The organism is Micromonospora trifolii, assembly GCF_022229005.1.
Lineage (GTDB): Bacteria > Actinomycetota > Actinomycetes > Mycobacteriales > Micromonosporaceae > Micromonospora > Micromonospora trifolii.
This window is the reverse complement of sequence record NZ_JAKKFD010000066.1, coordinates 113227-228569: the sequence shown is the minus strand read 5'-3', so window position 1 is coordinate 228569 and position 115343 is coordinate 113227. Positions and strand designations below refer to the sequence as shown.

Annotated in this window: 99 protein-coding genes and 1 tRNA gene (1 of these 100 running past the window's edge); 29 read left to right on the top strand and 71 right to left on the bottom strand. The window is 70.7% G+C overall.

All coding sequences use genetic code 11. The features are described 5' to 3' along the window. Nucleotides 1–18 precede the first annotated feature (18 nt). Both NIE79_RS31755 and NIE79_RS31750 read right to left on the bottom strand, forming a co-directional pair. A tRNA-Arg gene (locus tag NIE79_RS31755) sits at nucleotides 19–91 on the bottom strand. A gap of 106 nt (nucleotides 92–197) precedes the next feature. Continuing rightward, nucleotides 198–848 carry a CGNR zinc finger domain-containing protein gene (locus NIE79_RS31750; RefSeq protein WP_238682075.1) on the bottom strand — a complete coding sequence of 217 codons (651 nt, stop codon included), beginning with the start codon at nucleotides 846–848 and terminating at the stop codon, nucleotides 198–200. Nucleotides 849–1024: 176 nt separating this feature from the next. Here NIE79_RS31750 and NIE79_RS31745 point away from each other — a divergent pair, with 176 nt between their 5' ends. Continuing rightward, a complete protein-coding gene (locus NIE79_RS31745) occupies nucleotides 1025–2269 on the top strand; it encodes an MFS transporter (RefSeq protein WP_238682074.1) in 1245 nt (414 codons plus the stop codon). Nucleotides 2270–2358: 89 nt separating this feature from the next. Here NIE79_RS31745 and NIE79_RS31740 read toward each other — a convergent pair whose 3' ends face one another. Then, nucleotides 2359–3747, bottom strand: a complete 1389-nt coding sequence (locus tag NIE79_RS31740; protein WP_238682073.1) for a glycoside hydrolase family 6 protein — start codon at nucleotides 3745–3747, stop codon at nucleotides 2359–2361. A 231-nt stretch (nucleotides 3748–3978) separates the two neighbouring features. Between NIE79_RS31740 and NIE79_RS31735 the strand changes: the two genes are divergently transcribed. Beyond that, nucleotides 3979–5133 carry a CapA family protein gene (locus NIE79_RS31735; protein ID WP_238682072.1) on the top strand — a complete coding sequence of 385 codons (1155 nt, stop codon included), beginning with the start codon at nucleotides 3979–3981 and terminating at the stop codon, nucleotides 5131–5133. 56 nt (nucleotides 5134–5189) lie between these two features. Here NIE79_RS31735 and NIE79_RS31730 read toward each other — a convergent pair whose 3' ends face one another. From NIE79_RS31730 to NIE79_RS31650, 17 genes are all read right to left on the bottom strand, one after another. Then, nucleotides 5190–6167, bottom strand: coding sequence for a carbohydrate kinase family protein (locus tag NIE79_RS31730; protein WP_238682071.1), 978 nt, complete (start codon nucleotides 6165–6167; stop codon nucleotides 5190–5192). Nucleotides 6168–6180: 13 nt separating this feature from the next. Next, entirely contained in the window at nucleotides 6181–7626 is a 1446-nt protein-coding gene (gene ahcY / locus NIE79_RS31725; protein ID WP_238682070.1) for an adenosylhomocysteinase, read from the bottom strand. A 111-nt stretch (nucleotides 7627–7737) separates the two neighbouring features. Beyond that, entirely contained in the window at nucleotides 7738–9273 is a 1536-nt protein-coding gene (locus NIE79_RS31720; protein WP_238682069.1) for a peroxidase family protein, read from the bottom strand. 82 nt (nucleotides 9274–9355) lie between these two features. Beyond that, a complete protein-coding gene (locus NIE79_RS31715; protein WP_238682068.1) occupies nucleotides 9356–10741 on the bottom strand; it encodes an acetyl-CoA carboxylase biotin carboxylase subunit in 1386 nt (461 codons plus the stop codon). 4 nt (nucleotides 10742–10745) lie between these two features. Continuing rightward, complete coding sequence (locus tag NIE79_RS33890) at nucleotides 10746–11183, bottom strand: acetyl-CoA carboxylase biotin carboxyl carrier protein (RefSeq protein ID WP_274524926.1); 438 nt, start codon at nucleotides 11181–11183, stop codon at nucleotides 10746–10748. Further along, nucleotides 11170–12831 (bottom strand): acetyl-CoA carboxylase carboxyltransferase subunit alpha, encoded by a 1662-nt coding sequence (locus tag NIE79_RS31705; protein ID WP_238682067.1) that lies wholly within the window; start codon nucleotides 12829–12831, stop codon nucleotides 11170–11172. Before NIE79_RS31705 ends, NIE79_RS33890 begins: the two co-directional genes overlap by 14 nt. Then, entirely contained in the window at nucleotides 12828–13298 is a 471-nt protein-coding gene (locus NIE79_RS31700; RefSeq protein ID WP_238682066.1) for an SRPBCC family protein, read from the bottom strand. Before NIE79_RS31700 ends, NIE79_RS31705 begins: the two co-directional genes overlap by 4 nt. 4 nt (nucleotides 13299–13302) lie before the next feature. After that, a complete protein-coding gene (locus NIE79_RS31695; protein ID WP_091394916.1) occupies nucleotides 13303–13560 on the bottom strand; it encodes an acyl carrier protein in 258 nt (85 codons plus the stop codon). Further along, the gene (locus NIE79_RS31690; protein WP_091394919.1) at nucleotides 13557–14018 is read right to left on the bottom strand and encodes a cupin domain-containing protein; all 462 of its coding nucleotides are present in this window, start codon (nucleotides 14016–14018) and stop codon (nucleotides 13557–13559) included. Before NIE79_RS31690 ends, NIE79_RS31695 begins: the two co-directional genes overlap by 4 nt. Nucleotides 14019–14020: 2 nt before the next feature. After that, nucleotides 14021–15028: a class I SAM-dependent methyltransferase gene (locus tag NIE79_RS31685; RefSeq protein ID WP_238682065.1), complete on the bottom strand. Its 1008-nt coding sequence runs from the start codon at nucleotides 15026–15028 to the stop codon at nucleotides 14021–14023. Continuing rightward, nucleotides 15025–15366, bottom strand: a complete 342-nt coding sequence (locus NIE79_RS31680; RefSeq protein WP_112581708.1) for a TcmI family type II polyketide cyclase — start codon at nucleotides 15364–15366, stop codon at nucleotides 15025–15027. Before NIE79_RS31680 ends, NIE79_RS31685 begins: the two co-directional genes overlap by 4 nt. Nucleotides 15367–15370: 4 nt before the next feature. Continuing rightward, nucleotides 15371–16993, bottom strand: coding sequence for an FAD-dependent oxidoreductase (locus NIE79_RS31675; RefSeq protein WP_238682064.1), 1623 nt, complete (start codon nucleotides 16991–16993; stop codon nucleotides 15371–15373). Further along, the gene (locus tag NIE79_RS31670) at nucleotides 16986–17312 is read right to left on the bottom strand and encodes an antibiotic biosynthesis monooxygenase family protein (RefSeq protein ID WP_210781784.1); all 327 of its coding nucleotides are present in this window, start codon (nucleotides 17310–17312) and stop codon (nucleotides 16986–16988) included. The genes NIE79_RS31675 and NIE79_RS31670 overlap by 8 nt, the downstream gene beginning before the upstream one ends. A gap of 15 nt (nucleotides 17313–17327) precedes the next feature. Then, nucleotides 17328–18386: a methyltransferase gene (locus tag NIE79_RS31665; RefSeq protein ID WP_238682063.1), complete on the bottom strand. Its 1059-nt coding sequence runs from the start codon at nucleotides 18384–18386 to the stop codon at nucleotides 17328–17330. Then, nucleotides 18383–19603, bottom strand: coding sequence for a ketosynthase chain-length factor (locus tag NIE79_RS31660; protein ID WP_238682062.1), 1221 nt, complete (start codon nucleotides 19601–19603; stop codon nucleotides 18383–18385). Before NIE79_RS31660 ends, NIE79_RS31665 begins: the two co-directional genes overlap by 4 nt. Next, the gene (locus NIE79_RS31655) at nucleotides 19600–20862 is read right to left on the bottom strand and encodes a beta-ketoacyl-[acyl-carrier-protein] synthase family protein (protein ID WP_238682061.1); all 1263 of its coding nucleotides are present in this window, start codon (nucleotides 20860–20862) and stop codon (nucleotides 19600–19602) included. Before NIE79_RS31655 ends, NIE79_RS31660 begins: the two co-directional genes overlap by 4 nt. 81 nt (nucleotides 20863–20943) lie before the next feature. Further along, nucleotides 20944–21753 (bottom strand): AfsR/SARP family transcriptional regulator, encoded by an 810-nt coding sequence (locus NIE79_RS31650; protein ID WP_238682060.1) that lies wholly within the window; start codon nucleotides 21751–21753, stop codon nucleotides 20944–20946. 212 nt (nucleotides 21754–21965) lie between these two features. Here NIE79_RS31650 and metK point away from each other — a divergent pair, with 212 nt between their 5' ends. Continuing rightward, nucleotides 21966–23153, top strand: coding sequence for a methionine adenosyltransferase (metK, locus tag NIE79_RS31645; protein WP_238682059.1), 1188 nt, complete (start codon nucleotides 21966–21968; stop codon nucleotides 23151–23153). Between the two features lie 181 nt (nucleotides 23154–23334). On the opposite strand, the gene NIE79_RS31640 is transcribed toward metK, so the two are convergent. The 6 genes from NIE79_RS31640 to NIE79_RS31615 all read right to left on the bottom strand — a co-directional run bounded on the left by NIE79_RS31640 (nucleotide 23335) and on the right by NIE79_RS31615 (nucleotide 30440). Then, nucleotides 23335–24033 (bottom strand): response regulator, encoded by a 699-nt coding sequence (locus NIE79_RS31640; RefSeq protein WP_238682058.1) that lies wholly within the window; start codon nucleotides 24031–24033, stop codon nucleotides 23335–23337. A gap of 129 nt (nucleotides 24034–24162) precedes the next feature. Then, complete coding sequence (locus tag NIE79_RS31635) at nucleotides 24163–25284, bottom strand: ScyD/ScyE family protein (RefSeq protein WP_238682057.1); 1122 nt, start codon at nucleotides 25282–25284, stop codon at nucleotides 24163–24165. Between the two features lie 88 nt (nucleotides 25285–25372). After that, nucleotides 25373–27448, bottom strand: a complete 2076-nt coding sequence (locus NIE79_RS31630) for a multicopper oxidase family protein (protein ID WP_238682056.1) — start codon at nucleotides 27446–27448, stop codon at nucleotides 25373–25375. 109 nt (nucleotides 27449–27557) lie between these two features. Continuing rightward, nucleotides 27558–28217: a response regulator gene (locus NIE79_RS31625; protein ID WP_238682055.1), complete on the bottom strand. Its 660-nt coding sequence runs from the start codon at nucleotides 28215–28217 to the stop codon at nucleotides 27558–27560. Beyond that, nucleotides 28214–29332, bottom strand: a complete 1119-nt coding sequence (locus tag NIE79_RS31620; protein WP_238682054.1) for a sensor histidine kinase — start codon at nucleotides 29330–29332, stop codon at nucleotides 28214–28216. The genes NIE79_RS31625 and NIE79_RS31620 overlap by 4 nt, the downstream gene beginning before the upstream one ends. Nucleotides 29333–29414: 82 nt before the next feature. Beyond that, nucleotides 29415–30440 carry a methyltransferase gene (locus NIE79_RS31615; protein ID WP_238682053.1) on the bottom strand — a complete coding sequence of 342 codons (1026 nt, stop codon included), beginning with the start codon at nucleotides 30438–30440 and terminating at the stop codon, nucleotides 29415–29417. Nucleotides 30441–30567: 127 nt separating this feature from the next. On the opposite strand from NIE79_RS31615, the gene NIE79_RS31610 reads away from it, so the two are divergent. Both NIE79_RS31610 and NIE79_RS31605 read left to right on the top strand, forming a co-directional pair. Beyond that, nucleotides 30568–32106, top strand: a complete 1539-nt coding sequence (locus NIE79_RS31610; protein ID WP_238682052.1) for an aminotransferase class III-fold pyridoxal phosphate-dependent enzyme — start codon at nucleotides 30568–30570, stop codon at nucleotides 32104–32106. Between the two features lie 161 nt (nucleotides 32107–32267). Then, the gene (locus tag NIE79_RS31605; protein ID WP_238682051.1) at nucleotides 32268–33965 is read left to right on the top strand and encodes an MFS transporter; all 1698 of its coding nucleotides are present in this window, start codon (nucleotides 32268–32270) and stop codon (nucleotides 33963–33965) included. Nucleotides 33966–34017: 52 nt separating this feature from the next. Here the strand turns inward: NIE79_RS31605 and NIE79_RS31600 are convergent, their stop codons facing one another. The 3 genes from NIE79_RS31600 to NIE79_RS31590 all read right to left on the bottom strand — a co-directional run bounded on the left by NIE79_RS31600 (nucleotide 34018) and on the right by NIE79_RS31590 (nucleotide 36400). After that, entirely contained in the window at nucleotides 34018–34584 is a 567-nt protein-coding gene (locus NIE79_RS31600; protein ID WP_308193254.1) for a PadR family transcriptional regulator, read from the bottom strand. A gap of 65 nt (nucleotides 34585–34649) precedes the next feature. Further along, entirely contained in the window at nucleotides 34650–35312 is a 663-nt protein-coding gene (locus tag NIE79_RS31595) for a response regulator (protein WP_196924759.1), read from the bottom strand. An 8-nt stretch (nucleotides 35313–35320) separates the two neighbouring features. Beyond that, complete coding sequence (locus tag NIE79_RS31590; RefSeq protein WP_238682049.1) at nucleotides 35321–36400, bottom strand: sensor histidine kinase; 1080 nt, start codon at nucleotides 36398–36400, stop codon at nucleotides 35321–35323. Between the two features lie 333 nt (nucleotides 36401–36733). On the opposite strand from NIE79_RS31590, the gene NIE79_RS31585 reads away from it, so the two are divergent. Together NIE79_RS31585 and NIE79_RS31580 are read left to right on the top strand one after the other, a co-directional pair. Continuing rightward, a complete protein-coding gene (locus NIE79_RS31585; protein WP_238682048.1) occupies nucleotides 36734–38197 on the top strand; it encodes a multicopper oxidase family protein in 1464 nt (487 codons plus the stop codon). Nucleotides 38198–38216: 19 nt separating this feature from the next. Continuing rightward, entirely contained in the window at nucleotides 38217–38651 is a 435-nt protein-coding gene (locus tag NIE79_RS31580) for an SRPBCC family protein (RefSeq protein ID WP_308193253.1), read from the top strand. 97 nt (nucleotides 38652–38748) lie between these two features. Here the strand turns inward: NIE79_RS31580 and NIE79_RS31575 are convergent, their stop codons facing one another. The 9 genes from NIE79_RS31575 to NIE79_RS31535 form a co-directional block, all read right to left on the bottom strand. Next, a complete protein-coding gene (locus NIE79_RS31575; RefSeq protein ID WP_238682046.1) occupies nucleotides 38749–40032 on the bottom strand; it encodes a CE1 family esterase in 1284 nt (427 codons plus the stop codon). A 300-nt stretch (nucleotides 40033–40332) separates the two neighbouring features. Continuing rightward, on the bottom strand, nucleotides 40333–43167 hold the full coding sequence (locus tag NIE79_RS31570) for a hypothetical protein (RefSeq protein WP_238682045.1): 2835 nt from the start codon (nucleotides 43165–43167) through the stop codon (nucleotides 40333–40335). Nucleotides 43168–43323: 156 nt separating this feature from the next. Then, entirely contained in the window at nucleotides 43324–44469 is a 1146-nt protein-coding gene (locus NIE79_RS31565) for an alanine racemase (protein WP_238682044.1), read from the bottom strand. Beyond that, on the bottom strand, nucleotides 44466–46064 hold the full coding sequence (locus NIE79_RS31560; protein WP_238682043.1) for an IucA/IucC family protein: 1599 nt from the start codon (nucleotides 46062–46064) through the stop codon (nucleotides 44466–44468). The genes NIE79_RS31565 and NIE79_RS31560 overlap by 4 nt, the downstream gene beginning before the upstream one ends. Continuing rightward, on the bottom strand, nucleotides 46061–47689 hold the full coding sequence (locus tag NIE79_RS31555) for an IucA/IucC family protein (RefSeq protein WP_238682042.1): 1629 nt from the start codon (nucleotides 47687–47689) through the stop codon (nucleotides 46061–46063). The genes NIE79_RS31560 and NIE79_RS31555 overlap by 4 nt, the downstream gene beginning before the upstream one ends. Next, on the bottom strand, nucleotides 47686–48855 hold the full coding sequence (locus NIE79_RS31550; protein ID WP_274524970.1) for an ATP-grasp domain-containing protein: 1170 nt from the start codon (nucleotides 48853–48855) through the stop codon (nucleotides 47686–47688). The genes NIE79_RS31555 and NIE79_RS31550 overlap by 4 nt, the downstream gene beginning before the upstream one ends. A 50-nt stretch (nucleotides 48856–48905) precedes the next feature. Continuing rightward, nucleotides 48906–50405: an MFS transporter gene (locus NIE79_RS31545; protein WP_238682040.1), complete on the bottom strand. Its 1500-nt coding sequence runs from the start codon at nucleotides 50403–50405 to the stop codon at nucleotides 48906–48908. Continuing rightward, nucleotides 50402–51673, bottom strand: coding sequence for an MFS transporter (locus tag NIE79_RS31540; RefSeq protein WP_238682039.1), 1272 nt, complete (start codon nucleotides 51671–51673; stop codon nucleotides 50402–50404). Before NIE79_RS31540 ends, NIE79_RS31545 begins: the two co-directional genes overlap by 4 nt. Beyond that, nucleotides 51670–52380 carry a siderophore-interacting protein gene (locus tag NIE79_RS31535; RefSeq protein WP_238682038.1) on the bottom strand — a complete coding sequence of 237 codons (711 nt, stop codon included), beginning with the start codon at nucleotides 52378–52380 and terminating at the stop codon, nucleotides 51670–51672. Before NIE79_RS31535 ends, NIE79_RS31540 begins: the two co-directional genes overlap by 4 nt. Nucleotides 52381–52461: 81 nt before the next feature. Here NIE79_RS31535 and NIE79_RS31530 point away from each other — a divergent pair, with 81 nt between their 5' ends. Further along, nucleotides 52462–53022, top strand: coding sequence for a GNAT family N-acetyltransferase (locus tag NIE79_RS31530; protein WP_238682037.1), 561 nt, complete (start codon nucleotides 52462–52464; stop codon nucleotides 53020–53022). Nucleotides 53023–53044: 22 nt separating this feature from the next. Here the strand turns inward: NIE79_RS31530 and NIE79_RS31525 are convergent, their stop codons facing one another. The 3 genes from NIE79_RS31525 to NIE79_RS31515 are packed head-to-tail and all read right to left on the bottom strand — an operon-like array spanning nucleotide 53045 to nucleotide 56328. Further along, nucleotides 53045–53743: a hypothetical protein gene (locus NIE79_RS31525; protein WP_238682036.1), complete on the bottom strand. Its 699-nt coding sequence runs from the start codon at nucleotides 53741–53743 to the stop codon at nucleotides 53045–53047. 24 nt (nucleotides 53744–53767) lie between these two features. Next, nucleotides 53768–54430, bottom strand: a complete 663-nt coding sequence (locus tag NIE79_RS31520; protein WP_238682035.1) for a DUF305 domain-containing protein — start codon at nucleotides 54428–54430, stop codon at nucleotides 53768–53770. Between the two features lie 14 nt (nucleotides 54431–54444). After that, a complete protein-coding gene (locus NIE79_RS31515) occupies nucleotides 54445–56328 on the bottom strand; it encodes a sigma-70 family RNA polymerase sigma factor (protein WP_238682034.1) in 1884 nt (627 codons plus the stop codon). Between the two features lie 321 nt (nucleotides 56329–56649). Between NIE79_RS31515 and NIE79_RS31510 the strand changes: the two genes are divergently transcribed. Beyond that, the gene (locus NIE79_RS31510) at nucleotides 56650–56835 is read left to right on the top strand and encodes a hypothetical protein (protein ID WP_238682033.1); all 186 of its coding nucleotides are present in this window, start codon (nucleotides 56650–56652) and stop codon (nucleotides 56833–56835) included. A gap of 229 nt (nucleotides 56836–57064) precedes the next feature. After that, on the top strand, nucleotides 57065–57880 hold the full coding sequence (locus NIE79_RS31505) for a SigB/SigF/SigG family RNA polymerase sigma factor (protein WP_238682032.1): 816 nt from the start codon (nucleotides 57065–57067) through the stop codon (nucleotides 57878–57880). Between the two features lie 6 nt (nucleotides 57881–57886). On the opposite strand, the gene NIE79_RS31500 is transcribed toward NIE79_RS31505, so the two are convergent. From NIE79_RS31500 to NIE79_RS31455, 10 genes are all read right to left on the bottom strand, one after another. Then, on the bottom strand, nucleotides 57887–58954 hold the full coding sequence (locus NIE79_RS31500) for a DUF2855 family protein (RefSeq protein WP_238682031.1): 1068 nt from the start codon (nucleotides 58952–58954) through the stop codon (nucleotides 57887–57889). Nucleotides 58955–59023: 69 nt separating this feature from the next. After that, a complete protein-coding gene (locus tag NIE79_RS31495; RefSeq protein WP_238682030.1) occupies nucleotides 59024–60238 on the bottom strand; it encodes a PP2C family protein-serine/threonine phosphatase in 1215 nt (404 codons plus the stop codon). A 29-nt stretch (nucleotides 60239–60267) separates the two neighbouring features. Beyond that, the gene (locus NIE79_RS31490; RefSeq protein WP_238682029.1) at nucleotides 60268–61758 is read right to left on the bottom strand and encodes a glycoside hydrolase family 130 protein; all 1491 of its coding nucleotides are present in this window, start codon (nucleotides 61756–61758) and stop codon (nucleotides 60268–60270) included. Continuing rightward, on the bottom strand, nucleotides 61755–62807 hold the full coding sequence (locus tag NIE79_RS31485; protein ID WP_238682028.1) for a glycosyltransferase: 1053 nt from the start codon (nucleotides 62805–62807) through the stop codon (nucleotides 61755–61757). The genes NIE79_RS31490 and NIE79_RS31485 overlap by 4 nt, the downstream gene beginning before the upstream one ends. Next, a complete protein-coding gene (locus NIE79_RS31480; protein ID WP_238682027.1) occupies nucleotides 62804–63940 on the bottom strand; it encodes a glycosyltransferase in 1137 nt (378 codons plus the stop codon). The genes NIE79_RS31485 and NIE79_RS31480 overlap by 4 nt, the downstream gene beginning before the upstream one ends. 115 nt (nucleotides 63941–64055) lie before the next feature. Continuing rightward, nucleotides 64056–65060, bottom strand: coding sequence for a glycosyltransferase family 4 protein (locus tag NIE79_RS31475; RefSeq protein ID WP_238682026.1), 1005 nt, complete (start codon nucleotides 65058–65060; stop codon nucleotides 64056–64058). After that, entirely contained in the window at nucleotides 65057–65230 is a 174-nt protein-coding gene (locus NIE79_RS31470; RefSeq protein ID WP_238682025.1) for a hypothetical protein, read from the bottom strand. Before NIE79_RS31470 ends, NIE79_RS31475 begins: the two co-directional genes overlap by 4 nt. 289 nt (nucleotides 65231–65519) lie before the next feature. Continuing rightward, the gene (locus NIE79_RS31465; RefSeq protein WP_238682024.1) at nucleotides 65520–66551 is read right to left on the bottom strand and encodes a medium chain dehydrogenase/reductase family protein; all 1032 of its coding nucleotides are present in this window, start codon (nucleotides 66549–66551) and stop codon (nucleotides 65520–65522) included. A gap of 88 nt (nucleotides 66552–66639) precedes the next feature. Further along, a complete protein-coding gene (locus NIE79_RS31460) occupies nucleotides 66640–67182 on the bottom strand; it encodes a TetR/AcrR family transcriptional regulator (protein WP_238682023.1) in 543 nt (180 codons plus the stop codon). 75 nt (nucleotides 67183–67257) lie between these two features. Continuing rightward, nucleotides 67258–68139 (bottom strand): helix-turn-helix domain-containing protein, encoded by an 882-nt coding sequence (locus tag NIE79_RS31455; RefSeq protein ID WP_238682022.1) that lies wholly within the window; start codon nucleotides 68137–68139, stop codon nucleotides 67258–67260. A gap of 132 nt (nucleotides 68140–68271) precedes the next feature. Here NIE79_RS31455 and NIE79_RS31450 point away from each other — a divergent pair, with 132 nt between their 5' ends. Beyond that, nucleotides 68272–69138, top strand: coding sequence for an oxidoreductase (locus NIE79_RS31450; protein WP_238682021.1), 867 nt, complete (start codon nucleotides 68272–68274; stop codon nucleotides 69136–69138). On the opposite strand, the gene NIE79_RS31445 is transcribed toward NIE79_RS31450, so the two are convergent. Further along, complete coding sequence (locus NIE79_RS31445; protein WP_238682020.1) at nucleotides 69135–70727, bottom strand: MFS transporter; 1593 nt, start codon at nucleotides 70725–70727, stop codon at nucleotides 69135–69137. The genes NIE79_RS31450 and NIE79_RS31445 overlap by 4 nt on opposite strands. Nucleotides 70728–70830: 103 nt before the next feature. Here NIE79_RS31445 and NIE79_RS31440 point away from each other — a divergent pair, with 103 nt between their 5' ends. Continuing rightward, the gene (locus NIE79_RS31440; RefSeq protein ID WP_238682019.1) at nucleotides 70831–71310 is read left to right on the top strand and encodes a winged helix-turn-helix transcriptional regulator; all 480 of its coding nucleotides are present in this window, start codon (nucleotides 70831–70833) and stop codon (nucleotides 71308–71310) included. A 169-nt stretch (nucleotides 71311–71479) separates the two neighbouring features. Continuing rightward, nucleotides 71480–72730: an HNH endonuclease signature motif containing protein gene (locus tag NIE79_RS31435; protein WP_238682018.1), complete on the top strand. Its 1251-nt coding sequence runs from the start codon at nucleotides 71480–71482 to the stop codon at nucleotides 72728–72730. 101 nt (nucleotides 72731–72831) lie between these two features. On the opposite strand, the gene NIE79_RS31430 is transcribed toward NIE79_RS31435, so the two are convergent. Beyond that, the gene (locus NIE79_RS31430) at nucleotides 72832–73608 is read right to left on the bottom strand and encodes a protein kinase family protein (protein ID WP_238682017.1); all 777 of its coding nucleotides are present in this window, start codon (nucleotides 73606–73608) and stop codon (nucleotides 72832–72834) included. A 243-nt stretch (nucleotides 73609–73851) separates the two neighbouring features. Between NIE79_RS31430 and NIE79_RS31425 the strand changes: the two genes are divergently transcribed. Next, entirely contained in the window at nucleotides 73852–76878 is a 3027-nt protein-coding gene (locus NIE79_RS31425; RefSeq protein WP_238682016.1) for a S8 family serine peptidase, read from the top strand. A gap of 97 nt (nucleotides 76879–76975) precedes the next feature. After that, a complete protein-coding gene (locus tag NIE79_RS33885; protein WP_308193252.1) occupies nucleotides 76976–79480 on the top strand; it encodes an ATP-binding protein in 2505 nt (834 codons plus the stop codon). 112 nt (nucleotides 79481–79592) lie between these two features. Here the strand turns inward: NIE79_RS33885 and NIE79_RS31415 are convergent, their stop codons facing one another. From NIE79_RS31415 to NIE79_RS31395, 5 genes are read right to left on the bottom strand one after another with little or no spacing between them, the layout of a single operon-like run. Further along, nucleotides 79593–81806, bottom strand: coding sequence for a DUF8189 domain-containing protein (locus NIE79_RS31415; protein ID WP_238682015.1), 2214 nt, complete (start codon nucleotides 81804–81806; stop codon nucleotides 79593–79595). 46 nt (nucleotides 81807–81852) lie between these two features. Continuing rightward, the gene (locus tag NIE79_RS31410) at nucleotides 81853–83940 is read right to left on the bottom strand and encodes an alpha-galactosidase (RefSeq protein ID WP_238682014.1); all 2088 of its coding nucleotides are present in this window, start codon (nucleotides 83938–83940) and stop codon (nucleotides 81853–81855) included. Then, nucleotides 83937–84758 (bottom strand): carbohydrate ABC transporter permease, encoded by an 822-nt coding sequence (locus NIE79_RS31405; RefSeq protein WP_196920834.1) that lies wholly within the window; start codon nucleotides 84756–84758, stop codon nucleotides 83937–83939. Before NIE79_RS31405 ends, NIE79_RS31410 begins: the two co-directional genes overlap by 4 nt. Further along, nucleotides 84755–85675 carry a carbohydrate ABC transporter permease gene (locus tag NIE79_RS31400; RefSeq protein WP_238682013.1) on the bottom strand — a complete coding sequence of 307 codons (921 nt, stop codon included), beginning with the start codon at nucleotides 85673–85675 and terminating at the stop codon, nucleotides 84755–84757. The genes NIE79_RS31405 and NIE79_RS31400 overlap by 4 nt, the downstream gene beginning before the upstream one ends. Nucleotide 85676: 1 nt before the next feature. Next, nucleotides 85677–86972, bottom strand: coding sequence for an ABC transporter substrate-binding protein (locus NIE79_RS31395; protein ID WP_238682012.1), 1296 nt, complete (start codon nucleotides 86970–86972; stop codon nucleotides 85677–85679). A 159-nt stretch (nucleotides 86973–87131) separates the two neighbouring features. Here NIE79_RS31395 and NIE79_RS31390 point away from each other — a divergent pair, with 159 nt between their 5' ends. The 8 genes from NIE79_RS31390 (at nucleotide 87132) to NIE79_RS31355 (ending at nucleotide 94274) form a co-directional block, all read left to right on the top strand. Further along, entirely contained in the window at nucleotides 87132–87878 is a 747-nt protein-coding gene (locus tag NIE79_RS31390) for an SDR family NAD(P)-dependent oxidoreductase (RefSeq protein WP_238682011.1), read from the top strand. Nucleotides 87879–87913: 35 nt separating this feature from the next. After that, a complete protein-coding gene (locus NIE79_RS31385; protein WP_238682010.1) occupies nucleotides 87914–88624 on the top strand; it encodes a FadR/GntR family transcriptional regulator in 711 nt (236 codons plus the stop codon). Further along, nucleotides 88621–89766 carry a galactonate dehydratase gene (dgoD, locus tag NIE79_RS31380; protein WP_238682009.1) on the top strand — a complete coding sequence of 382 codons (1146 nt, stop codon included), beginning with the start codon at nucleotides 88621–88623 and terminating at the stop codon, nucleotides 89764–89766. The genes NIE79_RS31385 and dgoD overlap by 4 nt, the downstream gene beginning before the upstream one ends. A gap of 5 nt (nucleotides 89767–89771) precedes the next feature. Next, nucleotides 89772–90599, top strand: a complete 828-nt coding sequence (locus tag NIE79_RS31375) for a hypothetical protein (RefSeq protein ID WP_238682008.1) — start codon at nucleotides 89772–89774, stop codon at nucleotides 90597–90599. A 10-nt stretch (nucleotides 90600–90609) separates the two neighbouring features. After that, nucleotides 90610–91230: a bifunctional 4-hydroxy-2-oxoglutarate aldolase/2-dehydro-3-deoxy-phosphogluconate aldolase gene (locus NIE79_RS31370; protein ID WP_238682007.1), complete on the top strand. Its 621-nt coding sequence runs from the start codon at nucleotides 90610–90612 to the stop codon at nucleotides 91228–91230. Next, nucleotides 91227–92168: a sugar kinase gene (locus tag NIE79_RS31365; protein WP_238682006.1), complete on the top strand. Its 942-nt coding sequence runs from the start codon at nucleotides 91227–91229 to the stop codon at nucleotides 92166–92168. Before NIE79_RS31370 ends, NIE79_RS31365 begins: the two co-directional genes overlap by 4 nt. A gap of 20 nt (nucleotides 92169–92188) precedes the next feature. Further along, a complete protein-coding gene (locus tag NIE79_RS31360; RefSeq protein ID WP_238682005.1) occupies nucleotides 92189–93070 on the top strand; it encodes an SMP-30/gluconolactonase/LRE family protein in 882 nt (293 codons plus the stop codon). 100 nt (nucleotides 93071–93170) lie between these two features. After that, complete coding sequence (locus tag NIE79_RS31355; protein ID WP_238682004.1) at nucleotides 93171–94274, top strand: L-dopachrome tautomerase-related protein; 1104 nt, start codon at nucleotides 93171–93173, stop codon at nucleotides 94272–94274. 147 nt (nucleotides 94275–94421) lie between these two features. Here the strand turns inward: NIE79_RS31355 and NIE79_RS31350 are convergent, their stop codons facing one another. After that, nucleotides 94422–95177 carry a dienelactone hydrolase family protein gene (locus tag NIE79_RS31350; protein ID WP_238682003.1) on the bottom strand — a complete coding sequence of 252 codons (756 nt, stop codon included), beginning with the start codon at nucleotides 95175–95177 and terminating at the stop codon, nucleotides 94422–94424. A 163-nt stretch (nucleotides 95178–95340) separates the two neighbouring features. Between NIE79_RS31350 and NIE79_RS31345 the strand changes: the two genes are divergently transcribed. Then, the gene (locus NIE79_RS31345; protein ID WP_238682002.1) at nucleotides 95341–95940 is read left to right on the top strand and encodes an SAV_915 family protein; all 600 of its coding nucleotides are present in this window, start codon (nucleotides 95341–95343) and stop codon (nucleotides 95938–95940) included. On the opposite strand, the gene NIE79_RS31340 is transcribed toward NIE79_RS31345, so the two are convergent. The 8 genes from NIE79_RS31340 to NIE79_RS31305 all read right to left on the bottom strand — a co-directional run bounded on the left by NIE79_RS31340 (nucleotide 95844) and on the right by NIE79_RS31305 (nucleotide 107579). Then, complete coding sequence (locus tag NIE79_RS31340) at nucleotides 95844–97859, bottom strand: FAD-dependent oxidoreductase (RefSeq protein ID WP_238682001.1); 2016 nt, start codon at nucleotides 97857–97859, stop codon at nucleotides 95844–95846. The two genes, NIE79_RS31345 and NIE79_RS31340, sit on opposite strands and share 97 nt — an antisense overlap. A gap of 102 nt (nucleotides 97860–97961) precedes the next feature. Beyond that, nucleotides 97962–98642, bottom strand: a complete 681-nt coding sequence (locus tag NIE79_RS31335; RefSeq protein WP_210782924.1) for a response regulator — start codon at nucleotides 98640–98642, stop codon at nucleotides 97962–97964. After that, nucleotides 98639–101188 carry a sensor histidine kinase gene (locus tag NIE79_RS31330; protein WP_238682000.1) on the bottom strand — a complete coding sequence of 850 codons (2550 nt, stop codon included), beginning with the start codon at nucleotides 101186–101188 and terminating at the stop codon, nucleotides 98639–98641. The genes NIE79_RS31335 and NIE79_RS31330 overlap by 4 nt, the downstream gene beginning before the upstream one ends. Nucleotides 101189–101261: 73 nt before the next feature. Next, entirely contained in the window at nucleotides 101262–102143 is an 882-nt protein-coding gene (locus NIE79_RS31325) for a potassium-transporting ATPase subunit C (RefSeq protein WP_238681999.1), read from the bottom strand. Beyond that, nucleotides 102143–104338, bottom strand: a complete 2196-nt coding sequence (kdpB, locus tag NIE79_RS31320; protein ID WP_238681998.1) for a potassium-transporting ATPase subunit KdpB — start codon at nucleotides 104336–104338, stop codon at nucleotides 102143–102145. The genes NIE79_RS31325 and kdpB overlap by 1 nt, the downstream gene beginning before the upstream one ends. Nucleotides 104339–104358: 20 nt before the next feature. Continuing rightward, nucleotides 104359–106014, bottom strand: coding sequence for a potassium-transporting ATPase subunit KdpA (gene kdpA, locus NIE79_RS31315; RefSeq protein ID WP_238681997.1), 1656 nt, complete (start codon nucleotides 106012–106014; stop codon nucleotides 104359–104361). Further along, nucleotides 106014–106103, bottom strand: a complete 90-nt coding sequence (kdpF, locus tag NIE79_RS31310) for a K(+)-transporting ATPase subunit F (protein WP_036410889.1) — start codon at nucleotides 106101–106103, stop codon at nucleotides 106014–106016. The genes kdpA and kdpF overlap by 1 nt, the downstream gene beginning before the upstream one ends. 435 nt (nucleotides 106104–106538) lie before the next feature. Next, nucleotides 106539–107579 (bottom strand): TRM11 family SAM-dependent methyltransferase, encoded by a 1041-nt coding sequence (locus NIE79_RS31305; RefSeq protein ID WP_238681996.1) that lies wholly within the window; start codon nucleotides 107577–107579, stop codon nucleotides 106539–106541. A gap of 72 nt (nucleotides 107580–107651) precedes the next feature. Here NIE79_RS31305 and NIE79_RS31300 point away from each other — a divergent pair, with 72 nt between their 5' ends. Further along, nucleotides 107652–108530: a zf-HC2 domain-containing protein gene (locus NIE79_RS31300; protein ID WP_238681995.1), complete on the top strand. Its 879-nt coding sequence runs from the start codon at nucleotides 107652–107654 to the stop codon at nucleotides 108528–108530. Nucleotides 108531–108539: 9 nt separating this feature from the next. On the opposite strand, the gene NIE79_RS31295 is transcribed toward NIE79_RS31300, so the two are convergent. The 4 genes from NIE79_RS31295 to NIE79_RS31280 all read right to left on the bottom strand — a co-directional run bounded on the left by NIE79_RS31295 (nucleotide 108540) and on the right by NIE79_RS31280 (nucleotide 111431). After that, nucleotides 108540–109199 carry a CGNR zinc finger domain-containing protein gene (locus NIE79_RS31295; protein ID WP_238681994.1) on the bottom strand — a complete coding sequence of 220 codons (660 nt, stop codon included), beginning with the start codon at nucleotides 109197–109199 and terminating at the stop codon, nucleotides 108540–108542. A 4-nt stretch (nucleotides 109200–109203) separates the two neighbouring features. After that, on the bottom strand, nucleotides 109204–110052 hold the full coding sequence (locus tag NIE79_RS31290) for an MBL fold metallo-hydrolase (RefSeq protein WP_238681993.1): 849 nt from the start codon (nucleotides 110050–110052) through the stop codon (nucleotides 109204–109206). A gap of 138 nt (nucleotides 110053–110190) precedes the next feature. Then, entirely contained in the window at nucleotides 110191–110853 is a 663-nt protein-coding gene (locus tag NIE79_RS31285) for a TetR/AcrR family transcriptional regulator (protein ID WP_238681992.1), read from the bottom strand. Between the two features lie 179 nt (nucleotides 110854–111032). Beyond that, nucleotides 111033–111431 (bottom strand): VOC family protein, encoded by a 399-nt coding sequence (locus tag NIE79_RS31280; protein ID WP_238681991.1) that lies wholly within the window; start codon nucleotides 111429–111431, stop codon nucleotides 111033–111035. Between the two features lie 100 nt (nucleotides 111432–111531). Here NIE79_RS31280 and NIE79_RS31275 point away from each other — a divergent pair, with 100 nt between their 5' ends. The 4 genes from NIE79_RS31275 to NIE79_RS31260 form a co-directional block, all read left to right on the top strand. Next, complete coding sequence (locus NIE79_RS31275; RefSeq protein ID WP_238681990.1) at nucleotides 111532–112509, top strand: helix-turn-helix transcriptional regulator; 978 nt, start codon at nucleotides 111532–111534, stop codon at nucleotides 112507–112509. Nucleotides 112510–112683: 174 nt separating this feature from the next. Beyond that, the gene (locus NIE79_RS31270; protein WP_238681989.1) at nucleotides 112684–113850 is read left to right on the top strand and encodes an acyl-CoA dehydrogenase family protein; all 1167 of its coding nucleotides are present in this window, start codon (nucleotides 112684–112686) and stop codon (nucleotides 113848–113850) included. Next, nucleotides 113840–115054, top strand: coding sequence for an acetyl-CoA C-acetyltransferase (locus NIE79_RS31265; RefSeq protein WP_238681988.1), 1215 nt, complete (start codon nucleotides 113840–113842; stop codon nucleotides 115052–115054). Before NIE79_RS31270 ends, NIE79_RS31265 begins: the two co-directional genes overlap by 11 nt. A gap of 14 nt (nucleotides 115055–115068) precedes the next feature. Further along, on the top strand, nucleotides 115069–115343 hold the beginning of the coding sequence (locus NIE79_RS31260; protein ID WP_238681987.1) for a 3-hydroxyacyl-CoA dehydrogenase NAD-binding domain-containing protein. Its footprint extends 1882 nt past the window's final position; only the first 275 of its 2157 coding nucleotides appear in the window; it begins with the start codon at nucleotides 115069–115071; its stop codon lies off the right edge, out of view.

The window sequence follows — 115343 nt, the reverse complement described above, 5'->3', positions numbered from 1 at the left end:
GCTTGCTGATGTTCGAGGTGCCCCCGGCAGGATTCGAACCTGCGACACACGGTTTAGGAAACCGATGCTCTATCCCCTGAGCTACGGGGGCGCGAGTGGTCAGTGTAACGACCTGCGGGTTGACCCGCGCTGGCAGGGAGTGGCCCTCGTTGGCCTGCGTTGGACCCGTGAATCGCCCCCGACCGGCGACCAAACGGCTACGAACTGGAGGAACGGGCGGCACGGCGACGCTCGGTGAGCCGTCGCGCCTTCACCGCGTTGCCGCAGTCGGCCATGCGACACCAGCGGCGGGAACCGTTGCGGCTCTGGTCGAGGAACAGCCAGCCGCAGCCCCCTTCGAGCACCGGGCAGCGGCGCACCCGGGTCAGGTCGGCCGTCAGCATGACGTCGAGGGCGGCCTCGGCGATCCGGTCGGGCACCAGCATGGCCGGCACCGTGCCGTAGACCAGCCGCACCTGCGACGAGTCGAGCACGAATCTCGCTCGGGCGGCTGCGCCGGACCAGCGTTGATGCAGCGCGACCAGCGCGGCACCGGCGGCGATGGGGTCACCCGCCGTACCGCCGTCCGCGTCGGTGATCGCTGCGAGCAGCACGAGATAGAGGCTTTCACGGATGTCCCGCACGGCGGCCAGCCCCGCGTGCGCCGCCGCAGGCTCGTCGCGCCAAGCCCTGCCCACCTGGTCGGCCTCCGCGTCGCTGACCACCCCTACGTGGGTCGACCAGCGCAGCAATGCGGAGCTGTCGGTCAGGAAGTCGTGTGGCGACTCGCCCCCTCGTTCGAGGGTGTTGGCCAGTTCGAGTGCCGCGTGGCCGCCGACCAACGGTAGCTGGCACACGTCGATTGACATGCGGCAATGCTACCACCTAAATGCGTAAGGGAGGTGCGACCGACACATTATCCCACGCCTACATCGAGGGATGCACGGCGACCTATGCTACCTTCAAAACCTAGTTAGCCGGGATCACGAGGGCTCGTGCGTCACGGCTGCTTGCTACACCTCGTCCAGGATCTGGGAGGTAGCTCATGGTGCACCGACGACGTGCGGTCTACGCCCTCGCCGCGTTGTCCGCCGCCACTTTCTGTTACGTCACCACCGAGGTGCTTCCGATCGGGTTGCTCACGCTGATCGCGCCGGACCTGGGACGCTCCAGGTCCGAGGCCGGTCTGCTGGTGACCGGATACGCCGTGGTGGTCATGGTTGTGGCGCTCCCGCTGACCCGGGTCACCAGGCGTGTGCCCCGGCGCCCACTGCTCGCCGGCGCCCTCGGTGTGTTCGCCGCGGCGACAGCGGTGTCGGCCTTCGCCACCTCCTACGAGGTGTTGCTCGCCGCGCGGCTGGTGTCCGCCACCACCAACGGTGTCTTCTGGGCGGTGGTGTTCCCGGTAGCGATATCGATGTTCCCCGCGAACATCCGAGGTCGCATCGTGGCTCGGCTGTCGATCGGCAACGCTCTCGGCCCCGTCCTCGGCGTGCCGCTGGGCACGTGGCTGGGCGGGCAGGCCGGATGGCGGGCCGCCTTCGTCGCGATGGCCATCTTCGGCTTCGTCACCTGCGTGGCGGTCGCCCTGCTCCTGCCGAGCGTCACACCGCAACAGAGTGCGGGCGACGTCGGGCCGGTGCCGGACCGGCACCGCTTCGTCGTGCTCCTGATCGCCACCATCCTCGCTGTCACCGGCGCCATGGGCGCGTTCACCTACATGACCGTCTTCCTCCTCGACGTCAGTGGGTTCGCCGCAGCATCTCTCGGCCTGTTGCTCTTCGTGCAAGGCTCGTTCGGAGTGGCCGGCACCTGGGCGGTCGGTCGGTTCCTGGACCGGTTCCCACTCGGTGTCGTGCTGGTCCTGCTCGGACTCCTTACCGCCGCGATGCTCGGCCTCTATGGAGTCGGCCCGAGCAAGGTGTTGACGATCCCGTTGCTCGCCGTGGCGGGGATGTCGTTCAGCTCGCTGATCGCGGGAATCCAGCACCGCGTCATGCAGGTGGCCCCGTCGACGACCGACATGGCGTCGGCCAGCCTCAGCGTCGCGTTCAACTTCGGCCTCGCTGCCGGCTCGTTCATCGGTGCGGGCCTGCTGGCGACGGCCGGGGTGCGCGTCATCCCGTTGTTCGGTGGCCTGCTGACGGCCGTGGCGATCGCGTTGCTCGCCGGCCACGAGATGTCCCGCAGGAAAGGGAGCGACCACAAGCCCGACCACAACAGTTGGTCGGCGCGGCAGACGCACAGCCGCGATGCCGGGAAGCCACAGGCCACCAGCGTGCAGACGTAGATGGGGCAGCCCGGCTCGTTCCGCGGGTACGGGGGCGGGCCCGGCGCGGAGAGTGGTCCTCCACGCCGGGCCCGCCGCAGCGGTCGGGGTCAGCTGGTGACGCAGTCGGCCGACACACCCGGGCCGGTGCCGGTGCCCTGGAAACCGAAGTTGGTCGACTGTCGGCCCAGGACCCGCCCGTTGTAGCTCACGTTCGTGAACCCGACGGTTCCGCTGGTGCCGCTGACCTGGGCGTTCCAGGCGCTGGTGACCGCGCCACCGGGCAGCGCCACCGTCACGGTCCAGCCGTTGATGTCCGACTTGCCGGCGGTGACCGTCACGCTGGCGGTGAAGCCACCAGCCCACTGGTTGACAGCTATCGACGCGTAGCAGCCGTCACCGGCCGGCGGCGTGGTGTTCGGCGGAGGGGTGGTCGGCGGCGTGGTCGTCGGTGGGGTCGTGGTCGGTGGAGTGGTCGTCGGCGGCGGCGTCGTCGGCGGGGTGGTCGTGGGCGGGTTGGGCGCACCGTTGGCCAGGCTGAAGGCCAGGTCGGGTTGGAACGAGCCGGCAGTGAACCGGCAGCCGTCGGCCTCCCCCGGCGGCTTCACCCACAGGTACGCGTCGATGTTGCCGTCGCCGGTGTTGGTCGTCGGGTACTGCCCGATGCGCCGGTCGGTGTTGTCGTCGCCGCACCAGTCCCCGCTGGCGCCCCCGTTACGGCTGGTGTCGATGACCTGGCGCTTGCCCGAGATCCCCATGCCGTTGAGGGAGGAGATGACCGCCCGGCCGAAGTTCGCCTCGCTGGAGGTGGAGTTGTAGTTCGACACGTTGGTGAAGAAGCCGTCGGCGTACTGCACGCCGGCCGCCCGGAGCCGGTTGGCCGTCTCACCAGCGCTGTTCCAGGTGGAGTGGCCGCCGTCGAGGTACACCTTGGCGTTGGGGTTGCCCGACTTGATGGTCCGGGTGGCCGTCGAGATCGCCTGGTTACGCGCGTTGATCTCCGCGCTGCTGAGGCATGTCAGCAGGGCGAGCGAGTCGGTTTCCAGGATGATGATGACGGTCTGGTTGCCCAGTCCCCTGGCGAAGTTGGATACCCACGTCTGGTACTGGTTGAGGTCCGGCGCGCCACCGGCGCTGGCTCCGCCGCAGTCGCGGTTGGTGATCTCGTAGACGGCCAGCACCGGGATCTGCTGCGCCGCGTTGGCGGCGCCGATGAACCCGGAGACCTCGGACTGCACTGTCGAGGGATTGAAGTTGGCGAACCAACGCGCCTGCGCCTGGCTCGCGATCTTGTCGCGGATGACGGCCGTGCGCGAGTCGCCGGGGTTGGCGGCGACCCAGCGGACGACGGCCGAACTCGGGTCGCGGTAGAGCGACCCGGACAGCGTGCCGGCGGAGGCGCTGCTGACGGCGAGGCAGACGCCGACGGCGGTGGCGCCCGCGACGGCCGCCACGCTGATGGCCGCCGATCTGCGGCGGAGCGAGGAGAGGATAGCCACGACGTATTGCCTCCAGATCACATAGATGTATCTAAGTTCATGGGAGCGTTCCCATGGACGTTAGCGGAGGCGCGCACCGCTGCCAAGGTGTGGACACTTGTCGATGGCGGATCGCTTCGTCCATCAGCACGGCCGGTAGGGCCGACCAGGGCGGGCTAGCCTGTCGCGGTGGCGAGTAATTTTCAGCTAAGCGGCGAGCGCTCCCACACGCTACGGACGATCCTCGGTTGCGTGATCGCACTAGCTGTCGGGGTGGGCGCGATCTACGTCCTCGGCCCTTGGCCGGCCGAGTCGCCCGCGCCGGCTGAAACGCCTGCGTGGGCTGACCCGCCCCACCCGGTGGCGGTCGCCGACCGTACGGTCTCCGTGCTCGGTGCGGGGGACATCCTGCTGCACCCCAAGCTGTGGGAGCAGGCCCGGACCGACGGCGGCGGCACGTTGGACTTCGGCCCGATGCTGGCACCGGTGAGCGAGACCGTTTCCAGCGCCGATCTGGCCCTGTGCCACCTGGAGACCCCGCTGGCACCGCCGGGGGGCCCGTACATCGGCTATCCGAATTTCAGTGTGCCGCAGGAGGTGCTCAAGGGCCTCAAGAGCATCGGGTACGACGGATGCTCCACCGCCTCGAACCACACCCTCGACCATAGGTACGACGGCGTCAAGCGGACCCTCGACGCGATGGACAAGGCGGGTCTGGGGCACGCCGGCAGCTACCGGACCAAGCGTGACGCCGGCATCGTCAAGATCTATCAGGCCAAGGGCGTGAAGATCGGGCACATCAGCCTCACCAGAAGCTTCAACGGCCTGCGTCCGCCCGCCGGCAAGCAGTGGGTGGCGAGCCTGATCGACGTGAAGACCATCCGGCGGGACGCGGCGGCAGCTCGGGCGGCGGGCGCAGAGATCGTGGTGGTCAGCCTGCACTGGGGCACCGAGTACGAGCACGAGCCGGACGCCGACCAGCAGATTTGGGCGCGTCAGATCGCCGCGATCGACGACGTGGACGTCGTCTTCGGGCATCACGCGCACGTCGTTCAGCCGGTGGAGCGGATCGGCGACACCTGGATCGTCTACGGGATGGGCAACCAGATCGCCCGGCACGAGAAGCCCATCAACGCCAACCGTGACGGCGCGATGACCCGGGTGACGTTTGGTCCGGCGAGCGAGGCGGGAAGGTGGAAGGTGGTGGCCATCGAAGCGATCCCCACCTTCGTCGATCTGAACCCGAACATCCGTCTGGTTGATCTGGAGCGGGCGTTGGCGGATCCGACCCTGTCCCCCGGGCGACGTGGGACCTACCAGGCCGCTGTCGAGCGGATCGAGGGCAACCTCTTGACCAGGGCGGCTGACACGGCCGGACTGGTGGTGCGCGGGGCGCCCGGCCGGTGACGGCCCCGAAAGGTCGGGTCCTCACAAGGGACGGTCGAGCACCCCGGCTGGCCCGGTCAGACCCGGGCCAGCCCCAGCGCACGCACATCGACAGCGACATCGGAGCCGTACGACTCGGCGAGGCGACGCTCGAAGGCGTCGGCGTCGATCGTGTATTCCTGCGGGCCCTCGACCTCCAGGACGTGCGCCGCCAGGACGCAGCCCACCTGCGCCGCCCGCTCGATGGGCAGGTCGGCGGCGAGCGCGGCGAAGAAGCCGGCCCGGAAGCCGTCGCCGACACCGGTTGGGTCGACGATGGCGCCCACCTGCGCCGCCGGTACCAGGAAGTCGCCGTCCTGCCCCGTGATCCGTACCCCGTTGGCGCCCAGGGTCACGACCCGCACGCCCACGCGGCGCAGGATGTCGTCCTCACTCAGCCCGGTCTTCGACTCCAGCAGCGCCGCCTCGTACTCGTTCGTCAACAGGTAACGCGCGCCGTTGATCATCGCCTCGATGTCGGCCGACGGCATCCGAGCCAGCTGCTGTGACGGGTCGGCGGCGAAGGGCAGGCCCAGTCGGCGGCAGGCGGCGGCGCGGGCGAGCATCGTGTCCGGGTTCTCCGCGGCGAGGATGACGAGCCCGAGCCCACCGGCCCGGGCGGCGACACCGTCGAGGCTGATCCGGTCGGGCTCGCCCATCGCACCGGGATAGAACGACGCGATCTGGCAGAGGTCGGTGTCGGTGGTGCAGATGAACCGGGCGGTGTGTGCGACGGAGCTGACCTGCACCTCCGAGCAGTCGACCCCGTGCCGCTCCAGCCAGCTGCGGTAGTCGCCGAAGTCGCCGCCGACAGCACCGAGCAGCACCGGCCGGTGCCCGAGTTGGGCGAGCCCGAAGGCGATGTTGGCCGCGACCCCGCCGCGTCGGACGACGAGGTCGTCGACGAGGAACGAGAGCGAGACGGTGTCGAGGCTGCCGGCGATGAGTTGCTCGGCGAACCGCCCAGGGAAGCGCATCAGATGGTCGGTCGCGATCGAGCCGGATACGGCGATCATGCGGACGGGCCTCTCAGTAGCGGTAGTGGTCGGGCTTGTAGGGCCCCTCGACCGGGACGCCGAGGTAGTTGGCCTGCTCCTTGGTCAGCTCGCTGAGGCGGACGCCCAGCGCGGCGAGGTGGAGTCGGGCCACCTTCTCGTCCAGGTGCTTGGGGAGGGTGTGGACACCGATGGGGTACTGGTCGGTGCCGGTGAACAGCTCGATCTGCGCGATGGTCTGGTTGGCGAAGCTGTTCGACATCACGAAGCTCGGGTGCCCGGTGGCGTTGCCCAGGTTCAGCAGCCGCCCCTCGGACAGCACGATGATCGAGTGACCGTCCGCGAACCGCCACTCGTCCACCTGCGGCTTCACGGTGATCCGCTCGACGTCTCCGCGTTTCGCGAGACCGGCCATGTCGATCTCGTTGTCGAAGTGGCCGATGTTGCCCACGATCGCCTGGTGCTTCATCCGCGCCATGTGCTCGTTGGTGATCACGCTGAAGCAGCCCGTCGCGGTCACGAAGATGTCGGCGGTCTCGACAACGTCATCGATGGTCGCGACCTGGTAGCCGTCCATCGCCGCCTGGAGGGCACAGATCGGGTCCACCTCGGTCACGATGACCCGCGCACCCTGACCGCGCAGACTCTCGGCGCAGCCCTTGCCGACGTCGCCGTATCCGAACACGACGGCGACCTTCCCGCCGATCAGCACATCGGTGGCGCGGTTGATCCCGTCGATCAGCGAGTGCCGGCAGCCGTACTTGTTGTCGAACTTGCTCTTGGTCACCGAGTCGTTCACGTTGATCGCCGGGAACAGCAGGTTCCCGGCCTGCTGCATCTCGTACAGGCGGTGCACGCCGGTCGTGGTCTCCTCGGTCACTCCCTTGATCCCGGCGGCGACCCGCGTCCAGCGGCGGTCGTCCTCCCGCAGCGACCGCGTCAACACGCCGAGGATGACCTCGTACTCCTCGGAGTCCGCGCTCTCCGGCGACGGCACCGCGCCGATCGCCTCGAACTCGGCGCCCTTGTGCACCAGCAGCGTGGCGTCACCACCATCGTCGAGGATCATGTTCGGGCCCTGCCCGTCCGGCCAGAGCAGCACCTGCTGGGTGCACCACCAGTACTCGTCGAGGGACTCGCCCTTCCAGGCGTAGACCGGGACACCCGCCGGGGCGTCCGGGGTGCCGGTCGGGCCGACAGCGACCGCCGCCGCCGCGTGGTCCTGCGTGGAAAAGATGTTGCAGGACGCCCACCGGACCTGCGCGCCCAGCGCCACCAACGTCTCGATCAACACGGCCGTCTGGATCGTCATGTGCAGCGAGCCGGTGATCCGCGCACCCTTCAACGGCTGCCGCGAGGCGTTCTCCCTCCGGATCGACATCAGACCGGGCATCTCATGCTCGGCAAGCTCGATCTCCTTACGCCCGAAGGCCGCCAACGACAGATCCGCCACCTTGAAATCGCTGAAGTCGCCAGTCATGCCCGCACCCTCCCCCACCCGCGTCGAGGACCGTTGGAGTCCCGTTCAACCGGCTCATGCTCCGCACACCGGGCCACCGGGCCACCGGGCCCGGGTGCGGAGCAAGCGCCGTCAGGAGTTGCGGCTGGCCGGGTCGACCCGGGCGTACGTGAGCAGGTCGGCCATCGTGAACTGGCCCGAGAAGCGGGCAGGCAGGGTCGGACGCCAGTTGGGCTGCACCTTCAGGTAGCTGGCCGGGTCGAGCTGGGCGATGCCGATGAGCACCTCTGCGACGATTCGCCCACCTACCGCGCCCAACGAACCGCCGCCGGCCTGGAGCTGTGCCTCCTTGAGGATGTAGTAGAAGAGCGGGGTGTTGGAGTCCAGGCCGAGGCCGTACCCGCTGAGTTCCGGGAAGTTGAAGCTGCCGAGTGCGGGCGCCCCGATGTGGGCGGCGATCCGCTGGCCCGACGGGATGCCGAAGGTGAGCTGACGGAGCAGGTCACGTCCGAGCAGGTTGGCCGAGGGCGAGCCGGACGGCGGCGGTGGCAGCGGGAAGCCGAACAGCGGCGTCGAGTTGCGGACGTCGATCCACTTGCTCCAGCGCACCTGGCCGTCGAAGAACTGGAACCAGAACTGGTAGTCGAGGTAGCGACGGGCGGCCCGCTTCCCACCGCGCAGGTCGGCCGGGTCCGCGCCGCTCAGCGCCGGGTCGAAGAGCATGGCGTAGAACTCGTCGCCACCGTTGCCGGTGCGGTTGACCAGGTAGGCCGGTCGGGGCTGGCTGTGGCCGAAGCGGAACGCCGCCGCTGTGAACTCGACCGGGATGAACGTCGCGTTCGGCTCCGGCTTGTAGAAGCGGCGGCCTCCGTTGAGCACTGTGAAGACAGTGCCCGGCCCGGCGATCAGCGGAAGGAACTCGTTGAGCACGATCCACTGGTAGTGCCAGGTGACGAGTTGCCGGGCAGCGCCGAAGACCTGCGCCGCCGGTGTTCCCTGTGCGCGCACCAGGTCGACCACGCGGTTGTGGAAGAGGATGAACGCGGCCGTGATCTGCGCGATCGGCAGGTTCTCGTCGTTGCGAACGTCGAAGATGATCGCCCTGCCACTGGAGTTGCGTGGCAGGTCCTCGAAGCGCCCACCGGACTCGATCTTGAGTTTGGCGGGGTCGGCCGAGTTGTACAGCTCCGGGTTTCCGGTCGGCCCGCCACCGTAGAGCGAGTCGAGGTCGAGGGCCGGCGTCCGGGGGTTCGGCACAGTGGTCGGGTCGACCGGCGTGCCCAGCGGCGCCGTCGTCTCGAACGCCAGGTCGTGGTCGATGAACTGCCCGAAGTACGTCATGCCCTGCGGGATCGAGAAGTTGTCGGGGTTGTTGATGCTGTGCTGCTGCTGGTCGGCGAGCGCCTCCGCGCCGACGCTGAGCGGGTCGCGTGCGTCCATCGGGCCGCCGACGCGCGACAGGTCGATCAGCGCGTTCCGCATCTGGGTCGTCGCGGACCCGAACGCCGGCAGCGACGGGAACATCCGACCGAACCGGTTGGAGAACGCGGCCGCCGCCGGCGTCGCGTCGAGCAGGACTCCCCCGGTGCCGGCCACGAGCGCCCCCGCGCCGACTCCGGCCAGTAATCGCCGTCGGCTGACACCTCGAGAAGCGTTGTCAATTGCCATGTCGGCCACCTTCCGTCCGCAGGCGCCCGCGTGGACGCACGGGCCGCAAACCCGCGAACCGGCAGCAGTGTGAACCCTTCGGTTAGTGGCGCCCTGGAGCTTCGGTGGTGTCCGGCTGGAGGCCGGTGAGCATGGTGTCGACCAGCGAGGTGTCGTGTTTCGCGGCGCGGAACAGCGGGTGGTCGAGCGTCGAGCGGAGGAAGTCGCGGGTGGTGGCCACACCTGGCCCTTCGACGGCACACTCGTCGAGGGCGCGGGCCATCCGGGCCAGGGCCTGGGTGCGGTCGGGCGCCCAGACGACCACCTTCGCGAGGAGGGAGTCGTAGTCGGCCGGCACCCGGTAGCCGGCGTACCCGTGCGTGTCGACGCGGACGAACGGGCCGGCTGGCAGGTCGAAGCGGGTCAGCTCACCCGGCGTCGGTACGAAGCCACGCGCCGGGTCCTCGACGTTGAGGCGACACTCGATCGCGGTGCCGCGCGGCGTCACGTCGGCCTGGGTCAGCGCGAGCCGTTCGCCGGCCGCGACGAGGATCTGTTGGCGTACCAGGTCGACGCCGGTCACCAGCTCGGAGACCGGGTGTTCGACCTGGAGCCGGCAGTTGACCTCCATGAGGTGGAAGTCGTCCCCACCGCCGACCAGGAACTCGAAGGTGCCCGCGCCCACGTAGCCGACACCGAGCGCGCCGGTGACCGCCGCGGCGGTCATCCGATCGACCATGTGTTGCGGCAACCCGGGCGCGGGTGACTCCTCGATCAGCTTCTGGTGACGCCGCTGCACAGAACAGTCGCGCTCGCCGAGGTGGATGCCGTTGCCGTAGCGGTCGGTGAGCACCTGCACCTCGACGTGGCGGGCCGATTCGAGATAGCGCTCGATGTAGACCCGGTTGTCGCCGAAGAGCAGCTGCGCCTCGGCCCGCGCGGAGGCGAACTCACCCAGGAACGAGGCGGGATCGCGAACCACCCGTACGCCTCGACCGCCGCCCCCGGCGACCGCCTTGATGATCAGCGGGAAGCCGATCTCCTCGGCGACCGCGCGGGCGTCGGCCGCCGACTCGACGGCGTCGGTGGTGCCGGGGAGCACGGGCAGACCGAGGCCCGCCATGATGCCCCGCGTCCGGGCCTTGTCGCCCAGCGCGGCCATCACGGCGGGCGGTGGCCCGATGAACGTGATCCCGTCGGCCTCGCAGATCTCGGCGAAGTCCGGGTCCTCGGAGAGGAATCCGTACCCCGGATGGATCGCGTCGGCCCCCGTGCGGCGGGCCGCCTCGATGATGGCCGGGGCGCTCAGGTAGCTGCGCCGACTCGGACCCGGCCCGATCTGGACGGCTTCGTCGGCCAGCCGCACCACCGCCGAGTCGCGGTCGACTGTCGAGTAGACCGCCACGGTACGCAGCCCCATCTCCCGGCAGGTCCGGGCGATCCGGACCGCGATCTCGCCCCGGTTGGCGATCAGCACCGACTCGAACACTGGGTCAGCCCTCCGACACAGCTAAGGCGATCAACCGTTCGCCGTACTCGACCGGGGTCGCGTTGGGTACCAGCACCTTCACGACCTCGCCCGCGCGGTCGGCTTCGACCGGGATCATCATCTTCATCGCTTCCAGGATCGCGACCTGCTGGCCGGGCACGACCTGGTCGCCCTCCCGGACGAACGGGTCAGCGCCGGGCGACGGCGCGAGGTAGAGCGTGGCGACCATCGGCGCGCACACGTAGTGCAGACCGGCGTCGGCCTCCACCGGCGGGACCGCCGGGACCATCGCCACCACGGGTGCGCCGTCCGGCCACTCCACCTCGACCACCAGGTCGCCGTGTTGCAGCCGGGCACGGCGGACCGGACCTGGCGTCGACCCGATCAGCAGCGCGAGACTGCGGACCGCGGCATCCAGCGGGTCGGCGTTACCCTCCGGCATTCGTCAAACCTCCGATCTGTCGGAAACGGGCCCGGCGCTGGGCCCGCACCTCCTCGCGGGTGAGACCGGCCAACTCCGCGAACGCGTCGACGACCGCCCGGTGTACTGCCGACGCGGTCGCCCCGGGATCGGCCGGTGCCCCGCCGGGCGGTTCGGGGACCACCCCGTCGACGATGCCGAGCGCCAGCAGGTCGCTGGCCTGGAGCTTGAGCTGCGCGGCGGCCTCGTCGGCCCGACCGGAGTCGTTCCAGAGGATCGCGGCGCAGCCTTCCGGGCTGATCACCGAGTACGTCGCGTTGGCGAGCATCAGAACCCGGTTGCCGACGCCGAGGGCGAGCGCGCCGCCGCTGCCACCCTCGCCGGTCACGATCGCGACGACCGGGACCGTCAGACCGGCCATCAGCCGGATGCTGTCGGCGATGGCGAGGGCCTGGCCGTTCTCCTCCGCCGAGATGCCGTGGTACGCGCCGGGCGTGTCGATGAGCGTCACGATGGGCGTGCCGAGCTTCTCGGCCAGGCGCATCAGCCGGGCCGCCTTGCGGTAGCCGGCCGGTGTCGCCATGCCGAAGTTGCGGCTGGCCACCTCGGCGACCGTGTGGCCCTTCTGGTGGCCGATCACCACTGTGGGCCGGCCGTCGATCAGGCCGACGCCGCCGACGATCGCCGGGCAGTCACTCGCCAGCCGATCGCCGTGCAGCTCCACGAAACCGTCGACGAAGTGGCCGACGTAGTCGAGTGTGGAGGGCCGCCCGAGATCGCGGGACAGCGCCACTACCGCCCACGGGTCCGCCGGCTCGGGTGCCACTGTCGCCCGTACCGGGTACGGATCCGGCGCGGACCTGTCGGCCCCTGCGAAGGCCAGCAGCCGGCCGATGGTCGGCCGCAGGTTCGATCGGGGCACCAGGTCGTCGAGCATGCCGCGGGCGAAGAGGTACTCGGCGGTCTGGAAGCCGGCCGGCAGCGGCTGACGCAGCGTCTGCTGAATGACCCTCGGCCCGGCGAAGCCGAGGCGGGCCCCCGGCTCGGCGAGGATGACGTCGCAGAGCGTCGCGAACGATGCCGCGACGCCACCGTAGGTCGGGTCGCTGACCAGCGAGATCGTCAACACCCCGGCCTCGTCGAGGGCTCCGAGCGCCGCGCTCGTCTTGGCCATCTGCATGAGCGACAGCACGCCCTCCTGCATCCGGGCGCCGCCGGAGGCGCTGACGATCAGCAGCGGCGTACGGGTCTCGAGCGCCAACTCGGCCGCCCGGGTGATCCGCTCGCCGACGCCCGTGCCGAGGCTGCCACCGAGGAACCGGAAGTCCATGACCGCAGCGACCAACGGCTGCCCCTCGACAGTGCCCCGGACGCAGACGACCGCCTCGTCGAGCCCGGTACGCCGGCGGGCGGCCTCGATCCGTTGCGGGTAGGGCAAGGTGTCGACGAACCCCAGCGGATCGCCGAAGGCGCCGACCGGTGGCAGCTCCTCGACCGAGTCGAGATCGAAGAGCTGCTCGATCCGCTGGTGTGCGGTGACCTGGTCGTGGTGGTCGCACTCCGGGCAGACTCCCAGGTTGCGCTCGACCCGGCGCTGGTAGAGCAACGCCCGGCAGCCCGGGCAGATCAGCCAGCTCTTGCCGACGGGCGCGTTGACGGTGGCGGTCATGACTGCCCGCGTTCGGCCGCGGCCTTCTCCACGATCTCCCGGATGCGTGCCTGCTGCTCACGGGTGGTCCGGTTGAGGTGGGCGGTCATGCCCTCGTCGTCGGCGTGCCCGCCCGGCCGCATCTCGAAGTCCTGTACCCACCGCATCCGCACGCCGCCGTCCGGGATCTCGGTGTACTCCCAGAAAAGGTTCATGTACTTGAAGGCGCCGGTCTCCAGCCGCCGCGCCCGCACCACCCGGTCACTGCGGTCGGGTACCCGCTCGGAGACCCAGCTCCAGACCCGGCCGGCCGGGTCGGGGTGCATGGTCAGGCGGAAGACGACGGCCCCGTCGTCGGAGGTCGAGAGGACCTCGGTGCTGGCGTACTCGCTGAACAGGGAGGGCCAGTTGGGGATGTCGTTGGTCAGGTCCCAGACCAGGTCGAACGGTGCGTTGATGACCACCGCGTTGTCCGTGTGTCCGGCCATGGGGTCACCGATCCGCGAGTCGTTGGTTGACGTAGTCGACGGCGAGCCGCGGCGTCTTCATGATCGACACGGCGTCGTCGGGGATGCGCACCTCGTACTCCTGCTGCACCCGCGCCGCCAGCTCCAACAGCGCGAGCGAGTCGTAGCCGAGGTCGTCGAACGGCGCGTCGAGCGTCGCCGGATCGGCCCAGTCGGTCTGCTCGACCACACCGGAACTGGTCTCCAGGATCCGACGCAGGTCGTCGAGGGTCAGCTGGCTCATGAGTTTCCTCCCGTCGGTCGCTGCCACCCGTCGCGCACGCCACCGACCTGCGGCACCGGGGACTCGGGGTGCGGGACCTCCTCGGTGTCGACGTGGCCCAGCTCGGGGCGCGGCGCGAGCGGACTGATCTGGAACACGATCAGTGCGGTCTCGCCCCCGGCGTTGACGATGCGGTGCCGCTGGCCGCGACGGACCATGAGAGCTTCGTCGGCCGCGAGCTTGACCTCCGCGCCGTCGACCCGGATCACGACCTCGCCGCGCACCAGATAGCAGAACTTGTCCGAGTACGGGTTGTACTGCTCTGCCAGGAACTCGCCCGGCTCCAGGCGGACAGTGCCCATGAAGCCCTCCGTCGCGTCGACGGTCTTCGGGCTTAGCAGGATCCGCACCTCGCCGCCGATCCGGTTGATGCCGGGCACGTCGGTGGCGGCGACCTTCACGATCGGTTGCCGATGCATTGTCATCCCTTCTCTGCGACGAGCACTCGGAACGGCAGGTCCGTCGGGTGGACGGTGGCCGGGCCGAAGCCCGCCGCGGCGAGGGCCCGGTTGTAGGCGGCGACGGAGTGCGACTCCCCCTGGAAGGTCCAGACCAACATCAGCACCGAGAAGAGGTACGGCGCCGGGTCCAGTGCCGGCGACTCGTCGCCAGTGGTGAAGCCGACGATGACCAGGCGCCCACCCGGCTTGACCACGGAACCGAGCCGGGCCACCAGCTCGTGCACCCGCTCCTCGGAGAAGTGGTGGGTGACGTTCGTGAGCAGCGCGACGTCGTAGGGGCCGCCGAGATCGGTCGTGAACATGTCACCCGGCAGGAACGACGCCCGGTCGCGTACGCCGAGCCGCTCGGCGTGCTTCTCCGTCACGGCGAGAACGTTGGGCCAGTCCAGCGAGGTCACCGCCGCCTGCGGGTTGTGCTGCGCGAGCGTGTAGCCGTAGACGCCGTGGCCGCAGGCGACGTCGAGGATGTCGAGCTCGGCGCGCTCCTTCGTCCACGGCGCGAGCGCCTCCGCCATCACCTCGGCGGTCGGCTGGGCGACCTTCGTCGCGTACGCGGCGAAGTCCTCCCAGTAGGTGTACTCCGGGGTCTCGGCGTGCACGTCGAGGACGGTGCCGCCGGCCCGGACGGCGGCGCTGAGGTCACGTAGTGCGTCCCACTCCCAGTCGCTCGACATCACCTTGACCATTCCGCCCAGGTAGTCCGGACGGGTGCTCACTAGATGGTCGGCGGCCGCCGGGGTGAGCGAGAAGTGCTCGCCGGTCCGGTCGGTGAGACGGATCGCGGTGAGCGCGTCGAGCAGGATCCGCGCGCCCCGCGGGTGGATGCCGAGCTTCGGGGCGAGCCCGCCGGCAGTGGCCGGGCCCGCGGCGAGCGCGTCGAACACGCCCAGCTCGACCCCGGTGCGCAGCAGGCTCGTCTTCTTGTATGCCTGCATCATGTCGTTGATGTCGCGGCGGGTCAGCGTCACGTGATGCTCCCTGTCTCGGGGCTCCAGGTGTAGAAGGGCGTGGCCTTCGAGTCCTGCAACTCGGTCATGCTGTCCGGCGCGTAGCGCTGCAGGTAGGCCGAGAGGCGCCGGTTGACCTCCTGGAAGTCCGCGCGGGCGCGGGCCGCGAGGAGCTTGTCGAAGACGTCGGTGTCGGCCTCGAGCAGGTGCATGTAGAGGTCCTGGTACTGGAAGAGCGTGCGCCGCGAGATGCCGACGACGTAGGGCATGTCGCCCTTGTCGTGCTCGGCGAAGAGCTCGGCGACCGCGTCGGCGTGACCGGGGGCCATCCGCATGACCATGAGGGCGCGGTAGGACATGTGCTCACGCTCCCCGCAGGATGGTGGCCAGGGCGGCGGCGAGGGTCTTCGCCTGGTCGTCGACCGGGCCGGCGCTGCGGAAGGCGACGATGCCGTCGGGGCGCACCAGCAGCGCCCCGCCGGGGCCGACTCCACAGCTCGCCAGCCACGAACCGTCGTCGACGAGGTCACCGTCGGGGCCGGCGGTCAGCGCCTTGATCGGAAGCCCGGTCTCCGCGGAGACCGCCTCGGCCGCCGCGAGCCAGGCGTCGTCGCCGGGAGCCGCGGCCAACGTCCAGCCCTCGGTCAGCACGTCGATAGTGGAGACCCGGGCACCGTTCTGGTCGACCCAGCCGTGTGGGGCACGCGATCCGGGTTGGCCGGTGAAGGTCAGCTCGCGGGGCAGCAGCTCGGTGTCGGCGGGCGCGCCGACGCTCGCGTTCGAGGTGTACCGGTAGCCCATCGTCACGATGACGAAGTCCCGATAGGCGGCCTTGTCCTCGTCGGCGAGCTGACCCCGGGTGCGGAAGAGCATCCACGCCTGGTCGGCGGTCGCGGCGCCGACCGGACGACGCTCGGCTTCGTAGGAGTCGAGCAGGCTCTCGTCGGCCCGCCCCGCAAGGACGTCAGCGAGCTTCCACGCCAGGTTGTGCGCGTCCTGGATGCCGGCGTTGACGCCGAAGCCGCCGGCCGGCGGGTGGGCGTGGCAGGCGTCGCCGGCGAGGAAGACCCGTCCCGCCTGGTACGCGTCGGCGACCATGTGCCGCGCGTCCCAGGGCTGGGCCGACTCGACCTCGACCTCCAGCTCGGGGTCACCGGCCGCGATCCGGGCCAGTTCGACGCAGCGTTGCGGGGTGAAGTCGGCCGGCGACTGCCCCCGCTCGGGGTAGTAGTTGACGCCGAACATCCACCGCCCCGGCTCGATGAAGAGCAGCAGACCCTGGGCCAGTTGGTTCATCAGGTAGATCAGCGTGAACCGTGGCGCGGTGTCGGGCAGGTCGACCTTGGCGCGGAAGATGATGCTGACGAAGTTCCCGGCGACACCGTTGCTGCGGTCTCCGATCTGGAGCATGTTCCGGACCGGGCTCTTCACGCCGTCGGCCGCGACGACGTAGCGCGCCCGGATCGTGCGGGTCGTGCCGTTGTCGGAGACGGTCGCGGTCACCCCATCCTCATCCTGGGTCAGCCCGACCAGCTCGTTCTGGAAGCGGATCTCCGCGCCCGCTTCGACGGCGGCGTCGTAGAGCAGCGGCTCGTAGTGGTCCTGGCCGCACCAGATCGGCCAGCTCGGCGTGAACTTGTCGTAATCGACGTCGTGCGCCTCCATGACGAAGGACTTGTGGAGGTCGGCCAGCGACTGGGCGCCGAGCATGACCAGTGGCGTGGCGCGGCCGGCGCGGACGAGGTCGAGTTCGGCGCCCGGCCCGACGATCTTCATGCCGGCCTGCTGCACGGCCGGCTCCAGGCCGACGGTGCGGAAGATCTCCACAGTGCGGGCGTGCAGACCGGTCGCGCGGGGGATCGTCGACAGTCGGGGTCGACGTTCGACCAGGATCGGCCGGATCCCCTTGCGGGCCAGGAAGAGCGCGGTCGACAGGCCGACCGGGCCGCCGCCGACGATCAGGACGTCGGTGCTTCCGTCAGACATGAGCGTCCTCCGTGTAGACGACTTTGTAGAGGTGGCGTTCCGGCGTGGCGATCGCGCGTACCTCGCCGAAGTGGGGGTGGACCTCGGGGTTCTGGAGCATCGCCGTGAAGTGCTCTTCGCTCTTCCACTGCGCGTAGTTGACGACCCGGGTCCCGTCGAGGCTGGCGTGGATGTTCGCCGACACGAACCCGTCGACCTTGGACATCACCGCGTCGGTCGCCTCGATCAGGATGTCGACGAGCTTCTGCTGGTTGGCCGGCTCGACGGTGAAGACGTTGACCATCGTCACGACCGGCTGGTCGATGCCGATGTGTGCCATTGCGGGCTTCCTTTCCTAGATCGGACGCGCTTCGAGCAGGGCCCAACCGCGGGACGCCGGGGTGTTGACCAGCTCGAAACCGCACGCGGTGAACAGCGCCTGCCATTCGCGGAGGTCGCGCTCCTTGCCACCGAAGAGCACCAGCATGTCGATGTCGATGATCTTGGCGTGGTCCCACTGGTTGCGCGGCGGCACGATCTGGTCGATCGCGATGAGGCGGGAGTCGGCGTCGCCGATCGCCGCGCGGATCCGCCGCAGCAGCGTGACGCAGGTGTCGTCCGGCCAGTTGTGGACGATCGACTTCAGGATGTACGCGTCGGCGCCGGCCGGCAGCTCGTCGGTGAAGAAGTCGCCGCCCCGCACCTCGACCCGCTCGGTGACACCGTGCTCCTTGAGCAGCGGCTCGGCGTCGGCCACGACCTCGGGCAGATCGAAGAGGACACCAGTGCCCTCGGGGTGGCGCTGGAGCATCTTGGCCAGGAAGTAGCCGTTGCTGCCGCCGATGTCGGCGATCCGGCCGAACCGCTCAGGTGCCAACTCCGCCGCGAACCGGTCGGCGAGCCGCCGGCTCCAGTGGGCCATGAAGCCCTCGAAGAACCGGTTGGCCTCCGGGTGGGCCTGGAGGTAGTCGTAGAAGCCCATGCCGAAGACCTTGTTGAAGGCCGGCTCGCCGGTGCGGACGCTGTGCAGGATCTCCGCGTACGGGAGGCGGTTGAAGTCGGCGCCGCTGAACTGCACCATCGGTCGCAGTCCGCCGATCCGGGCCGACGTCAGCCCCTCGCCGAGCGGCGTCAGCGCGAACGACCCGTCCTCCTGCTCGTCGAAGATGCCGACCGCGGAGGCCGCGCGCAGGATCCGCCGCAGCGCGTCCTCGTGCGACTCGGTCGCCGCCGCCAGTTGGGCGACCGGCACCGGTCCGTCGACGAGAAGGTCCGCGACGCCGAGCTCGGTGACCACGTAGATCACGTTGGCGATCTGTTTGGCGCTTCCCAGGACCGCGATCTGCCGTTCACGCAGGTCAAGTGCCTGCTGCTCGTCGAAGTTCGCGACGGCGGCGAGGCTGGCGTCGGTCATCGTCCATTCCTTTCGTCGGTAACGACCATGGCCGCGTTGAACCCGCCGTAGCCCCTGGCGAGCACGAGCGCCGCGCGTACGGGTGTCTCCCGTGCGACGTCGCGCACCAGGTCGAGGTGCAGGCCCTCGGCCGGCTGGCGGATGTTGGTGGTGGGCGGGATGACACCGTGCCGGATCGACAGCAGCGCGGAGACGAGGTCGAGCGCCGCCCCGCCCGAGTAGAGCCGGCCGGTCATCGTCTTGGGCGCTGTCACCGGCACCCCGCGTGGGCCGAAGACCGCTGTGATCGCCTCGGCCTCGACACGGTCGAGCTCCGCGACACCGGCCCCGTCGGCGAAGACGACGTCGATGTCGGCCGGCGTGAGACCGGCGTCGGTCACTGCCATCTCGGCGGCCCGACGCAGACCCGGCGGACGGCCGGAGCCGGGCCGGGGGTCGAACGTCGCGCCGTATCCGGCGATCACCCCGTAGACGGCGGCGCCACGCCGGGCAGCGGCGTCTTCGTCCTCCAGGACGAGGATCGCCCCGCCCTCGCCCGGCACGTAACCCGACGCGTTGGCGTCGAACGGCAGGAACGCCGTGGCCGGATCGCGCCCCGTACTGAGAAGGCCGTTGGCGAGCTGGGCGGTCCAGCCCCACGGGCAGAGCGACGCGTCGACGCCGCCGGTCATCACGAGCTGCACGCCCTTGCGCACCTGGCGTCGGGCCTGCGCCACCGCGTCGAGCCCGCCCGCCTGCTCGGTGACGAGCACGCCGGTCGGCCCACGCATCCCGTGGCGGATCGAGATCTGGCCGGTGTTGACTGCGTAGAACCAGGCGAACGACTGGTAGGCGCTGACGTGCTCGGAGCCCTTGCTCCAGAGCTTCTCCAGCTCACGATGGCCGAACTCGAAGCCGCCCGACGCGCTGGCCGTGACGACACCCATGCCGAACTCGGGCAGCGCCGAAGGGTCGACCGACGCATCGGCCAGCGCCCACTGCGCCGCCGTCAACGACAGCCGGGTCATGTGGTCGGTCTGCGCCATCAACCGGCTCGGAATGTGATCGGCCGCCTCGTATCCGGGAACCTCGCCGGCCAACTGGGCGGGGTAACCCGAGGGGTCGAAACGGCTGATCGGCCCGATGCCGCCCACCCCGGCGACGGTGGCCGCCCAGAAGGCGTCGCGGCCCAACCCGTTGGGGGCGGCCACTCCGACCCCGGTGACGACGGTGGTCATGCCACACGCGCCAGGAGCATCGCGCTCTGGAAGCCGCCGAACCCGCTGCCCACGCTCAACACCACGTCGGTCTGCTGCTCCCGGGCGGTGAGCGGCACATAGTCGAGGTCGCACTCCGGGTCGCGTTCGTGCAGGTTGGCTGTCGGCGGGACCGCCCCGTGCTTGATCGCCAGGGCTGACGCCGCGATCTCGATCGAGCCGATGGCGCCGAGCGAGTGGCCGATCATCGACTTGATCGAGCTGACCGGGGTGCGGTACGCGTGGTCGCCGAGGCTCCGCTTGAACGCCGCCGTCTCGTGCCTGTCGTTCTGCTTCGTACCCGAGCCGTGCGCGTTGATGTAGTCGACGGCGTCGCCGGGCAGCCGGGCGTCGGCGAGCGCGACACGGATCGCCTCGGCCATCTCCCGCCCGTCGGGCCGTAGACCGGTCATGTGGAATGCGTTGGAGCGCGAAGCGAACCCGACCAGCTCGGCGTAGATCTGCGCTCCTCGCCGGCGGGCGTGCTCGAGCTCTTCGAGGACGAACATCGCCGAACCCTCGCCGAGGACGAACCCGTCGCGACTGTTGTCGAACGGCCGCGACGCGTGCGTCGGGTCGTCGTTGCGGGCCGTGGTCGCCTTGATCGCGTCGAAGCAGGCCACCGTGATCGGCGAGATCGGGGCGTCGGTCGCACCGGCGATCATCACGTCGGCCGAGCCCTCCCGGATCAGCTCCCGGGCGTGGCCGACCGAGTCGAGACCCGACGTGCATCCGGTGGAGACCACCGTCGCCGGACCTTCCGCCCCGACCGACCACGCCACCTCGCGGGCGAACGAGCTCGGCACCAGATAGTCGTAGAGATGCGGGGTGGCGTACCGGTGGTCGGTCAGCCACTTCCGGCCGCCGTCGCTGACCACGACGTACTCCTCTTCGAGGCTCATCGTGGCCCCGACCGCGGTGCCGACGCTGACGCCGACCCGGGTCGGGTCGATGACCTCGAAACCGCTGTCGGCCAGCGCCTCCCGGGTGCAGACCACTGCCATCTGGGCCGCCCGGTCCATCCGGCGGACCTCCTGCGGCGACAGGCCCTCGGCGACCGGGTCGAAGTCGGCCTCAGCGGCCACCCGCGACCGGAAGGGGGTGGCGTCGAAGAACGACAGGGTACGGGTGGCCGTGCGGCCAGCGGTCAACAGTTCCCAGAACGCCTTGGTGCCCAGTCCACCGGGGGCGATGACGCCAATCCCGGTGATGACCACCCGACGGTCGGATGTGCTCGTCATGGAAGACCTCCTGGCCGCGATGTCCGTGTGAAAGCTAGGGACGGCCGGTCGAACGGCGCTGGAGCGTCGGTCGAGGGCCTGTCACGAGGCCCTGGCGAGCCCCGGGCGCAGTGGCCCGCCGGCGGCCAACACCTCCCGCTGGAGCCGTTGGAGGTCAGGCGAAGGGTCCAGGCCCAACTCCTCACTGAGCACCCGGCGCAGGTGGTGGTACGCCTGCAGCGCCTCGCCACGGCGCCCGGAGCGGCTGAGCGCCACGATGAGCTGGCGGTGGAACCACTCGTTGAGCGGGTACGTGCCCACGAGATAGCGCAGCTCGCCGATCAGCTCGCGGTGGCGGCCGAGGGTGATGTCGGCCTGGATGCGCAACTCCAACGCCCGGATCCACTGCTCCTGAAGGTGGATCGCGTGCGCCTCCAACGCCGGCCCGAACGTCACGTTGGCGCCCACCGGCCCCGTCCACATGGCCAGCGCCCGCCGCAGCACCTCGGCGCCCTCCTCGGGCCGGTCCGACTCGATGTGCGAGCGACCCTGGTCGAGCATCGTCTCGAACACCTCGGCGTCGAGCTGGCCCGGCTCCACCTTGAGCAGGTAGCCGCGGGCACGGCTTTCCAGCACGGTCCGGTCCGGGGTCTCGATGCCCTCTTTCGCGAAGAGCTTGCGCAGGTGGTAGATGTAGGTCTGCACTGTGGTGACGGCGCTGCGCGCCGGGTCGTCACCCCACAGCTCCCGGATTATCGAGTCGACCAGAACGACCCGATTGGCCCGCATCACCAGCAGCGCCAACACGGTCCGCACCTTCGGCGGCGTCGGCGTGCAGATCCGGCCCTCGTGGATCACTTCCAGCGATCCGAGGATCTCGTACCTGACCACAGTGGTCCCCCCATTCCCCATAGCACTCGTCGAGACGCTCTCAAGCTATGGATGAGCGGGGCGTGTCGGAACGACCGCAGGTAGCGACATCGCGGGTTCTTCCGAGGATCGATGCGTGTCGAAAGTTGTACGGCGGATACCCCTTCGATCGCTCGATGCTTTCTCCACGTAACCTCCACCGGAGGCGGGAAGACTCGCCGGGCCCCCACGCCCCCTCGGGTTAGGAGTCACACATGTCTCGCCGCCTCTTCACCTCCGAGTCGGTCACCGAAGGTCATCCCGACAAGATCGCCGATCAGATCAGTGACGGGATCCTCGACGCGCTACTGGCACAGGACCCGCACAGCCGGGTCGCCGTCGAAAGCCTGATCACCACCGGCCAGGTCCACGTCGCGGGCGAGGTCACCACGCAGGCCTACGCCGACATCCCCCGCATCGTGCGGGAGACCGTCCTGGGCATCGGGTACGACTCGTCGAAGAAGGGCTTCGACGGCGCCTCCTGCGGCGTCAGCATCTCGATCGGCGCCCAGTCGCCCGACATCGCGCAGGGCGTCGACACGGCGATCGAGCTGCGCGACGGTTCGTCCGGCGGCGGGCTCGACGCCCAGGGCGCCGGTGACCAGGGCATGATGTTCGGCTTCGCCTGCTCGGAGACGCCGGAGCTGATGCCGCTGCCGATCGCACTGGCCCATCGGCTGGCCCGTCGGCTGGCCGCCGTACGCAAGGACGGCACGGTGCCCTACCTGCGGCCGGACGGCAAGACCCAGGTCACCGTCGAGTACGACGGTCTACGCCCGGTCCGGCTCGACACCGTCGTGGTCTCCACGCAGCACGCCGCCCACATCTCCCTCGACGAACTGCTCACCCCAGACATCCGGAACCACGTGATCACGCCGGAGCTGGAGGCGCTCGACCTCGACACCGAGGGTTACCGGCTGCTGGTCAATCCGACGGGACGGTTCGAGATCGGTGGCCCGATGGGCGACGCCGGCCTGACCGGACGGAAGATCATCGTCGACACCTACGGCGGGTACGCCCGGCACGGTGGTGGCGCGTTCTCGGGGAAGGACCCGTCGAAGGTCGACCGCTCGGCGGCGTACGCGATGCGGTGGGTGGCGAAGAACGTGGTCGCCGCGGGCCTGGCCGAGCGGTGTGAGGCGCAGGTGGCCTACGCGATCGGCAAGGCCCACCCGGTGAGCCTGTTCGTGGAGACCTTCGGCACGGAGACGGTGCCGCTCGATCGGATCGAGAAGGCGATCGGTGAGGTCTTCGACCTGCGTCCGGCGGCGATCATCCGCGACCTGGACCTCCTGCGTCCGATCTACCAGCAGACTGCCGCCTACGGCCACTTCGGTCGTGAACTCCCGGACCTGACCTGGGAGCGCACGGACCGCGCCGCCGACCTCAAGGCCGCTTGTTGAGGAACGTCGCCGGTCGCCAGGGCCTGTTTCATAAGGGCGGTCGAGCCGAGGCGGAGTCCGGGCGGCGATCCGGCAAGGCGCGGTTTCGTCCGGATACCGGTGTCGTATCCGGACGAAACCGCAACGCCGCCGGTCGTCGTCCGGGCCCGCCGCAGGCCGGCCAGTTCTTATGAAACAGGCCCTAGAATGGCGGGCGGCGAGGGCGCGGCACCAACCGGTCGTGTGGCAGCGTCACCAGTGACGCTGCCACCGCCTTGTTGACCGCGTCGATGCGGGAGACCGCACCGAGCTTCGCGAAGATGCGACGCAGGTGACTCTTCACGGTGGCCTCGGTCAGGTCGAGTCGGCGCGCGATCTGGGCATTTGTCATCGCCTCGGCCGCGAGCTGGAGGATCTCCAGCTCAACGGGGGACAGAATGGCCGACTCCGCGTTCTGCACCTGCACCAGGCTCTGACCGGAGACCGAGAGCAGCACCGAGCCGCTGCCGTCGCGTGACTTGCGGATCGCGGCGACCAGCTCCTCACGGCCCACGCTCTTGAGCAGGTATCCGCGCACCCCGGCGGCGATCAGTCGGCGCAGGAGGTCAGGGCTGTCGTACATGCTGAGGATGACGACCGCGCTGTCGGGCGACACCTCACGGATGCGACGCACAGTGACCACCGGGTCGTCGCCGGGAATCTCGACGTCGAGCAACACCACGTCGGGACGCTCCGACGCCGCCTTGGCGACAGCTGTGGCCGAGTCGCCGGCCTCGTCGACCACGTCGAGGTCGGCGTGCACCTCGAGCACCCAGCGCAGCCCCTCGCGAACGAGAGCGTGGTCGTCGACGATGAGGATGGTGGTGGCGCCGGCGGAAGACCCGCCGTCGGACCGCGTCAACCTAACCCCCAGACCCCGTCCCCCGCCGCCAGCGTGCACACGATTGGCACCGTATCGCGGACGTGTGACACCACAGCTATCGTGGCGTCCTCCCGACACGAAGAACGCCACGATCGCCGCGCGATTCTGTCAGTCTCGTGTGGACAGACGGACCAACTCGCCGATGCCGAGGCCCTTGTTGGCGATGTAGAAGCTGCCGTCGGAAGCGATGGCGAACGACATCGGGGAGTCCAGGCCGGTGCTCGCCAACTCCCGGTGGCTACCGTCGCGCTCCACCCGGATCAACGCACCTGTGGAGTCCCCGGAGCTGAGCCCGTTCTTCGCGATCTCCAGCACGACCAGTCGACCCCGCTTGTCGAACGCGATGTCGATGATGTTGGTGAAGCCGGTCGCGAAGATCGTCGGCTCCTGCCCGGGCACCAGCCGCCACACCCGGGCGCCGCCGTTCGGGAAGGGATGCCCGGTCAGCTGCCCGATGTAGAGGGCACCGTCCGGCCCGCGGGTGATGGTGACCGGCACGAACTGGATCGGCGTCGTCGAGCCGGGCGGCAGGCCCCACTCCGGCGGCGCCGGAACCTGCTCCTGCGGCCAGACGTGTTCGGCGGTGACCACGCCACGACGGTCGATCCGGAGCACGTCGTTGGCGGCCGCGTCGAGCGCGTAGACGTCACGCCCGTCGGCGACGACGGCGTACGGCTGGCTCTCCGGAATGACCCCGTCCGGGTTGTTCCGTCCCTCGAAGTCGGAAAGGTCGCCGACGACCGACCAGCGGCGCTTCCCCTCGACCCGGAGGATGGTCCCCATCGTGGCCCCGGCCGCGCCGAGCAGGTCACGCGAGACCGGGTCGGTGCTGTAGCCCATCGCCACCAGCAGCTTCCCCTGCCGATCGAAGGCCAGGTCGTGGGCGCCGTAGACGGAGAAGCCGGCACCTGTGCTCCGCAGTGACGGCAGACCCGTCACGACTCGCTTCTGCCAGCCGTGACGGACCGCCGTGATCGCACCGGTCGAGCCGTAGCAGAGGTTGGTACCGAACGTGCCGGGGATGCACACGTCGTCACCGCCGAGCCCGGCCTCGGCGACGTGGACGGTGCCGGCCCGGTCGATGGCGACACCGCGCGGGTTGTCGAGGTTGCGGGCGACGACTGTCAGTCGCCCAGTGGTCGAGGTGGCCGCAGTGGCGGGCGCGGCAATGCCGGCCACCAGTACCAGCGGCACAGCCAGCGACAACGTTCGTCGCATCGCGTCGAGCATGGGTTCTCCTCAGCAAGAGGGGTTCGGATGCGAACGACGCTGCCGGCGTTGCCTCGAGGCCCGGTGGAGGAAGGCTCGACAGGCCCGCCTACTCCGGCTGATTGGGAGTGCCGCGCCCCAGCTCATAGGGGGATGTCACGCCCTCGTAGGCGAGGTGCATCACCATGCCGTTGGCCGCGTGGTCGAGGTTGTGGCAATGGTCCATCCAGAGCCCCGGATTGTCCGCCTTGAATCCGATTTCGTAGATCTCGCCGGGAATCACGTCGAGGCTGTCGATCCACCACGGTGACCCGGTCGCGCGGACCCCGTTGCGGGACAGCACCAACGCGTGATGACCGTGCAGATGCATCGGGTGGTTCTGGTGGCTGCGGTTGACGATCCGCACCTTGACCAGGTCGTCCATCCGGACCATCAACGTCGGCGTGTCGGGGAAGCTGTGCCCGTTGATGATCGGCACCAGGTGGAGCCCGCCGTTGTAGAAGGACAGCCGATCATCGAGGAGCTGGGTGAACGAGCGGTCGTACGACGAGCCCGCGTCGAAGGGCCGAGAGCCGCCAGAGCCGTACGAGAGCGGGTCGAAGTGGTCCCCGTCGTCGACGATCTTCGGCGTCGAGGCGTCAGCCGGTGGTGCCAGGACCAGCCCGCCGTCGCGGTTGGCGAGGTCGGTCAGGCGCACCGGACCGGCCGGCATCGTGAACGTCACGTCGTAGCGTCCACCGGTCGCCAAGCCGAACCGCGGGTTGGTCAGCGGGGTCGGACCGTTGACGTCGACCCCGTCGATCGCCGCGACCCGCACCGGCGTGCCGTTGACCGTCAGGGCCCGCGGACGACTGTCAGTGGACGGGTTGTTGTCGGTGTTGATCAGGCGCAGTCGCACCGGCGTGCCCGGGGCGACCTCCTGGCGTTGCAGGGTGTCACTGGTGCCGAACGAGACGATGTTGTCGTCCGGCGTACGCCACTCGTGGGCCTGCACGACGAAGTCCCGCTCGCCGGGTGGCGGGCCGTCGCGCGGCTCGACGATCAACGCGCCGAACAGACCCCGCCGGATCGCCTCGAGCGGGTTCTGGTGGGTGTGGTACCAGAACGTGCCGACCTGCTCGGCGAGGAACCGGTAGGTGAAGCTGCCGCCCGGCTCCACAGCGTTCTGCGTCGCGCCGGCCACGCCGTCCTCGCCGTTGGGGACGTCGAGGCCGTGCCAGTGGATGGTCACGTTCTCGTCGGGAATCTCGTTGTGCAGCGTCACCTCGACGAGGTCTCCCTCGCGGACCCGCAGCTCCGGCCCGGGCGACTGTCCGTTGTACGTCAGCGCCTTGATCTCAGCGCCCGACGAGAGCCGTACAGTTGCGTTCTTCGCGGTCAGGGTGAAGGCCTTGTTGGGCTTGCCGGTCTGCGGCCCGCGCAGGTCGTCGACGGAGATCCCGCCGTGGCCGCCGTGACCGATCGAAGGGCCGCCCCCGTAGTCGACGTTGTCGTGCGATGTCATTGTCATGCGGTCGGGCAGCCTGCTGCTCTGGGCCACGTAGGTGATGCCGGCGGCGACGACCAGCACCACGACGGCGGCCTGCGCGGTGGCGCGCAGGGCGCTGGCACGCCGGCCCCGGCGCGCGAAGTCGGTAGCTGTGACGACCCGCAGGCGACGCCCCTGCCAGAACCACAGCACCAGCACCGACAGGAGGATCGGCGCGGCGTGGGTCGCGATGTCGTCGAGGTAGGACGGGACCGGGCGGGACACGTACGCGAAGTAGACACCGACGACCGTCGCCACGGCCGTCACCTGGACCGGCACGACGAATCGGGGATTGGCGGCGGCGGAGCGCGTCTCGACGTCGACCGGTGCGTCGTCGCGGTTGGCCAGGGCGCGCAGGCCCGGCACGGTCCAGACGGCGACGGCCAGCATCGGCAGCAGCAGGAGCGGCATCTGCACGATCACGCGGTTGTCGGCAAAGATCCAGTCGACGGCGAGCATCAGCCCGATCGCGACGCACTTGACGACCAGCACCACCAGCGCGGCAACGAGCAGACGCAGCAGCCGACGAGCGCTCTTCCGCAGCGCCTCGGGCGTCGGCCGCCAGGCCAGCCGCGTGGCGAGGATCGCCGCGGACAGCCAGATCAGGAACAGGACCCCGGCCAGGATCCCATCGGCGTTCTCTCCGACCTCAAACATGACGCCAACATACGAAGGATGCGCACCACCCGGCATCCGTTGAGGAACGGCCGGGGTGTACGGCGATCGCCGTAGCCGGTACGGCGTGCGAAACAACTGCCGTAGCTGGCTAGCTGCCGGGTGCGACGAGCCCCGTCTGGTAGGCGAGCACGACGAGTTGCGCGCGGTCGCGGACGCGGAGCTTGACCATGGCCCGGTGAACGTGGGTACGGGCCGTGGCCGGGCTCATCGACAGCCGTCGCCCGATCTCCTCGTTCGTCAGCCCGCTGGCCACCAGGCTCATCACCTCGCGCTCGCGGTCGGTCAACACCGCCAACCGGCCGCCGTCGACCGGCGCCGGCGCGACCTTGCTGACGAACGCGCTCACCAGCCGGCTCGTCACCCGCGGCGAGATCAACATGTCGCCGCCGGCCACCACCCGCACCGCCTGGCGCAGTTCGTCGGGCTCGATGTCCTTGAGCAGGAACCCGCTCGCGCCGGCGCGCAGCGCCTCGAAGACGTACTCGTCGAGCTCGAAGGTGGTCAGGACGATGACCCGCACGGCCGGGAACCGCTCGACGATCGCGGCCGTGGCCCGCACGCCGTCGAGCACCGGCATTCGCACGTCCATCAGCACGATGTCCGGCCGGGTCGCGGCGACCATCTCGACAGCCTGGGCGCCGTTGGACGCCTCACCGACCACCTCCAGGTCGTCGCTGTGGTCGAGCAGGCCCCGGAAGCCGGCCCGCACGAGTGTCTGGTCGTCCGCCAGCACCATCCGGATCGTCACGCTGTCTCCTTCACCTCGACCGGCAGCCGCGCGGCCACTCGGAACCCCCCGCCCTGCGGCCGGGGCCCGGCCTCGAGCGACCCGCCAGCGGCCGTGGCCCGTTCCCGCATGCCGGCCATCCCGTGCCCCCTCCGGCCCGCACCGGCCCCGACCCCGTCGTCGACGATCTCCACAGTGACGGCGTCACCCGCGTAGGCGATGGTGACGTCGACTGTCGTCGCTTCGGCGTGTTTGACCGTGTTGGTGATCGACTCCTGCACGATCCGGTAGACCGAGAGCGCCACCTCCGGCGGAATCGGACGCGGGATGCCGGAGATCCCCGACCGCACCTTCACACCGGCCTGTTCGGCGACCGCGAAGACCCGGGCCAGATCGGGCACCTCCCCGGGGTCGCGAAGCATGCCGATCGCCGAACGGACCTCGTGCATGGCGTCTCGGGCCGCGCCCCGGATGCTCCGAAGCGCGGCCCGCGCCTCGGCCGGCTTGCTGTCGAAGATGTCGTCGGCGAGGCTCGCCTGCACACTGATCGCGGCGATCGTGTGACCGAGTACGTCGTGGACCTCGCGGGCGATGCGGAGCCGCTCCTGGGCGACCTCGTGTTGACGCTCCTGGCGCATCACGGCGAGGCGCTGCTGCGCCTCGGCCAGCCGGATCCGGCGCGTGCGGATCGTCTCGGCGAGCAGCACCACGGCCGCGAGCAGCGAGCCCTCTTCCAGGGTGGCCGAGAGGGCGGGGAAGAAACCCTCGCCGAGCAGCGTGTACCGCATGATCAGCTCAAGGACGACAAAGAACCCGGCGACGAGGAGCGCCCAGGTGAACCGGCCGGCGGCCGCGACGGAGAAGAGGGCGGCGGCCAGCGGGAGGGCGGGCGGGACGCCCGGGTACTCGAGCGCGTAGTAGATCATCAGCGCGGTGACCGAGCCGACCAGCACCAGCAGCGGCCAGCGGCGCCGGAAGACCAGCAGGAGCCCGATCACCGCGCCGATCGCGTAGGCGCGCGCGTCCGGCGGCCGGGCGCCGGGCTCGTCGGCGACTCGGATCGCCACCGCCACGACGGCCGCGACGACGACAGCGATGAGGGCATCGATCGCGATTCGTCGGATGGCCGGGTTCATGTCCGCAACGGTACGACGCGCGCACGGTCCGTTAGCGAGGGCCCCTTCCCAACCGGAAACCGTCAGCAAGGGGCCCGTCGGCTCAGCCGCGGCGCAGAGAGAGCAGGGTCTGCCCGGTGGGGATGACAGTGCTGCCGTCCACCTGGAGCCCGGCCTTCTCACCCAGTTCGGCGTACTCGCGCCAGGTCCTGGCCTTGCCCGCCATGAGCGAGAGGAGGCGCAGGTCCATCTGGGTGATGAACATCAGCCGGGCCGGGTCGTCGGGGAAGTTGTCGTTCTCGTCCTTCACCAGGATCTGCACGATCAGCACCTTTCCGGTCGTGCCGATCGCGTCCGCGGCCCGCTGGAGGATCTTCTCGGCGGCGCTGTCGTTCCAGTCGTGCAGAACGTTCGACAGGATGTAGACGTCGGCGCCGGCCGGGAGCGGGTCGAAGATGCTCCCGCTGACCACCTCGGCGCGGTCGGCGATGCCCGCCGCCTCGAACCGGGCCCGGCCCTGCTCGACGACGCCCGGCAGGTCGACCACTGTGCCGCGCAGGTGCGGCTGGGCCTTGAGGATCTCGGTGAGCAGGGCACCGGTGCCGCCGCCGACGTCGATGACGTGGTTGACGGTGCTCCAGTCGTAGCCCTGGACGACCTGGTCGAAGTAGCTCGCGTGGGTGGCCATCAGCGCGCCGAACGACGTGGCCCGGTCGGGGTTGGTGGACAGGTCGTCCCAGAACTCGATGCCGTAGCGCACTGGGTACGCCGCGTCGCCGGTGCGGATCGAGTGGGTCAGCGAGCTGAACGTGCCCTCGATCCGGCCGGCCATCGAGTCGACGTCGAGCCAGGGACGTTGGGCGGCGGGGTGGTCGGTCTTGAGGAACTCGGCGGCTTCCGTGAGGGCGTACACCCGCGGCTCGGTCTCCTTGAAGACGCCGCGGACCGAGAGGTAGCGCAGCAGCCGGTGCAGCGCGTCGGGATTGGCCTTCGTCGCCGCGGCGAGCTCGTCGAGCGTGGTGGTGCCCGCGGCGATCAGGTCGGCGAGGCCGAGCGTTGCCGCGGCCCGCACTGCCCACGGCGTGATCGTGTCGGTCAGCGAGTAGAGATTGACCCGATTTTCCGTCATGGCGGCGAGCTTCGACGACGGCGCTCGAGACCGGCTCGAAGCCGCGTCGATCGACCGGTTCTCCAGCCGGGTTCGAGTGGGCGGGCGCAGGCTGCGCCTGTCACGGCCGCCATGCGAAGGGGACACGATGGGCGCCAGCCACCAGGAGCGCGGAGCGATCGAGGTCATTCAGGACCTCATGCAGCAGAAGTGGGTCTACGAGCTGTTCGGCGAGATCGGCGCGCGCCAGGGTGCCTCGGCCGCGCACGTCGAGCAACTGAGGGCGGTCGACGCCGCCGCGCACGTGTTCTGGCCGTTCCAGGCACCGCCGTTTCCGGTCATCGCGGCCACCGCGAGCGGGTCGACGTTGACCGACATCGACGGCAACGACTACCTCGACTGCCACATGGGATACGGCGCTCAGGCGCTGCACGGGCACAACCCGGCGCCGGTCGTCGACTTCGTCCGGGAGCACCTCGGCAAGGGCACCGGCAACGGCTACACCAACGCGTTGGAGCTGGAGCTGGCGACGCTGCTGCGGGAGATCGTCCCGCACAACGAGAAGTTCGCCTTCCAGCACTCGGGTACGGGCGCCACCCAGTCGGCGATCCGGCTCTGCCGTGCGCACACCGGGCGGCGGATGGTCGCCAAGTTCGAGGGCACCCTGCACGGGTCGCACGACCTGGCCGTCCACAACACGGCGCCGTGGTATCACGGGCATCCCGCGGTGCCGTTCCCGGAGATCGGCAAGGACGGCATCCCGCTGGTCTCGGCGTTCGCCGGCGTCACCCCGGCCGAGCCACGCGACCTGCTGATCCTGCCCAACGACACAGCGCTCGCGGTCGAGTTGATCGAGCGCCACGCGGGCGAGCTGGCCTGCATCCTGGCCGAGCCGGCCGCTTCGTCGTTCCCGTTCGAGGAGACGACGATCCCGATGATCCGCGAGGTGGCGGTGGCAGCCCGGCGGCTCGGGGTGCCGTTCATCCTCGACGAGGTGCTGACGGGCTTCCGTTCGGGGCTCGGCGGCGCCGCGCAGAAGTTCGACATCCCGACCGACCTCGTCACCTACGGCAAGGTGATCAGCGGGCTCGGGCTGCCGCTGTCGGCGATCGGTGGTCGGGCCGACATCCTCGACATCTCGCAGACCAGCGGGCAGTCGTGGACCGACTTCGGCCAGAAGACCGGCCTACAGGGCAGCCACACCGGCAACTACCTGTCGGTGGCGGCGTCGCTGGCCACGCTCCAGCTGCTCCGGGACAAGGGGCCCGCCTACTACACCGACCTGCGGGCCAAGGTCGACCGGGTCCAGGCGCGGCTGGCCGCGTTCCGGGCGGCTGAGGGGATCCCGCTGCGCATGGTGGGGTTCGGCGACTACATCGGGTGCTTCCAGTTCCTGCCGGAAGACTCCTACACCGACTACCGGGACTACTCGCGGGCGCTCAACCCGGCGACGTTCATCCTCACGCTGCTGCTGCGCAAGCGCGGCATCTACACGCTCGGCATGCCGATGTTCTTCGCCGGAGGCGCCCACAGCGACGCCGACGTCGACCGACTGACCGACGCCGTGCTGGAGAGCACGCTGGAGCTTCGCGCCAACGACTTCCCCTTTGACCTGGCGTGGCCGGCGACGTCCGCGTGGGGCTCCGGTTCCTCCGAGTGGGGTTCGGGTTCCTCCGACTGGTCGTAGCAACCTCTGCGTTACCGGGCCCGGGTCAGCTGCTGACCCGGGCCCTCCTCATGTGCCGTACAGGTCATACGCAAATAGCCGTACTTGACTATTCGTACGCGACGGCGTGTAGTCGAAGGGTGGGTCCGCTGTCGACCCCGTCCGACTTCAGGAGGAACGCGATGACGGAGAGCTGGACCGACGAACGCAGCACCGCCCCACCCAATCCACGCCGATGGCTGATCCTGGCCGTCATCCTGGCCGGGGCCTTCATGATTCTGCTCGCCACGACGATCGTCAATGTGGCGGTCGCGCCGATCCAGCGCGACCTCAAGTCGACCTACACGGCCATGGAGTGGGTCATCGCCGGCTACGCGCTCGGCTACGGTCTCCTGCTCATCCCCGCCGGTCGGATCGGCGACCGCTTCGGCCACCGCAAGCTGTTCCTCATCGGCGTCGCGGGGTTCACGCTCGCGTCGGCGGCGTCGGCGCTCGCGGCCACACCCGGTCAGCTGATCGCGTTCCAGGTGGTGCAGGGCATGATGGCCGGCATCCTCAACCCGCCGGTGCTGGCGCTCATCCAGACCACGTTCCCGGCGAAGGAGACCGGCAAGGCGTACGGGATCTACGGTGCGATCGGCGGCATCGCGACCGCCAGCGGCCCACTCCTCGGCGGCCTGCTGATCGCGTGGGACCTCAACGGTTGGGACTGGCGACCGGTGTTCCTGCTCAACGTGCCGATCGGCCTGGCCACGTTCGTCGCCGCGCTGATCCTGGTGCCCGAGTCACGAGGCCGCCGCGGTGGGCTCGACGTGATCGGCATGCTGCTCGTCTCGGCGGCCGTCCTACTGCTGGCCGTCCCCCTGGTCGAGGGCCAGCGCCTGGGCTGGCCGGCATGGACGTTCGTCTCGATGGCAGCGGCGCTGCCCGCGCTGGCCGTCTTCGCGGTGTGGGAGTTGCGCCGCGCCCGACGCGCCCAGGTCCCTCTGGTGAGCATGCGCCTGTTCGCTCACCGCTCATTCTCCGCCGGCGTCGGCATCAGCCTCTGCTACTTCGCGGGCTTCATCGGCCTGCTCTTCGCACTCTCGCTGCACCTGCAAATCGGCCTGGAGAAGTCCGCCCTGACGACGGGCCTGATCCTGCTGCCGTTCTCGTTCGGCACACTGGTCGGCGCGGCGATCTCCGACAACGTCGCCCGGGCGCTCGGCCGCGGTGTCCTGATGCTCGGCGCCGGCATCGTGATCGTCGGCATGGTGGGCATCATCGCCACGATCCACTGGTGGGGCTCCGGCCTGGAACTACTGCCGGCCCTGCTCTTCGCCGGCTTCGGCTCGGGCCTGGTGATCGCACCGAGCGTCGAGATCGTGCTGGCCGGCGTGCCCTGGCAGGACGCGGGCGCGGCCAGCGGCGTGCTCGGCACCGCTCAGCGTCTCGGCCAGGCGATCGGCGTCGCGGTCGCCGGCGTCGTCCTCTTCGGAACACTCGGTTCCTACTCGGGGACGGCCGCCGAGAAGGCGAGCCCGGAGCTCCAGGCATCGCTCGTGGCCGCGGGTCTGCCGCCGGCCGAGGCGAGCGCGGCGACGACCACCTTCGCCGACTGTTTCATCCGCCAGTCGCGCGCGTCGGACCCGACGGCCACGCCGCCCGGCTGTGCGGACTCGGCGCCGGGTCCGGTTGGTGAGGCCTTCGACAGCGCGGCCACGAGGGCGCTGGAGACCAACTTCAACCGCGCGGTCCAGTGGACCGTCGGCGCGGTCCTGATCGGGGTGATCCTCACGTTCCTTCTCGTCTACCTGCTGCCCCGCCGGCCCGAAGAGCCCTGGGCCGAGGCGAGCAAGCCCGACTGGAACGTGACGACCCAGCCCGAGCCCGCGAAGTGACGAACCGCCAGCCCTGGCCCCGGAGATGCCACCGGGGCCGGGGCTGGCACCGTCACGAGCTGGTCATCGATGTCGGTTGGTTGGCCATCAGCTTGGGCAACTGGTCGAGCAGCTCGTCGTGCCAGGCGAGCTCGGTACGGAGGCGGAGCTCGGTATGACGGAAGGTCGTCCACTCCAGACCGCGGATGTGCGGCGCCGCCAGCTCTCGGAGCGCGAGCCACGAGTCGAGCTGCGCGGCGAGGGCCTTCCTGCGCGCCACGATGATCGCGCGCAGCTCGTCCTCTCCGAGGTCGATCACGTTCTGCAGGGCCAGGTCGACGGGGTCGTGACGGAGCTTGGTGTCACGCAGTGCCTCGTCACGGTGGTCGATCAGCTCCGCCGCGCCGGCCGAGGTGAGCGCGTAGATCGTGCGGGCGGGCCGGTTGCCCTCCTGCTCGGTCCGGACCGCCTCGATGACGCCCTCGACCTGCATCCGGTGCAGCGCACCGTAGAGCGACCCCGGCTTGACGTCGCTCCACAGCTCGGTACGGTCGACCTGCGCCGCCCGGCGGATCTGGTGCCCGTGCATGGGGCCCCCGCGCGCGAGCGCTCCGAGTACGAACAGGCGAGTGCTATTCACGGCATTAGTCCAACACGAGTGCCCGTTTGCGGGCAAGTTACCCAGAGCAATCCTTGAGCGCCCCGCTATCCGTGAAACGTCGGATCGCAGAGCCTCGGCAGGACGATCAGCGAGGCCGCTATGGCCCTGTTGACAGCGTCGATCCGGGACACCGCACCGAGTTTGGCGAAGATGTTGCGCAGGTGGCGCTTGACCGTCGCCTCCGACAGGCAGAGCCGGCCGGCGATCTGAGCGTTGCTCATTGCCTGCCCGACCAACTGCAGGACCTCGCGCTCACGGTCCGACAGTGTGCTGTGCACAGGCCCCTGCACCTGGGTCAGGCTCTCCCGCGACACCGCCAGCATCACCGGCGCGTCATCGGCGCGAGCGCCGCGGATCGCCGCCACCAACTCCTGGCGCGTCGAGTTCTTCAGCAGGTAGCCGCAGATGCCAAGGGTCAACAACTCGCGCAACAGCGTCGGGCCGTCGAACATGCTGAGGATGATGACCCGGCTCGCCGGCGCGACGTCACGGATCCGGCGGACCGTGGTGGTCACCCCGTCGCCGGGGATCTGCACGTCGAGCAGCACGATGTCGGGTTGACGGATTCGAATCTCGTTGATCGCGGCGCCGCTGTCGCCGGCCTCGCCGACGACCACGAGGTCGCGCTGGGCGTCGAGGATCTCCCGGAGGCCGTCGCGCACCACGACGTGGTCGTCGACCAGCACGATGCGGGTTGGCTCGATCATGGTGACGGTCACCGGCCGGCCCCCGCCCCGACGGCCAGCAGCGGCACGACGAGCTCGACCGAAGCGCCCTGGTCGCCCGCCGCACGCACCGCGAGGCGACCGCCGACGACCGCCGCGCGCTCAGCCATCGCGCGCAGGCCGGAGCCGTCGCGTACCGTCGCGAGGTCGAAGCCCACCCCGTCGTCGGCGACGGTCGCCCGCAGCTCGTGCGGGGTGATGTCGATGACCGCGTGGATCACCCGAGCGCCGGCGTGGGCGACCGCGTTGCGCAGCGCTTCACGGACGACCAGGAACACCTCGTCGAGCACCTCGGGCGGCACCCACGACTCGTCGCCGTTGATCTCGGTGTGCAGACGTGTCTCGCCCGTCTCCACAGTCGACAGGAAGTTGGCCAGGGCCTCGTCGAGTGACCCGAGCGGCTGTGAGAGCCGAAGGTCGGCGATGAGCACACGCAGATAGCCGACCGCGTCGTGGAGCGACTCCCGGGCGATGACCACCCGGCGGTCCACGTCGTCGTGGCGTCGTTCCTGCGCGAGCTCGTGGGCCTCCAGGTTGCGGTACGCCGCGCTGAGGCTGTGGCCCAGCCGGTCGTGCAGCTCACGCGCGATCAGCGAGCGCTCGGCGATCTGCGCCTGGTGGACCTCGTTCATCAGGCCGGCGGCATAGCGCGAACTCGCGTCGACCAGCCGGGTCAGTGTCGTACGGGTGAGCGCGTCGGCGATCAGCGCCAGGATCGTGCCCTGGTCGGACTGGCCGGCCAGCTGCTCCAGCGCGTCGGCCAACACGATGTCGGCCAGCACGACGACCGCCCGGAAGCACTCGCGTGGGTGAAGCTCGACGCCCTCGGTGGACACTGCCGGCGGCGACGTCGACAGTGGATTGCTCGTCTCGCGACGAATCTCGGCCATCGTCTCCAGGAGCAGGGCGTCGGCCTGCGCCTGGTAGCTGTCGATCAGGCCAGCGACCCCGGCGAAGTCGTCACTCGCAGCGGCAAGACGCTGACGGTAGGCGGCAAGAATCGGTTGACGCCTGCGTTCGAGAACCTCGGCAGCGGTCCTCCGCAGCGCATCGTTTTTCCCAACAGCCATTGCGGATCCCCCGGTGTGTGCCCTATTGCTCCCCAGGTGCGGGCACGAACGGCTCTCCCCAGCGCCGGCTGCCCGCCGTGTCGCCGACTCCCCCCGTCGTGGGCGACAAAGCACTCAGATCGGATCGGCCTTCTACGAGTTGTCACGGCCGACTACTCGCACGAGTCTACGGTCTCACCGCGCGCCGTTGGAAGCATCGAAGCTTAGCTTTTGGTAGTCACACCAAAACTTAAGGTGAAATCCATATTTGGCCGCGACCAGTTTTCGACGGCGCGTCGAGGGGCCTCCCTGACAGTTCACCCGAGACCTCGACCACCAAGAGTGGAGCGACCAATGGTGAGCAGACGCAACGTCATGAAGGCCGGCGCCACCGCGGGAGCAGCCGCGCTGGTCACGGCCACCGCGGCGGCAGCGGCCCGCGGTTCCACCCCGTCCGCGACACCGGCCCACGGCACCCACACCGGCCACGGGAAGACGGCACACGTCGCGGCCGTCACCGCCCCGTTCGCTGTCCGGATGCCGATACCGCCCGTGCAGCAGCCGATCGCCTCGGTAGCCAACACCGACTTCTACGTCGTTTCCACCCGTAAGGCTCAGGCGGAGATCCTGCCCGGAACGCGTACCGAAGTGTTGACCTATGACGGGCACTTTCCCGGCCCGACGTTCCGGGTCAAGACGGGCCGGCTCGCGGTCATCGCGCACAGCAACCACCTCGACATGCCGACCGCGGTACACGTGCACGGGGGCCACACACCGTCGAGCAGCGACGGGTTCCCGACCGACGTGCTCGACCCGGGCAAGAGCCGCATCTACAGCTATCCCAACAAGCAGCGGGCGGCCACGCTCTGGTATCACGACCATGCCCATCACATGGAGGCCGAGCACGTCTTCCGCGGGCTCGCCGGCTTCTTCCTGATCGACGACCCAGCCCAGGCCGAACTCCGGTTGCCGGCCGGCAACTACGACATCCCGATCATGTTGCGCGACGCGCGGTTCGCCGACGACGCGAGCCTGATCTTCGAGCACGACGACTTCCAGTTCCGCAACACGATCCTCGTCAACGGCAAGCCGCAGCCCTACTTCCAGGTGGCCGCCCGCAAGTACCGGCTGCGCTTCGTCAACGCGTCCAACCTCCGGACGTTCACCCTGCGGCTCGGCAACGACGCCGAGGTCACCCAGATCGCGAGTGACGGCGGGCTGCTCGCCGGGCCGACACCGATCCGCTCGTGGAGCCTGACGCCCGGCGAGCGGATCGAGATCGTCGTCGACTTCAGCGCGTTCCCGGTCGGCAGCCAGGTCTTCCTCGACGACGCCGTGGCGGGGCCGGTGCTGCGCTTCGACGTCAACCGAGCCGCCGCCGACACCAGCCGGGTGCCCGACCGGCTGAGCACCATCCCCGCGCTCCCGACGGCCACGAAGGAGCGGGCGTTCACGCTCAACTTCAACCCGTCGACCGGGCAGTTCCTCATCAACGGGCAGCAGTTCGACGCCGAACGGGTGGACACCGAGATCAAGCGCAACACGACCGAGGTGTGGACGGTGACCAACGGCGACACGCTCTTCGGCATCCCGCACAACTTCCACCCCCACCTGGTCCAGTTCCGGGTGCTGGCCCGCAACGGCCAGCCGCCGGCGCCGGGCGAGGCCGGGGTGAAGGACACCATCTCGGTGGGGCCGGGCGAGACGGTCCGACTCCAGGCGACATTCGGGCCGTACCTTGGCCGGTATGTCTACCATTGCCACATGATCGACCATTCCGCGAGTGGGATGATGGCACAGATGAAGATCGTTCCCTGACCCCTGAGAAAGGTTTCTTGTGCCCTCGGCAGAGAAGACTGTGCAGATCGGACGGACTCCTGACGTCGTGTTCGCCTTTCTCGCCCGTGGCGAGAACGACGCGCGCTGGCGCCCCAACGTGCTCGACGTCGCGCGCGTCTCCGGCGAGGGGGTCGGCGCTCGCTACAAACAGGGACTCAAGGGCCCCGGTGGGAGCCGCATCCCGGCCGACTACGAGGTGACCGGGTTCGAGCCGGGCCGACGTCTGGCGTTCCAGGCCACCGGCAGCGTGGTACGCACCCAGGGCGAGTACACACTCACGCCGGCCGGTGAGGGCGGGACTCAGCTCACGCTGAAGCTGGCGTGGCAGCCGAGCGGGCTGTCGCGCTTCCTCGGCCCGGTCGTCGGCAAGACGTTCGAGGAGGAGATCGCCGCCCTCGACGCCCTTCGCAACCTGCTGGAGAGCGAAGCCTGAGCACAGCGTGAGCCGGTGGCGCCGGCGGCAACCGCCGCCAGCGGACGTCACCGACGGGCCCGGAGCCAGTTGGCTCCGGGCCCTCACCCTGCCCCTGTCAAGGGCTGGTGCAGGTGACGTTGCCGGGTGCTGTCGCACCGTTGCCGGTGGCGGTGAACCCGAACGTCGTCGACGCGTTCGGGCCAACAGTGCCGTTGTAGGCGGCGTTCCGGACGGTGACGCTGCCGGTGGTGCCAGTGTTGGTGCCGCTCCAGAGGCTGCTGATGGCCTGACCACTGGCCAGGGTCAGGCCCACCGTCCAGCCGTTCAGCGGCGCTGTGGAGTTGTTGGCCACTGTCACCTCGGCCTGGAAACCGCCGGGCCAGGTGTTGAGCGTTCGATAGGTGGCGGCGCAGGTGCCGGGCTCTCCGGTCGGCGGCGGGGTGGTCGGCGGATCCGTGGGCGGGTCGGTCGGCGGCGTGGTCGTCGGAGGCGTGGTCGACTCGAACTGGCTGAAGAACCTCCAGATCTCACCCGAGGTCCAGGTCCGCGAGTCGTTCGGGCTGCCCGACCCGTCCACCGGGCTGGGGGTGTGGTCCCCGTCGAACGCCGCCCACTGCACCGGGTAGCCGGCGCGGCAGCCCGCATAGGCGGTGGTGATGTGGGTGAGGCTGCCCCGGCTCGGCTCGCGCGGGCTCTGCGCGGTACAGCCGTTGTTCCGCACGAACGTGTCGCGCAGTTGCCGACCCTGGGAGATGTTCAGCACGCTGTCGTAGATGCCGTGGATGCCGAAGTAGGCGACGGGCTGGGTGCCCCCGTTGCAGCCGCTGAGGTTGGCGCCGGATATGACGGTGACCGCGCGGATGATCGTGGGCCGGGCGCAGGCCACCGCGTAGCTCATCGCCCCGCCGTAGCTCCAGCCCAGTGCGAAGCGCTGGGTGGTGTCCACGCAGAGGTCGTTCTCGATCTGCCGTGAGATGTCGTCGAAGAGAGTCAGATCCCGACCGTTGGTGTTGGCCCAACCGGCGTTGAGGCCCTGCGGAGCGACGAAGATGGTGCTGTTGTTCGACAGCGGCTGAAGCCCGTAGTAACCGGCCGAGGTGACGTTGTTGGCCGAGCCGTTCAACCAGTGGAAGCCGAAGATCAGTCGGTAGGGGTGGTTCCGGTCGTACCCGTCCGGGATCCGCAGGTTGTACGTACGACTCTGTCCGCTGCTCTGAATCGTCCGCGTCCCGCTGGCGAGGGTGGGGGCCTTGCCGCAGCCGGCGGTCGCCGCGAGGGTGCCGTTGGTGGCGGCCACCGCCGTCGCACCGAGGCCGCCGCTCAACACGCCGCCGGTGGTGGCCGCGAGGAGGAGCGCCGCGGCCGCGATGGATGGAAGGAAGAACCTACGTCTGGGCATTGCTTGGGCTCCTTGCCGTTCGACGACCAACAAAGGTCGCCTGGCATTGACGGGGGCCCGGACTGGTCACCGACCGGGAAGCGGCGGAAGGGGCGGGGCCCCTCGGCGCGTCTTCGCCGACTGGCTCGGGTGACCGGGAGCGTGCCCTTCACTCCCGGATGAAAGATAGCATGTTATCGATAACATGTTGATCCAGATCGGTCGTCCGGCGGGGCGATCAGGCGCCGAGTCAGCAACGCCCCGCAGGCGCTCATCGGCCTGCGGGGCGTCACTCGACAGCTGCTGAAATGCGGGGCCCGATCAGTCCGACTTCACCACGACGAAGTACCAGACCTCGTCGGTGGTGCTGCCGTCGGCCTTACGGCCCTTGACGACCAGGTAGGTGCCGGTCGCCTCGGTCGGCGTCCAGGTGATCGACGCGCGGCCCTCGGCGTTGGCCTCGACAGTTCCGGGGACGCCGCCGATGGTGTACTCGAACGACGTGATTCCGGCAGTCCCGCCGCTGAACTCGAACCGGCCCTCAAGGCCCACTCCGCCGCCGGGGGTGCTCTGCGGATACTCGGCGGAGAAGACGTACGGCGCGGTGCCGACCTGGAACGGGTATTCGGTGATCGGCGAGAGCCGGCCGCCCTCGGTACGGCCCTGCACTGTGAGCATGTTGAGCCCGTTCCGGTCCGGCACGACAGTGACCAGGGTGTTCCAGCTGTCTCCCATGGGCACTGTCAGTTCCGGGCCGTCGTTGAGCCGGTAGCGGTACTCCACCACCTCGGGAGTCCACGAGGTGCTGAAGCTGAAGTCGCCGGGCACGCCGATGCCACCACTCGGGCGCCAGTCGGAGAACTCGCTCCACACCGAGACCCGCGTGTCGCGGACCGGGACGGTCATCGCGCGCTCCGGCGACGTCGTTCCGTCCTGAGCGACACCGGCCACCCTGGCCGAGAACCAGCCGCCTCCGGACTGCGGTGTGAACGAGACGGTCGCCGTGCCATCCGGTCGCGCCGCGACGGTCTGATACTCGCTGTAGTCCAGCGAGTAGCGGAACTCCTTGGTGTCCGGCAGCACCGAGCGGAACGTCAGCGTCATCGGCTGACCTTCCGCACCGCCGTTCGCCGGGTCGGTGGTGACCACCGGCGCCTCGAACGGTTGCCAGGTGAAGGTCTTCTCGGGCGACCGGGTGCCATCGGCAAGCAGCGCCTGGACGATCAGCGTGTTGTCACCGATGTGCGTCGGCGTCACAGTGAACTCCGCGCTGCTCCCGCGGCCGTCGATCGTGACCTCCGGGCCACCGTCGAACCGATAGGCGAACCCGGTCACGTCCGGCAGCCGGCTGTCGACGTAGAACTCCACGGGCAGGCCGACGCCGTCGATCCGATCCAGATGTTGAAGCGTCTGCGAGTACAGGTGCGGCACCGGGTCGATGACGTTGAACTGGTGGGACGTCTCCATCGACTTCTCGCCGTCCGCCCGCACCGACCACACGATCATGTTGTGCCAGCCTGCGGTCGCCGTCCACGGTACGACAGCGGTCTTGTCCGCAGCCGCCTGGACGGTCTGCGCGACGCCGCCCAGGACGTACTCGTAGGCGACGACGTCGCTGTTGCGCGGCGTCAACGTGAACGATCCGGTCTTGCCGGCGATCTGGTCCGTGTCGAAGTTGAACTCGGCCGACTCCACCCCGGGAGCGTCGGTGACATAGACGCGCAGGGTGTCCTGACCGATGAGCTTGTTCTTCACGTAGCTGCTGACGACAACCTCGACCTCGCCGGTCGCGGTGAACGTCAGCTGACCGGTGGCTCCGCCGTCGACGGCCGGCACCCGGGTTTCCGCCCCACCCTTGATCTGATAGCCGAAAGCTGTCGTCTCGGGCTTGCGCGCGGTGAGGGTGAGCGTGCTGGGAAGCCCGACCCCGCCCATTTCGATCTGCGCGCTCGGTGCGGTGTCGGCGATGTTGAAGCGGTAGCGCTTCTCCGGCCCCCGGTTACCCACCGCGTCGACCGAGCTGATGGTCAACTCCTCGAACCGGTCCCGCTTCGGGGTGTATTCGAGGACCGCCGTGCCGCCCGGCTGCCGCGCCTTGACCTGCCCGCTGTAACCGCTCGAGTCACGCCACACGAACCCCACCACGTCGAGGTCGCCGCCCGCGTCGAGGCGGAACTTCCCCTTGAGGCCGGTGCCCCCGCCGGGCGTGGTGCCCTCGGGGTAGAGCTTCGACGCCACGGCCGGCGGGTTCGCCGGTGCCGTCTTGTCCATGACCAGGTAGCAGACCTTGCTCCACGGGCCGGCGTCGTAGTAGTCACGGGCCTGTGCCTGCCAGGCAAGAAGCGCGCCGTCGGCGTACTGGCTGAGGTCGGTGCCGTAGTTGTAGCTGGAGAACTCGCGGCGCTGGTCCGGCTGGTCAACGGGCCAGATCGCGTAGAGGATCGACGGTGAATCGCCCTCGTCGGGGTCGTTCACCGTGGCCTTGAACAGGGTCGACGCCGCCGCTGGCGACGGCTTGTCGACGGTGCCGCACGGCCGGGTCGGGCTCTCGAGGCGCAGTTCGGTCACCGTCGGCGGGTGATTCGACGTGGAGCTCAGCGTCGGCTGCTGGAAGGTCCGGCCGGCCCGCGGGTCCGCCTCCTGGGCCGCCGTGATGCGGTATTCGATGGTGATCGACTTCTCGTGCCGGGCGAGCGCCGCGTTGAGCGTCGACACCATGTCGATGCCCAGGTAGCCGGGGCAGTACCACGCACCTTGCCCGCGGTTGACGGAGATCAGCTTGTCGAGCTCGGCGGGCGGGTTGTTCCAGGTGGTGCTGGTCTTGACCGGGGCCGTCCGCCACAACTCGATCGTCGTGGCGGTGGAGCAGTCGGTGACGGTGTCCTCGTACGTGTACAGGTACGAGTTGTGCACGACAGTGCCCGTGAGCTGGGTCAGGTCGTAGGTGAAGTAGGAGCGGTAGGTGTGCGCCTTGTTCGCGTCGTCGAGCAGGGTGCCGACGGGCGGCGCGACCGCGGGGTTGACGAACTTCGTCTTGGGGCTCTGCGAATCGAGATAGGCCCAGCTCGACAGAGGTAGATTGACCGAGGTGGCGGCGAGGGCCGGCTGGCTGGTGGCCAGAACGACGGCGGCAACACCCACCACGGATGCCAGCATCGCTGATCCGATGCGCTTCATTTGGACGGTTACCTCCACTTGACGGCGCCTTGATCGACTCCGTTTCGCGTTATCGTAACGACGAGCGACATCAATTATTCGCCCGGCTATCCAATGTGGAGTTAATCGGCAATTCGTGCGCTTCTGCCACGCGACTCAGGCACGCAGGTCCCGATCCGCCCATTCGGCAGCAATCCCACTCGGATTGCCGTTTTGGAAAAGTGGGGGCTCGTGCAGCAGGAAATCGCGGTGGCTGATGTTCCAGGCGTACGCCCCGGCCATGGCGAAGGCCAGCACGTCGCCCACGCCGATCGGCCCGGCTGTGGCCGACCGGGACAGCACGTCCTTCGGGGTGCAGAGTTGCCCGACCACTGTGACCGGGCCGCCGTCGGTGCGGGGGCCGCCGGCACCACGTCGCCTGTGCACCGTGAACGGCTGCGCGTGCCCCTTCGCCGCCGGTGTCCGCAGGTGGTGCGTCCCGCCGGCCACCACCACGAACCACTCGCCGTAGGAGCGCTTCACGTCGATGACCTCGGTGAGGTACGCCCCGCAGTGGGCCGTGACCGACCGGCCCGGCTCGATGCGCAGCCGCACGCCCGGATGCCTGTCGAGGACCTCCGCCAGGGCCCGGCCGTAGCCCTCCCAGTCGAAGCGCGCGTCCGGGTCGGTGTAGTCCACTGTCATGCCCCCGCCGACGTCGACCTCGGCCGCGCCGACCTCGGCCGCCGCCCAGCCGACCACGGCGGCGGCGACCGTCGCGGCGAGCGGTGCGTCCAGCCCGCTGGCCAGGTGGGCGTGGATTCCCCGTACGTCGATGCCGGCTGGCGGGCGTCGCGCGCACGCGACCGCGTCGGCCGGATCCATGCCGAACGGGCTGGGCCCGCCGCCCATGACCAGGCTCGCGCCCGGTGCGTCGACAGGCAGGTTCACCCGCAGCAGCACCTGGGCCGAGCGGCCGGCCGCGGTGGCCAGCGCGCCGAGTCGCGCAAGCTCGCTGGGCGACTCGACGTGGATGCGGTGCACCCCGGCGGCGAGGGCGGCGGCGAGGTCCGCGTCGGTCTTGCCCGGCCCGGCGTACGCGGCGGGCGCGCGTCCCGGCAGCACCTCGGCCAGCCTGCGCAGCTCGCCCCGGCTGGCGGCCTCGAACCCGTCGACGATCGGGGCGAGGGTTCGCAGCACACCGGGATCCGGGTTGGCCTTCATCGCGTAGAGCAGCTCGACCGGCCGGGGCAGCGCCGCCCGGACGGCCCGGGCCTGCCCGGCCAGCGCGTCGAGGTCGTGGACGTATACCGGTCGGGTCATCGTGGCCCACCCATCGGGTTCGGCACCGGCACGAACGGTGCGGCCCGGTCGGCGTCACGCCGCCACCGGACCAGCAGGTTCGCCTTGGCCAGCAGCGGCTCCCCGGCCAGCAGCCCGAGCAGCTCCGCCGGCTCACCGAAGTCGGCGGCCACCGCCTCGACGACGGCGCGCAGCTCCTGCCACAGCCGCCGTTCGATTCCCGGCCGCCCGTCGGCGAGGGCCCCGCTGATCCCACCGAGATGGTTGACGAACAGGCAGTAGACGATCCGGCGATGGGCGGCCCGGGGCCCGTAGCGGACCTGCGCCGGAACGCCGTCCGGCCAGGCGGCCCAGCGATCGGCGTCCAGCTTCACCCCCTCCAGGTCGCGCAGCAGCATGCGTACCGGGCGGCGATCCCGGTCGAGCACGACGACCACGTTCTGCAGGTGCGCCTCGTGCACGACGCCGTGGCTGAGCCAGCTGCGCAGCACCGCCGGCACCAGCAGGCCGACGTACGCGCGCCACCAGGCCACCGGATCCGCTGTCACCAGCGGCGTCGCGGCCAGCGCCGCCGCCAGCACCGGGATGTCGCCGGCACGCAGGTGGGGACGCAGACCGCCGCGCAGGATCGTCCCGTACGCCTCGTCCGGGCCGGGAACGTCGACAGTGCGGTAGGCGGGCTCGGGGAGCAGCCCCACCCCGGCCGGCAGCGGCACCCGGGCCAGCAGGTCGGTCAGCGCCACCGCCCCGGTGAGCTCGTAGCGGGCGTTCTTGCGCAGGCAGTTGGTGATCCGCACGTGCAGGCTGGTCTTCACGAACAGGTCGGCCTCGGGGGCGTAGAGGGTACGGACGCTCGCCGTGGGTCGTACCGGCACACCGGCCGCCCCCAGGTCACGCAGCCGTGGGTGGGTGGGCGGGATCAGCGACAGCTGCCAGGGGTGCACCGGCAGGACGCGGTGCCCGCGCGGGGGCCGTGGCGGGTCGAGGGCGGCCACCAGCGGATCGAACGGCCCCGCCTCGGCGATCAGGTCGTCCGGTACGGCGAGCCAGTGCAGCCGGAACGCGGTGCGCAGCTCCGGCGCGTATGCCCGCCAGCTGTCCGGGTCACCGCTGCGCCACTTCGGGGTGGGGTGGTGCGGGTGGCCGAAGACCAGCGACTGCTCGGAGTCGACGTACGCGTCGATGGCGGGTTCACCGGTGGGGGTCGGGTCCTCGGCCGGTCGGTCGGCCAGCAGCCGGGCCACCGTGTCCCGGCTGGCCCGCACCTGCTCGGCGAACTCGTCGTTGACCAGGCCGGTACGAGTGGTCAGTTCCGCCGCGACCAGGGCTGCCAACCCGTCCGCGTCCAGGTCTTCCCACCGTCCACCGCCGGAGCTGCGTTGGACCGGGCCGGCGTAGCGGTGCGCGCCGAGCGGCGAGGCTCGCGCGACCTCGCAACGCACTGTGACGTCGAGGTGCCGCAGCAGCAGCCGGACGGCGCCGTCGACAACTGTGGAGGTGCCGTCCGGCGGGGCCAGTTCGCGCAGCAGGCAGCCGAAGACAGCGTGGGCGGCGGCCAGGTCGGCGCGCTGACCGGTGTCGGTGGCCGGCCGGGAGCGCAACTGCGCGCTCGTCATCGTGTCTCCCGGAGGTAGTTCGGGCCGGTACGCAGGTAGTACTTGTTGATGTCGGCGCAGCCCAGCCGCTGTTTGGGCAGCAGGGTGCCGGCGGTGAGCATCGCCTTGATGGGCAACTGGGTGGCGTGCAGGACCCGCTCGGTGAACGTCCGCGCCGCCGGTCCGTCGCCCCACCGGTCGCGGGCGGCGGCGAGCCGGGGCACCAGCGCCTCGGCGGGTGACGGCACGCGCAGCCCTCGGGCGGCCAGGGCGACCAGTGGCGCCGCCGCGGCCAGGTGCAGGGTGATGGTGATGAACACGTCGGCCAACTCGTGCGCGTCGCGCGCCCACATCCGGTCGTCGTGCAGGGCGAGCCCGCTCGGGTGGTCGTGCCGCCTGTCGAGCCGGGCGCCGTCGTTGTCCTTGTAGAGCAGGCCGACAGTGCCGTCCGGGTGCACCAGAAGATGGATGTTCTGCGGGTGCGCCTCCAGGGCGATCCCGTGGCGTAGCCAGAGGAAGACGTGCCAGTCGAGCAGCAGGTCCAGGTAGGACTCCAGCAGCGCGACGGGCCGCTGCGGGCTGACCCGTTCGAGGACGGTGCCCGCCACCGGGTCGGCGGCGGCGAGGGCCGCTACCGGCACCACCTGGACGCCGGCCAGGTCGCGCGGAAATCGGCGCAGCAGGAAACCGCGCCGCTCGTCGCCGTCCACGTGCGCCCAGGTGCTCTCGTCGGCGTGCCGGATCCGACCGGCGAAGCGGGGTTCGGCGGTGGCGATCCGGTCGAGCAGTGCGGCGACAGCCGCGCCGTCGGTGAGCGAGCCCGGTTGCAGCGTGCGCCGGTTGCGCGCGCCGAGACTGGCGGTCGGCAGCGGCAGTTTGAGATGCAGGTACGGGTCGTGGTCGAGCGCCACCGTCCGCATGGAAAGGGTGGGTCGCACCGGGGTCACCGGCAGGTCGGCCACCGGAAGCGCGTCGCGGGCCACCGTGATCGGATGCGCCGGCAGCAGCAGCTGATCCGGTCGTGGCGCGCGGGGCCACCACGACGGCAGCTCACCCGCGAGCCGGACGTCCTCGGCCGGGGCGGCGTACCAGCGCAGCACGAAACGTGGGGCGTGCTCCGGGGCGTACCGGAGCAGTTCGTCGTCGCGAAGACCGTGCCGGCACCGGTCGGTGGGGTAGACGGGGTGGCCGTGGTGGGCGGCGAGCACGTCGTCCAGGAGCGCCGCCGGCAGCCCGGTCGGGGTGTGCACGCGTTCGGCGGCAACCTCGGTGAGCACCAGTGCCCGGTTGCGGGCGGCGAGCCGTCGGGCCCGCAGGTCGGCGTGGCACTCGACGCCGAAGTCCCGCCAGCCGGCCTCGGCCTCGGCGTTGCCGTGCGGGGCGAGCAGCGTCAACAGCCCGTCCAGCGTCTCCGTACGCTGCGGTTCGCCGACGCGGGTCACCAACAGCACCATCGGCGCGGCACTGCGCAGGGCCTGCTGGAACCCGTCGGCGCGGACCGGAATGCGCAGCAGACCGGCGGGGTGTGGCACCTGCCACCAGTCGGACCCGTCCGGCCGGCCGGTGCTGCGTAGCCCGAGGTGGTCCTCGCGCAGCAGGGCGTCGAGCACCCGGGCGAAGACCTCCCGCTCGCAGTCGTCGCTCACTCGACGATGGTCCACTGGAGGCCGCCGCGGAGGGCGGCCAGCGACTGCCGGACGGTGCCCTCGTCGGGGCCGATCCCGTGCAGCACGGCGAGGTAGTCGCGGTTCGTGCCGGTGTGCTCGGCGGTGCGGCCCACCTCGCGAAGTGGACGGCAGCCCAGCCGGACGTCGCCGTGAACGGTGTCGAGGGGACCCGGTGCGGCGACGAGACGGCCGGACCGGTCCGCGCAGACGTACTCGACCCGGGCGTAGCGATCGACAGTGTCGGGCAGGCCGAGGGCGGTCAACGGCTCGCCGAGGTGCAGCCGGAGAACGTACTCGAACAACGGCACACCGAGCAGTTCGGCGAGGATCAGGTCCATCCGGTCGCCGATGAGGCGGTAGTTCACCTCGATCAGCCGGACCCGGCCGTCGGAGACGACGTACTCGGTGTGGCAGGCGCCGAAGCCGACCCGGAGCGCGTCGAGCCGTGCCCGCAGCTGGGTGCGCGCCGACTCCGAAGGGGGCGACCAGGCCAGGCTCTCCTCGGTGAAGGTCGGTGGTGGGCCGAGGCCGGTGCGCCACCCGCCGAGGGAGGCCAGCTCGGTGCCGTCGCCGAGGGTTTCGAAGGTCCGCAGTTCGCCGGCGAGGTACTCCTCGACCACCAGTGCCACGTCCGGCCGTCGGCCACGGATCTCGGCGACCCGGGCGAGCAGCTCGGCGTGGTCGGCCACCAGGTACGCGTCCTCGCTGGCCACCCCCTCGCGGGGTTTGACCACCGCCGGGAACATCCGGGTCGGCACCTCCGGCGCGGCACCGGGGTCGACGGTGACGGTGCGTACCAGATCGAGGCCCGCAGCGGCGATCGCCCGGCGGGCCGCGGCCTTGTCCTTGCAGAGACGGGCGGCGTCCGGGTCCTTGCCGGGCAGGCCGAGCTTTCGGGCGGCGATCGCGGTGGCCTCCTGGAGATGGTCGCTGTTGGACAGTAGCGCCACCGGTCGGGTGGGTGCCGCCGCCGCGACCACAGCGGCCGGGTCACGGACCGCGCAGCGCGCCACCCGCACGTCCGCCGGCCAATCGGCGGGCCGGTCGGTCAGCACCGTCGCGGACAGCCCGAGCGCCGCCGCCGCCGGGAGGAACCCGTCCAGGACGGCGTCGGTGGGGTTGAGCGCGGTCAGGTAGAGCCGCATACCGCCTCCGTCGACTACCACGATGTCACTATTAGGGTAGCCTACCCTTATTAGGCGGTTTTGGTGCGGTCTGCCCGGTGTAGCAGCCCGGCGGCCACCAGGCCGCCGATCAAGACCGCAGCCGCACCCACCAACTGCCCCGTCTCCAGCGCCGAGGCGAAGGCGACGGTCACGGCCTCCCGTTCCGCCCCCTCACCGGCGGCGGCGAGAGCCGCGGGAAACGACCCGGCGCCGGCCAGGGCCGCCGGCAGCAGCGCCGCGAACCGGGCGTTCAGCACGGCGCCCAGCACCGCGATGCCGAGGCTGCTGCCGACCTCGGTCATGGTGCCGTCGACACCCGCGCCCGCGCCGGCCTTCGCCGCCGGGATCGCGCTCATCACCGCCTCGACGATGGCCGGGTTGGCCAGCGCGCAACCGACACCCATGACGAGCAGCCCGACCAGCAGGACCCCGTACCCGTCGGACGGAAAGAGGGTGACCAGCGCGAGACCAGCCGCGAGCAGCGTCATGCCAACCGCGATGGCGACCGCCAGACCGAGCCGACGGATCACGCTCGCGACGACGCCGCTGACGTTGAGCAGCACGATGGACAGCGCGAAGGGCGCCATCCGCAGACCGGCCTCCCAGGCGGGATAACCCCTGACGAACTGGAGGTGCTGGGTGAGCAGGAACAGCGCGCCGGTGGCACCGAACGTGATCAGCACGACGCCGGAGATCGCACCGACGAAGCGCCGGTCCCGGAAGAAGCGCATGTCCAGCATCGGGTGCGCGACCCGTCGCTCCCACCCCACGAAGATCCCGAGCAGGAGTACGCCGACAACCGCCGCGCCCATCACCTCGGTCGACGCCCACCCGCGCTCCGGCCCGGAGATGATCGCCCAGACGACAGCGGTCAGGCCGGCGGTGGAGAGCACGGCGCCGAGCACGTCGAGTCGGCCACCGGCCGGCCCGCGGGACTCGGGGACCAGCGCGCGACCGACGAGCAGGCAGACCAGCACGATCGGCACGTTCATCAGGAAGATCGCGCCCCACGGCAGATGCGCGAGGATCGTGCCGCCGATCGGTGGCCCGATGGCGAAACCCAACGCGCTGGTGGCGGCCCAGATGCCGATCGCCCGGGACCGCTCGGCGGCGTCGAAGACCTGCATCGCCACCGCGAGCGTCGCGGTGACCAGCAACGCGCCACCGACGCCCATCCCGGCCCGCGCGGCGATCAACTGCCCGCTGGTGCCGGCCAGACCGGCGGCCAGCGAGCCGACCCCGAACAGGACGAGCCCGGCGAGCAGCATCCGGCGGCGGCCGTACCGGTCGGCGGCGCTACCGGCCGTGAGCAGCAACCCGGACAGCACCAACGCGTACGCGTTGATCATCCATTGCACCTCGGCGGTGCTGGCACCCAATTCGGTGGTGAGCACCGGCACCGCCACTGTCAGCACAGTGTTGTCCAACACCACTACCAGTTGCGCGACGCACAGCACGGCCAGGATGAGCCAGCGCTGTGGCAGTCGTGCCGATGTCGCGGTGTCGGTGGCCGGCTGAACAGTGGTCACGCCACCGCCTTGACGCCATCCACTGCGGGCTGCTCGGTGGGCTGCTCGGCCGTCGGGTCGACGGCGGGGCCGGGCCGGTGCGGGAATCGCCGCTGATGGGCGAGGCCGAGAGCGACCCCGGCGGCCACCAGCACGATGGCCGCGACCGCTACCGCCGGATAGCCGACCCGGTCGGCCGCCGCGAGACCGATTGACGCCGCCACGAACGAGCAGACCAGGCCGAACGACGACAGCACTGTGAAGTCGGTGCCACCGGTGTCGGGCCGGGAGTAGTCCATGTTGACCGTGTAGAGCACGACGTTGGCGACGGTGTAGGCCACCATGAAGCAGCAGAGCGCGGCGACCGTCCCGCCCAGCGGCGCACGGCCGTTCATCAGCGGCAGCAGCAGCAACGTCGACACAGTGAGCGCCACGCCGCCGACCACGAGCACGCCACCGCGCCCGAACCGCCCGATCCCGAGCCCCGCGACCAGACCCGCCACGATGGCCGGGGCGCTGATCACCACGCCGGTGACGACGCCGATCCGACCCAACGACCACCCGGCGTCGACCAGAGCCGGGGTGACCAGGGCGTACGCCATGCCCGCGCCGACGTAGACCAACGGCACCACACCGAAGGTCCACCACCGGCAGCCCGGCTGGCCGAACACCGACAGCAACGCCCGGTAGGCCGCGCCGACCCGTTCCACCCGATCGGTACGGGGAGGCTCCCGAAACCGCCACACCACCAGCAGGCCGACCGCCGTCATCGCGGCCAGCAGGCCGATCGCCGGCGCCCAGCCGAACTGGTCGTAGACCAGGACGCAGGCCCCGCCGCCGAGCAGGTTGCCGAGGTAGCTCGCCGCGACCTGGATGCCGTTGCCGGTCCCCCGGGCCGAGTCGGCGAGCATCCGGACCGCGACGGCGTCCACGGCGATGTCCTGGGTGGCCGAGAAGAACACGTACGCGGCGCAGATCGCGATGATCGGGCCGAGCGCGTCGGCCGGGCTGGCGAACGGCAGCAGCGCCAGCAGAGCGAGCACCAGGGCGGTCTGGAGCACGAGCAGCCAGGAGCGGTAGTGGCCGCGGTGCCGTGAGCCGTACCGGTCGAGGATCGGCGCCCAGAGGAACTTGATGGGCCAGATCAGGCCGACGATCTGCAACATCGCCAGCGTGTCCAGCGAGGTGCCGCCGTCGCGCAGGATTGCGGTGAGCCCGACGGTGATGAAGCCGACGCCGAGGTACTGGGTGACGTACAGCGCGGTCAGGGTGCCGAGCCGGCCCTTCATGCCGCTTTCCAGTAGCCGAGGGAGGTCAACCGGTCCTTGTCGACGCCCAGCGTCTTGCGGAGGTGCCTGGTGATGCCCCGGGTGGTGGCCGCCTCGCAGGCCACCCAGTAGTGGCCCGCGCCGCTGGTCGGCAGTGCGGCACAGACCGTGTCGACGAGATGTTGACCAGCGTCGCGCCGTGGCACCCAGGTGATGTCGTGGTGCTCCCGGGCCCGCAGCGCGAGCGCCTTCTCGCCCTCGTGGGCGTACTCCAGCCAGACCGTCGCCGGGATCTCGGCACCGGCGTCGAGCAGGCTGTTCACCGCGGGCAGCGAGGCCGCGTCGCCGACCAGGTAGAGGTGCTCGGGCGCGGGATCGGGCAGCTCGAACGCGCTGCCCTGCACTGTCGCGCTGACGGTGTCGCCGACCTTGGCCGTGGTGGCCCACCGTGTCGCACAGCCGTCGTGGATGGCGAATTCGAGTGTGAAGCGGCCGGTGGTCGGGTCGGGGTCCACCAGCGTGTACGCGCGCTGGTGGGCCCGGCCGTCGTTGTCGAACCACAGCCGGATCCACATCGTGGGGTGCACCCCGCACGCCTCCAGCAGGCCGCCCCCGTCCAGGAGGAGCCGCTGGTAGTGCCCGTCGATTGACTCGGTGCTCAGGACGGTCAACTGAAAGTCCCGCCCTCCCATGGCCTTGAGGACCAGGGCCTCCCAGTTCCGTTTCACGCACCCCTCCAGGTAAGGTCATCCTTGGTTAGGGGAGGTTAACCTAAGTCGCGCCCCGGATGGAACAGAGGACAGCGCCCGATGACGTACCAGGAGAAGATCGCCGGTCTCGGCGAGCTGTCGTTGGTGACCGTGGACCCCGACCGCGACGCCGCGCTCCTGCACGGTTGGGTGACCCTGCCTCGCAACTCCTTCTGGGGAATGGGTTCGCACACCCTCGAAGAGGTCCGCGAGATCTACGCCTTTGTGGACAGTCTGCCCACGCACCACGCGTACCTGATCACGGTCGACGGGGAGCCGGTCGGCCTCTTCCAGAGCTATCAGCCCGAGGCGGACCCGGTCGGCGAGCGCTACTCCGTCCAACCCGGCGACGTCGGGATGCACCTGCTGCTCAGCCCCGACCGACGCCTCGCCCGCAGCCTCACCAACGCGGTCGGCCCGGCCGTCGCCCGCTTCCTGTTCCGCGACCCGGCCGCGCAGCGGATCGTTGTCGAGCCGGACGTCCGCAACCACCTCGCCCTACGCCGACTGGAGATCGAGGGCTTCACCTTCGACTCCGAGATCGACATGCCGGACAAGCGGGCCCAACTCGCGTTCCTGACCCGCGCCCGGTTCGCGGAGAGGCACCCGACGCCGGCCTGACCACCGACACGGCCGGCGGCCGTCAGCCGTTGGCGTTCCAGAAGCCCACGAGGGTCGCGGTCCACCAGGCGATCTGCGAGATCGTGGCGGCGGCGACACCGGGCAGCAGGGCGGACCAGGATGCGCGGCCCTGCACGGCCACGAGCCGATCCCGGACCCGGCCGAGGAACAGCCCGTTGATGCCGACCACCAGCACCGCGACCAACTTGACCCAGACCAGCCCGGACGACGTGTCCGGCCCGAGGGCGGCCCCACTGGCGAGCAGTCCCACCAGACCCAGCCAGATGAGCAGGTGCGCGCCGCGGGCGGCGGTCAGCACGGTGCCGAGCGGTTCCCGACGCAGCAGCCAGCGGAGGCTGAACCAGTCCACAGTCAGCACCGCGCCGAAGCCCACCACGAGGCAGGTCAGGTGACAGAAGAGGGCGACCATCCGCGCACCCGGAGAGAGGGTGACGTGCGGTGCGACCAGGATCGCGATCAGCCAGCCGAGACTGACCGTCAGAACCGAGGCGACGATGGTGGCCCGGCCGGCGGCGCGCCGGTGGCCCCCGCGCCAACCCGCCGCCGGCACCGGGGCTACCGCGTCGGGCGGTGACGCGCTCAGGGTCCGGTGCGTTGCGCGCCGCACCGGGCGGACGGCGTCCGTCGGGACGGCGCGGTGGGCGGGGCGGGACGCCCGGGACGGAGGATGGACGTCAGCGTGCAGGTCAGACGTGCGCATCGGCCGGTCCTCTGGGCCGCATGCTCAGCCGCCCGGTGCCGCGGTGGGCGCGCCGGGCCGGTTGTCCAGCGTGTTCAGCTCGGCGGCGCGCGCCTGCTGGATCCGGCCGGCGAGCGCCTTCAGCTCCGGGCTTCCCCCGGCGGTCTGCTCGCCTCGGCACAGCACCACTGTCTGCGCGAGGTGCGCCCGGATCAGGGCAGCCGCCCGCGACGACACCTCCGCGTCGGACGCGGCACGGAGCTCGGCGAGGCGGGCATCGGTGACCATGCCGGGCATCTGATGCCCCTCGTGGATGTTCAACTCCGGCACGTTGCCCGCGGCCAACAGCCCACGCAGGTCCCGCAACTCCGCCTGATGGGCCTTCCGGACCTCGCCGAGGAGAGCCCGCAGCGACGGATCCGCCGGGCGGGCGTCGAGCTGGTCGATCAGCGCGAGCGCGCCCTCGTTCATCGGGATCAGCAGTTGGATGAAGGCGTCGTCGGTGCCGTTGAAGACCACCGGCGCGGTCGGCACCGCAGCGGCCGGCGACGCTGTCACCGACGACGCTGCCGGCTCCTGGTTGGTGCGGCCCCAACCCTGGGTGACCCCGACGGCCAATGCCGTGGCGACCACTGTCGCGACAACGCCGACCAGCCGCCCGGCCCGTACGCGAGGCCCTCGGCGCTCCACCATGATCTGCTCGTCCATTCGTTCGCCAGTGCTCAGCGGGCGGCTTGGAACGCGCGGCCGACCACTGTCGCCTCGGTCCCGTCGCTGAACAATCCGGACCGGTCCTTGTCAGTGGCGGGTAGCCCGAACCAGGCGTAGCGCTGGAGGTAGGGGAGTTGGCCGAGCATGGCGGTGGCGGCCGTGAGGAAGGCCGCCTGCTGCTGCTGACTGGGAAACTGCGAACCGCCGCCGGCGAAGCGGATCAGCGCGAACTCGGTCAGCCAGATCGGCTTTCGGTACCGCTGGTAGACGGCCTGGAGGTACTGCCGGAGTTGGGCCACCGCGGTGGCGGTCGTGAAGTCGGCGCCGAACCAGTGCAGCGTGATGAAGTCCACCCGGTGGCCGCGGGCCTGGGCGCCGGTCATGAACCTGTCCAGCCAACCCTGCGGGTCCGGCCCGCCCCAGGCGACCGCCGGGCTGCCCAGTTTGCTACCCGTCGCCATCAGCTGCGGCCACAGGTCCAACGCCCGCTCGACTGTCATGTTCGCCTGCTCGGGCAGGTCCGGCTCGTTGAAGGTGAGCAGGTACGGCCCGGCGGCCTTGGCCCGAGCCAGCTCCGCGGCGGTGACGTTCTCCGCGCTGCGGATCATCGGCACGAACGTCGCACCGCGCGGCGTGCTGATCCCCGGGTGCTGGGTGCCCCAGGTGTAGTACCAACTGGCCCTGGAGTTCGCCAACGCCTGGCTCGCCCCGGCGAAGTTCCACACCCCGACGCCCTTGCGGGCGGAGCTGACCGCCGGCGCCACCGGAGCTTTCGACGAGGGCCGTGCGCTCGGCGAGGGCGCGATGCTCGGGGCGGCGACGGCGGTGGGCGCGGCAGACGGCGGCGCCGCCCACGAGGGTGCGGACGGCTCATCCGGCAGGATCACCACCGCCATGGTGATGGCCAGGACGGCGGCGGCCACCCCAGCGGCGAGGGACGGTACGAGGCCACGGGGCCGGTTCACCGCGAGGTCGACGACGCTCGGGCCGCCGCCCGCATCGGTGGGCACCGCGCCCTGTGGGGTCGGCCCGGCGGCGGGTCCGGCCGTCGGGCTCGGCGGCGCGACGGCCTGCACGGCGGCGGCCGGGGCGGCAGCGCTCGGTAGGTGGGCACCGAGACCCGCCGGCAGCGGCAGCAACGGCATACCGGCGAGCAGCCGATCGATCGGCAGGAGGCTGGTGCCCAGCCGCCCACAGAACGCGCAGTCGCGGACGTGTCGAGCCAGTCGCTTGCGCCACAGCGAGCTGGGCGTGCCGTCCCACTCGGCGCTCACGGCGCCCAGGTCCGGGCAGCCGGGGCGGGCGCGGAGCGCCCGTACGACGCCGCGGGCGCTCTGGATCTGCTCCTTCATCCGATGGATCCGCACCGCGACGTGCCCGGGTGACAACCCGAGCGCGTCGGCTACCTCGTTCCGGGTGATCTCGCCGGTCTCCTCCAGCCACCACAGCGAGAGCAGTTCCTGGTCGTCCGGGTCGAGCCAGCGGGTCGCCTCGGCGACCTCGCGTCGTTGGTCGGTGAGGCCGAGCCGGAGGATTGTCATTCCCGCGAAGTCCGAGGCCGGGTCGGGCACGTTGTGGATCGCGTCGAGACCGGCATCGCGGTTGAGCGCGACACGGCGGCGCGTCTCCCAGTCACGCACCTGGCGGATGGTGATCGCCACCAGCCAGGACCGGTACGCCGCCGGGTCGTTGAGCGCGGGCAGGTAACGGATCACCCGTACCAATGTCTCCTGGACCACGTCGTCGACGTCGGCGTGCCCGCGCAGCGCACGCCCGACGATGTTGTAGACCAGCGGGAGCGAGGCCGCGACGACGTCGTCGAGAGCGCGCTGGTCGCCCTGCCGGGCCGCGACGACCAACCCGACATCGGGCAGTGCTCGACCGGCTGACGACATGGGTCTCACTCCTTGGGTGCTCATCCGCGCGGCGCCCACGCTGGGTGTGCTGACCGCCCTCAAGATCGGAGACTCGCGGCAGCGGGGGGGATTACAGAATTCCCGGGCGGCCGGTTCGCCACAAGCGAGACGGGTCCGTCGGCGGCGCATATGTGGTGGCGGCGCCGGGTATGGTGCGGGGTGTCGGTGTCGCCGGGCGTTCGCCCGTGCACAGGGCACCAGCATTCGGGCGCCAGCGTGTGCGCCGAAGCGTCACCAGGTCGCACGGCCGACGTTGCCGAGGCCCCAGACGCACCCCTTTCGTAGAGACAGGATCCCTGCATGACATCGAACGACAACGGTCGACCCGCCCTGTTCCTCGCCACCTCGCACGGTGACGTGCTGGACGGGCCGGCGGTGACCTTCGACAGCAGCGAGGAGGCCATGCGGCGACTGCGCCACCCGTTCGCTGTGAAGCCCGACCAGCCGGCTGCGACCGCCGTCGACGCCTCGGATCAGCGCGGCTGATCCCCGCCCGCCCACTCTTCAAACGCCTAGCCTCATACTTTCGGCTAGAAAATAATCGGTCTTTCGGGTAATGTCCGGGTCATCAAGTGAACGACATGACGCGGTGGCGAGGCCCGTGCTCGTGGCCTTGCGACAGCGCACCTTCGCCCGTACGTGCGCCCCGGCGGCAGCCGGTTCGGAGACTCTTCCGGTCGACTCGATCGACGGGCCTGCGGGAAGGACCACCCAGATGGCCACCATCGTCGACAACGCCACCAGCGCCACCAGCGCCGGCATCGATCCGCGGAGCAGCGAGCAGAGCCCGGACGACCTTCTCGCCGCCCTGGCGGCGACCCCGGCGGACGATCCCCGCCGTCCGGCGGTGCGGGACCGTGCCATCGAGGCGTGGCTGCCGCTCGCCCGGCACCTGGCGCGCCGCTACGGCGGACGTGGCGCACCCGACGACGACCTGGCCCAGACCGCCTTCGTCGGGCTCATCAAGGCCGTGGACAACTTCGACCACAGCCGAGGTGTCGACTTCAGCGGGTACGCCATTCCCACAATCATCGGCGAGATCAAGCGCTACTTTCGGGACCGCACCTGGGCGGTGCGCGTGCCGCGCCGCCTCCAGGAGCTGCGCCTGTCCATCAGCGCGGCGAACAGCGCCCTGACTCAGAAACTCGGCCGCTCGCCGACCGTCGCCGACATCGCGTCCTACCTCGACGTGACCGAGGAGAATGTCCTGGAGGGGCTGGAGGGCGCCCGCGCCTACCGGGCCACGTCGCTGTCCACCCCGACCGGGGCTGACGGCAGCCGCGAGCTCGGCGACACCCTGGGCGGCGACGACGTCGCGTTCGAGCTTGTCGAGATCCGCGTCGCCCTCGGCCCGGCCCTCGCCACGCTGCCGGCACGCGAGCGCCAGATCCTGAGCCTGCGCTTCCACGGCAACCTGACCCAGGCCCAGATCGCCGACCGGATCGGTGTCTCACAGATGCACGTGTCCCGGCTGATCACCCGCTCGCTGGCCGCGCTGCGACTCCAGCTCAATCCAGACATCGCAGCCTGAGCCCGATCAGAGTTGGATGACGTGGCCCACCCGTGGCGGCGTACGACCGGCGAGAACGTCGAGCCAGGCGTGTTGAAGCGCCGCCGGCCCCGCGCCCACCCGAACGTCCAGCCACCCGCTCACCACGGCGGCGAAGCGTTGCCATGCCTCGGTGAACCGCAGGTCGAGCCCGTCCCGGCCCCAGTCGTGGCTGCGCTTGCGCATCTGCACCGGCGCGAAGAACACCTCCTCGGCGGCGTCGGCGTTCGGCGTCTGGTTGGTGAGCCCGACCGCGATGTCCCGGACCAGCCGGTCGCCGAGGCGCCGACGCACTGCGGCGCGGGTCGAGGGCGCGCCGGACAGGTCGAGGTAGACCGTCGGAACCACGTCGAGGCTGTCGATGTCGTCGTACGACACGACCTCGTCGTAGCAGCCGAGCGACCGGGTGAACTCCAGGTTGCCGGGTGAGGTGAGACCGACCAGGCGCGGCCCACGCCGGTGCAACTCGAATGCGGCGGCGTACGCGGTCTTGCTCGACGCCGACGACACCAGCAGCGCCTCGGCACCGTAGAAGTCGTTGTCGACGACCTGGTCGGCCAGCATGAACGAGGTGAAGAACAGCGGCCGGAACAGGACCAGCAGATCCTCCTGGTCGCGCTGGTACGCCGGGTCGCCGGCGGTCGACCGGTAGGCGTTGTACGGCGACGGCAACTCGGCCCGGTGCGGGCTCGCCTCGCGGAACCCGGACGCGTCCACGCGGTCCGGTCGCACCACGAGGTGACCGGCGGGCGGGAGGTAGCCGTAGATCCGTTGCCCCACCTCGACCCCCGCCACCGCCGAGGCGACCACCTCGGCGAAGCCCCAGAGCGGCGGCAGGCCCCACTGCGGCCCGAGCCCCTGGGCAGCTGGCGGAAAGAACTGCCAGTAGCGCATCGAGTCACCGAGCACCGCGTAGGTCACGTTGTTGGCGGTGAGGCCGACGCGGTCCACGCGCAGCAGCGCCTCGCCGTCGGCCAGTGCGGGCGTGGAACCATCGACGAGCGTGGTCTGCCCGAGGTCGTCACGCGCCACGGCGAAGGTCCATGAGTCAGCCATGAGGTGACGCTAGACAGCCTCGCGATCGGAGACAAGTGCACTGCGAGTGCAAAATCCCACTGCGCTCGGTCAGGGTCGGAGCCTGGCGAGGTCGCGCAGGTGTGCGAGCGGCAGATGCGGCGGCCGCCACTCCACGAACAGGGCCGTGGCGTCGTCCTCGAGCTGGGCGTCCTGGTAGCCGACGACCGCGCGGACCAGGCGACGCATCGTCTCCGGGCTGGGCAACCCGTCGTTGAGAGCGCGGTTGACGAAGTCGACGAGCCGGTCCAGCCCGAACTGCTCCCCCTCCGCGCTACGGGCGTCGGTGATGCCGTCGGTGTAGGCGAGGATGCGGTCGCCGGGGTGCAAATTCTCCACGTGCACCTGCGGTCGGCGAGGTGACAGGTGACCCAGGCCGAGCGGCAACACGGTCGGCCCGGGTAGCTCCCGAACGGCCTTGCCGTCACGCAGCAACATCGCACCGGGATGACCCGCGTTGATCATGCTGAGCCGGCCGGTCTGACGGTCCAACTCGATGAGCAACCCGGTCGCGAAGAAGTTCGGGTGCTCGGAGCGCACCCACCGGTCGATGCTGATCGCCGTGTCGACCAGGTCGAGGCCACACCGACGGGCGTTGCGGTACGCGCTGACCACCAGTGAGGCCAGGGTGCTCGCCTTGATGCCGTGCCCACAGGTGTCGAAGAGCCCGACGCTGAGCACGTGGTCGTTCAACGCGTAGTCGAAAATGTCGCCACCGACGTCATAGCACGGTTCGAGGATGGCGGTGACCACCAGGTCGTCGGTGGCGAAGGTCAGCGGTGGGAGCAGGCCCCACACGATCTCGGCCGCGACCTGCATCGGCATCCGCCGCCGCATCCGCTCGACCACGTCACCGTAGTGCCGGCGGTTGACCAGGATCTGGGCGACGTTGACCGCCACCTCCCAGGCCGCACCGTCCATCGTCTCGTCGGCGGCGGCCGGCGAGACGATCTCCAGTACGCCCATCCGCTCGCACCCGAGCAGCAGTGGCACCCAGACCCGGTCCGGGTTGTCGGGCGCTCGCTGGATGTCGAGGGTGGTGAAGGCCCGGCCGGCGAGCGTCGTCTCGATCGGCAACTGGTCCCGGTCGAGACCCGCGCCGAGCAGCGGCACGAGGAGGGTCTGCGTGTAGTCGGCCAGATAGATCACGATCTCGCTGGCGCCGATGGCGGGCGCCGTACGGGCGACCAGTTGCGACACCTCGTCCGGGCCGCCCCGGGGCGCGTTGAGCTGCAACCACCGCACCACCTCGCCGATGTCGGCCATGCTCCACCTCCCCCTGTCCAGCGGTGAGGCTACCCCGCCCCGGCGCATTCTCCGCCCGCCTCGACCATCGCGCTGAGGAGCGCGGACAGCGGCACGGTGGCGAATCCCACTCGCGCGTCACTCGCCCCGTACGGCACCCACAGCTCACCGTCGTGCACGAGCGCACCGCAGGAGTAGACGACGTTCGGCACGTACCCGTCCCGGTCGTCCTCGTCGGGCGCGAGGAGCGCACCAGGCAGGTGGGCGACGACCCGCTCCGGTCTGTGCAGGTCGAGCAGGAGCGCACCGATCGCGTACCGACGCATCGGCCCGACGCCGTGGGTGAGTACGAGCCAGCCGGCGTCGGTCTCGATCGGTGATCCGCAGTTTCCGACCTGGATCAACTCCCAGCTCTCGCCCGGTGCGTGCAACGGGGTCGGGGCCTGCCAGCGGCTCTCGTCGTTCAGTGCGGTCAGGCCGATGGTCTCGCCGTCGGCACGGCAGAGTGCCAGGTGCCGGCCGCCGACGGTACGCGGGAACAGCGCGAGCCCCTTGTTGCGGGCGCCCGGTCCACGCATCGGGGTCATCTCGAACCGGCGCAGGTCGTCGCTGGCCAGCGCGCGGGTGGCGATGTTCCGGCCGTCGTAGGCGGTGTAGGTGGCCCGGTACACCGGACCGGACTCGTCGACGAAGCGGACGAACCGGGCGTCCTCCATGCCGTTGCTCTCCGCCGGGATCGCTGGCCACAGCACCCGCTGGTGCAGAACCGTGTCTGCGGCGAAGCCCGTGGCGTAGCTACCGGCGTTGGTACGACGCAGTTGTTCGACGGTCCCCAACCCGGTGCTACGGGAGAGCAGATCGGGTGGCAGGTTGCCGAGCACCCGCTCGAAGGCGGCCCCGTCGTACCACTCGGGCAACGCGTCCAGCACCGTGGCCGCGACCTCGTTGTCGCAGCCCTCCTCTGCCAGGCCGGCAACGAGCAGGTCCCGACGGTGCCGTACGCCCATCCGCTGCCCGACGGCCAACGGCCCGGCCCGGTCGGCGATCCTGAGCTGTTCCCCTGGGCCGACGATCGCGGTGGCGAATCCGATCGAGGACACGTGGCCCTCCCCGACCTGGCGCAGGCTGATGGCGACGCGAAGCTGCCCCGGGCCGAGACCACCCTGGTCCGGGTGGACCACCATCGACGGGTTGCACAGGGCAGCGGCCTCGACGGCGTACTCGTGGCTGAAGTAGGCGCCGACCAGCAGCCGGCTGTTCGGTGAGAGGTCCCGGGCCCGCGCGGCACGGTGCCGGACCAGCTCGTAGTGGTGGCGGAAGGTGCCGGCCAGGTCGCGGTGCCGGGCACCGAACCGGTCGAGGGTGTCCCGCAGCAGCCGTGCGGTCTCCTCGTCGTCGAGGTGCGCGACCCGGTCGATCAGCGCCTGCGCGCGGGTCCGAACCACAGCGGCGTCCTCACCCGGGACGAAGAGCTTGACGATGACGCGGCGGGGATCCGGGGTGAGAGTGACGTCCTGCCGGACGGCCAGACTGCCTGTCACGGCCACCGCCGGGCGTGCTGAAGCGTGGAGATGAGCGCGAGGGTCGACTCGGCGCCCTGGTTGAGGTTGGGCCCGTGCGGGGTCAACCCGTCGTAGCCACCGCCGGTCGCCGGATCCCACATCGGCGTGCCGAGGTCGTTGTCGCCGAGGAACCACCCGACCGCCTGCCGCACCCCGTTGTCCCACTCCGGGTCGCCGGTGACAGTGGCCGCCGTGGCGCAGGCATCGGCCAGGGCGGCGACCTCGATCGGCTGCTGGTCGTGGTGCAGCCGCACCGCGCCGCGCCGCCAACCCCCGGCGGGTACGACAGACAGCCGCCCATCGCGGAGCTGGACACCGCGCAGCCAGGTCAACATGCGCAGGCCGTCGGCGAGGGGTGGGCCACCCTCGCGAAGCTGACTCGCAGCGATGATCACCTCGGCGATGGCGGCATTGGCGTACGTCAGCTCCTGCCGTGGCCACGGCCACCCCGCATCGGTGGCCGGCGGGCCGATCGTGCTGGCCGCGTCCGCCAGTAGGGATGCGGCGACGACGTGGCCCGGGTGACGGCGAAGCACCTCGGCAGCGCCCAGGCCGGCGAAGGCCATCGTGTGCGGGGCCTTTGCCCGCCGGGTGGCGCCGCGACTGAAGGCGACCAGCGCCTCCTCGCGTACCCATGGGGCGGGGCTGCGGGCGACGGCAGTGCCCAGGCCCCACAGAGCTCGACCCCACCAGTCGCCGAGCCCTGGCTCGTCGACCCAGCGCCGGTCGTGCCCGAGCCGGTTGCGGAACGCGCCGCCGGCGTCCTGCGCGTGGGTCAGGAACGCCAGGTACCGCTCCGCCAGCCGGAGCAGTTCCTCGCTCGGCTCCGGCTCACGGCTGACGACCAGCAGGCCACGGGCCACGTCGTCGGTGCAGTAACCATGCTCACGCCGGACGATGGCGTGCCGTGCGTGCTCGAACAGACCTGTGTCATCGCTCAGCCGAGCCAGGTGCGCGAAGCTCGGCGCGGGTGCCGTCGCCCAGCGCCCACGCGTCGACGTCCGGGGGCGTCCGGTGGTCGCTGTCACGCCGGCACGGCGCTGACGGCGGGTGAGCGGGCGTCGAGAAGCTCTTTGGCGAGGGTGTCGTAGCGGGCCGCCACCGCAGGCCAACGCAGGTGCGCGGCCAGCGGGCGGACCCGTCCGGCCAACCGGGCGGCCAGGCCCGGTTCGATCAGGACCCGCCGGATCGCCTTGGCCAGTGCCGCCGGGTTCTGGTGGGGTACGACCAGACCGGGCCCACCGGTCAGCAGCTCGACGGCGTGCGGGAACGCCGTCGCCACGACGGGCACTCCGGCGGCCACCGCCTCGATGAGCACCCCGGAGGTGACCTGTTCGCGGGAGTCGTAGGGCAGGACGACCACGTCGGCGGAGCGGATCAACCGGCCCAGCGCTTCCTGGTCGTGGTAGATGTCCTGGTAGTCGACGGCGTGCGCGACGCCCAGCTGGGCACCGAGCTGGTGCAACCCCGCCCGGTACGTCTCACCGTGGTGCTCGATCACCTTCGGGTGGGTCCGCCCCGCCACCGTGTAGGTCGGAGTCGGTTCCAGATCCTGCAACCGCGCGAGGGCCCGCAACGACCATTCGATGCCCTTGCCCGGCCCGAGCAGCCCCCAGGTCAGCAGGTGCGGGCGGGTACGCCGGTCGGCGGGTACACCGGCAAGCTCGGCCGCGCCGTGCGGGATCACCGTCACCTTGCCCGGCGGCACGGCATACCCGACGAGCAGCCGGTCGCGGGCCGTGTCGGTCATCGTGACGACCGCCCCGGCGGTCGCCACGATCTGCTCCAACAGGGACTTCTGCCGGGCCGAGGGCTGGCTGAGCACTGTGTGTAAGACCACGATGCTCGGCACGCTGAGCCGCCGCAGCAGCGGCAGGACCTCCTCGCCGTCGGTCCCGGGGTAGATGCCGTACTCGTGCTGGACGATCGCCACGTCGTACGCGTTCAGAGCGGCCGCCGCCTCCCGCCATCCGGCCGGGTTGCGCGCCGACCAGGTGTGCACCACCCCGGGTACGGGCCGCTGGTCGTCGCCGTGATCGGTGACCCGGACGATGCCGCTGCGGGTGCCGTCGGCGGTCAACTGGGCGGCGAGGGCCGCGTTGAAGGTGGCCAGTCCGCACCGGGTCGGTGGGTGGGTGCTGAGGAATCCGTAGCTGGGCATGAACGTCGGGCCTTCCGATTGTCGGCCACCGCAGGAGTACGGGTGAGCCTCACGCGGGAACGGCGCACGCTGGTCAGCGTGTGTGACCGGCGGAACGGAGAGCGGTGCAGTTCAGTCAGTTGCGGGCGAGCTTGTCGTAGACCGCGAGATAGTCGGCGACCATCCGGTCCGCGCTGAAGCGCTTCACAGCCCGTGCCCGACACTCCACCCGATCGAGGCCGGCGGCCCGGGTGATCGCTTCGACGGCCTGGTCGACGGTGGAGACGAGGAGACCCGTCACCCCTTCGTCGACGACCTCGGCCATGGACCCTCGCTTGTAGGCGACGACCGGGGTGCCACAGACCATCGATTCCACTACCGACAGCCCGAACGGCTCGTCGAACGCGATCGGGTGCAGCAGTGCGGTGCTGTCACCCAACACCTCGGCTCGCCGCCGCGGACCCACTGACCCGAGGAAGACGACCTGATCGCCGTCGATGTGCGGGGCAACCTTTTCGGCGAAGTACCGCTCGTCCTGCACGATCCCGCAGATGGTCAGGCGCCGGCCGGCGCGGCGGGCGATTTCGATCGCGGTGTGGGTGCCCTTGTCCGGGTGGATCCGGCCGAAGGCGGCCAGCCCAGGACCGGCCTCGTTGGTGAACGGCAGGCTGGTGACATCGACGCCGTGGTAGACCGTGGCCACGTAGTCGAGCTCTGGAGCCCGGTCGGCGTCGGAGATCGACACGTACGACGAGCGGGCTCGGCCATAGGCGGGCAGGATCCCCGCGCCGGAGAAACCGTGCACTGTGGTCAGCAACGGCGCGCGACAGTGTTCCGCGAACGCCAGGGGCAACCAGTCCAGGTGACTGTGCACCAGGTCGAACTCCGCCGAGCGGGCCATCGCGTGGGAGACGTGCATCGCCTCCCACACCCGACCGTCCAGGTCCGGGTCGTCCGCGTACCCCCGTGGGCAGACTCCGTCGAGCTGGGCGGACGTGACGGAGTCCAGTGTCGCGAAGAGCGTCACGTCGATCCCGCGACTGACCAGCCCTTCGGCGAGCAAGCCGGTCACCTGCTCCCACGGGCCGTAGTGGTGTGGGGGCGTACGCCAGGCGACCGGTCCGAGCAGCGCAACCCTCAAGGGGATGACGCGTCGACGAGATCAGCTGGGTTGAGGTTCAGGGTGGCGAGCAGCCCCGAGTGCTTGGCCGGGTCCACGTGCTCCGGCAGCTCGCGCTCGACCCAGTCGGCCCGGGCCTGCTGGCCCCGGTCGCGTAGTGCGGTGACGATCCGATCCCTGGCGATCCTCATCTGGTACTCCTTAATTAAGGCGTTCGGAACAATTCGCACGGAGGGTGAACCCGAGTGCGCGGTTCGGGCAACCGACCGCCGGACACCGATGACGCGGCGCCGGTCGGTCGGGACGCGGTCTGCGATCAGCCGACACGACCGGTACGTCGCGGCGATGGAGAAGATGAGCGGTAACGCCCCTGGCGGGCTGGTGGCGACGGCGTCTGGCGGCCACCGGGGTCCCGGACGACATGTTCACCGTACGCTCTCGCGGCGGTCCGCCGCACCAGCGCCCTGGACGGGCCGGAGGTCAGGGCTCCAGCACCACCTTGCCGGCCCGGCTGCGGTTCTCGGCGAACACCAGTGCCGCAGAGACCTCGCTGAGCGGGTAGCGGGCGGCGATCTGCGGCACGATCACTCCCTGCCGCAGCAGGTCGAGCACGATGCCGAGGTCGGTACGCAGGCGACGGCGGAACGCGGCGGGCCGGGTGAGCTGACCGGCCCAGAAGTTGTAGAAACCGGCCCGGTGGCCGTTGGGCAGCGCGTTCCAGGTGTAAAGGCGGGCCAGCAGCTTCACGAAGACCCACGCGACCGACTGCCCGGTGCCCACGGCGGCGGCGTTGCCGTAGACGACCAGCTTGCCGCCGGGGGCGAGCAGGGCGTACGAGGTGCGTACGCCCGGGCCGGCGACCGGGTCGAAGACGGCGTCGACGCCACCCGGCGACAGCTCGCGGACCCGCGCGGCCATTTCCGGGTCGCGGTAGTCGAGCGGTTCGACGCCGAGTTCGCGCAGGCCGGCGTGGTGCCGTTCGGCGGCGGTGCCGATGACTCGCAGGCCGAGGTGTCGGCCGAGTTGGACGAGAACGCTCCCGACGCCACCGTTCGCGCCGTGCACGAGGATGGTCTGCCCGGCCGTCAGGTCGGCGTCGCGCAGCATCTGCCAGGCGGTCACCCCGTTGACGACGACGGTCTCGGCCGCGGCGGGGTCCAGACCTGCGGGTACGGGGGCCAGGGCGTCGATGTCGACAAGCGCGTGGGTGGCCCAGGCACCGGTCTTGGTGACCGCCGCCACCCGGGTGCCGACCAGTGCGTCGTCGCCGCCGGGGCCGACCGCCCGGACGGTGCCGACGAGGTCGTAGCCGGGCACGAACGGGAACTTCGGCTGGCCGGGGTAGAGCGCGTGGCGCATCTGCTGCTCGGCGAACGAGATGCCGGTGGCCTCGACCTGGACGAGCGCCTGCCCCCGGGCGGGGACGGGCATCGGGCGCCGGTGCAGCAGGAGGCCGTCGGGCTCCACCACACCGGGAAGTACCACTTCGGTGATCGTCATGTCGGTGGTCATCGGGCTTCTCCCTTGTTTGTAAGTGTGCACTCACACACTTAGTGGTCTGAAAAAGTGGGCCGCCGAAGCGGCCCGGCATCGGGCTCGGTCAGGGGTGGCGAATGCCTGCGGTCAGGGCACGGGCCCAGGGCTCCGGGACCTGCTCCAGGCCCGCGGTGACGATCAGGTGGCACAGCTGGCCGTACGCGAAGAACTGCTGCACCTGCGCGTCGCTGGCGCCGGCCCGGCTCTGCACGAAGGTCGCGACCCGGCGGTAGCCGGCCCGCACCGCCTCGGCGACTTCCGGGATGTCCGTGACGGCCTGCGCCTGCACCTGGAAGAGCAGCAGGTCGCGATCGGCGATCAGCTCCGCGTAGGCACCGCCCATGGCGTCGAGGATCTCCTGCGGGCTGTCACCCCCGGCGCGCTCCGCACCCGCCTCGATCGCGTCGGCGATCCGGTCGAAACATGCCCCGGCCGCCGCCACGAACAAGCCGAGCTTCCCGGAGAAGAGCCGGAAGACGTACGCCTCGGAGATGCCGGCGGCGGCGGCGACGGCGGTGACCGGTGTGGCGTGGAAGCCGGCGCGCGCGAACACCGACACTGCGGTGTTCAGGACGGTGACCCGGCGGGCCTCGGCGGTGGATCGCATGTATGTAAGTGTGCACTCACAAACAAGTGTCGTCAAGTCCGTCGCGCTGCGGCGTCCTCGTCCGCCCGGAGGGGCTCACTCCAGCGGATAGAGGCGGGCCGGGTCGCCGGGTCGGAGGCTGTCCGGCACGTCGTCCGCACTGCTGGCGGCGATCGAACCGAGCAGCGCCAACGAGCGGGCGGACTCCGTACCGGGCTCAGCGTGGTAGATCACCAGCAGCTGCCCGTCGGCGCCCGCCACCGCGAGCTTGTCGCAGTACAGGTCGAGGTCGCCCACCTCGGGGTGGTGCAGCCGGCTGACGATGCCCTCCCGTCGACGGACCTCGTGACGCGCCCACAACTGCCGAAAGCAGTCGCTCTTGAGCGACAACTCCCCCACCAGCGCCGTCAACCGTGGGTCGTCGGTGGCCCCGCCCGAGTCGGCACGCATCTGCCCCACCACGCTCTGCATCGCCTGTCGCCAGTCGCGGAACAGCTCCCGCTCGGCCTGGTCCAGGAACACCGCGCGGAGTCGGTTGGCGCCCGGGGCGAGATTCGGCGACAGCGCCCTCGCCATCGGGTTCGAGGCCAGGATGTCGAGGTAGCGATTCTGCACGAAGGCCGGCATGGAGAGCTGCCGCAGCAGGTGCAGGATGCTGGCCGGGACCCGCTCGGCGGCCGGCCGGGCCGCCCTGCGCGACCGCGCGCGGCTCAACCCGATCATGTACGCGGTCGCCTCCGGATCCAGCCGCAGCACCCCGGCGAGGGCATCGAGGACCTGCACGGAGGGGTGCCGCTCGCGACCCTGCTCCAGACGGAGGTAGTAGTCGGCGCTGATGCCGGCCAGCATCGCCACCTCCTCACGCCGCAGCCCCGGCACCCGGCGCAGGCCCACGCCCGGGCCGAGCCCGACGTCTTCGGGCCGGGTCTGCTCCCGGCGGGCGCGCAGGAAGTCGCCGAGCGGGTTCGTTGCGTCCATGCCACCGACGGTAGATCGCCGGACGGCCCGGTGACTGGCTGTGTCACTACCAGGAACAGCTCGCCCTGCCGCCCGGCCGACTGCCGGCGGACAGTCGACGCGTACCTACTGCGATCACGGATAGAGGATGAGATGAGCGAGAACCTTCCCGGCGGTGCCCTCACCCCCGCTGACGGCCTCACCCTGAGCCGGATGGGCTACGGGGCGATGCAGTTGGCCGGCCCGGGTGTCTTCGGCCCGCCCCGCGACCGCGAGCAGGCGCTCGCCGTGCTCCGCGAGGCCGTCGACCTGGGCGTCCGACACATCGACACCAGCGACTTCTACGGGCCCGTCGTGGTCAACGAGCTGATCCGCGAGGCGCTCCACCCGTACCCCCAGGGTTTGCACCTGGTCACCAAGGTCGGCGCGCGCCGCGGCGCCGACCGCTCCTGGATCCCGGCTCTGGAGCCGGACGACCTCAAGGCCCAGGTACGGGAGAACCTGGAACACCTCGGCCTGGACGTGCTCGACGTGGTCAACCTGCGGGTAGGCGTGGCGGAGGGCACCGGCGACGCGCCGCTCGGTGCGCAGTTCACCGCCCTGGCGGAGCTGCGGCAGGAGGGCCTGATCCGGCACCTCGGGCTCAGCAACGTCACGCTCGACCAACTCACCGAGGCCCAGGCCATCGCGCCGGTGGTCACCGTGCAGAACCTCTACAACCTCGCCAACCGGCAGGACGACGCCCTGGTCGACCGGTGCGCGGCGGAGAACATCGCGTTCGCGGCGTTCTTCCCGCTCGGCGGGTTCACGCCGTTGCAGTCCGACACGCTCGACGGCGTTGCCACCCGGCTGGGTGCCTCACCGCAGCAGGTCGCCCTCGCCTGGCTGCTCCAGCGATCCCCCACCACAGTGCTGATCCCCGGCACCTCCAGCCTGGCGCACCTCAGGGAGAACATGGCGGCGGCCGACCTGAAACTGCCGACCGACGCCATCGAGGAGTTGGACGCTCTTACTCCCTAGTGCTGGTGCGGCCGGTTGCGGATCAGAGTGAGCGCCAGCACGGCGGTGACCAGGAAGACAATGCCGTTGATCCGCAACCCGGCCTGGACACCGGAGGTCAGTGCCTCGGCGATCGCCGCCCGGACCGGGTCGGGCAGCGGTTGGCCGCCGTTGGCACCGGAGGCCACCGCCGCCTGCACTGCGGTACGGGTGGGTTCGCCGACCTGGTGCGCGGCGAGCCGGGCCGGCAGGTCGGACACCATCGTGGTGGTGAGAAGCGTGCCGAGCACCGACGAGCCGAGCACCGAGCCGACCTGGCGGGCGGCGTTGACCGCGCCGGAAGCCATTCCGGCCTGGGCGGGCGCGACGCTGGCCAACGCCGCCGCCGTCGCCGGGGCCACCACCAGACCACTGGCCGCGCCGAACAACGCGAACAACGCCCAGCGGTCACCGAACGACGTGGTCGGCCCCTGGTTCGCCAGCGCGAAGCTGGCCACCGCACCGAGGACCAGACCGAGGGTCAACGGCGCCTTGAATCCGGTACGACGAATCGCGCGCCCGGCACCGAAGGCGACCAGCACGTACGCGCCGAAGAGCACCAGCATCCGCCAGCCGGTGTCCAGCGGGCTGAGCGCCTGGGCACGTTCGTGGAAGAGGACCAGCAGGATCGCCACACCGGTGAAACCGAACAGCGACACGGCGCCGACGACCATGACAGCGCTGAACGACGCGGACCGGAACAGCCGCACGTCGAGCATTGGCGCGCTGGTCCGCAGCTCGACCAGCACGAACGCGACAAGCGCGACGACAGCGACGACCCAGGCCGTCGACACCACCGGGCTGGTGTAGCCGACCTTCCCGCCCTGGATCAGCGCGTAGACGGCGGCCGCGATGGCGACGGTGCCCAGCAGCAGGCCGGGCACGTCGAGTCGGGCTGCGCTCGGCCGGGACTCGGCCACCCCGACGACGGCGACGACGAGGGTGATCAGACCCAGCGCGATCGTCGACAGGTAGACGCTGTGCCACTGGTGGTGCCGCAGCAGGGTGCCGGCGATGAGCGGGCCGATCGCGAGCCCGATGCCGGACGCCGCCGACCATGCGGTGATGACTTCGGTCCGTCGGTGCGGGTCGGTGAAGGTCGCGCCGAGGATCGCCAGGCTGTTTGGCAGGATCAGAGCCCCACCGAGGCCGGCGAGCAACTGCCCGACGATCACCCACGCGACGGTCGGAGCGCCAGCCACGACGGCTGCGCCAATGATCATCGCGACGACCCCGGCGCCGAACATGCGCTTACGCCCGTAGCGGCTGCCCAGGGTGGCCGCGGACAGCACGACGCTCGCGACCATCAGGGTGTAGGCGCTGGGGATCCAGACCACTGTGGTCGGGTCGACCCGCAGATCCCGCTGGATCGTGGTCAGCGCGGAGACCGTCGCGGTGATCTGCAGGAACGTGATCATCGCGCCCAGGCACATGGCGATCAGGGTCACCGTGCGGGAGCCGCGCAAGGATGAACGGGCGGTGGCGGCCGGCCCGGGTGCCGCCGCTCCTGGTGGGGTCTTCCCGGGTGGGGTCGCTCCGGGCGGGATCGGGGCCGTAGGGCTGGTGGTCACTGAAGATCCTTCAGGCTGGTGATCTGACTTGCGTATGCTGAAGTCAGCGCGACCCAGTGAAGCACCTGGCTAGCCTTCATGCAAGTCAGGTAGGCTGGACGGCATGGAGGACCTACGAGACGATCGTGATTCCTGGACGAGCGAAAACTGCTCGGTGGCCCGGGCGATGGACATCGTGGGCAGCAGGTCAACGGTCCTGATCATGCGCGAAGCCCTGCTCGGCACGCGCCGCTTCGACGACTTCGTCCGCCGGGTCGGCGTCGGCGAACCCGCCATGGCCGCCCGCCTCAAGGAGATGGTCGCCGCCGAACTGCTCGAACGAATCCCCTACCGGGAGCCTGGGCAGCGCACTCGCCACGAGTACCAACTCACCCGCAAGGGCCGCGAACTCCTGCCCGTCATCACCGCACTGCGCAACTGGGGCGACACCTGGACCGCCGCCGACACCGGCCCGTCCATCGTCGCCACCCACCACGACTGCGGCGAGCCGATCCGCGCCGTGCTCCGCTGCGCCGCCGGTCACGAGATCGCGGACGGCGACATCGACATCATCGCCGGCCCGGGCCTCGTCCGGCGCGACTGACGCTTCGGCCCACGGCCACACTCCAAAGCGACACTGCCGGCAGGCTCCCAAGCCGCAGCCCCCACCCCGCCCCGCCGGCTACGCGCTGGCTACCGGCTTCACGTTGCCTGCCGCGAGGAAATCGATCATGGTGACTGAAAGTGTCGTACACCTGTTCTAGTGTCGGGTCATGGTCGAGGAGTTGGCGCAGGCAGACGACGCGGTCGCCGCCTGCGTCGACGCCCCCGCATGGCCGCTCCCGGAACATGACCTGATCGCCGCGCTCGACGCCGCGCACCGCCTTCAGCACCGCCTCGCCGCCGTCACCCTCACCCTCATCCGCGAGATCGACGGCCGCGGCACCGCCCGCGCCCAGGGCGCCTCCAACACCGCCGTGTGGCTGCGCGAACGACTACGACTCACCGTCCCCGCCGCCCGCCGCCTGATCGACCTCGCCACCGCCCTCGACACCGGCAACCCCGGCATCCGACAAGCCCTAGCCGACGGGCACCTCACCCTCGACCAGGCCCGAGTCATCACCGACACCGTCGACACCGTCCAGGCCACCGCCGGCACGCAGGCCGCCGACAAGGCCGTCAGCCTGCTCACCGGCTGGGCCGCCCAGTTCGACCCCACCCACCTGCGCAAACTCGGCACCCGCATCCTCGACCACGTCGCCCCCGACATCGCCGACGCCGCCGCCCACGCCGCCCTGCACGCACAAGCACGCCGCGCCGCCCGCGACCAGCACCTCACCCTGTCCGAACAGACCGACGGCCGACTGCGACTCACCGGCACCCTCGACGCCGAAACCGCCGGCCTGTTCCGCGCCGCCATCGACCCACTGACCGCGCCCTCCGGCCCCGACGACACCCGCTCCCCCGGACAACGCCGCCACGACGCCCTCGCCGATGTCTGCCGACTCGCCCTCCGCACCAGTGAGCTACCCGACAGCGGCGGCGACCCGGCGCAGATCGTCGTCACCACCAGCTACGACGGACTGACCCGGCAACTCGGTGCCGGCACGCTCGACACCGGCCTCAGCCTCGCCCCGGACACCGTGCGCCGGCTCGCCTGCGACGCCACCATCCTGCCCGCCGTCCTCGGCGCCACCGGCCAAGTCCTCGACGTCGGCCGACAACGCCGCCTCATCACCGGGCCACTACGCCGCGCCCTCATACTCCGCGACCGCGGCTGCGCGTTCCCCGGCTGCGACCGACCACCGCGCTGGTGCCACGCCCACCACATCCGGCACTGGGCCGACGGCGGCGACACCAGCCTCGACAACGCCGTCCTGCTCTGCGGCCACCACCACCGCCACCTACACCACAGCGACTGGACAGTGCACCTGGCCGGCGACGGCCACCCCGAATTCGTCCCACCAGCCTGGCTCGACCCCGAACAACTCCCCCGCCGCAACCACTACCACCGACGAACGTAAGAGCAGACGGCCGAGGCCCAAGCACCCCTTCAAGCCGGGCAACCACATCCGCGCATGGTCCCGGGTGGCCCACGTCTGGCGGGGACGCTCCGCTGCCTGCTTCAGCGTGTCGCCAGCCGCCAGGCGTGGACCAGCGCTGGCACGTCGGGGTACCGGGCGGTCGGCGCCTGTCTCGTTGCTCGTTCCACGACCCGGCGCTGCTCGCTGGTGCCCCGCCAGGCCGTTGGTGAACTCTGCCGACCATCCCGAGGGCCGCGCCGGTCCTCCGGCGCATCGAGCAGGTGGTGCAGGGTACGGCCGAGAGCGTGCACTGTGGTCCGTTCGTCGATGACCGAGCCGCGGGTGAACTCCTCCGGCGCCATGTAGCGACGTGAACCTGGCAGCCGATCCGCCGCAAGCACGAACGGACCCGGACGGTACTCGTCGAGGTCGATCAGCCGCATCCGGCTGCCGGCGAAGTCGTACAGGAAGCAGCCGTCGTAGAGGTCGACCGCGACGAGGCCGGCGGCGCTGACGGTGAGGTGGGCGTCGAGGATCGCGTCGAGCGCCACCTCGACCTGCGGGACCGGCAACTGCTGGAACCGGGTCAGCCCGCTGCGGTCCGCACCGTGCACCGTGGCGTGATTCAGGACGCTGCCGTCGCACCAGTGGTAGACGAGCGTAGGACCAGCCGCGCCGTGGATCGTCCGGATGGGACGGACGATGGCCGGGTGGCGGACGGTGGCGTGCACCGCGCAGGCCCGGTCGAGGGACGCCCGGCCCTCGACAGTGGTTGCCTTCTTGACGAGCCAGCGGCGACCCGCCTCCTCGACCCCGTAGGACAGGCATCCGGAGTCCTGGGCGTCGAAGACCACGAAGGCCGACTCGACCGACGGCACAGGTAACCCACCGAATGGCACGGATCCCCCATGTCGGCGCTGCCAAATGACGCGCAAAGTACCCGTTGTGTTACGAGCTTGTTTCCAAGATGACAGCCAGGTTACGGGTGCTTCTCGATGATCGATACCGATCCTAGGTTTCGGCCACCGTCATCAGTCGTGGCGGCCGGCACCGAACGTGGAGGCAACGACGTGCCACAACCGAACGCACATCGGACCGGACGAGCCAGGTACGGGGTCAGCATGCTGGCCGCCGTGGCGCTGACCGCGGCCGGCCTGACCAGCCTGCCCGCCAATGCCAGCGCCGCGCCGGCGAGCAGTGGGCCGACCGCCCGCTACCTCGTCCAACTCGCCGAGGAGCCGCTGGCCACCTACACCGGCGGGGTTCCCGGGATCGCGGCGACCAAGCCGGTCGACGGGGCCAAGCTGAACCGCACGTCCGGCAGCGCCAACGCGTACCGGGATCACCTGCGCCGGCAGCGTAAGACGGTGCTGGACCACGTCGGTGTGCCGGCCGAGCGCACCCGCGTCACCATGGAGACCGCGTTCAACGGCTTCGCCGCCGACCTGACCGGGCCGCAGGCCGCCCGGCTGCGCGCCACCAGCGGCGTCCGCGCTGTGTACGAGAGCCAGAAGGTGCACGCCGCCACCTCGCACACCCCCGACTACCTGGGCCTGACCGGCAAGGGCGGGGTGTGGAAGAAGGAGTTCGGTGGAGACTCCCACGCCGGTGAGGGCGTGATCATCGGGATCATCGACAGCGGTTACTGGCCGGAGAGCGCGAGCTTCGCGCCGCTGCCCAGCCCGCGCCCCGACCAGGCCGTCATCGACGGCAAGTGGAAGGGCACCTGCGACGTCGGCGTCGAGGCGCCGGTCACCTGCAACAACAAGGTGATCGGGGCGCGCTGGTACAACGACAGCGGCATCGCCGACGCGTTCCCGGACGACTACTCCTCGCCGCGCGACCGCAACGGCCACGGCACCCACACCGCCAGCACCGCGGCCGGTATCCACGGCGTGCGGGCCACGTCGGGCACCCAGGACCTGGGCATGATCTCCGGCATGGCGCCGGCCGCGCGGTTGGCGATCTACAAGGCTTTGTACGACAACGGTGCGGGCGGAGCTACCGGCACCGACATCGACATCGTGCACGCCATCGACGACGCGGTCGCGGACGGCGTCGACGTCATCAACTACTCGATCGGTGACGACACCGAGCGGTTCGGGGCTGTCGACGCGACGTTCTTCAACGCGGCCGCCGCCGGGGTGTTCGTCGCCGCCGCCGCCGGCAACTCCGGCCCGTTCGCCAACACCGTCGACAACTCGACGCCCTGGCTGACCACCGTGGCCGCGAGCACTACCGATCGGCAGAACACCCGGAAGCTCACCCTCGGCAACGGCACCACCATCGCCGGTGTGGGCATGGGTGAGACCGGCGTCGGGCCGGCCCGACTGGTCTTCGCCAAGGACAGCGCGACCGACCCCGACGGCGCCTACGGTGCCGGCCTCTGCGCCGACGACACGTTGGATCCGGCCAAGGTCAAGGGCGCGATCGTTCTCTGCCTGCGGGGCGAGATCCCGCGTACCGACAAGAGCATCGAGGTGGCGCGGGCCGGCGGCGTCGGCATGGTGCTGTACAACGACGAGCTGAACTCCCTGAACGCCGACGTGCAGGCCGTGCCGACAGTGCACATCAACGAGGTCGACCTGGCCGTGGTCACCGCGTACGTCGCCAAGGGCAACGCCACGGCGACCATCTCGCCGAGCAAGCTGGAGATTGTCGAGGCGCCAGCGGTCGCCGCGTTCTCCTCGGCGGGCCCGTCGAACCTGAACGCGGGTGAGCTGCTCAAGCCGGACATCAGCGCGCCCGGTCAGGACATCGTCGCCGCGTTCTCCCCGTCCATCGGTGGCAACGACTTCGCGCTGGAGTCGGGCACCTCGATGGCGGCGCCGCACATCGCCGGTATCGCCGCCCTCCTGCTGGCCAAGCACCCCGGCTGGTCGCCGGCGGCGGTCCGCTCGGCGCTGATGACCAGCGCGGTCGACAAGACCGACAAGGGCAACCCCATCAAGATCGGCACGTACGACGCGACTCCGCTGAACTACGGTGCCGGCCAGGTCGAGCCGGGCAGCGCCTTCGACCCGGGTCTGGTCTACGACTCGAACCAGCAGGACTGGATCCAGTACCTGTGCGGGGTGTCCGCCGACCGGGGCGGCGACTACGGGCTCGGTGACCTGGACGGCTGCGACGCAGCCGGGGCGATCGACACGGCGCAGCTCAACTACCCGTCCATCTCGCTGGGCCGGATGGTGGGCAAGCAGACAGTGACCCGTACGGTCACCAACGTCAGCGACAAGACCAGCACCTACTCCTCGTCGGTGCAGGCCCCGCCGGGCTACAAGGTCACTGTCACCCCGAAGAAGCTGCAGATCCGGCCGGGCAAGAGCGCCCGCTTCACAGTCGAGGTCACCAACACGGGCGGCGCGTTCGACATCTGGGCCGACGGTTCGCTGACCTGGCGCGACCAGTTCAAGCACGCGGTACGCAGCCCACTGGTCGTGCACAACTCCGGGCTGGTCGCCCCCGACGCCATCACCGGCAGGGGCACCTTCGGCAGCGTCCGGATCGCCGCCGAGATCGGCTACCAGGGTCAGCTGATCTCCCAGCTCTCCGGCCTGACCTCGGGCACCAGCAACGTGGTCACCCTCCAGGGCGACGGACCGAGCTGGGACTGGAGTACGTCGAACAACCTGCCGGTGCCGCTGCCCGCGTCCATCAGCAGGACCACCCTGCACGTGCCGGCCGGGACCCGCAGCCCACTCGTCCAGGTGACGTCGCAGCGGCCCACCTGCTCCCACATCGACTGGGACGACGAGGAGGGGGTGATGGAGTGCACCGAGTTCAGCCTCAACGTCTATGACATGTCCGGGAAGTTCGTCACCGCCACGGCCAGCGGCCGGGACGGCGCCAAGGTGACCCTGCCGGACGGCGCCGGGGACTACATAGTGGTCGTCGAGCAGGAGTTCACCGAGAACATCACTGACGGCGCGAACGCGTACACCGTGACCAGTTATCTGCCGGGCGCGCCGGGCACCTCCACCGGCCGGTTCACCATCGACCCGAAGCAGCGCAGTGTGCGGCCGGGCGCGACGGCGAACCTGACGCTGCGCTGGTTCGGTCTCGCTCCGGGTCAGCGCTACCTCGGGGTGCTGGAGTTCCGCAACGGTGACGGCTCGCTGAAGACCGTGCCGGTCACCGTCCAGTCCTGAGCGTTCCGACGGGCCGGCGGGACGGCGTGTGACCCAGGTCACCGCTGGTCCGCCGGCCCACCGTCCCGCCGGGCAGAGGTGATCTGCTCGGCCCACGGTGATCGACAGCGGCGAGGACAAGACACGGGGCGGCGGGAGCCCGACTCCCGTCCGCCCCGAACGTCTGCGCGGGCCCGTCGAGTTCGTCGGCCGCGCGGCGGAGCTGGCGCAGCTACGCCGGCTCGCCGCAAACCCGCCCTGCCTGATCCTGCTGGAGGGCGAGCCGGGAATCGGCAAGAGTCGACTTGTCGCCGAACTGCTCGCCGAACTCCCCGGGCGGCACCTCATCGGCGAGTGTGACGACGTGCCGGAGCCCTTCCCGCTCGGCGTGCTGCTGGACGCGATCCGGGGCGGCGCCGCCCAACTCGGTCCGCTCAGCCCGGTGGCCGGCGCACTCGCGCCGCTCCTGCCGGAACTGGCCGACGTACTGCCGGACGCGCCGCCCCCGTTGGTCGACCCGGCGGCCGAGCGACATCGCCTGCTCCGCGCCGTCGCGGCGGTGCTCGCCGCGCTGAGCCCGGCCACGCTGTTGCTGGAGGATCTGCACTGGGCGGACCCGGCGACCTGCGAACTCCTCGCCTACCTGAGCACGCACCCGGTGGAAGGGCTGGCCGTGGTGCTGACCGCGCGTACGGCGACGCCGGGGGGCAGTACGCCGATCCACGACGCCCTGGCGCGAACTCCCCCGTGGAGCGTCACGCGCGTTGCGCTCAGCCCGCTGGACGCCGACGACGTACGCCGCCTGGCGGCCCGCACCCTGCGGCTCGATGATCCGCCGCAGCAGCTGACCGCCACCCTGCTCGACCGCACCGCCGGCATCCCGTTCGTGGTCGAGGAGGTGCTGCGGACACTCGCCGAGCGGGGCGGCGACCCGTTGGCGGACGACAGTGTCCCGTTCGTCCTCCGGGACGTGCTGCTCTGGCGGCTGCGCCCACTCGACGAGGCCACCCGGGAGGTGCTCGGCGCGGCGGCCGTACTGGGGATGGCGCCCGATCAGCGCATTCTCGCCTCGGTGCTCGGCCTGGACCGGGTGGCGATCGGCGCGGCGTTGACCGCCGCGCACCGGGCGGGTCTGCTGCACGACGCCGGGGACGGCCTGCGGTTCCGCCACGACCTGGCCCGCCAGGTGGTGTACGACCTGGTGTCCCGGGAGAGCCGGGAGTGGCTGCACCTGCGGGTGGCGCGAGTGTTGGAGCAGGAACTGCCGAGGCCGGTGGCCCAGTTGGCGCACCACTACCGTCGGGCCGGCAGCGGGGCCGACTTCGTCCGCAACGCGGAGGCGGCCGCCGACCTGGCCACCGAACGCGGCGACGACGCGACCGCCGCCAGTTTCCTGCTCCAGACGATGGACATCGCCGAGCTGCCCCGACCGGTACGGGTTCGGCTCGCCGCGAAGCTGGGCCGGTCGGCCATCGACGGGCTCAGCCAGGCCGACGCGATCCCGGTGCTGGAACGGCTGCTCGCCGACCGACGGCTGCCGCCGGGAGCCCGGGGTGAGCTGGGTCTGGTGCTCGGGCGGATGCTGCGCCAGCAGGGCGAGGCGCTGCGCGGGTACACCGAGATCGAGCGTGCCGTGCCGTACCTGCGTGCGCCGCGCCGCAAGGCCCAGGCGCTCGCGGTGCTGGCCGCCCCCGACACCGTCGTCGGCCGGCACGTCGACGACCACCTGGCCCGCTGCGCGCAGGCGGAGACCGCCGCGGCGGCCAGCGGGGATCCGGCGGCGCACCTCGCGGTCCGCATCGCCCGAGCCTCGCTGCTGCTGGAGTTGGGCGACCCGGCGGCCTGGGCGATCATCTCCGAGCTGCGCGCGTCCGTCGAGCTGGCCGACCGGCCCCGCGAGCATGCGCGAGCCTGCCTGAACTGGGCGCAGGGCGCGCTGCACGCCGGCCACCCGGAGCAGGCCGAAGCGCTGCTGGCGGCCGGTCGGGCGCTGGTCGACCAGACGGGGTACGAGCGGCTGGCGTCCCTCGTGGAGGCGACCGAACTGTCACTGGATCGGGCCGCCGGCCGACTGGACGGGCTCGCCGAACGGCTCAGCCGGTTGGTCGCCAGCGCCGAGCGGATGCCGGTCACCCTGCTGGACGCGCGGGCGGAACTGGCGACAGTGCTGGCGCTCACGGTCACCGCCGAACGAGCTGGCAGGGCATACGGCAGCCGCGTCAGCCGCACCGAGGGATGCGCCGGGTTTGGCGGCGGCAACAGAGGCCGCGACGAGGTGGAGTCGGCCGAGCGGGCGCTGCGCGAGGTGGTCGCCGACGCCCGGCGGGTGGGCGCGATCTGGCCGCTGGTGCAGGCACTCTCGGCGCTGGCCCGACTGACGGTGGCCGGGCGACCGGACGAGGCGGTCCGACACGCGGCGGAGGCGCTGTCTGTGGTACGCGGAAAGGGCATCCTGGCGTGGGCCGCCGACGCGGTGCTGGTGCTGGCCGAGGCCGCAGCCGCGCAAGGTGAACCGGCGCGGGCCGCGGCGGCCGTCGCCGAACTGGAAGCCGGGATCGCCGGCCGTGACACGCCCCTCGCCCGGGCCGCCCTGCGCCAATGTCGCGACCTCGTCCCGGCCTGAACCGGCCAGACGCTGACCTCGACCTTTCGGTCGCGGGCCCACCAGCCCTCCCGGCGGCGGGGCAGGGAAGCCGAGGTGGCGGGCCGTCAGTTCGACGGCCCGCCACCGTCTATCAGAGGGTGATCTGGTGCACCCGGTTGTCGACGCCGCGTACCGCCAGCCAGGCGCTGCCGTTGGCACCGGCGGCGGCGCCGGGCGCACCACGGAACGCGTCGGTGGCGAACTCACCGCGTCGGAACCAGCCGCCCCAGGCGCCGTCGGCCAGGTTGCGCTGCCAGAGCCGGTTGTCGGCGGCCAGCGCGAACAGGTAGACCCGGCCGGAGGTGGCGAGCAGTGTCGGGCTGCCGCTGGTGGTGCCGCCCAGGTTGGTCCAGGCCGACCAGGTCGTGCCGGTCCGGCTGCTCCACCACACCTCGTCGGTACGGCTGCGGACCGCCACGTGCAGCACGCCGGCGTCGTCGACGACAGCGCTCGGCCGGCCGTAGAACGGCCGGTTCTCGGGAGCCCCGACGCTGGTCCAGCCGGCGCTCGGCGTACGCGACCAGAGCTTGCCGTCGGCGCCGCGGGCGACGAGGGTCCACTGCGTCGGGTTGGTCCAGGCAACAGTGGGCGCGTCGGTCAGCGTGCCACCGAGGCTGCGCCACGGTCCCCAGCTGCCGGCAACGTAACTGCGCTGCCAGGCAGCGTTGTCGGTGCCGCGGACGAAGACGTCGAGCCGCCCGTCGGCGGAGCCGTACGCCGCCGGCTGGCCGAGGATCCGGCCGCCGACCGGGCCGCCGAGGGAGGTCCAGTGCGTGCCCCACGTCGTACCGGTGCGGGTGTTGACCGCCAGCGCACCGGAAGCGTCGCGGACGAAGGCGGTGGCGTGGGTGTCGTCCACCCGGACCAGCGCCGGGCTGGCGCTGGCGGTGCCACCGAGGTCGGCGCCGGCGACCTGGTCGGTGCCGGTCAGGCCGAGCATGGCCACCCCGTGCGCCGGCACCTCGACGGTGTACGAGCCGGTGAACGGCTGCGCCCCCGGGGTGTTCGGCTGAGCATCCACAGTGGTGCGGGACCACAGGTCACGGACCTTGACCGACCCGCCGAGGGCGACGTCGGCGAAGTTCACAGTGATCTGCTGGGCGCTGTCGTGCCGGTTGAGCAGCGCGACGGCCCGCTTGCCGGAGCCGGCGAGGACCTTGCTCCACACCTGCGCGTCGGTGCCGGTGTCGGCGACCTTGACGCCCTGTCGGACCAGCGGATCCTGGTCCACAGCGATGATCTCCGGGTTGGTCAGCGCGGAGATCATCTCCTTCGGCAGGCCACGCGGGTCGGAGCCGATCACCAGCGGCGCGGCCATGATGGCCCACATGCCGAGCTGCGTCTTGGACTCGTCCAGGCTCAGCTCGTACCCGCCGTCGGGCAGCGGGCGCATCGGCAGCAGGTAGTCCGGGTCGTTGTAGTGCCCCGGCCCGGTGGCCGCCGGGTGGTACGCGTTGACGTCCATGTTGCGCAGCACCCACGGGTACGCCCACTGCGGGCTCGGGTCGGTGAGCCCCACGTCCGTGTAGGTCCGCCAGGAGTCGGCGATGGTGGGTGCGTACGTGTAGCTCCAGGTGGAGAGCTGCTCCGGGGTGTACGGGCCGCCGCCCCAGTCCGAGCTGACCGGGTTGCAGATGTTGAGCAGCATCGGTCGGGGTGACTGGCGTACCGCCTCGGCCAACTCCCGGAAGGTGGTCTCCGGGTCGAGGCCGGCGGCCCGGCCGCAGAGCCAGTCGGCCTTCAGCGCGTCGAAGCCCCAGCCGGCGAACTGGGCGATGTCCGCCCGGTAGTGGCCGTTGCTGCCGAGCCCACACTGCCCGGGCAGGTACGGGCCGGCGTCGGTGTAGATGCCGGCCTTCATCCCCCTGCTGTGGATGTACGCGGCCAGTGCGGCCATTCCGCCGGGGAAGCGCGCCGGGTCGGCGACGAGCTGACCGGCCTCGTTGCGCGGGCTGGGCGCGGCCCAGTTGCCGTCGATCCAGACGTAGGTGTAGCCGGCGTCCCGGAGGCCACTGTGGACCATGTGGTCGGTGACCGACCGTACTTCGGCCTCGGTGGGGTCGCCACCGAGACCGAAGTAGGTGTTCCAGCCCTGGTAGGGCGTCGGGGTGAGGCCGCTGTTGAAGAAGGTCGGCGCGCCCTGGTCCTCCGCGCCGGTGGCCGCCGGGGCGTGACCGGGGCGGCCGGGCCCGTGGCCGGCCTGTGGCGGGTCGGCGTGGGGTGGGCCGGCCATCGCCGGCATCGGGCTGGCCAGGCCCAGGCCGAGCACGGCCAGGGCAGCGGTCAGCTGTCGGTTCAGGCGCATGGAGGTACTCCTGTCCCTCGGGGGTGGGGGTGGTGGTGCTCCGATCTCAGTCGCGGGTCAGCACGATGAGGTCGGCGTCGTGGGTCGCGCTCCACTGCACGGGCAGGCCGACGGTGGCGAGGTGGCTGCCGGAGTAGTGCCGATCACCGTGCGAGTAACGGGCAGCCGGGTCGAGGCCGCGCACTGGCAACCGGACCGGGCGGGACGGAAGCAGGCCGGCGCCGTCGAGCCGGCCGGTGTGCCAGGCCAGGACGACTACCCGGTTCCCGTCCGGCGCGGTGTACTGCACGGCACAGCGGGCCTGGTCGGGGCCGCCGATCAGGTGCACCTCGCCGTGCGTGACGACGTCCCGGATCTCCTTGTAGCGGGCGATCCAGCCGGCCGCCTCGGCCCGCTCGGCGGGGGTCCACGCCCGGATGTCCGCGCCGATGCCGAGCACACCGGCCATCGCCAGGACGAACCGGAACGCCAGCGTTCGGGGGCGGCTGTCGAACAGGCCGGGCGCGTCGGTGACCCAGGAGCTGAGCAGGTGCGGGGCGTTGGCGTGCAGGAAGCCGTACTGGATGGCCAGCCGGTCCAGCGGGCCGGTGTTGTCGCTGGGCCAGAAGACGTCGGCCCGGGCGGCCATCGCCAGGTCGGTCCGTGCGCCCCCGCCGGCACACGCCTCGATCAGCACCCCGGGATGGTCCCGGCGCAACCGCTCGTAGATCCGGTGCAGGTTGGCGACGTGCGCGCCGTCCAGGTCGAGCGGGCCCATCCCACCGGACCGACCCGGCTCGGTGCGCGGCCGGTTGAAGTCCCACTTCAGGTAGTCGATGTCGTACCGGCGCAGCAGGCCGTCGACAGTGGAGTGGATGAACTCGGCGACCTCCGGCCGGCCCAGGTCGAGCAGGTACTGGTTACGGACCGGGGTGAGCGGCCGGGCGTCGACGGCGTAGACCCAGTCGGGGTGCTCGGCGTACAGGGAGGACTTCGGGTTGACGCATTCCGGCTCGACCCAGAGCCCGAAGTTCAGCCCGAGCGCGCGGACGTCGGCGATGAACGTGTCGAACCCGGCCGGGAACTTCGCCGGGTCCGGCGTCCAGTCGCCCAGCCCGGCGGTGTCGTCGTCGCGGCCGACGAACCAGCCGTCGTCCACGACGAACGTCTCCACGCCCAGCTCGGCGGCGATCCGGGCGAGCGCGAGCTGACTCTGCGCCTCGACGGCGAAGTAGGTCGCCTCCCAGGAGTTGTAGAGCACCGGGCGGGGGCTGAGCCGGTCGGCGGCCAGCATTCGCTGGTGGGTGTGCCAGACCCGGGCCAGCCCGTCCAGGCCGTCCGGGCTGTACGCCCCGGTGACCACCGGCAGTGTCAGCCGCTCGCCGGCGGCCAACTCCAGCGGGCCGTCGACCAGTTGACGGCCGACCCGGACCCGGGTCAGACCGCCGGTGTCCCGCTCGGCGCTGATCTCCCACGAGCCGGTCCAGGCCAGCGCCATCCCCCAGGCCGAGCCGGCCGGCTCGGCGGTGTCGCGCACGGCCAGCCAGGGCACGTGCAGATGCCCGGGTACGCCCTGGGAGCTGCCGATGCTGAACGCGCCGTGGCCCAGCTCGACGTGGGAGAGCTGGAACTCCTGCTCCCACTGACCCCACTGATGGCTCAGCAGGGCGCCGTGCGGCGTCGGTACGCAGAACCCGCCCGATCCGGCCCGAACGACCCGCAGCGCGTGGGTGCCGTCGTTGGACAGGTCGACCCACCGCTGCACCACGTCGGTGCCGACGGGCACCCGGTAGTGCACAGTGGCGCGCAGCCCGGTGATCGGGTCGGCGAACTCGACAGCCAGCTCCCGCTGGTCGGCGTCGATCCGCGCGTCGGTGTGCACGAAGCCCACCCGGCGCTGCCCGTTCGCCGTCTCGATCACGAGGTCCGCACCGGTGAATGGGCGGTCGGCGTCGGTGGCGTACTCGATGGGGGCCGCGTCCCCGGCGGTGAGGAACGGAACCGGGCCGTCGTAGGCGACCGGCGAGGGCCCGTCGGAGACGCCGTGCGGCCCCCATGCGACGAGTTCCAGCCAGCGACAGTGCGCGGGTACCCGCACCGTGTACTCGGTGTGCGTGCCGCGCAGCGTCCAGCGCTGCCCGGCCTCGGCGGTCACTTGACCGCTCCGAGCGCCAGACCGGAGACGAAGTGCCGCTGGAAGCGGAGGAACACCGCGACGGTGGGCACGGCCGCGATGACGGTACCGGCGGCGATCACGTTCCAGGACGAGACGAACTGGCCCTGGAGGGCGAGCAGCGCCGGGGTGACCGGCATGTTGTCATCGGTACGCAGCACCGTGATCGCCCAGAGCAGGTCGTTGAAGATCCAGGTGAAGGAGAGCGCCCCGAGAGCGGCCAGCGCGGGTCGGGTCAGCGGCAGCATCACCTTGGTGAAGATCTGCGCCGTGCCGGCGCCGTCGATGGTGGCCGCCTCCTGGATCTCGCCCGGCAGGTCCCGCATGAAGCCGTGCAGGACGAACGTGTAGAAGCCGAGCCCGAAGCCGACCTGCACCGCGATCAACGCCCAGAGCGTGTCGTACAGGCCGGTCAGCTCGCTGAACTTGGCCACCGGGATGAGCAGGATCTGCGGTGGGAGCAGGTTGCCGGCGAGCATCAGCAGCAGGATCGTGCGCCGCCCGGGGATCCGGAAGCGACTCAGCGCGAACGCGGCCATCGCGGCCAGCCCCAGGCTCAGCGCCACCGACGGGACGGTGACCAGCATGCTGTTGATCAGTGCGCGCAGTTCGCCACCGTCGGTCCACGCCTGCCGGTAGGTGTCCAGTGTGAACGACCGGGGCAGGCTGCCCACGCCGTGCGCGGCGATGTCGTCGAACGACCGGGTGGACATCACCACCACCCAGAGCACCGGGCCCAGCCAGAGCAGCGAGAGCAGGATCATGCCGGTGTGGAAGGCCCCGGTACGGAGCTTGTTCATGACGCTTCCTCCCGGAACGCGCGGACCAGGTAGCCGAGGATGACGGCCAGCGCGAGCACGAAGATCACGACAGCGATCGCCGAGGCGTAGCCCAACCGCAGGCTCTGAAACGCTGTCGAGTACATGTAGGTGCTGAGCAGCTCCGACGAGTGGTACGGCCCGCCCTTGGTCAGCGACCAGACGATGTCGAACGAGCGCAGCGAGTCGATCACGATGACCGACAGCACCACGGCGTTGACCCCCTTCATCTGGGGGATGGTGACGTGCCACAGCCGCTGCCAGGAGTTGGCGCCGTCCATCCGGGCCGCCTCGTGCAGCGCCGGGTCGATCGCCTTCAACCCGGCCAGGAACAGCACCATCACGTAGCCGATCTGCCGCCACAGCGCGGGCAGGATCACCGCGTACAGGGCGGTCTGCGGGTCGGCGAGCCAGGGCCGGATCAGCTGTTCCAGGCCGACCGCCCGCAGCAGCGTGTCGGCGATGCCGTCGGGCTGGTAGAAGACCCGCCACACCAGCGCGGTCACCACCAGCGAGAACACCACAGGGGTGAACAGCGCGGCCCGGTAGAAGCCGACACCGCGCCGCTCCTTTTGTAGGACGAGTGCCATCCCGAAGCCACCCAGCACGGAGAGGCCGCCGAAGAGCACCAGCCAGATCACCGTGTTGACCAACGCACCCCGGAAGGTGGCGTCGCCGGCCAGCTCGAGGTAGTTGTCGGTGCCGACGAAGGTCGGCGGTGTCATCCCGTCCCAGCGGGTGAGGGAGAACCAGAAGCCCTGGATCGCCGGCCAGAAGACCCAGACGCTCTCGACCGCGAACGGCACGAGGACGAACGCCACCAGCAGCGGCGACAGTCGAGCCGACCGTCGCCGCCGTCGGGTGGGGGTGATCGAAGTCGTGGAGATCGTTGCTGTCACGTCAGCCCTTGAAGACCTTCTCGGCGCCGGCCTGCCACTCCCGCAGGATCGCGTCGATCTGGTCCGGCTTGTCGATGAACTTGGTCAGCGCGGTGTCCGCTGTCGGCTGGAGCGCGTCGCTGGAGTCGCGGTTGAAGAACTGGGTCAGCTCCTTGGCCTCGTTCAGCATCGCCTTGCCCTTGACCACCAGGGGCGAGTCCGACGCCCTGGCCTTGGGGTTGGCCGGCAGCACGATGCCGGAGCTGGCCTTGACGTACGCCTCCTGGGCCTCGACCCCGGAGAGGTAGCTGAGCAGGGCCTTGGTGCCGGTCGGGTTGGCGGTCTTCGCGCTGGCGAAGAAGCCGTCGGTCGGGGCCTCCTCGGCCAGCGGCACCGCCGGATCGATGATCGGGAACCGGAAGAAGTCCAGGTCGCCGAGCGCGTCCTTCGGTGCCGCGTCGGCGAAGAACGTGCCGATCAGGAACATGCCGGTCTTGCCGGCCAGCAGCGCTGTGGTCGCCTCCTGGAACGGGTACGCCTTGCCCTTGGGGTCGAAGTAGGGCAGGGCCTCGCGCCAGCGGGTGAAGACCGCCTTGACCTTCGGGTCGTCGAACCGCTGCTTGCCGGCGAGCAGCTCGCGGTGGAACGGCGCGCCGTTGATCCGGATGTTCAGGTAGTCGAACCAGGCCGAGGCCACCCAGGGGGTGTCGCCGAGGCCGATGCCGATCGGCGGGATGCCCTTGCTCTTCAACGTCTCGCACAGCGCCAGGAACTCGGTCCAGGTCTTCGGCTCCTGCACGCCCCACTTGGCGAAGTTGGACTTGCGGTAGAAGAAGCCCCACCAGTAGTTGTTCATCGGCACGAAGATCTGCTTGCCGCTGGCGTCGGTGGAGAGGGTGCGCAGCGACTGCGGGTAGTCGTCCAGTGACTTCCACACCTCGGACACGTCCAGCAGCAGGTTCTTGCTGGCGTAGTCGTTGGCGACCGAGCCCGCGTACCAGGTGTAGAGGTCCGGCGGATTGGCCGAGGTCAGGTAGGTCGGCAGCTGGGTCCGGAAGGTCTCCGAGGCGATCGTGTTGAGGCTCGCCGTGCCCTTGCCCTGCGCGTTGAAGGTCTCGATCAGCTTCTCCATCGCCGCCTTGGCCTGCGGCGAGGAGAGGTTGGACTGGATGGTGACCGCGCCCGAGCCGTTGCTCGTGGTCGGCCCGCTGGCGGAGCTGGCGCACGCGCTGAGGAACGAGCTGGCGCCGAGCGCGCCCATGCCGGCGAGCCCGAGGTGGCCAAGGAATCGCCGGCGACCGGGGTCGAAGTCGCTCACGGAGGTATCCCTTCCTTTACGACACTCAGCGTCACCACTTGATGTGTCGTCCATGTGAATGCTGTGACCAGAAGGTTGCATCGACCCTCGCCGGCTGTCAAGATATCTTCGTAATTAATGATTAGACGAGACCAAGGCGAGGGTCAGGTGGATCAGCCTATGCGCCGGCTTGAGGGCAAGAACGCGCTGGTCACCGGTGCGATGGGTGGAATCGGTGCGGCCATCGCCCGGCGGCTCGCCGCCGAGGGGGCAGCGGTTGCGCTGCTCGACGTGGCCGACTCGGCCCCACTAGCCGACGAGCTGACCGCGCGAGGCAACCGCGCACTGTCCGTAGTGGGCGATGTCAGCGACGAGGCCGACTGGACGGCCGCCGTGAGCGCCGTACGGGAGCACCTCGGCCCGGTCGACATCCTGGTCAGCACCGCGTACGCAGTGCGGGTCGCGCCGGCGCACGAGACCAGCCGGCAGTCCTGGGACCACCAGCTCGGCGTCAGCCTCACCGGCTCCTTCCTCGGCGTCCGCGCCTGCCTGGACGACCTGCTGGCACGCTCCGGCGCGGTGGTGCTGATCTCCTCGGTGCACGCGCTGGTCGGGTTGCCCGGCCGGCCCGCGTACGCCGCGGCCAAGGGTGGCCTGGTCGCGCTCGGCCGCCAACTCGCCGTCGAGTACGGCCCGCAGGTCCGGGTCAACACCGTGCTTCCCGGGCCGATCCTCACCGCCGCCTGGGCCGACGTGTCCGAACAGGACCGCCAACGCAGCATCGCGGAGACCGTCGCGAAGCGCTTCGGCACACCGGACGAGGTGGCCGCCACCGTCGCCTTCCTCGCCTCGCCGGACGCCGCCTACATCACCGGCGCGAGCCTCGTGGTGGACGGTGGCTGGACAGCGGTGAAAGCCTCGGCCTGAGAGATCGATACCGACCAGCGAAAAGGCCAGGAGCATTGGCACAGTACGCACGCCGCGGCGTCCACGGGCAGACAGTCGAAGCGATCGCCCGTCGCATCCTCACCGGCGAGATCGCCGCCGGCGCGACCCTGAACATCGTCGCGTTGCAGGAGGAGTTCGACGTCAGCCTCACCGCGCTCCGCGAGGCGCTGAAGGTCCTCTCGGCCAAGGGCATCGTCGACGCCCGACAGAAGCGCGGCACCTTCGTCCGACCCCGCGCGGACTGGAACCTGCTCGACGGCGACGTGATCCGCTGGCAGTTCGCCGAGGGCACCGACCAGCGGTTGCTCGACCAACTGCACGAGGTGCGCGCCATCATCGAGCCGGCCGCCGCACGGCTGGCCGCCACCCGCGCCACCGAGGACGACCTGACCACCCTCGATGGGGCGCTGGACGAGATGGCCCAGGCCAACGGTGATCCCGCCGCCGCCATCGCCGCCGACCTCTCCTTCCACCGCGCGCTGCTCACCGCCACCCACAACGAGCTGCTGGAGCGGATGGAGGTGGTGATGGAGACCGGGCTCGCCGAACGGGACCGGCTGGTGCACGGTGGCAGCCCGCACGACGACCCGGTGCCCAGCCACCGCGCGGTGGTCGACGCGCTGCGCGACCGGGACGAGACGGCGGCCGAGACCGCGATGCGTCAGTTGCTGGACAAGGCCGTCCGCGACGTCGAGAAGGCACGGGGACGAAGGGGCAGTCAGTGAAGATCGCGCGGATCGAGACCTTCCTGGTCGCGCCACGGTGGTTGTTCTGCCGGGTGGAGACCGACGACGGGCTGGTCGGGTGGGGTGAGCCGGTGGTCGAGGGCCGCGCCGAGGTGGTGCGCAGCGCCGTCGAGGTGCTCTCCGAACACCTGATCGGTGCGGACCCCCTGCGCATCGAGCAGCACTGGCAGGTGCTCACCAAGGGCGGCTTCTACCGGGGCGGCCCGATCCTCTCCAGCGCCGTCGCCGGCCTCGACCAGGCACTCTGGGACATCGCCGGGCAGGCGTACGGCGCGCCGGTGCACGCACTGCTCGGCGGGCACGTGCGCGACCGGGTGCGGATCTACTCGTGGATCGGCGGGGACGAACCCGGCGAGGTGGCCGACGCCGCCGCCGCGCAGGTCGCCGCCGGCCTCACCGGGGTCAAGATGAACGCCTGCGGGCGGCTCTCACCGATCCCCACCTCGGCCGAGGTGGACGCGGTCATCGGCCGGGTGGCCGCCGCCCGCGAGGTGCTCGGCCCCGACCGGGACATCGCTGTGGACTTCCACGGTCGCGCCGGGATGGCCGCCGTCCGCCGGATCCTGCCCGAACTGGCCGCCCTGCGCCCGTTCTTCGTGGAGGAGCCGGTCCTGCCCGATCAGGCTCACCACCTGCGCGACATCGTGGCCAGCACGCCGATCCCGGTGGCCACCGGCGAACGGCTCTACGGCCGGTCCGAGTTCCTCGGCCCGTTGCAGGCCGGGGTCGCCGTGGTCCAACCGGATTTGTCGCACGCCGGTGGGATCTCCGAGGTCCGCCGGATCGCCGCGTTGGCCGAGACGTACGGCGCGTTGCTCGCCCCGCACTGCCCGCTCGGCCCGATCTCCCTGGCGGCCAGTCTCCAGGTGGCCTTCGCGACGCCGAACTTCCTGATCCAGGAGCAGAGCATCGGCATCCACTACAACGCCGGCTCGGAGTTGCTGGACTACCTCGTCGACCCGGAGCCGTTCCGGTTCGTGGACGGGCACATCGCCCGCCTCGACCGGCCCGGGTTGGGCATCACTGTCGACGAGACAGCGGTCCGCAAGGCCGCCCAAACCCCACACACCTGGCGCAACCCGGTCTGGCAGCACGCCGACGGGTCCTTCGCCGAGTGGTGACCGGCATGCGGCCGGTGGCCCTGCGGGTGGCGTACGACGCGCCGCACGGCGGCCGGTGGACGAGTCTGCGCGGCGGTGGCCGGGAGTGGCTCTGGCGTGGCCCGGGGCCCGGCCGGCATCAGGTACGCCCCGACGACGCGTTCGTCGACGCCGGCGGGCTGGAGGAGTGCCTGCCCACAGTGCGCGGCGAGCCCGACCATGGCGAGGTGTGGTCGCGGCAGTGGCGCAGCACCGGGCCCGGCACCGTGGTCATCGAGCGGCCGACGTTCACAGTCACCCGCCGGATCACCGACTCCGGCGGCGTGGTGGTGGCCGACTACCGGCTGGCCGCCGACCCCGGGTACCGGTTCGTCTGGGCCGCGCACGCCCTGCTCGACCTCTCCCCCGCCGCCCGTCTCGACGCACCGGCCGGCACCCCGACCAGGCTGCACCCGGAGGCCGCCGCGCTCCTGCCGCCGGGAAGCTGGCCTCCCGGCGACCCGTGGCTGACCGGGCCGTGGCCGGCCCCGGCCGGGCTGACGCTAAACATGTTCGGGCCGGACGACGGGACCGCGCTCGGCGCGGTGCTGCTCGACTGCGCCCGGGCGCAGGTGATCGACGGCGCCGACCGGCTGACTCTGGAGCTGGAGTGCGCCGACCAGCCCCGCAGCACCGCGCTCTGGCGCAACCTGGGCGGCTGGCCGGTGAACGGCCCCTACCGCAGCATCGGGATCGAGCCGATGCTCGGCGCGGCCTTCGACCTGGCCGACGCCGGCCCCTCCGACGCGGCGGTCGTCCCGCCCACCGGCGAGGTCACCTGGCGACTCAGCATCTCCGCCCACCGCAACCACTGAGGACACCGGAATGAACCTGCTCGACGAGCTACGTACCCATCGGCTGTTGGCCATCGTGCGCGGCCCGGACCCGGCCGCCGCGCTGACCGCCGTGCTCACGGTGGCCGAGAGCGGCGTCGCCCTGATCGAGGTCTCGATGACCAGCGCCGACGCGCTCGGCGTCATCCGCCGCGCCCGCGCTGCCCTCGGGCCCGACTTCGCCCTGGGCGCCGGCACCGTGCTCAGCGCCGAGGACGCCCACGCGGCGGCCGACGCGGGCGCCGGTTTCCTGGTCACCCCGGCGATCGCACCGAGCCTCGCCGAGGGTGGCCGGCTCGGGTTGCCGGTGCTCGCCGGTGCCCTCACCCCCACCGAGGTGGTGCAGGCCGTCGACGGCGGGGCCGCCGCGATCAAGCTCTTCCCGGCCTCGCTCGGCGGGCCCGACTACCTCGGCGCCCTGCGCGACCCGTTCCCCGGTATCGCGTTCGTGCCGGTCGGTGGTGTCGACGCGGACGGTGCGCGGCGCTACCTCGACAGGGGCGCGACAGCCGTCGGGGTCGGCTCCCCGCTGCTCGGCGACGCCGTTCGAGGCGGCGACACGACGGCGCTGCGGGAGCGCGCCGCCGACTTCCTCGCGGCGGTCCGGCCATGACCGACCTGCTCACCCTCGGCGAGACGATGGCGGCGTTCCGCACCACCGGCCCACTGCGACTGGGCGGCACCGCCGGTATCTCCGTCGCCGGGTCCGAATCGAACGTGGCGATCGGCCTGGCCCGGCTCGGTCACCGGGCGGCCTGGGTCGGTGTCACCGGCGCCGACGAGCCCGGCGAGCTGGTCCGCCGTACGTTGCGCGCCGAGGGTGTCGAGCTGACCTGGGCCCGGGTCGACGCTACCGCCCCGACCGGGCTGATCCTCTTCGAGAACCGGGTCGCCGACATCAACCGGGTCACCTACCACCGCGCAGGGTCGGCCGGCTCCCGGCTGGGCCCGGCCGATGTGACCCGGGTCTTCGACGCGCCCGGGCCACCGCCCCGGCTGCTGCACGTCACCGGCATCACCTGCGCGCTCGGCGTCGAGCCGTACCAGGCGGTGGTGGAGGCCGTGCGGCGCGCCCGCGACGCCGGCAGCACGATCTGCCTGGACGTCAACCACCGCAACCGGCTCTGGTCGGTCGCTGAGGCCGCCGCCGCGCTACGCCCGCTGCTGCCCTCGATCGACCTGGTGGTCGCCTCCGACGACGAGCTGGCGGTGCTCACCGACGCGACCGACCCGGCATCGGCGTTACTCTCGGCCGGCGTCACCGAGGTCGTGGTCAAGCACGGCGCCGGTGGCGCGACCAGCCACACCGCGACCGGCGCCATCCACCGTCCAGCCCGGACGGTGCCGGTGGTGGACACCGTCGGCGCGGGCGACGCCTTCGTCGCCGGGCTGCTCTCCGGCTGGCTCGACGGCGTCGACGCGGCGGCCCGACTGGACCGGGCCGTCACCACCGGCGCGTTCGCGGTCGCCACCCGGGGCGACTGGGAGGGCCTGCCCGACCGTGCCGAGCTGGCGCTGCTCGACCACGGCCCCGGCGGTACGGTCCGCTGACGATCCTTTGGAGGAGCACCATGGAGCTGACCGAGCCGACCGTCTGGAGCACCGACCGACTGGAGCTGGGTGAGGGCCTGCGCTGGGTCGACGACCGGCTGGTCCTGGTCGACCTGCTGGCCGGGCGACTGTTGGAGACCGACGGCGACGCCCCGAACCCGCTGCGGGAGCTACGCCGCCTCGACGTGCCGATCGGCGCTGTCGCCCCGGTGGCCGACCGACCCGGTGAGTGGCTGGCCGCCGCCGGGACCGGCGTCACAGTGCTGCCCGCCACCGGCGACCCCCGACCGGTCGCCGAGCTGGTCGCCGACGCGCCCGAGCCGACCCGGATGAACGACGCGGTCGCCGACCCGCACGGCCGCTTCTGGGCCGGCAGCATGACGTACGCGATGGTGCCCGGCGGCGGCACGCTGTTCCGCCTCACCCCCGGCGCCGAGCCGGTCCCCGCGGTGACCGGGCTGACCATTCCGAACGGGCCGGCGTTCGACGCGACCGGCACCACCATGTACCTGGCCGACACCCCGCGCGGCGAGATCGACCGGTTCACCGTCGACCCCACCACCGGGGCCATACAGGGGCGGGAGCCGTTCCTGCGGTTGTCCCCGGCCGACGGCGGCCCGGACGGCATGACGCTCGACGCGGCCGACCACCTGTGGATCGCATTGTGGGGCGGCTCCGCGGTACGCCGCTACCGGCCCGACGGCACCCTCGACCGGGAGATCCGGCTGCCGGCCAAGCAGCCGGCCGGCATCTGTCTGGGCGGTCCGGACCTGCGGCGACTCTTCATCGGCACCGCCCGGGTGGGGCTGGACTCGGCGGGCCCGCAGGACGGCGCGCTGCTCGCTGTGGACGTCGCGGTGCCCGGCCTGCCCGCCGCGAGGGCCGGCACGCCGGCGAGCTGATCGGAGGCATATCGGACGCCAGGGCGGGAACAACCGCACCGGAGCGCCGTAACAGCCGACCGGTAGGGAGCGAGCCGATGATCACCGTGGGACGGACGTCATGAACGGGCCGGTCGGCGACGAGCCGATGGGCGAGCTGGAGCTGGTGCACACCTTCACCGGCCCGATGCCGACCGGGGTGAGCGTCTCGCACCAGGGCCGGATCTTCGTCAACTTCCCCAAATGGGGCGACGAGGTGCCGGCCACCGTCGTCGAGCTGCGCGACGGCCGGGAGGTGCCCTACCCCGACCAGGCCTGGAACGACCCGTCCGGCGACGACGACGCTGGCGCGTTCGTCTCGGTGCAGAGCATCGTTGTGGACCCGGCCGACCGGCTCTGGGTGCTGGACACCGGCAGCCCGATGTTCCAGCCCACCAAGCCGGGCGGCCCCAAGCTGGTCCGGATCGACCTGGACACCGACACGGTCGCCCAGGTGATCACCTTCCCGGCGGACGTGGCGCTGCCGACGACGTACCTCAACGACGTTCGCTTCGACCTGCGGCGGGGCGAGGCGGGGGTCGCGTACATCACCGACTCCGCCGACTCCGGGCCGAACGGGATCATCGTGGTGGACCTGGCCAGCGGGGCCTCCTGGCGGCGGCTGCACGACCACCCGTCCACCAAGGCGGAGCCACTGACGTCGTTCCGGCCGGTGGTCGAGGGCCGGCCGTTCCTCGAACGGCCGGCCGACGGCCCGCCGAAGCCGGTGAGCATGGGCTCCGACGGCATCGCCATCTCCGCCGACGGCGATCGGCTCTACTACTGCCCGCTGGCGTCCCGACGCCTGCACAGCGTGTCAACGGAGGCGCTGGCCGACCCGGGCGTCACCCAGGAGGCGGTCGCCGCCACAGTTGTCGACGAGGGCGACAGGGGCACCGCCTCGGACGGGTTGGAGAGCGACGACGCCGGACGGCTCTACCTGACCGCGTACGAGCACAACGCGGTGCTGCGTCGACTGCCCGACGGCGACTACGAGACGCTGGTGCACGACCCGCGACTGCTCTGGCCGGACACCATGTCGGTGGCCACCGACGGGTACCTCTACGTCACCGCCAACCAACTGCACCGGCAGCCGCAGTACCAGCGGGGCAAGGACCTGCGGCGCAAGCCGTACGCGCTGTTCCGCACCCGCATCGACGCCGGCCCGGTGCTGCTGCGCCGCTAATCAGGCAGGCGCGCAGAAGTTTGCGCCGATCTTGCAGTTGCGGTTGTCGACATGGGTTGGATGCACCTTTTGCCGGAACACAAAGTGCAAGATCGCGGGGCGCAATCTTGTCCAAGATTGCCGGAACGGTGACGTGTCGCGCGCTGGTTAGCTGACGGGCAGGGTGCGGTTCAGGAGGTCGAACAGGGCGGCCCAGTGACGTTCGGTGGCCTGCTCGTCGTACGCCGGGGTGTCGGCCATGGTGTAGCCGTGGTGCGCCCCGGTGTACACCTCGGAGCGGTAGCGCACCCCGGCGGCGTCGAGCGCCTCCTCCAGCGTGGCGATCTGCTCGGGCGTCATCGACTGGTCGGCGTCGGCGTGCCCGAAGTACAGCTCGCCGGTGATCGAGGCGACGCCCCGGTGTGGGCTGTCCGGTGCCTCGGTGACGATCCGCCCTCCGTGGAAGCTGGCGATCGCGGCGATGCGGTCCGGGTGCGCCTCGATGGCCCGCAGCGCGTTCGTGCCGCCCATGCAGTAACCGGTGATCGCGACCGGGCCCGGTCGGACGTCGTCGCGGGCGGCCAGGAAGTCGAGGAACGCGCCGGTGTCCCGGCTGATCACCTCGGGGGTCAACGCGCCGACCAACGGCATGATCTTCTCGAAGAGCGCGCCGCGCTGGTCGGCCTCGCCGAGCCGGGACAGGTCGAACAGGGGCGCCCGGCCGGCCCGGTAGAACAGGTGGGGCGTCAACACCAGGTAGCCCCGAGCGACGATTCGCTCGGCCATTTCGACCAGGCGCGGGCGCGGGCCGAAGGCGTCCATGAAGAGCAGCACCGCCGGGAAAGGGCCCTCGCCGTCTGGTCGGGTCAGACTCGCGTCCGCTACTCCGTCACTGGTCGGGATGTCCACCGTCGTCGTCAGCACCGTGCCTCCTCGTACGCCGATCTTGGTCCGTTCGGAACGTTACTCGCCGTATCGGCGCTCCCGGCGGGCAGCCGCGTGAACGCGGCGTCAAGAAATGGCGGTGGCCCGTCGAAACCGCGTATCGAGTGGTGCTCGGTCGTCGGGCGGTGGTGACGATGGGTCCATGAGTCCTTGGCGGATGACACGCTGGGAACGCGGTGAGCGGCAACCCGGCACCGACACGGCCAGCGACCCCGGCGGGCCCGTGCCCGGAGCGGACGAGCCGGAGCGGCGGCACGAGGCGCTGGTCAGCGTCCGGCTCGGCCCGTCCGCGCCCGGTAGTCACCTGGTGGAGTATTTGCGGCACGAGCCGTGCGCGGTCGCGGCGTGGTGGATCGCCGCCGACGTCGACGCCCCGATAATCTTCGCCGTTCCGGTGCGCGACCTGCCGGGACGGCTGGTGCGGACGGTGCGGACCGGCCGCTCGCCGCAGGGGCAACGGGTGGGCATCGCCTTCACCCGTCCCGAGCTGCTGGTCGCCGCGATGGGCGGGGACCAGCACTGGGAAGAGCTGTGCGAGTCGGCTCTGCGGGGCATGCTGCGCCCGCTCGGCATCGAGGTGATCCAGGTCGACCCGCTGCTGGTGGCTCCGCCACTTGACCGGGTCGACCCGGCACCCGCCTCCGGTCAGGCGCGCACGAAGCGCACCGCGTCAGCGACCACGTGGCCGTCGGTGTCCTCGGTGCGGATCAGCACGCTTCCGTCGCTGCCCGCTGTGAACTGATAGGTGCCCAACGGCACCCACTGGCCGCCGGACTGTCGCTGGTTGACCGTCCGGGTGACCAACCCCCCGGAGTACGCGATGTCCACCGGCACGTTCGTCGCGCGGTTCGGGTCAGCGGTCCAGCGCAACTGCACTGTCCACGACCCGGAGGCGGGCAGTGTCGGGCGGAACCGCAACCGGTTGACGCCCTTGGCGGTGTTGCCGTCGTGCTCGTAGTCCGGGCCGTAGTAGCCGCCGATGCTGGTGCTGCGCAGCCACGTCCCGGCCCGGGTGATGCCGCTGGACGCGGCGTTGTCCAGGATCACCTCGCTGGTCGAGCCCCACTCCAGCACCGCGCCGTCCTGACGCAGCCGGGCCTGGAGGGCGGGCACCGACACGGTCTGCACTGCGGAGTTGCCGGCGAGCGCCATTGACGCCGCGGTGGCGGCGGCCTGCCCGAGGATCATGAACACGGGTTCCATCCGGATCGAGCCGTACGCGATGTGACTCGCCGAGAGGCAGACCGGCACCAGCAGGTTGGCGCACTGCGCCTGGTGCGGCACTATCGCGCGGTAGCTCACCGGGTACGGCGCCGGCACGCCGATCTGCACGTCCCCCTCGTTGCGCACCTTGCCGTCGACGACCACCCGCTGACAGTTGTGCGAGTCCATCGTGTAGCTGGCCAGGCCCACCGAGTCGGTGGCGCGTACCCGGCCCCGACAGTCGGCCTCGGTCATCACGTACGCGGAGATCATCCGGCGTGCCTCACGGATGTAGAGCATCGGCGGCCAGCCGCCCGTGCCGGTGAACTCGTCGACCGGCAGCCCCCAGCGGCCCGTCGAGTCGCGGACCGACGCCGGCAGTCGGGGGTCGTTGGCCAGGAACCACATCAGCCCCTGCTGGTAGGCGCGGTGCTCGGCGATGATGCTCTCCCGCGTGGCCCAGCTCGCCGTCGGGTACGCGTAGTTGAAGCCGATGTTGTCGGTCGACACGGCACCGTTGTTGTTGGAGTCGGTCTTCCCGCCGCCGACCGAGTGGGTGGTGAAGTACGGCCCGGTGTAGCCGGCCTGGATGTGCCGCAGCAGCAGCTCGTAGCGGATCGGGTCGTAACCGGACGGCCTGCCGAACGGAATGCGGTTGGACGCCTGGGTCAGGCACATCCGGAAGCAGTACGCCTGGATCTTGTCGTCGCCGCTGCCCTGCGGGGCGAGCGGGGCGGCGGAGATGCCCGGCAGCAGCCCGCTGGTGGGCGAGCCGGCCGTCACGTACGGGTCGATGGGGTAGGCGAACTGGTGGGTGTTGCGCGACTGCACCCCGTTGATCGTTTCGCCGTAGGTGTCGTTGGACTCCCGCCCGACGGTGAACCCCACCCCGGCCATGGCCAGCAGATCGCCCTCGTAGGTGGCGTCGACGAACACCCCGCCCCGGTAGATCGACCCGTCCTCGGTGCGCAGCTCGGTGATCCGGTTCCCGATTCGGCCGAGGCTGGCCAGCCGGGCGTCGACGATCACCGGGACGCCCGCCTCGGCCAGCATCTCGGCGAAGACGGCGGTGGCGACGCGCGGTTCGAAGGTCATCCGCAGCGGCGATGTCGGCGTGAGGGTCCCGCCGTGGTACTTCACGTACACCCGGCGGTAGAACTCGGCGGCCAGCCCGCCGATGGACGCCTGGACGCCGGTGTCGGTGGCGCCCAGCCCGGCGGTGCTCAACCCACCGACGTGAGCGGTGGGTTCCACCACCACGGCGGTGCGGCCAAGCCGGCGCATGGTGATCGCGGCGGCCAGCCCGCCGGAGGTGGCACCGTAGACGACCAGGTCGGCGGTGGTGACGGCGGCTCGGGCGGGGTCGGCCCGGAAGGGGTCGGTGAGACCGGCCAGGACGAGGCCGGCACCGCCGGCGACCAGCAGCCGACGACGGGACAGGGGCAGGGGCACGGACACGGCGGGCTCCCGAGGGGTAACCGGTGAAGGGGACGGTTACAGAAGCACGCCGCTGCCGCTGCGAAAGAAATTCTTCAATCTCTGCCGGCGGGTGTCAACGGTTCACGGCCGGTAGCGGTAACCCATTCCCGGTTCGGTGATGAGGTGGCGGGGGCGAGCCGGGTCGTCCTCCAGCTTGCGCCGCAGCTGGGCCAGGTACTGCCGCAGGTAGTTGGTCTCGTTCTGGTATTCCGGCCCCCACACGTCCTGGAGGAGCTGACGTTGGCTGACCAGCTTGCCGGGGTGACGCAGCAGCTTCTCCAGCACGCTCCACTGGGTGGGGGTCAGCTTGACCTCGGTGCCGTCGTCCCGCAGCACGCTGTGGTCGGCCAGGTCGACGGTGTGCTGGCCGATGCGCAGGGCCGGCACCGCTTCGCTGGGCGCGCCGAGGCGGCGGGTCACCGCGCGGATGCGGGCCAGCAACTCCTCCACCCCGAACGGCTTGGTGACGTAGTCGTCAGCGCCCGCGTCCAGGGCCGCGACCTTGTCCTCGCTGCCGGCCCGACCGGAGAGCACGATGATAGGCACTGTGGTCCATCCGCGCAGGCCCCGGATCACCTCCACGCCGTCGATGTCGGGCAGACCGAGGTCCAGCACCACCAGGTCGGGCGGGTGGCTGGCGGCGGCCTTCAACGCGGCGGCGCCGGTGCCGGCGACGTCCACGTCGTACCGACGGGCACGCAGGTTGATGCGCAGGGCACGCAGGATCTGCGGTTCGTCGTCGACGACCAGGATGCGCGTCATTCCTGCGGCCCCTCCGAGGTGGTCTGCGCGGCGGGCATCCGCAGCACCATGGTGAGACCACCGCCGGGGGTGGTCTCCGGGGTGATGCTGCCACCCATCGCCTCGGCCAACCCCCGGGACAGGGCAAGACCGAGACCGACGCCGGTCTGGTTGTCCCGGTCGCCGAGGCGTTGGAACGGCAGGAAGACGTGCTCCCACTGGTCCTCCGGGATGCCCGGCCCCCGGTCGATCACCCGCAGCTCGACCTGGCCGGCGTGGGCGCTGGCGGTGATCGTGGGCGGCTGACCGGGCGGGCTGTACCGCAGCGCGTTGGCGATGATGTTGACCAGCACCCGTTCCAGCAGGCCCGGGTCGGCGGTGGCGGCCGGCAGGTCGGCCGGGATGTCGGTGCCGACAGTCGCGGCCGCCGGGCCAAGTTCGTCCAACGCCAGGGGTACGGCGTCCTCCAGGCCGATCGCGGTCGCCGAGATGCCCAGCACACCCGCCTGGAGCCGACTCATGTCCAGCAGGTTGCCGACCAGCCGGGCGAGGCGGTCCAACGACTCCTCGGCGGTCTCCAGCAACTCCTCGCGGTCGGACTCGTCGAACTCGATGTCTTGGCTGCGCAGGCTGGTCACGGCCGCCTTCGCGGACGCCAGCGGGGTACGCAGGTCGTGGCTGACCGCGGCGAGCAGCGCGGTGCGCATCCGGTCGGCGGCGGCGAGGGGCCGGGCGGTGGCGGCCTCCTCGGCGAGCCGTTCCTGGCGCAGCGCGACGGCGGCCTGGGCGGCGAACGCCTCGACGATCCGCCGGTCGGCGGCCTCCAGCCGCCGGCCGCAGAGGACGACGGTGATCCGGTCGTCGACAGGCACCGCTGTCTCACCGCTTTCGGGTGTGCAGGGCGGCTGATCGCCGACGCTGGCCACCACAGACCAGGCGTGCTCCTCGCGGGCCCGCTCCGGTCGCCCGCTGGCCTCCTCGGCCAACTCCAGCACGCTCACCGCGCGCAGCCCGAAGGTCTCCCGGAGCTGATCCAGCAGGGCGGGCAGCGGACGTTCGCCGCGCAGCACACCACCGGCCACGGCGGCGAGGGTCTGCGCGTCGGCGGCGGCCCGGGCGGCCTCCCGGGTACGCCGGGCGGCCACGTCGACGATCCAGCTCACTGCGAGGGCCACCCCGACGAAGACGGCCAGGGCGAGCAGGTTGTCGGCCTCGGCGATGGTCAGCGTGCGGAAGGGCGGGGTGAAGAACCAGTTGAGCAGCAGTGAGCCGCCGAGCGCGGCGACCAGGGCCGGCCACACCCCGCCGACCAGCGCGACGCCGACCACCCCGGCGAGGAACAACAGGATGTCGTTTGTCAGCGTCAGGTCGGGCAGGGTCTTCAGCAGCAGTGTGAGCAGCGGCATGCCCAGCACCGCCAGGCCGAAGCCGAGCAGCCGGCGGCGGCGGGACAGCGCCGCCGGCACTGCCGCCGCCCGGCGACCCTTGCCGGCCTGCTTGTGGGTGACCAGGTGCACGTCGATCGAGCCGGACAGCGCTGTGGTGGTCACCCCGACACCCCTGGCGAAGATCTGCGCGAGGCGACCCCGCCGACTGGCCCCGAGTACCAACTGGGTGGCGTTCACGCCCTGGGCGAAGTCCAGCAGCGCGGCCGGCACGTCGGTGCCGAGCACCTGGTGGTACGTGCCGCCGAGGCTCTCCACCAGCACTCGTTGCCGGGCCAACTGGGCCGGGTCGGCGCCAGCCAGGCCGTCGCTGCGGGCCACGTGCACGGCGAGCAGGTCGGCGCCCTTGCTGCGGGCCGCAACCCGGGCCGCGCGGCGGATCAGCGTCTCGCCCTCCGGGCCACCGGTCAGCGCGACCACTACCCGTTCCCGGGCCTCCCAGGTGGCCGCGATCCCCTGCTGACTGCGGTAGCGGTCGAGCTGCTCGTCGACCTTGTCGGCCAGCCAGAGCAGCGCCAACTCGCGCAGCGCGGTGAGGTTGCCGACCCGGAAGTAGTTGCCCAACGCGGCGTCGATCTTGTCGGGTCGGTAGATGTTGCCGTGCGCCATCCGCCGGCGCAGCGCCTCCGGGGTCATGTCGACCAGTTCGACCTGCTCGGCGGCGCGGACGATCTCGTCCGGCACTGTCTCCCGCTGGGTGGTGCCGGTGATCTGCGCGACGACGTCGTTCACCGACTCCAGGTGCTGCACGTTGACGGTGGAGAGCACGTCGATCCCCGCGTCGAGCAGCTCCTGAACGTCCTGCCACCGCTTGTCGTGCCGGGAACCGGGCACGTTGCTGTGTGCCAGCTCGTCGACGACAGCGATCTGTGGTCGGCGGGCCAGCACCGCGTCCAGGTCCATCTCGGTGAACGCCGCGCCGCGGTAGTCCATGCTCCGGCGGGGCACCTGCTCCAGGTCGCCGAGCATCGCTGCGGTGTGTTGACGGCCGTGGGTCTCCACGAAACCGATCACCACGTCGGTGCCGCGCGCGGCCCGCCGCTGGGCCTCCTCCAACATGGCGTACGTCTTGCCGACGCCGGGGGCGGCGCCCAGATAGATGCGCAGTTCTCCGCGTGGCACGGGACCATCCTCCCTGGTCAGATCGGCGGGCGGGGCCGCGCCCGGTCGGCACGGCCCCGCCCCGCGATGGTGCTCAGCGTGCGGCGAACTGCTTGTCGAGCGCGAGGTTGAGCTCCAGCACGTTGACGCCGGGCGCACCCATGAAGCCCAGAGCACGCCCGCCGGTGTGTTCCTCGACCAGCTTGCGGACCGCCGCCGGGTCCGCGCCGCGCTCCCGCGCGACCCGGTTCACCTGCAACTCGGCGTACGCCGGGCTGATCTGCGGGTCGAGACCGCTGGCGCTGGCGGTGACCGCGTCGGCGGGCACTGCCGGCTCGGCGGGCGCGTCGCCCCGGATCGGGGTGATCACCCCACCGGCGGCCACGTAGTCCTCGCCGGGCTGGGCCAGCTCCACCGACACCCCCTGGTACTCGGAGACGAACGGCGTGGCCGGGGCGGCCTGGTTGACGCTGACCACCCGGGTGACAGTGCCGGTCAGACCGTCGGCGCGGAAGACCGCGAGCACGGCGCCCACCCCGTCGTCGGTGCAGTACGGGCGCCGGCCGTCGACGCCGTTGAGCTCGCCGACGGACTTGCTGCGTCCGCACACCTGGGTGAGCAGGCTCTCGCTGGATTCCTCCGGGTCGGTGGCGATGGTGTCGACAACGCTCTCCGGGCCCAGGTTGCTGGCCGAGGTGGCCGTCGGGTCGTAGCCGTCGCCGGCGGCGGAGGGGCGGGACTGGAAGTACCGGGCGACGGGGTTGCCGTCAGCGTCGGTGAAGGACTGACCGATCAGCGCGCTGCCGACGGTCGTCCCGCCCGAGGTGATCAGCGATCCGTCGGTCTTGTGGTTGAGGCCGGGCAGCTGACCTAGCGCTACCAGGGCCAGCGGGTAGACCAGGCCGAGCAGCACCGTGAAGACGAGCACGGCGCGCAGCGCGGCGAGGTGTTGGGCGATCCAGGTGGGTAGGCGCATCACGAAATCCCCGGGATGAACTGGATGAGCAGGTCGATGAGCTTGATCCCGATGAACGGCACGATGATGCCGCCCAGTCCGTAGACCAGCAGGTTGCGGCTGAGCAGCTTCGACGCGGCGGCCGGCCGGTACCGCACGCCCCGCAGGGCGAGCGGGATCAGCGCGATGATCACCAGGGCGTTGAAGATGACAGCGGACAGGATCGCCGACTCCGGGCTGGACAGCCGCATGATGTTCAGCGCGTCCAGGCTCGGGTAGAGGCCGGCGAACATGGCCGGGATGATCGCGAAGTACTTCGCGATGTCATTGGCGATGCTGAAGGTGGTCAGCGCGCCACGGGTGATCAGCAACTGCTTGCCGATCTCCACGATCTCGATCAGCTTGGTCGGGTCGGAGTCGAGGTCGACCATGTTGCCGGCCTCCTTGGCGGCCGACGTGCCGGTGTTCATGGCCACCCCGACGTCGGCCTGCGCGAGCGCCGGCGCGTCGTTGGTGCCGTCACCGGTCATCGCGACCAGCCGGCCACCCTCCTGCTCCCGCTTGATCAGCGCGAGCTTGTCCTCCGGCGTCGCCTCGGCCAGGAAGTCGTCCACCCCGGCCTCGTCGGCGATCGCCTTCGCGGTCCGCGGGTTGTCGCCGGTGATCATCACGGTTCGGATGCCCATCCGGCGCATCTCGTCGAACCGCTCCCGCATGCCGGACTTGACCACGTCCTTGAGGTGGATGACGCCCAACGCGCGAGCGGGCTCACCGTCGACGTGTTCGGCGACGACCAGCGGGGTGCCGCCGGTGCCGCTGATGGCGTCCACGATCTCGCCGACCTGCTCGGTCGGGTGGCCGCCGTTCTCCCGTACCCACTTCATCACCGCGGCGGCGGCGCCCTTGCGGACCCGGCGGGCCGTGCCCACCGCGCCGGCGTCCACGCTGGCGTCCGGTGTGAGGTCGACGCCGCTCATCCGGGTCTGCGCGGTGAACGGTACGAAGGTGGCGTGCGGCATCACGCCGGGCTCGCGCTCGCGCAGTCCGAACTCGTTCTTCGCCAGGACGACCACTGAGCGCCCCTCCGGGGTCTCGTCGGCCAGGCTGGACAGCTGCGCGGCGTCGGCCAGCGCTGCCGGGTCGACCCCCTCGACCGGTACGAACTCGGCGGCCTGCCGGTTGCCCAGCGTGATGGTGCCGGTCTTGTCCAGCAGCAGGGTGTTGACGTCGCCGGCCGCCTCGACGGCCCGGCCGCTCATGGCCAGGACGTTGCGCTGCACCAGCCGGTCCATGCCGGCGATGCCGATGGCGGAGAGCAGCGCGCCGATGGTGGTGGGGATCAGGCAGACGAGCAGCGAGATCAGCACCACGCCGGTCACACCGGAGTCGGTGATCGCCCCGCTGTTCGGAGCGGCCGCCTGGTACGCCTTGGAGAAGATGGCCAGCGGCTGGAGGGTGACAACAGCCAGCAGGAAGATGACGGTGAGCGCGGCGAGCAGGATGTTCAGCGCGATCTCGTTCGGCGTCTTCTGCCGGTTGGCCCCCTCGACGAGGGCGATCATCCGGTCGATGAAACTCTCCCCCGGCTTCTGGGTGATCTTCACGATGATCTGGTCGGAGAGCACCTTGGTGCCGCCGGTCACCGCACTGCGGTCGCCGCCGGACTCCCGGATGACCGGGGCCGACTCGCCGGTGATGGCCGACTCGTCGACGCTGGCGATGCCCTCGACGATGTCGCCGTCGCCGGGGATGATGCCGCCCGCCTCGACGAGCACGACGTCGCCCTGACGCAGGTCCGGCGCCGGCACCGCCTCATCGCGGTAGGTGTTGGCCCGCGCGCCCGGCTTCCAGTCGATCAGCCGGGTGGCGATGGTGTCCTTCTTCGCCTGCCGCAGGGTCGCCGCCTGGGCCTTGCCCCGACCCTCGGCGACCGCCTCGGCCAGGTTGGCGAAGACCACTGTCAGCCAGAGCCAGATGGTGATCGCCCAGGCGAACACCGACGGGTCGATCACCGCCAGGACTGTGGTGAAGGCCGCGCCGACCTCCACGATGAGCATCACCGGGTTGCGCCACAGCGTGCGGGGGTCGAGCTTGCGGACCGCGTCCGGCAGGGACCGGATCAACTGCTTGGGGTCGAGCAGGCCCCCGCCGATCCGGTTGCCCTGGGTGGCGGGTGTGCCGGGGAGTTGCTCTGTTGGGGCGGACGTGACGGACATGTCCTCGTTCCTCATGATGGTCAGAGCCCCTCTGCCAGCGGACCGAGCGCGAGCGCGGGCAGGAAGGTCAGTGCGACGAGGACCACTGTGACGCCGACGACCATGCCGATGAACAGCGGTCGGTGGGTCGGCAGGGTGCCCTCGGACGCGGGGGTGGGTGCCTGGCGGGCCAGCGAGCCGGCCAACGCGAGCACGAAGATGAGCGGCAGGAACCGGCCCAGCAGCATGCACAACCCGAGCGCGGTGTCCCACCAGGTGGTGTTGACGGTGATGCCGCCGAACGCCGAGCCGTTGTTGTTGCTGGCCGAGGTGAACGCGTACAGCACCTCGGAGAGGCCGTGCGGGCCGACGTTGAGCGCCGTGGAGTTGTTGCCGGTGCCGAACGCCGCCGCCGTACCGACGAGCACCAGGATCGGCGTGATCAGGAAGTAGAGCGAGGCGAACTTGATCTCGCGCGACCCGATCTTCTTGCCCAGGTACTCGGGAGTGCGGCCCACCATCAGCCCGGCCACGAAGACCGTGATCACCGCGAGGATGAGCAGGCCGTACAGCCCCGAACCGGTGCCGCCCGGCGCGACCTCGCCGAGCATCATGTTGACCATCGTCATCATGCCGCCGAGCGAGGTGAACGAGTCGTGGAACGAGTTCACCGCACCGGTCGAGGTGAGCGTGGTGGCGGCGGCGAAGGTGGCCGAGTTCGACACGTCGAACCGCACCTCCTTGCCCTCCATCGCCGCGCCGACCGCCTGCGGCACAGTGCCGTGGCCGGCCAGCTCGAAGATGTTGGTGATGGCGACGCTGAGGAACGCGAGGATGCCCATCACCGCGGCGATGGCGTAGCCCTGCCGGTTCTGCCCGACCATCCGGCCGAAGACCCGGGGCAAGCTGAACGGGATCAGGAAGATCAGGAAGATCTCCAGCCAGTTCGTCCAGGTGGTGGGGTTCTCGAACGGGTGCGCGCTGTTGACGTTGTAGAAGCCGCCACCGTTGGTGCCCAGCTCCTTGATCACTTCCTGGCTGGCGACCGGACCACCGGTGATGGTCTGGGTGCCGCCGGTCAGCGTGCTCACGTCGGTGCCGGCGGACAGGTTCTGCACCGCCCCGCCGATCATCAGCGCGATGGCGCCGAGCACAGCGATCGGCAGCAGGATTCGCAGCGTGATCCGGGTCAGGTCGACCCAGAAGTTGCCGAGCTGCCCGGTGCGGCTGCGGGCGAAGCCGCGTACCAACGCGACAGCCACCGCGATGCCGACCGCCGCCGACACGAAGTTCTGCACGGCCAGGCCGGCCATCTGCACCAGGTGGCCCATGGTCGACTCACCCGAGTAGGACTGCCAGTTCGTGTTGGTCACGAACGACACGGCGGTGTTCCACGCGCCGTGCGGCACCACCGGGTCGAACCCCAGCGACAGCCACAGGTGGTTCTGCACCCGCTGGAACAGGTACAGGAACAGGATCGAGACCGCGGAGAACGCCAGCACGCTGCGGGCGTACACGCCCCAGGTCTGCTCGGCGGCCGGGTTGACCCCGACCAGTCGGAAGATGCCCCGCTCGACCCGCGACTGCTTGGTGCCGGAGACCGCCCGGAACATGTAGTCGCCGAACGGCTTGTAGACGGCGACCAGGGCCGCCACCAGCGTCAACACGAAGATGACGCCCGCTGTTGTCATGGTCATCAGAAGCGCTCCGGAAACAGCAGGGCGAACACCAGGAACGCGCCCAGAACGACCGCGAGCACCAGACCGACGGCGTTGACAGCGTTCACAGCTTCTCCACCGCCCGGACCACCAGGGCGAGCACTGCGAACAGCGCCACCGTCAGGACCACGAACACCACGTCAGACACGCTGACTCCTCAGCCGGAAAGGTTCGTCGCGACCGCCTTCCGGTCGCGCCGGGCAATCAAAGCCCCACGACCCGCCGAACGGCAGGGGTCATAACGCGACCATGACGGGCGCGAACCTTTTCTTGACGTGGTTTTCACACCTGCCCACTGAACAGGTGAAATGCGGCACAGAACCTCGGTGGTCGGCGAGGCCAAGACCATTTGCCCTCCCTTTGCTCTGCACCCGCGGAGGCGACACTCACCGTCTGTAGCTGGTGCCTCCGCGGGTGCAGAGCAAAGGGGAAACGCACGAGAGAGACCGTGCACGACCCGGATGGGTGGCGCATGGCGCGCGAGAGCGCAGGAGCGAGGCCGGTCAGGCCGGGCGGCGGGCCACCAGCACGTCCCGCATGATCGACTGGTCCACCCGGTGCCGCAGCGCACGGTAGGGCTCGGAGTCGACCACTGTCAGGCCGGCGTCGGCCAACGCCGCCGCCGCGTCGTCCCGGCTCGCGACGTGGGTGTTCCAGGAGATCCCGAGCGCACCACCGGGGCGCAACAACCGGGCCCAGACCGGCGCGGCGTCCGCGAGCAACGCCAGCGGGTCGCGGGTCAACCCCTGCCCAGCGGTACGACTGCCGTGCTGCACGCCGTACGGCGCGTCGGCGACGACCAGGTCCACGGTCTCCGGGCGGAAGAACTCCGCCGAGCGGGCCGTGTCGGAGTTGACCACGTCCAGCAGCTGCGTCTGGCCGGCCTTGTGCTCCTCGCGGGTCGGCGCCAGCTCGATCCGCACCCGTCGGCCGACCACCTTGCGCTCCCGCCGCACCGGCCCCGACTCCAGCACCCGGTGCTTCACCCGCTTCTGCTTCAGCCAGGTGGTGATGAACGCCCGGTACGCCTCGACGTCCTTCTGGTCACGCTCGATCCCGGCGGCGTCGAAGCCGTACATCAGCGCCTGGTTGAGGGTGGTGCCCCGACCGCAGAGCGGGTCGAGCACCCGGAACCGGCGGCTGGTCATCTCGGCGGCCCAGTCCGAGGCGAGCAGGGTGACGTTGAGCAGCAGCTTGGTGAACTGCTCGTTGGTCTTGCCCGGGTACTTCTGGATGGTGAGCAGATCGTCGTCGTAGCGGTCCAGACGGCTCCACTCGATCGGCCGCAACAGCTCACCGACGATCTCGAACAACGCGTACCCGGCGGAGAGGTTGCCCAGGACGGCCAGGTCACGCTCGGTCAGCCCGTCGCCGGTGAAGGTGATGTAGGACGCCCCTCCGACGACCTCGGTGTCCAGCTCGCCGATCCGGCCGTCCAGCGCCGAGCGGCCGAAGATCTCCAGCTCGGCTCGGGTGAGGTCGACGGCGGCGCGGGCGTAAACCCGGTTGGTGGCGGGCAGGATCAGCAGGCCGTAACGCGTCATGATCCGGCGAGTATTCCACAACCAGTCACTGTCGCCGGGAACCGGAGCGGCTGCCGGAGCGACTACCGATACATGGGGTGTGAGCAGTGGCGGGAGGTCCTGTCCGCGCAGCTGGACGGGGAGGAGACCGCCGCCGAACTGACGGCGGTGCAGGGGCACCTGGACGGGTGTGCCGAGTGCCGGGCCTGGTTCACGGCTGCGGCAGCGGTGACCCGTCGGGTTCGTACCCGACTGGTGGTTGAGGTGCCCGACCGGACGGCGGCCATCCTTGCCGCCACCAACGCGGCCCCGGCCCGCCGGTCGCGGTGGCGGCGTGGCCCGCTGGTCGCCGGCCTGCGGAAGGTGCCCGGACGGGGCCAGCTCGCCGCCGGGCTGCGCGCGGCGTTCGGACGTGGCCCGCTCGTCGCCGGCCTGCGGTCGGCGCTCGGGCTGCTCGGCGCGGTGCAACTGGTGCTCGGCCTGGCCCAGGTGGGCCGGGGCGCGACCGCCGACCACCTGCACCCCACCGGCCAGCACCTGTGGCACGAGTCGGCAGCGTGGAACGTGGCAGTGGGCGCGGGCTTCCTCTTCGTGGCGCTGCGCCGCAGCCCACCCGCCGGGCTGCTGCCGATGCTCAGCGCGTTCGTCGGCACGTTGCTGCTGCTGTCGGTCAACGACCTGGCCACCGGTTCGGTGGGCGGGGAACGGCTGATCAGCCACGGTTTCCTGGTGGTCGGCTACCTGATCACCGTGCTGCTGTCCCGGCCCGGGCTGCGCCCCGGTGGCCCGGCGCCACAGCGGCAGCCGACACCGTCGCGCTGGCGGTTCGGGGTCGACGACGTGGACCGGCCGCTGCGGGTGGTGGGCCCCGAGTCCTATCCGGCGCAGGCGGCCGACCGGTACGCCGCACCGGCTGCGCATGCCGGCCGATCCACCCGCACCGGCGAGGCCGACGAGCGCCGCGCCGCCTGATCGGCTGAGTCAGTCCACCTGACGCTGCCGTGCGCGGTGGGCGCGCAGGTTGGTCGGGTGCCCACAGGCGCGTACGGAGTGCCAGACTCCGCTGTTGTTGCGTGAGCGGTCGTAGAACGCCACTCGGCAGCGGGGGTTGCGGCAGGTCTTGATCCGCCGCCCGACGTCGGCGAGCTGCGCCTCGAACAGCGCGGCGAGGATGAGCGAGACCAGCAGATCGGCGCCGACCCCGGCCGGGTCGAGGTGGACGGATCCGTCTGAGTCGAGACGGAGCGTGGCACCGCTGGTACGAGATCCGGTCGAAACCCGGTTCGACGCCCCGACGGGTTGCCCGGGATCGGGCGTGACGTGGAGCCTGGCATCGATCTCGTCCAGCAACTCCTCGCGAAAGATCCGTAGCGCCCGGAGCCCCGCGGCGTCGAGCGTGACGTCGGGCGCCGGGCGCCCGGTGGCCGTCGACCACTGCCCGACGGCCAGCCGTGCCCACTCGATAGCGCTGCCCAGATCGTCCAGGAGGTCCGGATGCCGCGGCGCGCCGGCCGAGATCGTGTTGAGCAGATCCTGGACGAGCCCGAGGCCGCCTGGAGCGTGGTCGATGCCGTACCTGGCGGTGGCGATCCAGGGCCCGGCCACCGCACCTGCCGCGCGTTCGGGCATGGAGGGCGTCATCAGCTCACTTCCCGAGCAGGGCGAGCGCCCCGTACCAAGCCGGTCCCGGATTCACCCAGTCTGGGTAGAGCCGCACCATCTCGTCGAAGAACTCGCGGGCGGTCGACTTCTCGGCCAGCAGCCGCTCCACGTTCAGCAGGTACTGCCGGGTCAGATCGATGCTTGCCGGGTCGTCGGGGCGGTCCCGATTCTTGTGCCCGGCGACGACTGCGCGGGGCGCGAGCGCTTCGACGCGGTCGAGGGCGTCGAGCCATTGACGCAGACCGCCGTCGACCGTCTCCACGATGTACTGGTGAACCCCGTTGTAGACGACGTCTCCGGCGACCACCAGGCCGATCGACGGAACGTGCAGGACGGTGGTCTGATCGGTGTCGGTGTGTCCGGTCTCGACGGGCCGGATGAGATTGCCCTCGAGCAGGAACCCTTCGGCCGGCACGGGCACCGCGTCGACCGGCGACTCCGGAATGAGGCCGGGGAAGACCCGGTCGAACAACTCACTCCGTCCGACGGTGGCCTGCTGGTGCATGACCTCGATGGTGCCGGGCGTCGCGTAGGTGACCGCCCCGTGGAAGCGCTTGACCAGCTCACCCGCGCCGAACCAGTGGTCGCCATGCCCGTGGGTGGCGTAGATGTACGTCAGCCGCCTACCCGACTGGGCGATCCAGTCGCCCACCTTCGAGATCTGCTCGTGGGTGAACGGTGGATCCACGAGGAGCGCCTCCTCGGCTCCGTAGATCAACGTGGAGGAGATCGGATTCCAGTGGATCCGCGACCCGTCCGGCATGCGCTGGTCACCCGCTCGCACGGGACCGTCCGAGACGAAGACCTCGTAGGACAGGGCAGATGTGGTCATGTCTCCTCCTCGGTGGCGCGCTCACCCGCATCTGGCCGGTGGGTGCCCGCCGACCGCTGAAATAACCATAACCGCTATGCCTATTTCACTGCGATCATCACGCCCGTGGCCTGCGGCACACCGACTGAGGCTCAGCCGCTACGCCGGAGGCTCAGCCGGTTGCGCCGGCCGGGTCGAACCGTCCACGGCGAGGACCTGCGGGATGACCTGTTCGACGATGGTCAGCAGGGTCGTGGTGAGCAGCAGGTGCACCTGCGCGCGGGTCAGCGCGCCACGCTGGAGCCATTCGCGGGCGGTCGAGGTGGCCAGACCCCCGTACGCCCGGACCATCCCGCGCAACTCCTCGCGGTGCTCCGCCTCACCGGCCAGGCCGACGGCGACCAGCATGCGGTCCGCGGCGACCTCCTCGGCCTCGGCGAGCACCCGTTCCACGTCGGCGTCGCCGCCCATTCCCCGGGCGGTGACCGCAGCCAGCCACGAGGTGCTGTGCCGGGAAACCACGTCGAGGAACCAGGTGACGCTGGCGTCGACCCGGGTCCGGAGATTGCCCTTGGGCAACCGCTCCAGGGCAACCTCGGGAATGGTCACCATGACCCGGACGACCTCCAGATAGAGGTCCTTCTTCGCCCCGAAATAGTGGTTGACCAGGCCACGAGCGACACCCGCCTCACGGGCGACGTCGGTGGTCGACACGTCCGCGTACGGGCGGTCGCCGAACAGCCGGACCGCGCAGGCCAGGATCTGCCCACGCCGGGCGTCCGGCTCCAAACGGCGGCGGCGCGGAGCCGTCTCGACACTCATCTGCCCGACCCTATCGACAGCCCACCGATCGGCCGCCGTTCCTCACCTTGATCACCACAGGCCCCGGCGACGCCGGACCAGGTGCGGCCCCGGCTGGCGCAGCGCTGTCTCCAGGCCCCCGATTCGCTTCAGACAAGCAGGGGCTGCGGGCTTATGAGCCCAAGGCTGCGTCAACCTGGTCAGCGGCCGAACTTCTCGATCGCGTCGGGGGTGACCGGGGTGAAGAAGTTGACCAGGTTGCCGTCGGGGTCCCGGAAGAGCAGGGCTCGGTTACCCCAGGGCATGGTCGTGGGCTCGTTCACGAAGTCCTCCACCACGTTCTTCAGCTTCTCGTAGAGCGCGTCCACGTCTGCCACGAGGAACTCGATGATCACGGTGTGGTTGTCGGCCGGGCGGGCCGACCCTGGCGCGAACAGTGGGACGGTGCGGGTACTGCCAATCGCCAGCGTGCCGTGGGCGGTGCGCAACTCAGCGAAATCCTCGTTGCCCCAGGCCGCCTGAACGCCGGTGATCTTCTCGTAGAAGCCGACCAGGCGGTTGATGTCGTCGGTGATGATGCGGATCGAGACAAAATCCACTGCGTTCTCCCTGCTCAGTACGGTCGGGCCCGGTCTGCCGTCAGCACGCTAGTCCGAATACCGGACAGATCTGGTCCAGTATTCGGATTAGGTTCAGACCGTGGCACGACCGACAGCCCAGGTGCTCACACTGCTGGGGATCTTGCAGTCCGGCGGCGTTCGGACGATGGCCGAGCTTGCCGAGCGGCTCGGTGTCGAACCGCGCACGGTGCGGCGCTACGTGAGTCACCTGGTCGACCTCGACGTGCCAGTGGAGTCGGTGCGCGGTCGCTACGGCGGGTATCGGCTCGCCGCCGGCTATCGTCTGCCGCCGCTGATGTTCAGCGACGACGAAGCCTTGGCCGTCCTGCTCGGCCTGGTCGCCGGCCGCCGTGCCGGGCTGGCGACGGCTACCGGTACGGCGGGTGAGACTGCCGCCGCGAAAATCCGGCGCGTCCTGCCGTCGCGGATCGCGGACCGGCTGGACGCCGTACTCCAGTCCCTCGCCTTCACCACCGAACCCGACGACTTCCCTGCGCCGCAGACAGATGTACTACTCACCGTCGCCGAGGCGGTCCGCCAGCACCTGCCGATTTCACTCCAGTACACCTCGCGCAACGGCAGGCGTAGCGTCCGAGCCCTGCATCCGTTCGGGCTGGTCAACCATGCGGGCCGGTGGTATGTCATCGGGGCCGATCCGGATGTCGGTGAGGATCGAACCCTTCGGCTCGACCGCATCGCGGACGCGAGAACGCTGCCCGGCTCGTTCGAGCCGACCGCCAGGAACGATCCCACGGGGCACCTCCTCACCTCGATGGCACAGGCGCCGTACCAGCATGCGGTGTCGCTACGGATACAAGGAACACCTGAGCAGATCCGCAGGCAGCTGCCGGCCAGCGTCGCCGAGGTGCGAGAGGGTGCGGCCGAAGGCTGGCAGGACGTGGAGATCCGGGCAGAGAGGCTCGACTGGTTACCCGCTGTGCTCGCCGCGCTCGACCTGCCGTTCGTCATCGAACGCCCGGACGAACTCCGCGATCGTGTCGTCGCACTCGCTGAGCGGTTGGCGGCCTCCGGACGACGTGAGTCGCACCGCAGCTAGTCGCCCGACCGGCCGGCGGTCGTCCCTCACCTCGCACACGCCTGACGACGGAGCCAGTTCTCGCAATCTTGGACAGTTTCCGTTAGCTCGTAACGGAAACTGTCCAAGATCTCCGCGCCGAGAGCCGATCGCGGCTTATTGACATGCTGCCAACAGCGCGCGAGGGTGGTGCACATGCCGACCCCCCCGCCCGACGGCTCCCCCTCACCCTGGCGCGAGCCGGAGCATGACGACCTGGCCGAGCTGGCCCGCACCTTCTTCACCAAGGAGGTGTTGCCGCACGCCGACCGCCTTCAGGAGCAGGGCCACCCGGACCGTGAGCACTACCGCCGCGCCGGCGAGCTGGGGCTGCTCGGCCTGTCCGTCCCGGAGGAGTACGGCGGCGGGGGCGGCGGGTTCACCCACGAGGCGGTGCTGCTGCACGAGCAGGCGTACACCGGGGAGAGCAGCCTCGGCCTGGCCGTCCACAGTGGCATCGTCACCGGCTACCTGGTGGCGTATGGAAGCGAGGAGCAGAAGCGGCGCTGGCTGCCCGGCCTGTGCAGCGGTGAGTTGGTCGGCGCCATCGCGATGACCGAGCCGGACGGTGGCTCCGATCTTCAGGCGATGCGGACCCGGGCGGTCCGTGACGGCGACGACTACCTGGTGACCGGCGCGAAGACGTTCATCACCAACGGCGGTGTGGCCGACCTGGTCATCGTGGCCGTGAAGACCGACCCCGAGCAGCGGGCGTCCGGCGTCTCGCTGCTGGTCTGCGAGGTGGGTGGCGACCCGGCGGGGTTCCGGCGAGGCCGACTGCTGTCGAAGATCGGCCTGCACGCCAACGACACGGCCGAATTGTTCTTCGACGAGTTCCGGGTGCCGGCGGCCAACCTGCTCGGCGGCGCCGAAGGGCTGGGCTTCATCCAGCTCATGCAGCAACTCCCGCAGGAACGGCTGGTGATCGGCGTCGGCGCGGTCGCGGCCATGGAACGGGCTGTCGCGCTGACCGTGGCGTACGCCAAGGAGCGCTCCGCCTTCGGCAAGACCCTGATGGGTCACCAGAACACCCGGATGGTGCTGGCCGAGTGCGCCACCCGCGCGCGGGTCAGCCGGGTCTTCCTGGACGACTGCATCGTCAGACACACGCGGGGCGACCTGGACGTGGCCACCGCGGCGATGGCGAAGTCATGGCTCACCGACGGGCAGTGTGAGGTCGTCGACAGGTGCCTCCAGCTCTTCGGCGGCTACGGCTACACGACGGAGTACCCGATCGCCCGCATGTACGCCGACGCCCGCGTCCAGAAGATCTACGGCGGCACCAACGAGATCATGAAGGAGTTGATCGCCCGTGCCCTCTGAGGCGTACGTCTATGACGCGGTCCGCACCCCGCGCGGACGCGGCCGGGACACCGGGGCGCTGCACGGGGTCAAGCCGATCTCCCTGGTGGTCGGCCTGATCGACGCGTTGCGGGAGCGCAACCCCGGCCTGGACGTGGGCCGGCTGGAGGATCTGCTGCTCGGCATCGTGACCCCGGTCGGCGAGCAGGGCGGCGACCTGGCGCGGGCGGCCGCGCTGTTGGCCGGGCTGCCCGACCAGGTAGGCGGGGTGCAGCTCAACCGGTTCTGCGCCTCCGGGTTGGAGGCGGTCAACTCCGCCGCGGCGCGGATCCGCTCCGGCTGGGAGCATCTGCTGCTCGCCGGCGGGGTGGAGTCGATGTCCCGGGTGCCGATGGGCTCCGACGGCGCGGCCTGGGCCACCGATCCGCAGACCGCGCTGGCCACGTCGTTCGTGCCGCAGGGCGTCAGCGCCGACCTGATCGCCACCCTGGAGGGCTTCACCCGCGACGATGTGGACGGCTACGCGCTGCGGTCGCAGGAGCGGGCCGCCAAGGCGTGGGCCGGCGGGTACTTCGCCCGCTCGGTGGTGCCGGTCCGTGACGGCAACGGGCTGGACATCCTCACCGTCGACGAACACCCGCGCCCCGAGACCACCCGGGAGGCGCTGGCGAAGCTCACCCCGTCCTTCGCCACGATGGGCGAGGCGGCCGGTTTCGACGCTGTCGCGTTGCAGAAGTTCCACTGGTTGGAGGCGATCGAGCACGTCCACCACGCGGGCAACTCGTCCGGCATCGTGGACGGCGCCGCGCTGGTGCTGATCGGCTCGGGCGACGTCGGTCGCGACCTCGGCCTCACCCCGCGCGCCCGGATCGCCGGCGCGGCGGTCACCGGCGCCGACCCGACGCTCATGTTGACCGGCCCGATCCCGGCCACCCAGAAGGCGCTCGCCGTCGCCGGGCTGACAGTCGACGACATCGACCTGTTCGAGATCAACGAGGCGTTCGCCGCAGTGGTGCTCAAGTACGTCAGTGACCTGGGCCTCGACCCGGACCGGGTGAACGTCAACGGCGGCGCTATCGCGCTCGGCCACCCGCTCGGCGCGACCGGAGCGATGCTGCTCGGTACGGCGTTGGACGAGTTGGAGCGCCGCGACCTGCGCCGCGCCGTGGTGACCCTCTGCATCGGCGGCGGCATGGGCGTCGCCACAGTTCTCGAGCGCTGCTGACCCGGAGGACGACAATGACCAACACCATCCGGTACGACCGCGGCGCCGACGGCATCGTCACGCTCACACTTGACGACCCCACCCAGTCCGCCAACACCATGAACCGGGCGTACGCCGCCTCGATGACCGCCACCCTGGACCGGCTGGAGGCCGAGCAGGATCTCGTCGGCGTCATCGTGACCAGCGCGAAGTCGACCTTCTTCGCCGGCGGCGACCTGCCCGAGATGATCCGGGCCACCCGCGCCGACGCGCCCGACCTGGCTGACCTGCTCGGCACCATCAAGCGGGA

What these genes read in the sequence shown, in the direction of transcription:
- NIE79_RS31750 (WP_238682075.1), bottom strand. Translation starts at nt 848, where the DNA reads ATGTCAATCGACGTGTGCCAGCTACCGTTGGTCGGCGGCCACGCGGCA.
- NIE79_RS31745 (WP_238682074.1), top strand. Translation starts at nt 1,025, where the DNA reads ATGGTGCACCGACGACGTGCGGTCTACGCCCTCGCCGCGTTGTCCGCC.
- NIE79_RS31730 (WP_238682071.1), bottom strand. Translation starts at nt 6,167, where the DNA reads ATGATCGCCGTATCCGGCTCGATCGCGACCGACCATCTGATGCGCTTC.
- ahcY (WP_238682070.1), bottom strand. Translation starts at nt 7,626, where the DNA reads ATGACTGGCGACTTCAGCGATTTCAAGGTGGCGGATCTGTCGTTGGCG.
- NIE79_RS31720 (WP_238682069.1), bottom strand. Translation starts at nt 9,273, where the DNA reads ATGGCAATTGACAACGCTTCTCGAGGTGTCAGCCGACGGCGATTACTG.
- NIE79_RS33890 (WP_274524926.1), bottom strand. Translation starts at nt 11,183, where the DNA reads ATGCCGGAGGGTAACGCCGACCCGCTGGATGCCGCGGTCCGCAGTCTC.
- NIE79_RS31705 (WP_238682067.1), bottom strand. Translation starts at nt 12,831, where the DNA reads ATGACCGCCACCGTCAACGCGCCCGTCGGCAAGAGCTGGCTGATCTGC.
- NIE79_RS31700 (WP_238682066.1), bottom strand. Translation starts at nt 13,298, where the DNA reads ATGGCCGGACACACGGACAACGCGGTGGTCATCAACGCACCGTTCGAC.
- NIE79_RS31695 (WP_091394916.1), bottom strand. Translation starts at nt 13,560, where the DNA reads ATGAGCCAGCTGACCCTCGACGACCTGCGTCGGATCCTGGAGACCAGT.
- NIE79_RS31690 (WP_091394919.1), bottom strand. Translation starts at nt 14,018, where the DNA reads ATGCATCGGCAACCGATCGTGAAGGTCGCCGCCACCGACGTGCCCGGC.
- NIE79_RS31680 (WP_112581708.1), bottom strand. Translation starts at nt 15,366, where the DNA reads ATGTCCTACCGCGCCCTCATGGTCATGCGGATGGCCCCCGGTCACGCC.
- NIE79_RS31675 (WP_238682064.1), bottom strand. Translation starts at nt 16,993, where the DNA reads ATGTCTGACGGAAGCACCGACGTCCTGATCGTCGGCGGCGGCCCGGTC.
- NIE79_RS31670 (WP_210781784.1), bottom strand. Translation starts at nt 17,312, where the DNA reads ATGGCACACATCGGCATCGACCAGCCGGTCGTGACGATGGTCAACGTC.
- NIE79_RS31665 (WP_238682063.1), bottom strand. Translation starts at nt 18,386, where the DNA reads ATGACCGACGCCAGCCTCGCCGCCGTCGCGAACTTCGACGAGCAGCAG.
- NIE79_RS31660 (WP_238682062.1), bottom strand. Translation starts at nt 19,603, where the DNA reads ATGACCACCGTCGTCACCGGGGTCGGAGTGGCCGCCCCCAACGGGTTG.
- NIE79_RS31655 (WP_238682061.1), bottom strand. Translation starts at nt 20,862, where the DNA reads ATGACGAGCACATCCGACCGTCGGGTGGTCATCACCGGGATTGGCGTC.
- NIE79_RS31650 (WP_238682060.1), bottom strand. Translation starts at nt 21,753, where the DNA reads ATGGGGAATGGGGGGACCACTGTGGTCAGGTACGAGATCCTCGGATCG.
- metK (WP_238682059.1), top strand. Translation starts at nt 21,966, where the DNA reads ATGTCTCGCCGCCTCTTCACCTCCGAGTCGGTCACCGAAGGTCATCCC.
- NIE79_RS31635 (WP_238682057.1), bottom strand. Translation starts at nt 25,284, where the DNA reads ATGCTCGACGCGATGCGACGAACGTTGTCGCTGGCTGTGCCGCTGGTA.
- NIE79_RS31630 (WP_238682056.1), bottom strand. Translation starts at nt 27,448, where the DNA reads ATGTTTGAGGTCGGAGAGAACGCCGATGGGATCCTGGCCGGGGTCCTG.
- NIE79_RS31620 (WP_238682054.1), bottom strand. Translation starts at nt 29,332, where the DNA reads ATGAACCCGGCCATCCGACGAATCGCGATCGATGCCCTCATCGCTGTC.
- NIE79_RS31615 (WP_238682053.1), bottom strand. Translation starts at nt 30,440, where the DNA reads ATGACGGAAAATCGGGTCAATCTCTACTCGCTGACCGACACGATCACG.
- NIE79_RS31610 (WP_238682052.1), top strand. Translation starts at nt 30,568, where the DNA reads ATGGGCGCCAGCCACCAGGAGCGCGGAGCGATCGAGGTCATTCAGGAC.
- NIE79_RS31605 (WP_238682051.1), top strand. Translation starts at nt 32,268, where the DNA reads ATGACGGAGAGCTGGACCGACGAACGCAGCACCGCCCCACCCAATCCA.
- NIE79_RS31595 (WP_196924759.1), bottom strand. Translation starts at nt 35,312, where the DNA reads ATGATCGAGCCAACCCGCATCGTGCTGGTCGACGACCACGTCGTGGTG.
- NIE79_RS31590 (WP_238682049.1), bottom strand. Translation starts at nt 36,400, where the DNA reads ATGGCTGTTGGGAAAAACGATGCGCTGCGGAGGACCGCTGCCGAGGTT.
- NIE79_RS31585 (WP_238682048.1), top strand. Translation starts at nt 36,734, where the DNA reads ATGGTGAGCAGACGCAACGTCATGAAGGCCGGCGCCACCGCGGGAGCA.
- NIE79_RS31575 (WP_238682046.1), bottom strand. Translation starts at nt 40,032, where the DNA reads ATGCCCAGACGTAGGTTCTTCCTTCCATCCATCGCGGCCGCGGCGCTC.
- NIE79_RS31570 (WP_238682045.1), bottom strand. Translation starts at nt 43,167, where the DNA reads ATGCTGGCATCCGTGGTGGGTGTTGCCGCCGTCGTTCTGGCCACCAGC.
- NIE79_RS31565 (WP_238682044.1), bottom strand. Translation starts at nt 44,469, where the DNA reads ATGACCCGACCGGTATACGTCCACGACCTCGACGCGCTGGCCGGGCAG.
- NIE79_RS31560 (WP_238682043.1), bottom strand. Translation starts at nt 46,064, where the DNA reads ATGACGAGCGCGCAGTTGCGCTCCCGGCCGGCCACCGACACCGGTCAG.
- NIE79_RS31550 (WP_274524970.1), bottom strand. Translation starts at nt 48,855, where the DNA reads ATGCGGCTCTACCTGACCGCGCTCAACCCCACCGACGCCGTCCTGGAC.
- NIE79_RS31540 (WP_238682039.1), bottom strand. Translation starts at nt 51,673, where the DNA reads ATGAAGGGCCGGCTCGGCACCCTGACCGCGCTGTACGTCACCCAGTAC.
- NIE79_RS31530 (WP_238682037.1), top strand. Translation starts at nt 52,462, where the DNA reads ATGACGTACCAGGAGAAGATCGCCGGTCTCGGCGAGCTGTCGTTGGTG.
- NIE79_RS31525 (WP_238682036.1), bottom strand. Translation starts at nt 53,743, where the DNA reads ATGCGCACGTCTGACCTGCACGCTGACGTCCATCCTCCGTCCCGGGCG.
- NIE79_RS31520 (WP_238682035.1), bottom strand. Translation starts at nt 54,430, where the DNA reads ATGGACGAGCAGATCATGGTGGAGCGCCGAGGGCCTCGCGTACGGGCC.
- NIE79_RS31515 (WP_238682034.1), bottom strand. Translation starts at nt 56,328, where the DNA reads ATGTCGTCAGCCGGTCGAGCACTGCCCGATGTCGGGTTGGTCGTCGCG.
- NIE79_RS31510 (WP_238682033.1), top strand. Translation starts at nt 56,650, where the DNA reads ATGACATCGAACGACAACGGTCGACCCGCCCTGTTCCTCGCCACCTCG.
- NIE79_RS31505 (WP_238682032.1), top strand. Translation starts at nt 57,065, where the DNA reads ATGGCCACCATCGTCGACAACGCCACCAGCGCCACCAGCGCCGGCATC.
- NIE79_RS31500 (WP_238682031.1), bottom strand. Translation starts at nt 58,954, where the DNA reads ATGGCTGACTCATGGACCTTCGCCGTGGCGCGTGACGACCTCGGGCAG.
- NIE79_RS31495 (WP_238682030.1), bottom strand. Translation starts at nt 60,238, where the DNA reads ATGGCCGACATCGGCGAGGTGGTGCGGTGGTTGCAGCTCAACGCGCCC.
- NIE79_RS31480 (WP_238682027.1), bottom strand. Translation starts at nt 63,940, where the DNA reads ATGCCCAGCTACGGATTCCTCAGCACCCACCCACCGACCCGGTGCGGA.
- NIE79_RS31470 (WP_238682025.1), bottom strand. Translation starts at nt 65,230, where the DNA reads ATGAGGATCGCCAGGGATCGGATCGTCACCGCACTACGCGACCGGGGC.
- NIE79_RS31465 (WP_238682024.1), bottom strand. Translation starts at nt 66,551, where the DNA reads ATGACCACCGACATGACGATCACCGAAGTGGTACTTCCCGGTGTGGTG.
- NIE79_RS31460 (WP_238682023.1), bottom strand. Translation starts at nt 67,182, where the DNA reads ATGCGATCCACCGCCGAGGCCCGCCGGGTCACCGTCCTGAACACCGCA.
- NIE79_RS31455 (WP_238682022.1), bottom strand. Translation starts at nt 68,139, where the DNA reads ATGGACGCAACGAACCCGCTCGGCGACTTCCTGCGCGCCCGCCGGGAG.
- NIE79_RS31450 (WP_238682021.1), top strand. Translation starts at nt 68,272, where the DNA reads ATGAGCGAGAACCTTCCCGGCGGTGCCCTCACCCCCGCTGACGGCCTC.
- NIE79_RS31440 (WP_238682019.1), top strand. Translation starts at nt 70,831, where the DNA reads ATGGAGGACCTACGAGACGATCGTGATTCCTGGACGAGCGAAAACTGC.
- NIE79_RS31435 (WP_238682018.1), top strand. Translation starts at nt 71,480, where the DNA reads ATGGTCGAGGAGTTGGCGCAGGCAGACGACGCGGTCGCCGCCTGCGTC.
- NIE79_RS31425 (WP_238682016.1), top strand. Translation starts at nt 73,852, where the DNA reads ATGCTGGCCGCCGTGGCGCTGACCGCGGCCGGCCTGACCAGCCTGCCC.
- NIE79_RS31415 (WP_238682015.1), bottom strand. Translation starts at nt 81,806, where the DNA reads ATGCGCCTGAACCGACAGCTGACCGCTGCCCTGGCCGTGCTCGGCCTG.
- NIE79_RS31405 (WP_196920834.1), bottom strand. Translation starts at nt 84,758, where the DNA reads ATGAACAAGCTCCGTACCGGGGCCTTCCACACCGGCATGATCCTGCTC.
- NIE79_RS31390 (WP_238682011.1), top strand. Translation starts at nt 87,132, where the DNA reads ATGCGCCGGCTTGAGGGCAAGAACGCGCTGGTCACCGGTGCGATGGGT.
- NIE79_RS31375 (WP_238682008.1), top strand. Translation starts at nt 89,772, where the DNA reads ATGCGGCCGGTGGCCCTGCGGGTGGCGTACGACGCGCCGCACGGCGGC.
- NIE79_RS31370 (WP_238682007.1), top strand. Translation starts at nt 90,610, where the DNA reads ATGAACCTGCTCGACGAGCTACGTACCCATCGGCTGTTGGCCATCGTG.
- NIE79_RS31365 (WP_238682006.1), top strand. Translation starts at nt 91,227, where the DNA reads ATGACCGACCTGCTCACCCTCGGCGAGACGATGGCGGCGTTCCGCACC.
- NIE79_RS31360 (WP_238682005.1), top strand. Translation starts at nt 92,189, where the DNA reads ATGGAGCTGACCGAGCCGACCGTCTGGAGCACCGACCGACTGGAGCTG.
- NIE79_RS31355 (WP_238682004.1), top strand. Translation starts at nt 93,171, where the DNA reads ATGAACGGGCCGGTCGGCGACGAGCCGATGGGCGAGCTGGAGCTGGTG.
- NIE79_RS31345 (WP_238682002.1), top strand. Translation starts at nt 95,341, where the DNA reads ATGAGTCCTTGGCGGATGACACGCTGGGAACGCGGTGAGCGGCAACCC.
- NIE79_RS31335 (WP_210782924.1), bottom strand. Translation starts at nt 98,642, where the DNA reads ATGACGCGCATCCTGGTCGTCGACGACGAACCGCAGATCCTGCGTGCC.
- NIE79_RS31325 (WP_238681999.1), bottom strand. Translation starts at nt 102,143, where the DNA reads ATGCGCCTACCCACCTGGATCGCCCAACACCTCGCCGCGCTGCGCGCC.
- kdpB (WP_238681998.1), bottom strand. Translation starts at nt 104,338, where the DNA reads ATGTCCGTCACGTCCGCCCCAACAGAGCAACTCCCCGGCACACCCGCC.
- kdpA (WP_238681997.1), bottom strand. Translation starts at nt 106,014, where the DNA reads ATGACCATGACAACAGCGGGCGTCATCTTCGTGTTGACGCTGGTGGCG.
- NIE79_RS31305 (WP_238681996.1), bottom strand. Translation starts at nt 107,579, where the DNA reads ATGACGCGTTACGGCCTGCTGATCCTGCCCGCCACCAACCGGGTTTAC.
- NIE79_RS31300 (WP_238681995.1), top strand. Translation starts at nt 107,652, where the DNA reads ATGGGGTGTGAGCAGTGGCGGGAGGTCCTGTCCGCGCAGCTGGACGGG.
- NIE79_RS31295 (WP_238681994.1), bottom strand. Translation starts at nt 109,199, where the DNA reads ATGACGCCCTCCATGCCCGAACGCGCGGCAGGTGCGGTGGCCGGGCCC.
- NIE79_RS31290 (WP_238681993.1), bottom strand. Translation starts at nt 110,052, where the DNA reads ATGACCACATCTGCCCTGTCCTACGAGGTCTTCGTCTCGGACGGTCCC.
- NIE79_RS31285 (WP_238681992.1), bottom strand. Translation starts at nt 110,853, where the DNA reads ATGAGTGTCGAGACGGCTCCGCGCCGCCGCCGTTTGGAGCCGGACGCC.
- NIE79_RS31270 (WP_238681989.1), top strand. Translation starts at nt 112,684, where the DNA reads ATGCCGACCCCCCCGCCCGACGGCTCCCCCTCACCCTGGCGCGAGCCG.